Genomic DNA, 113,075 nt, shown 5'->3' with positions numbered 1-113,075 from the left:
CACTGTCCAAGGTCGACGCCAATACCGCCGAGCTTGACGGCCTTTTGTGGCAGCGCAAGATTCATGCGCGTGAAGTCGGCAATATCATCGTCGTTGAGGAAAAATATGCGTTTGGCGCGCTGGAGTGAAAAACGATAAAGCCCCTTGACCAATCGGCGAAGGCCCCTCTTGGCAAAGCCATCGTCCGGGCGCGCCATAAACACATAGCCAAGTCCTTCGATCATGGCGAAGCAGTGGGGTACGCCGGCAAGCCAAGCTGCGATCGTGCCATAGATGACCGGCTTGGCGGCGTAGGCAAGAATAAGATTAGGTTTTATTTTCACCAAGCTTCGCCACAATGAAACGAGGGTCGTTAGATCGGCGAGTGGATTTGTACCGGTGCGCGAAAGGGTTATCTCGACCGGCTGCGCTCCAAGCTGCCGCAAAGCCTGTTTCGCAGAATTGTCAATTTCTGGTGCTAGCGCATAGACCGTGTGGCCGCGTGCGACCATATCCGTGATCAGCGGGCCGCGGAAGTTGATCAGCGAAAAGGCCTGATTGCCAATAATTGCGATTGAGGTCATGCGTACATTTCCGAGGACAGCGGCGGATACTCGTTAGAACAGGTGAAACAACAGGTTGTCATAGGGAAGCCAATATTCGGCAAAGCGAGAGCGCATGAGCCAGACCGTCAGCATAGCACCATATAAACCAACCACCGCGATTCGGAACATCTGTTGTGCGACGAAGGATTTGAGTTCTGCCTCGACGAGGTTGGCGACGTGCAATTGAAGAGGGATAAAATAGAGTCCCAGTCTGTCGGCAAAGGTTGAAGTGAGGAATGCGAGTGGTAATAGAATGAAACTTCCAAGCGCAGATAAAGTCCAGATGCCATTGCGAGAGTTGAGAAGAGTCTGCTGGCGCACCAGCCAGATAAAGATTGCGCCCGCAAGAAATCCCAAGCCAAGCCGAGGTAGCGCGCCTGCGGATTGCATTATGTTGGTATCTGGGGTCGATACATAAGCTTCCGATACATAGGCCCCAAACAAGAAATTCAGGCGCCCGGCAGATAGTATTATAACGTAAGTCCCTGCAATGGCTGCCATTAAGGCTGCTTGCAATGCGTTCCTCCAGTTTAGGGGGAGGCTGCTCAGTAATATGGTTGGAAGAAAGAAACCGGCTGCCGTAAGGTGAAATAGGGCGGCGAGCATCACGAACCCAATGGCACTCCAAAAATGCTCTCGTTCCAACGATAGGATTGCAAGCATACAGATGCCTATGGCTGCTGACTGTCGTGTATACCCCATATAGACAACGATAATAAGATAAGGCGTCGCCACCACAAGGCTCAGCCATGGGTTGGCCCGACTACGACAGAATATAGAAAGTGGTATTATCGCCAGCAAAGCGCAAACAAAGTTTGGAAAGTATATTCCGCCAAATTTATTAGATCCGACCCAGTTTATAAGAGAGTATCCCGGCTCCAATATATGTAGTGCGGTACCAAGTGAGGCGCCTGATGCAAGATTAAGTATTTCATGATAGCTTCCCCAATCCCCCCCAATTTCTTCTCGTAATCCAACAAATAGTACCAATGAAATAACCAATAAAATAAAGAAATTCTTCTCTCTATGTTTCAGGAATTTCTCTCCGAGCAGGGCGGAAAGAGCGATGATCGCATATAATATGTAATATGTAATCATTTTCCCTTTTTTCTTCGTCTAGGTAGGTGGTTTTAACGGTGTCTTGGTAGTTTATTGTTGATTATATGTCATCATTTATCCGCCCACGATTTGTAGTAATTTTCCGCCATAGTCTGCAGGGAAAAATTATCTTCGATGCGCTGCCGCACCTGCTGTTTCCTAAGTATCCAGTTTGGAGTATCTCTGATCTCGCACAGAGCCTCCGTGATAGCGTTGGCTAAAGCTTGAGCCTCCCTGGGCGGAACTACCCAGCCGGTTGCTCCGACGATGTCTTTGGCGTCTCCGACATCAGTAACGATGCCGGGAACGCCGCAAGCCATCGCCTCGGCAACAACATTTGGAAATGCTTCATTGTAAGATGGTAACACGTGTAAATCGAGTGCGTTCATCACCGCTGGGACATCAGTCCGACGGCCAAGTAGGTGGACGTTGTCGAGTAGGGCGGCCGCGTATAGTAATTCCTGAAGTTCGGAATTGTTCTTATCGCAGTCAGAGCCGGCCAAGACGAGGTGTAGATGCGGATGCTGCTCTCGCACAACGCGTATTGCCGCTATTAGATTGGCGTGATCCTTCTGCGGGTCCCAACGTCCAACTGTTCCTACTACATATGCGTCATGCGCAATGCTGAGCTCCCGACGCACGTGCTCACGCGCCAGCAAGTCGGGGCAGAAAAATGAAACATCGTACCCGTTAGGTATGACTGTAAACTTTACAGCCGTATACCCTCTGCATATGTGAGCGTCACGGGCTTTCTTCCCACAGGCAATGATCTTGGTCGGAATATATCGTGAAAGTCGCGCGCAGGCCCAATCAACCAGCCTAGTGCTATTGCCAGTCGTTCCTGGAATGAGCGTAGTATGATGAATGCCCCAGTAAACCTCGGTTCCGCCAATAAGCTTGGCGACAACACCACCAATCAGATTGGCGTGAAACATCCATGTCTGTACTATCTGCGGGCGCTCCTGACGCAGGATTATCCAAAGTTGTCGGAGGCCTCCGAATGTTAGCCTGCCTTTGGGCATGTTTAGGCTTTTGACTGGTATTCCCTTCGCCTCAAGCATTGAGCCATACTTGCCGGAATCGGTTAATGAAACAACGAGATGGTGGTCGCCGGGATGCTCATAGGTGGCAAGACGGTAGAGTGTCGCCTCGGCGCCACCGTCTTTTAATCCGGTGATAATGTGAACAATTTTCATTGGATTCGCCGATGATTCTTGTGTGTTTTTAGTTTTTCTTCGCAATATATATTCAATGTAGTATTCTCTCAGATTTATTAATGCGCGCCTTAAGTAATTCATATAGTTTATTTGGAAGGATAATTATTGCTACAGCGTGAAGTTTCATTTTCATCGGGGCATCGATTGCTGAAATAATATAATATAAGCTCTTAATTGGGGATTTTTTGCCAATTGTGATGGCGGTTGTTATAAGGGAGGCTGCAATGGCACGATTGAATTGCTTGTGTTCTTTGTATTTATTTAGTATGAGTTTACGCGCATCGTGCATGGCGTAAACTCGAGCGTGAGTGTTGTTATCATGAAGACGGTATTTTGATACAATAAAGGGTGTGGATTTTAGCTTGAATTTCTCATTTTTGGTAATTTTCAGCCACATATCCCAATCTTCGATTATTACATCCTCGCTAAAGCCGCCAACGCTTCGAAGTATTTCTGTCTTTAATAACGAGGCTGGAGCCTGCAGACGGGCTGTGCCTAGGAAGATATCGGTAAATATCCATTCCCCTCGCTGTCCTCGCACACCAAGCGACTTTCCCTGATCGTTTATCATCTCGACAGCGCCAAACGCTCCCGCAAGATCATTTCTATGCCGTAATTCGCGTACCAGAAAGGCAATCTTCTCCGGCAATGCTGCATCATCCGATGCAAGCGGTGAAAAATATTCCCCTTGTGCCCACTCCAAGGCTTCATTGAGCGTTGCGCTTAGTCCTTTATTCAGTCGGCTGCGAAACTCGAATCGGGCAAAGCGTCGCTGGCATGCTTCAATATAGGAACGTATAATTTCAGCAGAATTATCGGCTGAACCATCATCAATGATGATCAACTCAATGTTCAGATAAGTCTGATCGAGAATACTCTGAATAGACTCTCCCACAAACTGAGCATGATTGTAGGAGGGAATACAGATGGTGACGAGCGGTTCAGTGATTTGTGTCATGATCTAGCCTGGAGTCTGGTATGCGGCCAATTACCCGGGCCGGAATGCCGCCTGCGATGACATTGGCCGGGATATCAGTACTGACGACCGCTCCACTGGAGATGACAGAGTTTTCACCGATTGTCACTCCTTTTAATACCGTCACATGTGATCCAATAAATACGTTGGAGCCAATAGTTACGGGAGCGGTGCGGATACTGCCATCTAGACGACGTTGTGGATGAAGGTCGTGGAAATCGGAGTCGTAGACGGTAAAATTGGTCCCGATTAAAGTTTGAGCCTTGATTCGGATCGTCTCGCGCTGCGCAATAATAACGGCTTCATTGTTGATCCAGACGCCATCTTCAATCAGCACCACAGCTGTAATCTCTCGGGCTTCGATGTAGATGCTGCCGCTAAGGAAATGTGCAGAAGGCCACACCCCCAGATTGCATTTTCCGAGGAAAATTTTTCCTTTTCCTAAAAGTATTGTTGGTTGTATACTTTTGGAGAGATTCCGAGCTGGACGGTTATTTGAAAGTAAGAAATAGAAGAACCGACGCGGGATCTGTGATGATTTTATCAATATAAAATGCAAGCGATTCTGAATTTTCCGAAGTAATTTCATTTTATATTTCTACTTATATAGGAAATCATAAAGGCGAAATGCAGCGTGTGATTGACTGCATAAGCTATTTGTGCGCCTTCTACCCCAAGTTTTTGAGTCCCTATCACCACCAGTACGTACCATAGGGCGCCGAAGGTAATCTCGGTTAAGATGAAAACGCGAGCCAGTCCGCGCGCTAGGAGAACGTAACCTAAGAGCCACCCGCAAATCTTTACCACATCGCCTGTCATCTGCCAGCGGAAGAGTGCAGTCATGGGAGCGAAATCGGAAGTGAATAGCATGGCAACGATGAAATCGCGCAGTAGGTAGATGGCAAAAGCACTGATAGCGGTGAGCGGGATGAGCAGGCGGCAGCCGTGCATGATTTCCCGCTTTATCTCGTTTGCGTCGCGGATTTCTGCAAGGCGCGGCATATAGTAGACTGAGAGCGGAACGGTGACGACCATGAGATACAGGCTGCTAATCCGCATCAAGGCTTCCCAATAACCGGCGTAGATGGCACCGAACTGGCCGGCCAGATGTTGACGGATAAGGATCTGCGTTAGCGGAATCACGGCGGCTGAGGTCAGGGCCATGGCTGTGAACTTGAGTAATTCGCGCAGTGCCTCGTTATCGATGCGGCCAAATAGCATGGAGGGGCGCAACCAGGGCTGGCGCAGGCATAGCGCTGCAGAAACGAAGAAAATGATTGCCTGATTGAGGGAGAGTGCGATCAGCGCGCCGCGCAAGCCTAGCCAGATCGTCAGCGTGCCAATAAGAATCAGCCCGATGAGGCTGCCTGTAATATTAATAAGGACAAATAGCCCTATCTGCTTCTTGCCGTTGAGAATGGCAAGCAACAGCCCGTTGAGTGCAATAAACAGCAAGCTGAAGCCTAGCCAGAGGAAGGCGTCCCATAAAGCGCTGTCCCCCAGCACCATTGCCGACAATGGCGCGCTTATGGCAATCAGCAACATCCCCGTTAGCACACTTCCGACAATGCAGATCGTGCCTGCCGTGCGCCACGTGCCGATCTGCCTAGTCTCATCGTCAAAATACTGGGCTGTTCGCTTCGTTACCCCGGCATTGACCGCGCCGCTGGCGAAAGTCGTGAGTATCGCTACAAGGCTCTGAAACTGGCCGATTATAGCGTAGCCAGCCGGTCCAACATAAATGGCCAGTATCTTGTTGAGGGCGATCGCGTTCAAAATGCGAATGCCGACGGCAATCGCATTGAGAAGGCTGGTTTTGATAAGAGTCACGAAATGGGCCTGTGGAAGGCCCGTATCGCGTCGATCACGAGATCGACGTCGCTGTCGGTCATGGTGGGGCCGATAGGCAGGCTGAGGACCTCGGCATGCATGGCCTCGCTTATTGGGAAATCGCCTAGCTTATAGCCCAGATACGAATAGGCCTTCTGTAGGTGCGGCGGAATGGGATAATGAATGAGCGTGCCGATATCGCGCTTCTTCAGAAATTGCTGCAAGGTCCCGCGCCGGGCGCTGCGGATCACGAAAAGGTGCCAAGCGGGTTCGGCGCCTATGGCGACGTAGGGCAAGGTCAGGTCTTCGATATCGGCTAGCGATTCGCAATAGCGGGCGGCAATCGCGGTACGCCTATCGTTGTCTGCATCCAATCGCGGTAGCTTAGCGCTGAGGAAGGCTGCTTGAAGTTCGTCAAGACGGCTGTTGAAGCCAAGCACCTCATTCTCGTATTTATGTCGCGACCCATAGTTGCGCAGCATGTCAAGGGACTGCGCCAACTCAGCGTCATCAGTCGTTATCGCGCCGGCGTCGCCTAGCGCACCCAGATTCTTGCCGGGATAGAAGCTGAATCCCGCTGCGTCGCCGAGTGCGCCGGTTCTCCGACCGCGCCAGCGGGCTCCCTGCGCCTGTGCGGCGTCCTCCAAAATCTTGATTCCGTGGCGCCGTGCGATGTCGCCAATCGTGTCCATGTCGGCTGGCTGGCCGTAGAGGTGCACGGCTACGATCGCTTTGGTTCGCGGAGTGATTGCCGCCTCGATTAGGGCCGGATCGATATTGAAAGTCCTATCCACCGGTTCCACAGGCACGGGCGTGGCGCCCGCGTAGGTCACCGCCAGCCAGGTGGCGATATAGGTGTTGGCGGGCACGATGACCTCGTCGCCTGGGCCGATGCCCCAGGCGCGCAGCACCAGATGTAGGGCTTCCAGTCCGTTCCCGACGCCAAGTGCATACGTACTGCCGCAATAGTTAGCAAAAGCTGCCTCGAAGACAGCCATTTCCCTGCCCATAATCAACCAGCCGCTTTCAAGGACGCGCTCGAGCGCATCATGGAAAGTAGCCTTGTCTTGCAGATTGATGGATTTGAGGTCGAGGAAGGGGATCGTCATTCGGATTCCGCTGAAAGTGTACGTAAAACGCGGGCTGGATTGCCAATTACGACTGCTCCGTCGGGGACATTTCGCGATACCAAGGACCCGGCACCAACCATTGCATTTGCACCAACAGTGACGCCCGGAAGTATGGTGGCATTGGCGCCGATGCTGGCTCCTGACTTAACAATCGTACGGGAATAGGCCGATGGCTTTTGGCGCGAACGAGGAAATGGGTCATTGGCGAAAGTCACATTCGGTCCAATGAACACATCATTTTCCAAAGTTACCCCATCCCAAACTTGAACGCCGGACTTTATGGTCACCCTATCACCAATAATAGTACCACCCTCGATTAAGACGTGGGCACAGATGTTGCAATCAGATCCGATAACCGCTTTGTCCAAAATAACAACAAATTGCCAAATGCGGCTCCGTGCGCCAATAGTTACTTCACGTACATCCGCCAATTGGTGGATAAATGGGGCATCCTCGTTTCCGTTTTTCGTCGCTTCGATAAACTCACCATAGTCGCGTATGTAGTCCGCTTCATCGTAGATAGCGCTGGCCAAGACCAGCAACACGCAATCGGGCGTAAAATCATGCATTTCACGCCATAACATGGGGCCAACATAGAGACCTCGAGTCGGGTCGTCTAACCGGACGTTCTCGCGTTTCCGGCCGTCGTCCAGAACGAAGCTGCAGGCACCGGCAACACAGATGGCAACCTGTTCGAGCGCCTTGTGGGCGTGAAAGCCGCGCGGTTCGTCTGGTTGTGGATCGCATAGATAGTAGACGCGGCGGATAGTAAAAGGGACCTGTGCTCCGGCTTCTGCGACGCAGAGTTGTCCGCGTGCATCGGTGAGGGATTTGAGGTCGATCCAGCGAACCAAGCTCATGGGGAAGCCTCTGATAGGGACAGGAGATATTGCCCGTAGCTGGTCTTGTCTAGGCGGTGTCCCGCCTCGCGAATCTGGGCGCGAGTAATCCAGCCATTATGGAGTGCGATTTCCTCAAGGCAAGCGATCTTCAGGCCTTGTCGGCTCTCCACCGTTTCCACGAAATGGGCCGCCTCTAGCAAGCTTTCGTGCGTACCGGTGTCGAGCCACGCAAAACCGCGCCCCAAGACCTTGGTGCGCAGCGCGCCGCGCGCGAGATAAGCCTCGATCACACTCGAAATCTCTAATTCTCCGCGCGCTGAAGGGCGCACAGTCCGTGCAATGTCGCATACCTCAGCGTCGCAAAAATAAAGACCTGTAACTGCGAAATTGGATTTTGGCTGCTGGGGCTTTTCCTCCATGCCGGTCACCCTGCCATCCTGATCGAACGTGACGACGCCGAACCGTTCCGGATCTTTGACACGATAGGCGAAAATTGTCGCGCCGGATGTCAGGGCAGCAGCGGAGCGAAGCATGGGAGAAAAGCCCTGGCCGTAGAATATATTATCTCCCAGAACCAGTGCCGCGCCTTGCCCGCTCAGGAATTCCTCTCCAATGAGGAAGGCTTGCGCCAAACCGTCCGGTCGCTCTTGAACGGCATAAGTCAAGGTAATGCCGAACTGCGATCCGTCTCCCAGCAGGCGGCGGAAATTGTCTTGGTCCTGCGGGGTGGTAACAAGCATGATCTCGCGAATGCCTGCCAACATAAGCACCGACAGCGGATAATAAATCATCGGCTTGTCATAGATCGGCAAAAGCTGCTTGGAAACGCCTTGCGTAATCGGATAGAGGCGGGTTCCTGAGCCGCCAGCCAACACGATACCCTTCATCGATCCGCTCCTCCCGCTAATCCCAGCCGCTCGAGACGATAATCGCCAGCGACCAGCGGTCGCCACCACTGCGGATTGGACAGATACCAGGCTACAGTTTTGGCTAGGCCGGATTGCAAGGTCTCCTGCGGAACCCAGCCGAGTTCGCGCTCGATTTTGCCTGCATCAACGCCGTAACGCCGATCATGGCCTGGGCGGTCGGCGACAAACGTAATAAGGTCGGCGTAGTCGCGTATGCCTTCGAGCCTTTCAGGAGCCTGGCGGTTCAGTTCGCTGCAAATGGCGCGAACGAGGTCGATGTTACGCCATTCGTTGTGTCCTCCAACCATGTAGGTCTGTCCGACGGTGCCATGGGCCAGCACGGTGAATAAGGCGCGGGCGTGATCCTCGACAAACAGCCAGTCCCGAACGTTTCTACCGTCGCCATAGACCGGTAGCGGTTTGCCGGCGAGAGCGTTCAGAATCATATGGGGAACAAGCTTTTCCGGAAAGTGGCGGGGCCCGTAATTGTTCGAGCAATTGGTCACCAGAACGGGGAGTCCATAAGTGCGATGCCAGGCTCGCACCAGATGGTCAGACCCTGCCTTGCTGGCAGAATAGGGTGAGCTTGGCTCATAGCGCGATGCTTCGGAGAATGCTGGCGCGTCTGGCTCGAGGTCGCCGAATACCTCGTCGGTGGAGATGTGCAGGAATCTGAAGCTGCCCTGTCTATCCGGCGGAAGCCTAGACCAATATCGCCGTGCGCACTCCAACAGAACAGAGGTGCCGAGGACATTGGTTTGAATGAATGCGGCGGGCTCATCGATAGAGCGGTCTACATGTGATTCTGCCGCCAGATGCATGACCGCATCAGGCTTGTGTTGCTCGAATATCGCGGCAAGCGCATGTCCGTCGCAAATATCGATATTTGCGAAACTGTAGTCAGCTCGTTTTTCCACGTCTGCAAGCGAGAGTTTGTTTGCCGCATAAGTGAGCTTGTCCACGTTGACAACTGACACACCCGGTCGGGCAAGCAGATCGTGAACAACGGCGGAGCCGATAAAGCCATATCCACCGGTTACAAGAATTTTCATTTCGTTCAAACTGCCTGATACTGCTGGAAATCCGGTACACTGTCTGTATGCCGGCTGTGCGCCGCCAAGTTAAGATGTCCGTTATAAACAAGCGCAGGGCGCCCTGAATGTGCAAGTCTCGGACCGAGGCATCTCGACACATATCACATCCCCTCCTCATTGCAATCGTTCGCAGGATGATCGCGTCCGTTCCACTTTGAAATCGAAACGCGCCTTGCCGGTTGCAAAGTCGAGCCGAAAGTAGTACGCGCTGCCGGAAAGTCGAGGCTTACGCGCGCGATATCTCGGGAAAATGGTTGGAAATGAGTCTTCGTATCTACGCGATCAATCTCGACCGTTCAATTGATCGCTGGAACGTACTGTCCCGTCAGGCGGAAGCCCTTGGTCTTCCCCTTTCTCGCGTGCCCGGTCACAATGGTGCGGCGATATTGCCTGAGGACCGCATTGATTGCGATATGCGGGCCTTCGAGCGTAACAACGGTCGTACGATCTTGCCCGGCGAATACGGTTGTTATCGCAGCCATCTCGAAGCCCTCGCCGCCTTTTATCAAACCGGCGAGCCGGTGGGTGTCATCGTAGAAGATGATATCGAGCTTTCTGCGGACCTTCTCGTTCGCGCTGGATCTGCCGTCGAAGCTCTACCGGAGGCGGATGTTATAAAGCTTTTCAATCATCGTATTGTCGGTTTCAAGCGTGCCGTGGTGTCGAGAACGGGCGATGAAATTGGCCGTACGATGCATGGCCCCCAAGGCTCGGCTGCGTGCTATGTGGTCACACATCTAGGCGCCGAAAGGCTGATCGAAGGCTTGAAAATCATGGAGTACCCGTGGGATGTTGCACTCGAACGAGGCTGGGCTTCTGGTGTGCGCATTTACACGACGCGTCAGGATGTAGCTTCTCCTACGCGAGACGGGACAACGATTGCCACGCAGTCAGCCTATCGAGCTTCAAAATTTCCATGGTGGAAGCGGTTAAGGACCTACGGCATCCGCATCGTCGAAGCCGCCCGCAGGATTGCCTATGTGCACAACGGCTGATTTTCGAGGGGGCGCGTGTGAACGCGCGCGTGCTCCCCTGTTTTCCATGCTCTGGGCAATCATGGCGTCGGCCATGCTCATCGAGAGTGACGTCTATCGCTATGTGACCATCGCTCTCGTGATTTTTGCGCTCGTTTCGCATCGGGCGGATGTAAGGTGGCTTTCACGCGATTGGCTTGCGCTTTTGTGCTATGCGTGGGCGGTATACGCAGCGGGTCGTTTTGCGTTCGGCGTATTCGTTTTGGGCGAAAGAGGGGCTTCGGAGTGGCTTTATATTTTTCCGATTTTCTTCCCGCTCATGGGCGTTGCCCTCTATAACACCCGGCGCCATGTCTTTTCTGCTGCAACGTTGCTTGTTGTTTGCGGGTTTTTTGGTTTGATACTGACCCTGGATTTCCCTACGCTTCTTTCAGGGCAACGGGCCGCCCCGTTTTATCATCATAACCCTATCCACGCCGGAATCGGCAGTTGCATGCTGTTCCTGAGTGCTGTCTTCTGGCTACTTCATGCCGCCGAGACGGGAAGGCTTCGCGGCAGAATGCGCTGGTTCTTCTTGTCGATCGGCATTGCGACAGCCGTTCTCAGTCTCATCGGTGCGTTGGGTTCGCACTCGAAGGGCGCGTGGCTTGCGCTTGCCGCGACGGTCGCCTTCATGGGGATCCTCAGCCTTTTGCGCTATGCTGGTAAGTGGAGGCTTCACCTTTTGGGAGTCTTGCTGCTTGCCGCCGCTGCTGCCGCGATGTTCGCAGCGCCTTTCGTGGAGAAAGTAGCTGGGCCGACCATGGAGGCGGCCACAAAGCTAACCAGTGATACTATCGCCACAGAAGGGCCGCTCACCGCGATGCAGAAGGCGATCGTCGATCCGGCCACCCCGTCCTCAATGCGCGAGCGCCTGGAGTTATGGTCGAATGCCATAGAGTTGATCCAGGCTGCGCCGTGGGTCGGGTGGGGTAATGAATGGCTTCACAAGTGGTATGGAACGACCTATGCCGATGTCGGCTACACGCTGATCCACAACGGTTACCTTGAAATCATGGTCCGTCATGGGCTGCTCGGTATGCTCTTCCTCTTCGTTTTTGCCGTGGCTGCGGCCCGCAGGACGAACGATGTCCACCGTCGGGGGATCATTTCCTCAAGTCTTGCCGCTTACATCTACAGCCTAAGCTTCTTTTTCTTTTGCACCATAGCCACGAACTCCAATAACCGTCTCGCGCTTGGGGAATCCTTCTTCATTCTGGTGGCTGCGGCTGTGTTTTCCTTCACGCTGGCCAGACGGAAAGCTGAGCAAGAGCCGATCTGACGTTCGTTATGGCCACATTAGCTCCTGCTGCGCGAGAGCGATTTGGCTCATGGCTCGGTTAATCCGGTTCGTATCCTGCATCCTGAAACGGTCGTTGGCGCATCGCTTACCGCTTCTGTATCAGGACGCTACCGATCGCGGCTGTGGGATGCCATATGCCGGCTTTCAGTCTGGCGTGCCTCGAAGCAGGCCTCATTGTAGGCCGAAGAGATCGCTTACGCCTGAAATGGCTGAGAAATCAGAAGCGCTCAAGCCAAATTGGTGCCCCATGCCGGAATCGAACCAGCACTCCTTTCGGAACTCGATTTTGAGAGATCGGATATGCCCTATCCTTTGTATATCCGGCAGTATCCGATTTCACGATAACCGATTGTCAGCACTAGCTTTTTTCGGTTTTCAGAGCACACATACCTAGCCGGAGATACGCCACGGTTGGCTTTCTAGGTGCACCTATGTTGCACCTGAAATCCGACCTCAACGGAGGTTAGGATGCCCAAAATCAAACTCACAAAGACTGCTGTCGACACCGCAACTCCGCAGGAGCGCGATTACGAACTCAGGGATACGACGATACCCGGCTTTCTTGTCAAGGTCACCCCCGCCGGCCGCAAGATTTTCATGGTGGCCTACGTCGCCCACAATGGGCAGCGCCGAAAGCCCGCGATCGGTCGCTACGGCGAGATCACTGTCGAGCAGGCGCGCAACATCGCCCAAGACTGGCTCGCGGAGGTGCGCCGAGGTGTTGATCCAAGTGCGGAGCGTGCGGCGGCCCGACAGGCGCTCACAGTGAAGGAGCTGTTCGATCGCTTCATCACCGACTACTCGGAAAGCCGCAACAAGCCCACGACGGTCAACTCCAACCGGGGCTATGGCAAGCGCTACATCATCCCGATTCTAGGCCAACTCAAGGTGCCCGACGTCACACGTGCGGACATCGCTCATCTCATGAAGAAGATGGGCAAGAGTCCGACGAACGCCAATCGGGTCCTGGCGGCTGTCCGTAAGATGTTCAACATGGCGGAGGTCTGGGGGCTGCGTCCTGATGGCTCCAATCCTTGCCGGCACGTCCCGAAATACCCGGAACGCGGCAAGACCCGCCTGATCACCGACGCCGAACTGCGCAAGCTCTTCGAATATCTCGACCGCGCCGACGCCGAGGGGTTGGAGCATCCTTTCATCCTTCTGGCCATCCGGCTTCAGTTCGAGTTCGCCGCGCGCATGTCGGAAATCCTTCAACTCGAATGGGCGTGGATCGATTTCGACAACCACCGTGTGGTCTGGCCCGACAGCAAGACGGGCGGAATGTCGAAGCCGATGAGCGCGGAAGCGCTTCGGCTACTCAAGACAGCGCCACGGCTGGAGAAGTCCCCATTCGTATGCCCGTCGGTCTTCGACCCTAACCTGCCGATGTCGAAGCACACATACTATCAGGGCTGGCGGCGCATTCTTCAGCGCGCCGGGCTACCGCACATCGGCACCCACGGTATCCGTCACCGCTCCGCCACCGACATCGCCAACTCGGGTATCCCGGTGAAGGTCGGTATGGCACTCACGGCGCACAAGACCGTCACCATGTTCATGAAGTACGTTCACACCGAGGATGATCCGGTAAGGGCGGCGGCCGAAACGGTTGCGCAGAGGCGTATGTCCATCGTTGGAGGTATCCAGCCTCCTGCGCGCGAGCCGGTGAACACACCGGAGCCGCCATCTGTCGCTCCGGTTGTCGAACTCGCAGAACCTGCTGTCGGCCCCGATGGGAAGCCCCTCGGCTTCGCAGATGGCGCCTATACCTCGCGCACCCGTCTCGGCAATTATAGACCCTATCGTCATCGCAGCGGCGAAAACCGCTCGGTTCCGCCTGGCTCGAAGCGCACCGAAGCGACGGAGGCCGGTCATGTCCGATAGAGCAAAGCCGGATCGCCGCTGGCCAACGCCGGACATTCTCAAGCGCGCCAGGTTCGTCGACGAGGCGGGACCAGTTCGTTTCGTCGACACTGACGCGGCGGCGCGCTACCTCGCCCTCGAAGCACATACGTTGGAGTGCTACCGCTCGCGCGGAGGAGGCCCCGCCTATCATAAGTTCGGCAAATGGGTCCGCTATGCAGTCGATGATCTGGACGCTTGGGCTAAAAGCTGCCGTCGCACCACGACGGTATCGCCAGAACCGCCCCGCATCCTTCCCATTGACCGGATATAGGTTCTAACCTATATGGAATGGGAGGTCGAATTCCACCCCGCCTTCGAGGCTGAGGTTCTGACTTTTGAGCGTGATGTCCGCGTCGCGTTGATCGCCGCCACCAAGCTGCTGTCCGATTACGGACCGCAGCTTGGTCGGCCTCACGCCGACACGCTCAAAGGATCGAAACACGCCAATATGAAGGAGCTGCGCTTCGAGGGCAGCGATGGCGAATGGCGTGCGGCCTTCGCTTTCGATCCCGAGCGCAAAGCCATCGTTCTTGTAGCGGGTGACAAATCGGGCGTCAGTCAGAAGCGTTTCTACAAAACGCTGATCGCAAAGGCGGATCTACGGTTTTCCGAGCATTTGGAAAGCCTGAAATCCGCAAAGAAGGGCAAATGAGATGGGTCGGAGCCTGAATGACATCATTGCCGCGCTCCCTGCCGAAGAGCAGGCAGCGATCGACGAGCGCTATCAGGATTTGAAGCAGGAAGTCGAGGGCCTTCGCGAGTTGCGGCAGATTACGGGTAAGGCCCAGGCTGAGATTGCATCCGCGCTCAACATCAAGCAGCCCTCGGTTTCTCAGATCGAGCGGCAGACCGATATGTATCTCTCCACTCTCCGCAGCTATGTGGAAGCTGTGGGAGGAGAACTCGAATTGACGGTCAAGCTGCCGCAGCGGCCCGCATTGCGGATTCACCAGCTCGGCGATGCCAGCGCTCCTCCACAGATAACGACCCGCCGTCCTGGCACGCGCGCGCAGATGGGCGGTCGGCGTGGGCGCTAGTTATCCGACGAGAATCATCCTGGCTTTTCGAAGCGGCGGCGTCTGCGCCTTTCCGAAATGTGGCAAGCATCTCACCTACGACGCCCAGGTGGGAGACGACACCTATGTCGGCGAGGCGGCGCATATTCGGGGTGAAAAGCCGACCGCCGCGCGCTACGACGCCTCCATGACCGATGCGGAGCGCGATAACGTCCGCAACCTTATCTACCTCTGCACCGACCACCATACGATCATCGACAAGGTCGAGGCTGATTGGCCCACCGCGACGTTGCAGCAATTGAAGGAAAGCCACGAAGAGCAGGTTCGCCAGGCGATGGAGGCGGCTTTCGCGGACGTTGCCTTTCCCGAATTGCAGAACGCTGTGTCGTGGGTCGCCAGCCAAGCTCCTGCAGGCAATGGATCGTTCGATCTCACCGCGCCCGACGAGAAGATCAAGAAGAACGCGCTGTCGAACGGATCTCGGCATATCATTGCTGCCGGTCTGACCTCGCGAGCTACCGTTGGCGACTATGTCGAGGCCGAAGCACAGCTCGATCCGGACTTTCCCGAACGCCTCAAAGCCGGCTTCCTTGAGGAATATTACGCGCGTCGGAAGGAGGGCCATAAGGGCGACGAGCTGTTCGAGCTGATGTGCGCCTTCGCCCAACGCGGGTTGCATCGGCAGGCGGACAAGACTGCGGGTATCGCGGTGCTGATCTATCTTTTCGAAATCTGCGACGTGTTTGAGAAATGATTCTTCCGACCAAACATATCCCGCAGAACGAGGCGCTGATCGGCGTCGGCGCGACGCTGCTTGCCCACCTCAGCACGCCCATGACCGTCTCGGGTCTTTGGGAGCGTCTGCGCACGGAGCCGAACGTCGGAACTTTCGAGCGGTTCGTGCTGGCCTCGAACCTCCTCTATCTCATCGGCGCCATCGACATTCGAGACGGCCTCATCGTCAGGACCGCCTCATGATCCGAGCTGTCCGCGCCAATCAGAAAGGCTTCCACACCGCTCTGCTTCAGCCAGGAGTCAATCTCATACTGGCCGACCGATCCACCTCGGCCGGTGACAAGGACACGACGAACGCGCTTGGCAAATCGACGCTCATCGAGATCATCGACTTCTGTCTCGCAAGCAATACCTCACCCGGAAAGGGACTTCGCATCGAAGCTTTGCAGGGTTGGGCATTCACACTGGAGCTTTCTCTGTCCGGCCGCGACGTCGCGGTAACGCGAGCCACCGACACGCCCGGTTTCTTCGCGATCGAAGGCGCGACCGACGACTGGCCTGTCCGTCCGACGCCAAACAAGGAAGGCGTGCCCGGTCTCGACGCGAAGAAATGGCGAGCGGTCCTCGCCTGGTCTCTCTTCGGCATCAGCGAACTGTCTGCCGAGTCGGGTTACAAGCCCTCGGCGCGGTCGCTGCTTTCCTATTTTGTCCGTAACCAGACAGCCGCCTACAACATCCCCTTCAAGCATTTCGATAATCAGAAGATTTGGGACATCCAGGTCCACAACGCGTTCCTTCTCGGATTGAACTGGGAGAAGGCCGCGACCTGGCAGCAGCTCAAGGACCAAAAGAACGCGCTCGACGCGCTCAAACAGGCGATCAAGACTGGAGCGGTCGACGGCGAACTGGCGTCCCTCGGTGAACTCGAAGCCGAACGCCTTCGCCTGTCGACACAGCTCGAACGCGAGCGCGATGCTCTCTCAAGCTTCCGCGTGCTCCCGCAGTACCGCGAGATCGAGGGCCAAGCGAACTTCCTGACCGGCGAAATCCACGGCTTGGTCAACGCCAATATCGTGGATAAGCGCCGGCTCGACCGCTACCGTGACTCGCTGGTCAGCGAAGACGCACCCACCGAAGACCGGCTGGAAGCTCTCTATGGTGAGGCGGGCGTCGCCCTACCAGGCGCCGTCAAGAAGACGCTGGAGGATGCGCGGGCGTTCAATGCGCAGATCATCGCCAACCGCCGCGAGTTTATCGCCAGCGAGATTGCCGCGCTGGAAACCGCTGTGAGCGAGCGCGAAATGAACATCGCGACCCTCACGGATCGCCGCGCCGGCTACCTTAGCGCGCTTGCCGGACAGGGCGCGCTGGAGGAACTGACGCAGCTACAGGAGCTGCATGCCGCCACCCGGCTGAAGGTCGATGAACTGACCAACAGGATCACCCAGCTTCGCCAGATGACCACAAAGGCGGACACGATCAAGGTCGAGACCGTGGAGCTGAAGCGCGCGACAACACTCGATTATGAAGAACGGCGTGCGCTCTGGTCACAGGCGCTCAGCCTGTTCTCTGAATTCTCCGAGAGTCTCTACAAATCGCCCGGTCGCCTAGTCATCGACATCGATGATACGGGCTACAAGTTCGACGTAGAGATTGCCGGTAGCCCGAGCGAGGGTATCAGCAAGATGAAAATCTTCTGCTACGATCTCATGCTGATCTCATTCGCGCGGCAGCGCGGTCTCGGGATCGACTTCCTGATTCACGACAGCACGATCTTCGACGGCGTTGATCCCCGTCAGCGAGCCCACGCGCTCGAACTAGCGGCAGCGATGGCCGCAAAATACGAATTTCAATATATCTGCACCCTCAACACCGACATGGTCCCGGTCAGCGACTTTTCGCCGGGCTTCGACTATGAGGCGCTCGTTCGGCTGCGTCTGACGGATACCGACCCGAGCGGTAGTCTGCTCGGATTCCGGTACTGATTGGGGGGCGTACATGGTCGGGTCCGGCTCTTCATTTTCGGAACGCTTCGGTTACGGCGCGCCTGACGCCGAAATCACCATTCGGGAGGACGCGCCCGAGGTGTTGCGCATCGGCGTGACTCAGTTGGCATACGCGGCGGGCCTGAGTGCAAAAGGCATTCGAGAGATCGTTTGCGCCGTGCTTCTGAAACGGCCCGATCCCAATAACTGGTCGCCGGAGAATGTCGCTCGCGAAGTCGACGACCTTGTTTCCGAGGCGCCATGGTACAAGATTTACGATCTCGCGGAACGACTCCATGAGCAGATCGGACGCCAAGACTATTCGGGTATCCTCCAAACAGATTTCGTCCGCCGCTTGGATCAGCTTTTCCGCGAGCACGGAATCGGCTGGCAATTCGAAGACGGCCGCATCGTCGTGCGAGGCTCCGAGGCATTCGCCCTAGCGACGCGAGATGCGGTTGAGACGATGCGCATCGCGGGCACTCCGACAGCCGCGAACGAAGTGCATGAGGCGCTTCGCGACATATCCCGTCGTCCCGAGGCAGACGTCACCGGCGCCATCCAACACGCAATGGCGGCCTTGGAATGCGTGGCCCGCGAGATCGACGGCAGTAACGATACGCTTGGGAGCATCATCAATCGCCTCCCGCTGCCCGCGCCGCTTGACGGTGCGCTCCACCGCCTTTGGGGATTCGCGTCTCAACAAGGTCGCCACATCCAAGAGGGACGAGCGCCGCTATTCGCTGAGGCCGAGCTGGTTGTCACCGTGGCATCGGCCGTGAGCGTCTATCTTCTCAGACACCGAGCGCGATCCTGACCTGAAACCCTGAAACTCTCGGCTTGGCGGTTTGGGGGAAAGCCTTCCCCCTGGTCGGCACTTCGTTGCCTACGCACCCCGCTTCTGCGGAGAGACCCCGCAACGCCCCCGAGAGTGAGAGTGCGGACCCCTCGCCGCAAGCACGTCATGGTGCGCTGAGCGCCGGTCGATCCGGCCCCGTGAACGCCGCGTGACTCTTCTTCCTTGACTCTTTCATCTGAAAATAAGAACAAATAGGGAACATGAAAACCTATCCGCCCCTGGAGGTCAAGAACGAGCTTGCGGCCCGAGCCCGCCATAGAGTCTTTGCGCGCGCAGATCGAGAAGATCGAAGGTCGATCCCGGCGCGCGACATCGGTGCTTCCGTTCGGAATCGCCGCGGTCGACTCACGACTCCCCGGCGGTGGTCTGGCGCGCGGGGCGCTGCATGAAGTTGCCGGTGGCGGCAACGGCGCGCTCGACGGTGCGGCCGCGGCGCTCTTTGCGGCCGGGATAGCCGCCCGGACCTCGGGCAAGATTCTCTGGTGCGTCACACGGCCAGACCTGTTCGCCCCCGCGCTGTCTCAGGTTGGGCTCTCCTCCGATCGCGTCGTCTATCTCGAAGGTGGCGACGACAAGATGGTTCTCGCCTGCATGGAGGAAGGTCTTCGCCATGGCGGGCTCGGCGCTGTCGTCGGCGAGGTCGCCCGACTGTCGATGACCGCCTCGCGCCGCCTTCAGCTCGCGGCCGAGGGGACGGGAACCATCGGCATCGCGCTGCGCCGCTGGCGGCGGCACGCCGACGCCTATGACTTCGGAGGGCAGACCGCATCGCGGACGCGCTGGCGCGTGTCCGTCATTCCGTCCGAGACCCTGCCGGTTCCGGGCGTCGGCCGCCATCGCTGGCTTGTTGAGTTGATCCACGCCAAGGGCGGCGGGGATAGTGCTGATTTCGAGTTGGAGGCTTGCGATGACGCGGGTTGTCTCGCTCTTCCTGCCGGCCTGGTCCACGGATCGGCTGCGGCGGAAGGCTGGCGACGCGGCGCCTCCGGCTGAGGCGCCGCTTGTCCTGATTGGCCGGGATGGGAACAGACGGGTCGTGACGGCGGTGGACGCCGCCGCCCGCGCCGCCGGGCTGCGCCCCGGCATGCCCGCGACCAAGGCCCAGATTCTCGTTTCCGGCCTGATCACCATGGACGCCGATCCGGTCGCCGACGCCGAGGGCCTGGAGCGGCTGGCGCTCTGGGTGCTGCAGCGCGTCTCGCCGATCGTCGCATCCGACGCTCCGGACGGCATCGTCATCGACTCGACCGGCGCGGATCATCTGCATGGCGGGGAAGAAGCCATGGCCGAAGCCCTGATCGGGCGTCTCGCCATGTCGGGCGTGACGGCGCGCGCCGCCGTCGCCGACACATGGGGCGCGGCCCATGCGCTCGCCCGCTTCGCCGCCGATCCGGTCTTCGTCGCGCCGTCCGGACATGGCGCGGCCGTTCTCGATCCGCTCCCGCTCGCGGCCCTTCGGTTGCCACCCGTCATGGTCGCCGATCTGCGCGTCCTCGGCTTCGAGCGCGTGCGCGACGTGCTCGCCCAGCCGCGCGCACCGCTCACCCTTCGGTTCGGGCCGGAGTTCGCGCGCCGCCTCAACCAGGCGCTCGGCGATCTCGCCGAGCCGATCGATCCGATCCGGCCTGCCGACCTGATCGAGGTGCGCAAGGTCCATGGCGAGCCGATCGGCGCGGCCGAGACGATCGCGCGCTATATCGGCAAGCTCGTTGCGCAGCTCTGCGATCTCCTTGAGGAAAAGGGTCTCGGTGCCCGCCGTCTCGATCTCCTCTGTCATCGTGTCGACAACCGGATCGAGGCGGTGCGGGTCGGGACCGCGCAGCCGGTTCGCGACGTCAAGCGGCTGACACGTCTTCTCTGTGACCAGATCGAGAAGATCGATCCGGGCTTCGGCATCGAGATCATGTCTCTGACAGCCACCATCGCCGAGCCGCTTCAGCGCCGGCAGATGGCGAGCAGCCTGATCGAGACGGCCGCGCCCGACATTTCCGATCTGGTCGACACGCTGATGAACCGCGTCGGCGAGCGGGCGATCTACCGTATGGCGCCGGTCGCCAGCGACGTGCCGGAACGCTCCGTCTGTCGCATCCCCGCCATGGCGCCCGAGACAGGCGCGACCTGGCCCGGCCATTGGCCGCGGCCGGCGCGGCTGCTGGCCCATCCCGAGCAGATCGACGCCATCGCGCTCCTGCCGGACAATCCGCCGGTGTCGATCACCTGGCGCGGCGTGCGCCGCCGCGTGAAGAAGGCCGATGGTCCCGAGCGCGTACATGCTGAATGGTGGAAGCGCGATACCGAGCTTGCGGCGATCCGGGATTATTTCAGGATCGAGGTCGACAGCGGAGAACGGTACTGGATCTTCCGCGCCGGCAACGGTGAAGACCCCGAGACCGGCTCGCATCGCTGGTTCCTGCATGGGGTGTTCGGATGAGCGCGCCCCGATATGCCGAGCTGCAAGTCACCTCGCATTTCTCGTTCCTGCGCGGTGCGTCCAGCCCGGCCGAGCTGTTCGCCCGCGCCGCCGAACTCGGCATCGAGGCGTTGGGCATCGTTGATCGCAATTCGCTCGCCGGCATCGTGCGCGCCCATGAGGCGGCGAAAGAGACAGGGATTCGCCTGATCGTCGGTTGCCGGCTCGATCTTGCGGATGATGTGTCCGTTCTCGTCTATCCGACCGATCGCCCGGCCTATTCGCGGCTATGCCGCCTGCTGTCGCTCGGCAAGGGCCGCGCCGGCAAGGGCAAATGCCATCTCACATGGGACGATCTCGTTGCCTATGGCGACGGCCTGATCGCGGTGCTGATCCCCGACATGGCCGATGAGACCTGCGCCTTTCATCTGCGCCGGCTGCGCGAGGCGTTCGGCGATCGCGCATATATGGCCATGTCGCTGCGGCGGCGGCCCAACGACCAGCTCCGACTTCACGACCTGTCGAATCTCGCGACGCAGATGCGCGTGCCGACGATCATCACCAACGACGTACTGTTTCACGATCCCGGCCGCCGCATCTTGCAGGATGTCGTGACCTGTATCCGGCACAACGTCACCATCGACGACTTGGGCGAGCGGCGCGAACGCCATGCAGACCGCTTTCTCAAGCCGCCGGAAGAAATGCACCGGCTGTTCACCCGCTACCCCGAGGCGCTGGCCAGCACCCTGGAGATCGCGCGGCGCTGCACCTTCTCCATGGACGAGCTGCGCTACCAGTATCCGGAAGAGCGCGACGACCCGACGCTGACACCGCAGCAGACGCTGGAAAAGCTGACCTGGGAGGGTGCGGAGCGGCGCTATCCGGAGGGTGTGCCGGGAAAAGTCGTCGCCGCGCTGAAGCACGAGCTGTCGCTGATCGCCAAGCTGGACTATGCCCCGTACTTCCTCACGGTCAATTCCATCGTCCGATTTGCTCGCGCCCGCGACATCCTCTGCCAAGGACGCGGCTCGGCGGCCAATTCGGCGGTGTGCTACGTGCTCGGCATCACCTCTATCGACCCCGGCCGCAACGATCTTCTCTTCGAGCGGTTCGTCTCGGAAGAACGGCGCGAGCCGCCCGATATCGACGTGGATTTTGAGCACGCAAGGCGCGAGATCGTCATGCAATGGGTGTTCGACACCTATGGCCGCGACCGCGCCGCGCTCTGCTCCACCGTCATCCGTTATCGCACCAAAGGCGCGTTAAGAGACGTCGGCAAAGCCCTCGGCCTGTCCGAGGATCTCGTCTCCACGCTCTCCGGCCAGGTCTGGGGCTGGGGCGAGGAAGGCGTCAGCGACAGCCAGGTCCAGCAGCTCAACCTCGATACCGGCAATCGTCGCCTGCGGCTGACCCTTCAACTCGCGCAGCAACTGCGCGGTGCGCCGCGCCATCTCTCGCAGCATCCGGGCGGCTTCGTCCTGACACACGACAGGCTCGACGATCTCGTGCCGATCGAGCCCGCGGCGATGGCCGGAAGGCAGGTGGTGGAATGGGACAAAGACGATATCGACGCCTTGCGCTTCATGAAGGTGGACATCCTCGCCTTGGGGATGCTGACGGCGATGAAGAAGGGCCTCGACCTTCTGGCCGAGCACAAGGGCGTCAATCTCGACCTCGCGACCATCCCACCGGAAGACCCGCGCACCTACGCCATGATCCGCAAGGCGGACACGCTCGGCACGTTCCAGATCGAAAGCCGCGCGCAGATGAGCATGCTGCCGCGCCTGAAACCCCGCACCTATTACGATCTGGTGGTGCAGGTCGCTATCGTTCGGCCGGGGCCGATCCAGGGCGACATGGTGCATCCCTATCTGCGCCGCCGCGATGGCAAGGAGGATGTCGTCTATCCGAAGCCGGAACTGGAAAAGGTGCTCGGAAAGACGCTTGGGGTCCCGCTGTTTCAGGAACAGGCCATGCAGGTCGCGATAACCTGCGCGGGCTTTACGCCGGGCGAGGCCGACATGCTGCGCAAGTCGATGGCGACCTTCAAGCACACCGGCGGGGTATCGGCATTCAAGGCCAAGCTGATCGACGGGATGGTCGAACATGGGTACGACCGCGAATTCGCCGAGGCGACGTTCAAGCAGTTGGAGGGGTTCGGAAGCTACGGTTTTCCGGAATCACACGCAGCGTCCTTCGCGCTGATCGCCTATGCCTCCGCATGGCTGAAATGCTGGCACCCGGATGTCTTTGCTGCCGCTCTGCTCAACTCCCAGCCGATGGGGTTCTATGCGCCCGCCCAGCTCGTTCGCGATGCCCGCGACCATGGCGTCGAAATCCGTCCGGTCTGCGTCAATACATCCCGGTGGGATTGCACGCTCGAACCCACCGCCGACGAGGATCGCTTCGCCGTTCGGCTGGGGATGCGTATGGTCAAGGGGCTTGCCAATGCCCATGCCGCATCGATCGTCGGCGCGCGGGCCGACCAGCCCTATGCGTCGGTGGATGACCTCTGGCGCCGGGCCGGTGTGCCGCAGGCCGCGCTGGTCCAGCTCGCCGAGGCCGATGCCTTCCGGCCGCCCTTCGGGCTCGCCCGCCGCGAAGCACTCTGGGCCATCCGCGGCCTGCGCGACGAGCCATTGCCCTTGTTCGCGGCGGCGAGCGCGCGCGAGGCGGCAGTCGTGCCCGAGATCGAGGAGCCGGCCATCTCCCTCGTGCCGATGACCGCCGGCAGCGAGGTGGTCGAGGATTACGGCCATACCGGCCTGTCGCTGCGCGCCCATCCGGTTTCGTTCCTGCGCGAGGATCTCCGCCGCCGTCGCATCGTCTCCTGCGCCGAGGCGATGGACTCCCGCGACGGCCGCTGGCTGGAAGCCGCCGGCATCGTCCTCGTTCGCCAGCGTCCCGGCAGCGCCAAGGGGGTGTTGTTCGTGACTCTGGAAGACGAGGCGGGCATCGCCAACCTCGTGGTCTGGCCCAAGGTGTTCGAGGCCAATCGCCGGACATTGCTGTCAGCCGGTATGCTCGGCGTACGTGGTCGCATCCAGCGTGAGGGCGCGGTGGTACATCTCGTTGCGCAGCGCATCACCGATCTCTCCAGCGACCTCGCCAGCGTCGGTCGCCGCGATGCGGCTTTTCCTCTGCCTCACGGACGCGGGGATGAGCTGCATCACGGCTCTCCGACGCCCGATCCGCGCGGTCTGCCGCCGCGCCCGTTCCGGGGGCGGACGCTCACGGACGGATATGGTCATATCGGGGAAATCCGCGTGAAGACCCGCGATTTCAAATGAGGCGGAGTCGGGCAACCGCCGCTTCCGGCTTCATTTCGAGCACAGAGCAGCGAATCCTTCGATCCAGAACTCTGTCGCGGTAGCGTGGCCCTTCGATGACGGGTCGGCAAAGAATCTAATATCCCGCTAGAGACGGTCGATGTCTACAATTCGCGCGGCAGTCTGTAGTGTGTTGTAGCTATTCGTCGTGCGTCGAAGGTGCCCAAGATTCAATGCCTTCATCGCGTTTGAGCAAACAGTATTCGAAATAGAGGACAAATCGTTGCCGCTGCCAGGAAATCAATACCTTGAAGCGCGCTATCCCTGGGTTCCAGAACACGGGTACGTGCTTTTGATTTCAGCCGAACGATTGAAGGAGCTTGAGATTGATCTCTATGCAGAGAGCACCTGCAGCCAAGCTGTTCCGAAAATTCCGACGGCACTCCGAAGACGCTGGATGCTCTGCTTTATCAGCACAAAAAAGGGGTATCTTACGCACGTTGCCCGGAGCGTTGTCTATTATCCGGCGGAGTCCGGAAAGGACAAGCTGGATCTCTGGAACGTTATGCCATTCACGAAACCCGTGCGCGTGGCAGCGATCAAAGCGAAACTTGCCGGCACGCAGGCATGGCGCGCGAAGCAGGCGCTCCTTGGCGGCCACATATCGCCGTCGGCCTTCTCCTTGATCATGACGGCGTTGCGCCAAGTCGATGCCGAAGCGTCCAAGATCACGGAAGGTTTGGTGGATCGTCGCCCGCCACCTCCGGACCCCACGCCGACACGCGCCAAGACAAATTGGGCCTATCAACGAGATGCGGTTGTCACATCGCTTGAAATTGCACGAATCCCCAGGCAGCAACTCACAATCCCGACCCAACTCGGCGAGGATGGCGCGAAGGGATTGACGTCAATCTTCGACAGCGAAGATGATGTGACAACGATAGAGGATTTGGCGATCCTTCAGGATCTGGACCAAGCTGATGAAGACTGGCAGTTCGTCAGGCGCCAGCGCTATCCCGCGAAGCTGTTCACCAACGGTGACACCAATCTCACCATTATCTTGGCGAATAAGCTGCCACTTGAGAGGCAACTTGGAACCGACTTGATTTATGTGAACGAGACGCTGAAGTCGGTCGTTTTCGTGCAATACAAAATGTTCTCCGGCGTTGACGGCGAAGGCGGCTACAGGCCGGACGCTCAGCTGGACGAGGAGATCGCACGAATGGATTCAGCGTCGGCGACGCTCGGGGCGGTCGCGGTTGACGAAAGCTGTGACGGATATCGCTTCGGTGCGGATCCATTCTTTCTCAAATTCTGTAGCAAGCTCCTATCCCATGATGCCAAGGGCCATGTGCCGGGCATCTACGTTCCCTTGAGCTACTGGAAGCGGCTGGTAAAGACACCGGCCGCCAAGGGAAAGAAGGGAGGCACAATCGTCTACGCGGAGACTTTTGGTCGACGACACTTCACCCCGACTCATTTCATCGACATGGTCGGCCGTGGGTGGGTTGGAACTTCGGCTCTTCAGACCGATGTCCTGGCCCCATACCTGAGGGCGGCATTGCAGGGAAAGAAGGGCGTCGTCCTCGCAGTCGAGACTTCAAAAGCCGGCGACTCAGATGATGACGGTGAGGATGGGTACGAAACATCACGTCGAGCCGTAGCCCCTCCTAAGCCTCGCTTCCCCGGCAAGAAGCCAAAGGTTATCCAGCTTTGAGTCGAACGAGGTGCGGCCGCGGTTGTCTGCCATCCGCCATCGGCGGCGAGCCCGCTCTTGCCGCAGCCTATCCGAAAGCAGACGGTGCGCTCTCCACCAAAGCCGGTTTCCAACCGAATTTTCGCGCCCGTCGTTAGGCCATCCCGCGAAATACAGCCCAGCCAATCTCGCACGGTTTGGCTGTACCGACCGCCCTGGGAGACAGCCGCTTCCTCCAAGTCAGAAGTCGACAGACCAGACTTCTATCCCATGGCGCTCGAACTGTGGTCGGCGTTCGTTGCCGGGGAACAAGGGGGACATGAAGAACACGTATCTGTGCCGCTCCATGCGACCGGCGAGTTTACCAAGATCGGCTGCCAGCTTGCCGTTGTTGCGTGGATTGACAGCCGCAAACGTCTCGGCGCCGACATAGCCGGCTTCCTGGCTCATGATGTCTAGTTCAAGCGATGCATGTGCGCCAGGGGCGAGCCGAAACCCGCTCACGTCTGGATGAAGGCTCAGCAATTGCCGCGCAGCCGCGATGGCGACGGCGAAAGTCCAAGTCTGGTTGATCTGCTCGATCAGATTTAACGGTCGATCCTCGAGGGGATGGAATCCGATTGGATCGAACTTCATCCGGCGCAACAGGTCCAGCGGGTCTCCCGATTGCGACGCAATCCACTGTTGAGCCCGTGCAGCGGAGGCCCGCACCATCTCCATCAAATTATCCGCCTCGACGGCGGTGCGGATGACAATATCCTTCGTCACTCTCGCATAACCTTTTCCCAGGTGTGAGCGCAGTAGCTGCACAAACCGGGATAGTCTGGATTGTACTCATGGACCGTGATGTCGGCACTGCATCGACTGCACTCGCCACCGATCGTTTCCTTACATGCAAAGCAAATGCTCATTTCTCCATTCTCGACATAGGCGTCGGCGCTGCATTCGGGGCATGTCGCGATCGGTGACGAGTCACCGTTCTTGGCGGCGTAGTAGGCGTCGATCTCGTAGCTCGCCGACACGATCATTTCAGCTAGCTGCTGCTGATCGTACTCATGGCCACACTGGAAGCATTTGCCGTCGGCCGCTTCACTCTCGATATTGTCGCGGTCGGTCTGACCGATAAGTGACGAGCCACAATTATCGCAAGACATACGATCCAGTTGTCCGATCTCACCGGGCCAATTCAGGCGCAGAAGGCTGTCCATGCAGCTCTTCTGGACCTTGTTGAAGGCATTCGTCTCTTCAAGGATTGTATCCCAGACGTCCGCCAAGACGTCTTGCGGATCTTCTTTCAGCGTCTCCAGGAAGTCGATAACCATCGGAAATGAAGCGGCGATCGCCTCCTTCAGCGCTCCAACGGGTTCGGCCAGGTGATAATGCTCAAGATTGTTTCGGAATCGTTGCAGCTTTTCGATGTTCACGTCAGGCCAGGACAAGCCGAATTTCTTGAATCGGCTCTTGAGCTGGGCGAGATCTACCGTCGCATAGCCGACAACCTCATGGTCAACGCCGCCGTCACCATCGGGGACGGGTTCGAATTTCGCGCCGATGATCTCCATCGGATCGGCGTCAGGGGCGGCACGGACGAGGCATTCCTTGCCCAGTAGCAGCACGCCGGCGTAGTAGTTGCGCGCCGCACTCAGCATGCGCGCGTCGGAGCCCTCTCTGAAATCTTCGATACCGAGCACAATCGAAGTTACCGCATTCTCAAATATATCCGCCATGCCCCTGCCAACAGCTCCGTAACTTCCTCAAATCTACCCTAGACTCTTCAAGGAAAGGCGTCACCTCGGCCGGGAAGCGGTCGAGCGCACTAACGCATGTTGGAGAAGCCGATGGCCGCTTTCGTCGTCGGATGCCGCTGTCATAGTGGCGGATGGAAGCGGCGATCGGGCTAGTCGACGCCCTTCCGCACCGTCTCGACCGAGAGGGAGCCTTGCTCCAGCGGCCGTAACAACTCGGCCTCGGATTTCGTCAGCCATAGCCAGGCCGCCCAATCTTCCGGCCGCAGCACCACGATTTGCCGGTTGTGGATCGGCTTCACGTCGGGACCGGGTTCGGTAGTCAGCATGGCGAAGGAGGCCGGGTGATTGCCCTGTGGCTCGCGCCAGATGCCGGCAATCGCCATGAAAGGCGCCCCGTTCAGCGTGAAGCGATGCTTGGTCTTCGGGTATTTCGTGCCGGTGAACTCGAAGAAGGCCGAAGCCGGGACGAGGCAGCGCTGCGTGTTCGAGAAGTTGCGCCCCTCCGAGCGGAAATTGAACACCGGCCCACCCTTGGGCCGGTTCGACGGCAACCCGAAATTCATAGGCTCCAGCTCGACCTCGCGGTCGTTCGCCGTCGCCCGCATCACCGGACCCATCTGGTTGATGCGGATGTCGTCATGTTCGGGAAGGTCGCGCTCGCTCTGGCTCGCCGGGATACCAAGCTCCAGCGCCTGCATCATCCTGCAATACTCGACCCATTTCACATGCTGTTCATAGGCGTTGCACATGGATGGCAAGATAGGGCGCCACCGCATGGATTTCGAGGCTGGTGGTCATTCGCGGTTTCCGGCGGTCCGTATCCACGCTTTTGCATTTATACGCTTCCACGGTTTTACGGTCTTGCGGGGGAAAGCCTTCCTCCTGGTCGGCACTTCGTTGCCGACGCACCCCCTTCTGCGGGGAGACCCCGCAACGCCCCCCGAGAGTGAGAGTGCGGACGGGGTTTGCCGTGACGGGTTGAGGGCTGGGAGAGAGGCTCCCGGCGCCCGTCGCGGAGAACCGCGATGTCCAGACATGACCGCACCCCTCGCGCCGGCTCGGACCGGACGAACCTCTATGACGAGATCACCGGCAAGATCATCGCCGAGCTCGAGGCCGGCCGCTTCCCCTGGGTCCAGCCCTGGGGCACGGCTTCGGCGAAAGCGCCGCTCGGCCTGCCGAGGAACGCCGCCACGGGCCGCAGCTACAGCGGCATCAATATCCTGATCCTCTGGGGCGCCGTCGTGCAGCACGGTTTTCCCGGTCAGGGCTGGCTCACCTACAGGCAGGCCGCCGCGCTCGGCGGCAATGTCCGCAAGGGCGAGCAGGGCACCACCGTCGTCTATGCCGACCGCTTCGTCCCGGAGGACGAGAAGCGCCGGGCGCGCGAGACCGGCGAGGAAGCCCAGGCCATCCCCTTCCTCAAGCGCTTCACCGTCTTCAATGCAGCCCAATGCGAGCGGCTGCCCGACGACATCACCGTCGCGGTTCCGCCGCCGCCCCCCGGCCTGATCGAGCCGAGGGTCGAGGCGCTGATCAGGGCGACGGGCGTCGACTTCCGCATCGGCGGCGACAGGGCATTCTATGTGCCGGCCGACGACTATGTGGTCGTGCCGCCGCCGCAAGCCTATTTCGAGCCGATCAACTGGCACCGGACGGCCCTTCACGAGCTGGGTCACGCCAGCGGCCATCGCAGCCGGCTGAACCGAGACTTCTCCTCCTCCTTCGGCACGAAGAAATATGGGTTCGAGGAGCTGATCGCCGAGATGAGCGCCGCATTCTGCTGCGCGTCGCTCGGCATCGTCCCGACCGTGCGCCATGCCGATTATGTCGGCTCCTGGCTCGATGTGCTGCGCGAGGATTCCCGCGCCGTAGTCCGCGCCGCCAGCCAAGCCAGCAAGGCGGCCGACTGGATATTGTCCTTCGCTCCCGATGACGGGCTGCGCCCGGTGGAGGCCGAGCCTGACAGGCGGGCGGCGTGATGGACCGCGCGCGGCTGCACGCCGCTCTCCTGCGCATGGAAGCCGGCCTTGCCCGAAGCCGGAGCAATCTCGCGCTGGCCGAGCGCGCGGTGTCCCTCCGGGCCGAAGCCGAGGCGATCCGCCGGCGGCCGAAAGCCCGGCACTACCATCGTGCGATGAGCCGCTGGACCGGCGCGGACGAGGCGGAATACCGCCGCATCCTCGACGATCTGCTCAAGGCGGCCGGTCCCGATCTCGACCGGCTTCGCCGCCGGATCGTCCGGCAGGAGGCAGCGATCGAGACGCTGCGGCGGAAATACGGGGTGAACGCGCCGCGGCCGTCGCTGCCCGCCTGGTGACGCGGTGAGGGTGGCGGCGTTCGAGAGTGAGAGAGGGGCTGGGGATTTCGTGACGGGTTGATAGCGGAGAGAGAGGCTCTCGGCGCCCGTCTCGGAGTACCCACCATGGCCCGAGCTGCCAAGAAGAAGCCCGCCCTCGCGATGATCGAGTTCTCGCGGTCGCGCGACATTCCCTTCAACCGCATCCATCTGTCGAACGACAATGTTCGCGAAGTCGACGCCGATGCGGGCCTCGATGAGCTTGAGTTCGATGTCGAGCGCCGCGAGGACCTGATCCTCGGCATCAATGTCCGCGCCGTTCTCGACGCCGACGGCAACGAGACCGGCGATTTCGAGACCCCCGCCGGCGGCCGCCGCTACCGCGTCATCGCCCGCCTGGTGGCGAAGGGCCGCTTCCCCGAGGACGGCCTGGTCCCCTGCCTCGTCAAGAAGGCCAATGCCAAGACCTCGGCCGTCGACGACTCGCTGGCCGAGAACACCTTCCGCGTCGCTCTGCACCCGCTCGACCAGTTCCGCGCCTTCAAGCGGATGGTGGATGGCGGCATGACCCACGAGGAGGTCGCCAGCGCCTACTTCACGACGACGCGCTATGTCGAGCAGCGCCTGGTGCTCGCCAAGGTCTCGCCCAAGCTTCACGAGGTCTATGCCGCGAACGGCATGACGCTCCGGACGCTGGAGGCGTTCACCGCCCATCCCGATCACGAACGCCAGGAGCAGGTGTGGGATGCCGTCCGGCAGTCCCACAACAAGGAGCCGTGGCAGATCCGGGAAATGCTCACCGAGACCGAGGTTCCCGCATCCGACAAGCGTGCGCGCTTCGTCGGCCTCGACGCCTATATGGCGGCGGGCGGGTCTCTCCTGCCGCGCTACCTCTTCGACGATGACGAGGAGGGCTGGCTGGAGGACGTGCCGCTTCTCGACCGGCTGGTCGCGGAAAAGCTGAAGGCTGTCGCCGACGCGGTGGCCGCCGAAGGCTGGAAGTGGGTCAAAGCCGACCTCGGACTTCCCTACGGCTATGACCACGGCCTGCGCGGAGTCGTCGGCACGCCGGCGGAACTGTCCAAGAAGGAGCGGCGCGAGCGCGAGAAGCTGCGCAGCGAGCAGGAGCGGCTTGAGGCCAAGTATGCCGACTACGACGAGTTGCCCGACGAAATCGACCGGCGCCTGGGCGAGATCGAAAAGCAGCTCGAAGCCTTCGAGCGCCGCCCGACCGTCTATGATCCGGCCGAGATCGCCATCGCCGGCGCTTTCGTCACCGTCGACGAGGACGGCGAGCTTGTCGTCAATCGCGGCTGGGTGCGCCCCGAGGACGAGCCGGTCGAGACCGTCGACATCGAAGGCGGCGAGCCGGACACCGACAACGATGGCGATGACGATGTCTCGCCCGAGGGACCGCGCACCGTCGTCTCTGTCAACGGCAGGCCGTTCGAGCCCGAGGAGGACGTGGATGTCATCAGGCCGCTCCCCGAGAAGCTGGTGATCGAGCTGTCGGCGCATCGCACCATCGCGCTGCGCAACGCGGTCGGCAGCAATCCGCATGTCGCCGTGACGGCGCTGCTGCACAAGCTCGCTCGTGACGCCTTCCGGCAGTCCACCCACGGCGCGACCGTCCAGGTCTCGGTTCACGAGGTCTTTTGCAGCAATCAAGGTGCCGACCTGAAGACCACGCCCTACGCTAAGGCCGTGGACAAGCGCCACGCCGCATGGAAGGCCAAGGTGCCGACCGACGACGATGCGCTCTGGGACTGGCTCGTTGCGCTCGACGACGAGAACCGCATGGCGCTGCTGGCCCATTGCATGTCTCTCGGGATCAACGCGCTCTACGAGCGGCCCAATCCCATGAGCGCCACCGGCATCTCCGAAAAGCAGCTCCAGGCGCGCATGGCGGAAGCCGACCGCCTCGCCCGCGTGACCGGCCTCGATATGGCGGAGGCCGGGTTCCGGCCGACCGTCGCGAACTACTTCGGGCGCGTGACCAAGCAGCGCATCCTCGAAGCCATCACCGAGGCCGTCGGCGAGAGTACCGCCAATCTCCTCGACAACCAGAAGAAGGACAAGATGTGGATGGCGTCCGAGGCGGAGGAGCGGCTGGCGAAAACCGGCTGGCTGCCGGAACCGCTGCGTCTCGCCACCGAGGAGCCGGCGATCGAGGTTGCGGCCGAAGAGGACGAGTCCGACGTGGCGCTTCCTGACTTCCTCGCCGGCGACGACGAGGCCACCGAAGCCGGCACCGGCGACGATCCGGCGGTGCTCGTCGCCGCCGAATAGTCCCGCATCTTTCCCCTTCCACCTCCAGGCCCGGCGATCGCCGGGCCGTTTTCGTTTCAGGAGCACATCATGCCGATGTTCACCGTCGAGACCGCTTACCGGCTCCCGGCCTACCGGACGCGGACATACGAGGCCGACACGCCCGAGCTGGCTTGCCGGCTCGCCATCGAGGACGACGATCGGGATGGCGATGCGGTCGCCTACGAGTCGGCCGGCGAGACCTACGTCACCAGCATCTGGCCCGGACCGGATGCGCCCCTCGCACGGTCATCCATTGCCGTTCCCTCGCAGTTCGCGGAGACGAACGCCCGGAAGATCGCGCAGTTCGAGATCCTTCTCGGCCTGCTGAAGATGCTGGTCGCGGACGTTTGCGCGAACGCCGCGACGCAGAGGGACTGGATCGCGCGCGCCTCCTGGGAGGTCGCACGCGGCGAGGCGATCATCGCCGGCGCGCGCGATCCCGACCCTGCCGCCGATCTTCCCGGACGTCGCCATGTCCTGGCATGGCTTGAGGAAGATCGGGTTCGCGATCGTATCGCGACGATCCTCGCAACCGATCCGGACTTCGGCGGCCTGTCGCCCGACGCCGTGACCGACTCCGAGATCAGCTCGGCATGCCTGGCTGTCGTCAGATCGACCGCTCCCGACGACCGGACCGGCACAGCCGAGATCCGCGCGGCACTCACCGCCCTGGGACCGGCATTGTGGCGCAACACCAAGGGAGGCCGGCCATGATGCACTCGATCTATGCCGATCTCGGCATCACGGTGATCGACACCGACCGGGCGGTCCTGCGGGCGGCGGCGCGAATGCTTCCCGCCTGGGTCCGCCGGGACCGCTGCAAACGCCTTCTGCGCCGCAAGTTCTACCGCGAGATGCTGCGCTGCCACGCCGCGGCCCAAAGCGGCGCGTGGCAGACCTGGCACTGAGCCTTCCCACCATCCCGTCAACCAGCCCGGCCGTCGCGCCGGGTGCTTTCCCTATGGAGCTTCCCATGCCCAGATTTGTTGTCCGCAAGGGCCACGATGCCTTTGTCTACTACGAAACCGTCGTCGAGGCCGGCACACCCGCAGAGGCGCGAAGCGTCGCCGAAAGCGTCCACTACGATGGCGAATGGATCGCCACCGGCGAGGTGCAGGAGTTCGACGATTATGAAATCGACGAATCCACCGGCGTCCGTCTTCTCGAAAAGGGTGAGACGGTCGAGGCGTTCCTGATCGTCGCCATGACCGCCCACGAGCGCGATGCGGTGCTCGCCGGTCTTCGCACCCTTCAGCTCGCGCTTGTCAACGGGCCGCTCGATCCGGTGTTCCTGGACATCTACAACAACGACGGCGCGCACGCCGGGCTCGATCTCCCCGAGATCGACGCGCTGTGCGAGCGCATCAACGTGTAGGTGGCCGCGATGTACGCCACCTATCTCCGTCTCGCTGTTCCCGTGTGGGAACGCGGCCGCACGGTCGTCGGGGCGGCGCGGCGCAAGCTGTCCCGCTCCGCCCTGCGCGATCCCGACAGGCGGGACGCGCGCAAGCGCTTCTATCGCGAGATGCTGCGCAACCACGCCGAGGCGCAACGCCTCGTCGCGCGCTTCCGCCTCTGACGCCTGCGTCTCCCCGATCACAATCCCCATCCATCGCCCGGCCATCGCGCCGGGCGTTCTCGTTTCAGGAGCCTGACATGGCCATTCCCGATCACGCCCGCACCAACTTCAACACGCTTCTGCGCGCGGCAGACGACGGCAATCTCGCACTCATGGAGTGCCTGGATGCCGTCACCGGCGAGCGCCGTTACGTCCTTTGCGCCGTCGGCCGCGCGGAGGACGGCGATTTCGTCATGACGCCCTTCGGCCATCTGGCCGATGGCAATCCCTACGATGCCTACCTGCCGCCCGATCCCGACGATCCGGACGGCTTCATCGCCAGGCCGGGCGAGGGAGCCGCGTCATGATCACCGTCGACGAGATACTGGCGGCGGACCTTCGTTGCCCGCCCTCGCAGCGCTCGCTGCCCTGGCCCGAAACGCGCGATGGCGTCACCGTCGTCGTCGAGCCGAAGCCGCATTGGGCCGCCGACATGACGGCCTTCCGGCTTCAGGATCGGTCATATTGCTACTACGCCGACTGGATCGAGAACGGACCGGCCGCGCGCTTCTTCGATCACCCCGAGGCCTGCGGCCGCGAGGTGATGACGAAGGCGCGCGACATGCTGGTGCGGGAGATCGCCGGCGGCCTCTGGCGCCTGTGAGCGAGGGAGAGAAGGGACGGGGCCTGGACGGTTCCGTGCGGTTGAAGAGAGAGCGCCGCCCGGATCTGTCTCCTTCCTCTCTCCGGAGAACCAGGCCATGACCCTTCAAGCCACTGCCCGCCAGACCGCAACGATCGTAGCGGACGATTGCCGCGAAACCTTCCTGCCGACCCTGTTCGGCCTGCGGCTCCTCATCATCGCGGAAAACACCGTCTATCATGTGATGGAGCGGCTCAGCCCCTATGACTATCGCGGGGGCTTCTGGAATTTCTACGAGCATGGGGGCCGCCCGCTGTTCCTCGCCCCCGCGTCGCGGTCACCCATGCGGATCGAAAGCGGACTCACCGAGTTTCGCGGCGAGGTGTCGGCCGAGGCCGCCGGCATCATCGCGACCCTCTTCGTGCTCTCGAACCTCGCGCTACGCCACGATTCCGACCATCTGGCGGAAGCCTATCATCGCCTCGCCGCCTATTCGAAGGGACATGCCGAGGCTTCGGCGATCTTTGCGGCGATCGATTGACTTGACCGGGCGCCTCGCCTCACGGCGGGGCGCTCTCGTCATGTTCGCGATGGCCCGTTCGGCGCGGCGGGCGCGGCCGTCCTACCATTCGCCCTTCTGTCCTTCGGCGGCATAGTCGAAGCGCAAGGTCCACGGCCTGACGGGCGAATAGTCATCCGTCCGCGTCACGCACAGTCGCGACATCCCCGGCACGACGGTCGGCACAGCGTCGAAAACGACGGGGATCGTGTAGACCGCCTGCGCCTGCCGGTTCTGGTAGCGGGCCTCCGCGCTGACGATGATCGCGGGCGCGATGTCCCAGAACTCCGACAGGGCGGCGAGGACAAGCGCGATCGCGATGATGCAGGCACGGAAGGCGGTCGAGGTCGACCAATGCCCCTCTCCGAAATCCGGCAAATCGGACGTGATCGTCGATGCCGTGAACGCCAGGATGATGAGCCAGTAGAATCTCGGCGCACGCGGAAGCAGCCATGTCCTCACGAGCTTAATCCTTCCAATATCGCGGTTGTTTCGGGATTTGCGCAAGCAAACCTGCGCAAAATCCGGCCCGCTCAATGTAGATCAAAGCCGTCGTCTCAACGAGGTGACGGCCGGAAACCTCCGGCGGCGAACGGCTGCTTTCGGCGATTTCGCGGAAGCCGTGAGAGGAAGAGAGGGGCCGGGACGGATTTGAGCCGGTGCGGTCGAGAGAGAGCGCTGCGCGGCTCGTTCCCGTCCGCTCTCCCGAGGTTCCCCATCATGAACATGATATCCACAACCGCGGCCGCCGAGGTCGCCGCGTCGCTTCCGCCCGTCGCCACGTCCGCCACGGCCTCGGCGATCGTCGTTGCCGCGCAGATCCTCCTTTCTGACCTCGAACGCGGCCAGCGCGTCGACGCCACCATGCTGCGCGGCGCGATGGAAACCGCCTTCGGCGGCTCCGACACTGCCGGCGCCTGGGACTGGAAGACCGCTTATGAAGCCTGCGAGGTCGCGACCGTCCTCATGCTGCGCAAATACGGAAAGCCGCTTTTCCGCAAGGCCGGCTCCGCCGCCGCGGTCCTGCCGCAGCTTTCCAAGATCGCCGGCCTGATGCCGACGCATACGCGCCGTTCCGAGGAGGCGCAGACCTTCCAGCAGTTCTCCACCCCGATCCCGCTCGGCCTGGCAGCCTCGTTCGCCGCAGCCATCACGCCGGCCGACCGCGTGTTGGAGCCCTCGGCCGGAACCGGTCTTCTCGCCATCCTGGCCGAGATCGCCGGCGGCTCGCTCCTGCTCAACGAGCTGGCCGACACCCGCGCCGATCTTCTCTCCCACCTCTTTCCGGCCCTTGCCGTCACGCGCTTCGACGCGGCCCAGATCGACGATCACCTCGACCGGGCTCTCCTTCCGACCGTCGTTCTCATGAACCCGCCTTTTTCGGTGATGGCGAATGTCGAGGGCCGCATGGCCGACGCCGCCTTCCGCCATGTCGCCTCGGCGCTGGCGCGCCTTGCGCCCGGCGGCCGGCTGGTGGCGATCACCGGGGCGAATTTCGCGCCGGACGCACCGGCCTGGTCCTCGGCCTATGCCCGTCTGCAGGAACGCGGCCGCGTCGTCTTCTCCGCCGCGATCGACGGGTCGGTCTATGCCAAGCACGGCACGACCATCCCGACGCGGCTCACCGTCATCGACAAGCTGCCGGCGGACGATCCGACCGCGTTCCCGACCGCGCCCGGCGTCGCGCCGGACGTCGCCACGCTTCTCGGATGGCTGGCCGAGCATCTCCCGGCCCGCCCGCCGGTCGACCCTTCCATCGCCGTGCCCATGGCCGCGACCGCCGCGCCCCGGACCGTGCGCGCCTATATCAACCGGGCGGCGAAGGCCGCGCCGGCTGTGGCGCATCGCGAGCCGGAGGGCGTTCCGCTCGCCTATGAGACGGTCGACTGGAAGCCTGCCCAGGCCGGTCGCCTGTCGGATGCGATCTATGAGGAATACGGTCTCCAGACCATCCGGATTTCCGGGGCTTTCGCGCATCCCACCCAGCTCGTCCAGTCGACGTCGATGGCGAGCGTCGCCCCGCCGAAGCCGAGCTATCGCCCGATGCTGCCGGCGGACGTGCTCGGCCTGCTGTCGGACGCGCAGCTCGAAACGGTGATCTATGCCGGCGAGGCGCATTCCGACTTCCTCGCCGGCGCATGGACGGTCGACGACACCTTCGACAAGCTGAGCGCCGCGGCCGAGGACGCCAGCGGCGCCGTCCGCCTCCGCCAGGGCTTCATGATCGGCGACGGCACCGGCGTCGGCAAGGGACGCGAGTCGGCCGCGATCATCCTCGACAACTGGCTGCAAGGAAGGCGCAAGGCGGTCTGGATATCGAAGTCCGACAAGCTGATCGAGGACGCGCAGCGCGATTGGGGCGCGCTCGGCATGGAGCGCCTGCTGGTCACGCCGCTGTCGCGGTTCCCGCAGGGCAAGCCGATCACGCTGAACGAGGGCATCCTATTTCTAACCTATGCCACGCTGCGCTCCGACGACCGCGGAGAGAGGGTTTCGCGCGTCCGGCAAATCGTCGAATGGTTTGGCTCCGACGCCGATGGAGTGATCATTTTCGACGAGGCGCACCAGATGCAGAACGCCGCTGGCGGCAAGGGAGAACGCGGTGACGTCGCCGCCTCGCAGCAGGGTCGCGCCGGGCTGCGCCTCCAGCATGCGTTACCGAACGCCCGCATCGTCTATGTCTCCGCCACCGGCGCGACCACCGTCCACAATCTCGCCTATGCGCAGCGGCTCGGCCTGTGGGGCGGCGAGGATTTCCCCTTCGCCACGCGCGCGGAGTTCGTCGAGGCGATCGAGGCCGGCGGCGTCGCGGCGATGGAGGTGCTTGCCCGCGATCTGCGCGCCCTCGGCCTCTACACCGCCCGCTCGCTCTCCTTCGCCGGCGTCGAATACGAGCTGGTCGAGCATGAGCTGACGCCCCAGCAGGTCCGCATCTACGACGCCTATGCCGCCGCCTTCGCCATCATCCATAACAATCTGGATGCGGCGATGCAGGCCGCCAACATCACCGGCGGCGGCGAAGGCGGCTCCGGCACGCTGAACAGGCAGGCGAAATCCGCTGCCCGCTCGGCCTTCGAAAGCGCCAAACAGCGCTTCTTTGGCCATTTGTTATGCAGCATGAAAGCGCCGACCCTGCTGCGCTCGATCGCCGCCGATCTGGAGGCGGGCCATTCGGCCGTCATCCAGATCGTCTCGACCGGCGAGGCGCTGATGGAACGGCGGCTGGCGGATCTGCCGACCGAGGAGTGGAACGACGTCCGCGTCGACATCACGCCGCGGGAATACGTCCTCGACTATCTCGCCCATTCCTTCCCGGTCCAGCTCTACGAGCCGTTCACGGATTCGGAGGGCAATCTGTCGTCGCGCCCGGTCTATCGCGACGGTCAGCCGGTCGAAAGCCGCGAGGCCGTCGCCCGACGCGACGCGCTGATCGCCAAGCTCGCCAGCCTGCCGCCGGTTCCGGGCGCGCTGGACCAGCTCGTCCAGCATTTCGGGACGGACATGGTTGCCGAGGTGACGGGCCGCTCGCGGCGCATCGTGCGCAAGCCCGGCGGCAGCGTCACCGTCGACCGTCTCGTCGTCGAGACGCGCGCAGGCGCCGCCAATCTCGCCGAGACACAGGCGTTCATGGACGATCAGAAGCGCGTGCTCGTCTTCTCCGACGCCGGCGGCACCGGCCGCAGCTACCATGCGGAGAAGTCGGCGAAGAACACGCGGCTGCGCGTCCACTATCTGCTCGAGGCGGGCTGGAAGGCGGACACCGCCATTCAGGGCCTCGGCCGGACGCACCGCACCAATCAGGCACAACCGCCGCTCTTCCGGCCGATCTCGACGAATGTGAAGGCGGAGAAGCGCTTCCTGAGCACGATCGCACGCCGCCTCGACACGCTGGGCGCGATCACGCGCGGCCAGCGCCAGACCGGCGGCCAAGGCCTGTTCCGGCCCGAGGACAATCTGGAGAGCCCCTACGCCCGCGACGCGCTGCGTCAGCTTTATTTCCTGCTGGTGCGCGGCAAGGTCGAGGGATGCTCGCTCGACCGCTTCGAGCAGGCCACCGGGCTGAAGCTGATGGACTCGAACGGCCTCAAGGACGAGCTGCCGCCGATCACGACCTTCCTGAACAGGCTGCTGGCGCTGACGATCGAGCTTCAAGGCGTGCTGTTCACCGCCTTTGAAGGGCTGCTGACGGCCCGCATCGAAGGTGCCATCGCGTCCGGCACCTATGACGCCGGGCTGGAGACCCTGCGCGCCGAAAGCTTCGTCGTCGTCGATCGCCAGACGATCTACACCCACCCCCGCACCGGCGCGGAAACCAGCCTGCTCACGATCAACGAACGCAGGCGCAACCGGCCGGTGACGCTCGACGCAGCTCTTGCCGAACTTGCCGATCCGCGCGCGAAGCTGCTCGTCAACGAGCGCTCCGGCCGGGCCGCCGTGCAGATACCAGCGAGCAGCGTCATGCTCGACGACGGCGAGATCGACCGCCGTGTCCGCCTGATCCGCCCGACCGAGGCGCACAACATCCCGATCCGCCTCATGGGCGGGACGCACTGGGCCGAAGCCGACCGGGATGCCTTCGCATCGGCCTGGGAAGCCGAGATCGCCGAGGTGCCGGAGTTCACCGATGCGAGGCTTCACATGGTTACGGGCTTGCTGTTGCCGATCTGGAAGCGCCTGCCCAACGACTCGACGCGCGTCTATCGGCTCCAGACGGACGATGGCGAGCGCATCATCGGCCGGCAGGTCTCTCCGGCCTGGGCCGCAACCGCGACCACGACCGGCGCCGCGTCGATCGCGCCCGACGACGCCTTCGCCGCCTTGATGGACGGCCGCACCATCCTCGACCTCGCCGAGGGCCTTCAGCTTCGCCGGGTGCGCGTCATGGGCGCGAACCGCATCGAACTGTCGGGCTTCGACGACACGATGCGCGAGCGCCTGACGGCTTACGGGCTGTTCCACGAGATCATCTCGTGGAAGCTGCGCATGTTCGTGCCGAGCGACGCCAGCGGCCCGGACGTGCTTGCCAGGGTGCTCGATCGCTGGCCGGTCGAGCGCATCGGCGAGCGGGAGGCGGCGTGATGCCCCGTCCCGACGCCTCCGAGCTGGCGATCCGCCTCGGCCATCACGCCGAAGCGGTTTGCCGCGAATACCTGTCGTCCGGCCGGCGCGCCGGACGGTACTGGCAGGTCGGCGATGCGCGCAACAGCCCCGGACGCTCGATGTTCGTGCGCCTGACCGGGCCGGAAACCGGCAAGGGCGCGGCAGGCAAATGGACCGACGCATCGACCGGGGAGCATGGCGATCTCCTCGACGTCATCCGCGAGGCGCTCGGCCTCGTCGACTTCAAGGACGTAGCCGAGGAAGCGCGCCGGTTCCTCTCGCTCCCGCATCCCGAGCCTGCGACGACGGGGCCACCGACCGTCAGGACCTCCAGCCCCGCGCCGTCGGGGTCGCCGGAAGCCTCGCGCCGGCTTTTCGCGATGTCGCAGCCGATCGGCGGCACGCTTGCGGAAATCTACCTCAACGGGCGGGCGATCACGTCCCTCTCCGGCGTCGCCGCGCTGCGCTACCATGGGCGGTGCTACTATAAACCGGATGCGCATTCGCCCACCGAGATCTGGCCGGCGATCGTCGCGTCCGTCACCGACCTCGACGGCAGGCAGACCGGCGCGCACCGCACCTGGCTTTCACCAGACGGTTCGGGCAAGGCGCCCGTCGATTCACCGCGGCGGGCGATGGGCGATCTTCTCGGGCACGGTGTCCGCTTCGGCGCCGCCGGTGAGGTGCTGGCGGCCGGCGAAGGCATCGAGACCGTGCTATCGCCCCGTCAGGTCCTGCCCCACATGCCGATGATGGCGGCGCTTTCGGCCGCACACCTCGCCGCCATCCTGTTCCCGCCGACGCTGCGCAGGCTCTATGTCCTCCGGGATCGCGACCCGGCAGGGGACGGTGCGCGAGACAGCCTTGTCGCCAGAGCGACGAGCCTCGGGATCGAGGCGATTTCCCTGTCGCCGAGGCTTGAGGACTTCAACGAGGATCTGCGCTGGCACGGCGTCGACGCTCTCCGGGCGACCCTGATGGAGCAGGTTCATCCCGATGACGTCCGCCGTTTTGCGGAGGGCTGAGGCGATCGGCAGGAGACGCGGCGCGGATCAGGCGTCTCCACCTGCCGTCTCGGTTCATCATCGCAAGCGACCTTTGCTGTCGGAGAGCCCACGCCCACGGCCTTCTGAGAGGGCGATCGGCCCACAAACGGCCCGGCCGGGCAATGGCGCGGCGCCCGGCTATTTTCCGCCGGCGGGGCGAGCCCCGCCTTTGCAGCGCGAAACAAAATAGCCGGGCTTGGCCATCGAGGCCCTCGCGAGAGGCGAGGGCTGCCAGTCCAGTCCGCCTGTGGGCGTCGACGCCTGCGAAGGCCGCGATTGGCGCGGTCTCCAGACAAGGACGCTCACGATGACGAACGAAGACGAAAACGCAGGTTACGAGCCGATCCACACCGCATCCCCCACCGATCATGTCCTCAACGAACTCCAGCTCTACGGCTGGCGGCCATATCAGGACGAACCCGATCCGAGGCCGCTTCCGGAGGGCAATGCCGTCGCCGCAGCCGTCGCAGATATCTTCGATGCCCTCGTCGCGACCCTCGGCGACACCCGCCTCGAACCCGATCTCGAAGAGCTGCTCTGGGGAGCCGTCAATCTCTTCCACCGCGCCACCGGCCGGGTGGAGCGCGAGCTGGACGACAACGAGCGGGCGCAGCGCCGGCTTCAGACGGAACAGGACGGCAGCGAGGTGAAGTCGGTCGAACTCGAACGCCTCACGGCAGAGGGCCAGACCATGATCGAACGGCGCAACAGCATGGAACTCTTCCGCGATGTCGCCGCCGAAGCCTTCGAGCACCACACCGGCAGCGCCTGGAGGCCCCGCACCGGCTCGAAGGTCAGCCATCGCAATCTGACCGCCGCGATGATCGACTCCAGAGATTACCTTGCCGCGAAGCGCCGGGCTGAGAAGGAGGTGCTGCTGCCCGCCGGTCCGAAAGTTGCCGTCTCGGGCGGAACCGACTTCAACGATCACACCCTGATCTGGGCGAAACTCGATCAGGTTCGTGCGAAGCACGCCGACATGGTGCTCATCCACGGCGGCGCGAAGACGGGCGCGGAACGCATCGCCGCCCGCTGGGCAGCCAGCCGCAAGGTGCCGCAGATCGCCTTCGAGCCCGACTTCCAGAAGTATCCGGCAAAGCAGGCTCCCTACAAGCGCAACGACACGATGCTGGAAGTCCTGCCGGTCGGCGTCCTCGTCTTCGGCGGCGGCGGCATTCAGGGAAACCTCGCGGACAAGGCCCGCAAGCTCGGCATCCCGACCATGCAGTTCGAGGGCGGCGCGTAAAGCGCCGCCTTCCGGCACCCCTTCACCGGCCGAATACTTGACTACGGGAGATGATGATGGCTTTGATTGAACATCCTTGCAGAACCGGCACAGCAGCATAGTAGCAGGCGGAGCGTATTCACCGGAAGCCTGTCGTGATCCTCAACCGTTCATACGGAGGCTTCCATGTCGCTGATCCTGCTCGCTATCTCCCTGACCATCATGCTCTGCATCATCGCCTATAATCTCGCGATCTATGCGCTGCCCTTCATGGTCGGCCTCACGGCCGCACAATATGCCTGGGCCGCCGGCGCGGGCCTGTTCATGACCGGCTTCGCCGCCATCGCCGCCGCCCTGGGGGCGATCGCGCTGGTGATCGGCGTTCTCGGCTTCGCGAAGAACCCGGCCCTGCGCCTGATCGCGCTCGCGATCTTCGCCGTTCCCGCCGCCATTGCCGGCTATGCCCTTGTCCACGGCGTCACGAAGAATGCGATCGACTCTGCGATCGTGCTCAATCTGCTCGGCGGCACGGGCGGCCTGTTCATCGGCATCGCCGCCATGGTCAATCTCAATGCCCTCGGCGTCTCGGTCTTCTCGCGCTGATCCGGCATCGCGATCCGCCGCTCCCAGGACAAACTGAGGCGGCTTGCGCCGCCCGCCCTTCGGCCTCCCGCTCAGAACGCGATGCAGCGTCGGCGCCGGTCGGTCCATGCGCCCGCTTCGGGTCTGCTTCGCCCGGTCAGGAGCGGCCGATCATCGGCATGAGCCCGCAGGCCGCGAGCGTCTTTCGCCCGCTGGCCAACTCCCCTCGTGTCGTGAAGGCTGGCCGCGACCACCTTCATTTCCGCCTCGCCACGATGCTCCTGGACCGCACTGCCGGCCGTCGAACAGGGGGATGCAGCGCCATTCCGTGCCTTCAGCACCCGTCAGCCCTCTTCATTGCCTTCCCGGAGGCCCATGCCCTCCGAGCAGCGAGACGCGGGAGGCCGGAAGCGGATGATGGAGGTGTCGTCCCGGCGGCGCGGAATCATCGGGCCTGACGTTTCGCTGTTGGCGGCGAGAATGGCGATGGTCTGCCGTGCGTCTGATCCCGTGTGCGTTCAGAGGCACCAATCCCTCCGACTGACTGATCCCCTAAGACCGTTCGGTTTCCGGCCGCAACCCACGCGGCTCCGGACCGTGTTGCCGCGCAAGCGCGGCTGCCCGCCCCACTCCGGGCCTTATGGGCGAGCTGCCCGCGAGCGTGCAGTTGCAGGCGTCTCCCGCCGGCCTTGGCCGGGTCTCGTCGGAGGGATGGTCCCTCCGAGGAAGCAACGGAGACTTACAATGCAGAACATCGCCATTCTCGCCGGCAACATCGGTCAGGACCCCGAAACCCGCAGCACGCAGGACGGCAAGAAGATCACCCACTTCACGCTGGCCACCTCGCGGCCCCGTTACTCGGAAGGCCGTGTCCTCCGTGACGAAAACGGCTACCGGGTCCAGGACACCGAATGGCACCGCATCACTTGCTTCAACGGCGTCGGCAAGACGGTCCAGGAGCATTGCAGCAAGGGCATGAAGGTTCTGGTTCGCGGCCGCATCCACTACACGAAGTGGAAGGACCAGCAGGGCAACGACCGCTACGGCAGCGAGATCATCGCCGAGACGGTCCAATTCCTGAGCCGGAAGCAGACCGAAAGCGAGCGGGGCGGACAGACCGACTACGACGACGACATCCCATTCTAGGAAAGAGTGGTCGACGTTTTGTAAACTAAGACACCCAACTATCTGAATTCGTTATCAGAAAGTAAAGTTTACAGTTTTTCGTTAGCTGCCGAATTCCTGTCAGGTGAGTAGTGAGAAAATTTGTAAACTTTGAATGTCGCCTCTTTGCTGGATTTGCCGTTTGACTGGCGGGCAAATCATTGATAGTTGATACCATTGATCGGCATGCTGTCTGCATCCCGGTCAATGGTGTTTTGTTTTGCTCGGTAAATCTGGGTCTTAAGCGCCATTGATCGGCATGCGGACAGCATGCCGATCAATGAAAAATGCAAATACACTTATTGTTCGGTGGTCCCGCTTCTCCGACGGAGAGCGGATGCCCTTCCTAGTAAGGGCATCTACAGGCTTACCTATTGAAGCGCCGAGTTTCTGGATCACTGCCCACCGGCGGCCGTTAGGTATCCAACCCAACACACTTTTCAACGAGCTCCGCTCCCTTATGGTCTTCTACCTATGGGCGGACCTGCAGGGCATCGATATAGTTGAGCGCCTGCATGACGGGACGTTCTTCGAACTCTCCGAAATAATAGACCTCGTGAACACATGCGGCTGGAAGCTGGGTGATCTGCTGTCAGCGGTCGCTAGACGGTCGTCTGGCTTGACTACGCTTACCAGACACATGCCGAAAAGTGGCGTCGGGTCCGGCGAGAAGCGAAATCGGCTTAGCGTCGTTCGTTCTTTTCTTGAGTTCACCAGCGCCGACTATCTCTCGCGCCTCCAGTCGTGGCCAAATCGATGGGCGTTATATCGCGATATGCGGGTCGAATGCCTGGGCCATCTCGCGACCTATATCGAAGGCCTACGCGCGCCGAAACGAGAAGACGTCGGCGAGAGGGAAGGACTTGATGCCGGGGTGCTGGTGCTGCTTTGCGCGGTCATTGACCCGGACCACCCAGACAATCCCTTTGAACCCAAAGTCCGCTTTCGAAATTTTGTGATGATCCGGTTGCTGATCGAGCTCGGCATCCGGCGCGGGGAGCTTCTCGGCATCATGCTCCACGACTGCGACGTGTCCGGTCCGAGAGGCTACATCACCATCCATCGTCGACCCGACAATGTCCTCGACAGGCGCATAGCACCAGGGGCAAGCACGAAAACCGCCGCGCGAAAGCTCGAGCTAAGCCCGCGAACGACGCAGTTGGTCTACGAGTGGATCGTCCACTACCGATCCAAATTGCCGGGAGCTGCAAGGGGCAAGGGTCAGTTTCTGATTGTCAGCATACCGAAGGGCCAACCCATGTCGCCATCCAATGTCAACAAGATATTCGAGGCGCTGCGGAGGCGCGTCCCGGAACTGCCGAAAGAATTTTCACCCCATCTCCTCCGGCATTCGTGGAACGACACTTTCTCCGAGCTCATCGATAAGAAGGGCATCTCCGAGAACGACGAGGTGAAGTTCCGACAGAAGATCATGGGCTGGCGAGACGAGGCATCAGCGAGGTTTTACCTGCGGAGAACCGTTGGCCGCAGGGCCAACGAGGTTCTCATGGAGATGCACGATGATCTTGATATTCGCGTTAAAAAGGCGGGGCAAGAGCGATGATATCGCCACTGGAAATGGACCCATCGAAGCTGATACCGCCACTGCCTTCGGCGGTCACGACACATGACGGAGTCGTGTTCGACCCTCGACAAGACGATTGGCGCGTCGGTAGTCTTGCCACAAAGGCGCGAATAAGGTTCGATGTTTTCGACCGTCTATCAAGCAGAATGGTGCACTGTTTGAAATGGGGGCTGATTATCGCCCTTCAAAATACATCGTGCTCACACGCAGTGAACTTATACGCCCGCTTCAAGGCCTTCTATAGATCAGTCATCGAGGCGACGGATACAATCCACGATGAAATAGAGTTGTCTCATATCCTGACGTATAGAGGTCGGCTCAGCGCGTCGACGGAGTGGTACCTGGGCGTCATACGCATTTTGCTGAACGAGATGGGCAATCTCGGTTTTGGCATCGCGTCCGAACAGGCGGTCGAATACCTCTCGACCTCTACCATCCGTGGCAACATTAAAGGAACCTCGGTCCGAACGCGCGATTCCGAAAAGGGTTCATTCACAGACACCGAACTTCTCACGATACAGTCAGCGCTTAACGATGCATATGCGAAGGGCGACATTGACCTCACTGCGTTTGCGATCACCTGGCTCTTCCTCGCCTACGGACTGCGTTCAGTTCAGATCGCTGCCCTGAAAGAGAAGGACCTACTGGTCTCTGAAAACGATGAGGGGCCTCTATATGCGCTTCGCGTGCCACGGGCAAAACAGCAGGGTGAAAAGGCGAGAGATTCTTTCAAAATCCGGTATTGCGGCAAGCAAGTCGGTACGTTGCTGGAGCATCTGAAAAAGAACAACGAAGCGCGTCGCCGAGAGCTTGGTCTCTCCGAGGACGACTGTCCGATGTTCATCGCAAACGAAGAAGGGAAGCTACCTGGCCTTCGCTTTCATATGAACTCCAGCGGCATATCCAATGTCCTGAACTATACAATCCGTAAGGTAACGGGTCTCAGGACGAACGCGCGTAGATTCCGCATCACCTTGGCCCAACGCGCCGTCGATGACGGCAAGGATAAGCACACCGTCGCGGAACTGCTCGACCACTCCGACACGCAGAACGTCGAAGTTTACTTCGAAGCTAGCCCGGCGATGGTCCTGCGCCTCGATCGTCATCTGGCGATGGAAATGGCACCGCTCGCTCACGCGTTCGCCGGCGTGGTTGTGACCACCGAAACGGAAGCGTTGCGCGGTGACGATCGCTCCAGCCGCATCTTCGACAGGTCGCTCAACAACGTCTCGGATGCGCTCGGGACGTGCGGTCAGATGAGCTTCTGCGGGCTGGCTGCACCAATTGCCTGCTACACCTGTCGCCACTTCCAGCCATGGCTCGACGGCCCGCATGAGGAGTTCATGACGGTGCTCATCACCGACCGTCATCGTATGGAAGCGGAAGGTTATTCCGCCAAGATTTACACCATCAGGGATCGGACCATTCTGGCAGTCGCCGAGGTCATCAAACTCTGTGCCGCGGAAAAAGAAATCAGAGCCGAGGTGGCAGCATGACCGGAAACGTCGTCAAATTCGTAGCCGAAGGGGTCGAATATCCCGCGGACCGGCTCCAGAGCTTCATCGCGCTGGCGAGAACAATCGACGTGCTTATCCCTCAAGACGCATGGCCGGAGGACGTGTGGCAGGTCGGCGCTTCGTTTGTGACGAAGGGCCAGAATCGGGACAATCGCGCTCTGGCGTTCTACAATCGTGATACTATCCTGACTAACAGGCATGAGATCATCGGCGGTGCGCCACTGGCGGACGGCATCAAAGAGTTCGCGAAAGCCTATATCCGATACCAGCATTCGTCCTCCCCGGTCGCTTTCGAAAATACCGCGAAGCGGCTGGATGCATTGCAGTTCATCGAGGCGGCGTTCAGGTCTCTAGGCACCGCACCCGTCATCGAGAATCTAAACGTCACCGTCCTGAACACCGCCGTCGCAATCGCGAAGGACGGTGTCGGAGCCGGCCGCCACTATCAGTTCGCAATCTATATCCAGCAGGTTTATCGGTTCTGTATGGAGCGTAAGTTCCTGAATGCTCCGTTCCAGTGGAAACACGGGGTGACGAAGCCAAAGGACAAGACGGAGGCGCTGGGGCGCGAGGCCAAGGAATGGCGTGAGAAAAAGCTGCCCAGTCCAGAGGCCTATAGGGCGCTGGCACATATTTTCCGGCATTCGGAGACATTTGTCGATCGGCTATACTCGGCGATCAGCGCGATCTTCGTCTCAATACCGATTAGAGCTCACGAGGTTCTGCAGCTTCGCGTGGACTGCGAGGTGTTCGACACAATCAAGGACCCTGACAGCGGCAAACTGGTGGATGCGTACGGCATCCGCGTTTTCCCGGGTAAGGACAACCCTCCTCAGGTCAAGTGGGTCCCGACACAGATGGCGTCGGTCGTGCAGGAAGCCATTGCGCGCATCCGCGAGATGTGTGCGGATGCGCGTTCAGTGGCTGCGTGGTACGAGGCCAATCCCGGAGAACTGTGGCTTCCGGTTGAGCTACAGAGGTTCCGCGCATCCGACTGGCTCAAGCGTGAGGATGTGTCGAGGTTGGTGGCAATAGAAAGTAAGGTCGCTATTGCCCGTTGGGTCCGGCAGCAGGACGTGGAATGGAGACCGGGTTCCACCAATTCGACTAAAATGAGAGAAGTGCGGATATCGTCACTGGCAGCACGCCTGCTTCAAAAGCTGCCAAAGGAATTCCCCAATTTCAATGGGGCCGATGATCAGAAGTATTCCCATACGCTGATCCTGCTCCTCTTGAACCAAGTGCACACGAGCAAGCCGAGGTATCCCGGGCTGGTAGAGCAGGTGACCATCCAGTCTTATGATCACTGGCTCTCCGGCCACGGGAAGAGGCCGAGCGTGTTTGACCGCTGGGACTTCAAGGAACGAGACGGTTCTCCCATTCGGATCAGCAGCCATGGCTTCCGCCATTGGTTGAACACGGTTGCCCAGTTGAAGGGGATGAGCGACCTGGATATCGCGAAGTGGAGCGGCCGCAAGGTCGAGCAGAACAAAGCCTACAACCATGTGTCTTCCGACGAGTTCCTTGACCAGGTCAGGGCGGCGCTGGATGACGGTAAGGGAACGGGGCCGATGTTTGAAGCCGCCAAGGTCACCGGCATCAAACCGCCTGTTGATCACCGCGAGTTCCTCGACGCTCAGATCGGTTCGGCCTTGGTCACCGAACTCGGCATATGCGTGCATGACTATTCGCTCTTACCGTGTCAGACGCACGGCGATTGCCTCGATTGCTCCGAAAATGTCTTCATCAAGGGAGACCTCAAGCACAAGGAGCGCGTGGGCAAGCGCCTCTCGCTGACCGAGAAGCAACTTGCAGATGCTCTTCTGGCGATGGGCGACGACTTCTATGGGGCCGACAGGTGGGTTCAGGCCCATCAGAGAAGCGTTGAAAAACTGCGCGGGATTCTTGTGATCCACGACGATCCCTCCATTCAAGACGGAACGGTCGTGAACCTAGCCGGCGGATCAAAGGACAGCGAAGTCGCAATGGCACTTCGTGACCGGCAGGATGCAAAGGCATCACGTCCGGAGTCCAGTGTGTATCCCGCCGAGGAGGCGGCGGAAGACGATGGCACCCTGGCCGCGATGTGGGAGGATTGATCGATGGCGAAGGCCCAACTTACGGACGACGAGATCGACCGGATAGTCGCACTCCTCATCTCCTGGCAGGGAAAGTTGAGTTGGGAACTGCTGACGCAGCAGGTAGGGTGCATGCTCAAACGGCCCTTCACACGTCAGGGATTGGATAAACAGGAAAACATCCGAACTGCCTTCCAACAGGCGAAGGATAGGCTTCGTTCTTCGCCGGTGACAGTGCCGCCTTCTGAGATGTCAGCCGAACTGGCTTTGGCCCTTGGCCGGGTAGAAAGACTGGAGGCGGAGATTGCCGTCCTGAAGGCGGAAAGGAACCGCTTCCTCGAGAAATTCGCCACTTGGCAGTACAACGCGCGAAGTAAAGGCCTGTCCGAGGCCGGCTTGAACATGCCATTGCCGAGAGTGGAGCGCGACCGGAGTACGGCGGAATGAGCTTGAACCGTTTCCAACAGATTAGCGAAGAGAATTATGCGAAGCTTGAAACATATGTCGAGCGCCTGCAAGCCGCCGGATTGAAGCTACCGAGCCGTGGCGGCAGGGTGAACAAGACCGCCGTCGCGACGGCCTGTGGCTTTAACAGGGAAACGTTCGACCAGAATGCCCGCTTCGAAAAACGGCTGATGGAAGCTGTCGAGGATTTGGGGCTCGAGCCTCCGAAATCCGCGGAGACACCTGCCACCACCCGCGATTCCGGTGACAAGGCGCGAATAACGGCGCTCGAACAGCAGGTGGCATCGTTGCGAAGCGAGAATCTCGAACTTCGCCATAAGGTCGCCCGGTATGAGCACTCGACGCAGACGGGCAGGAGGGTCATTCCTTGAACGTGATGCCGCGCGGCAAATACATCGTGGAATTCCTGGCCTCGCGGCCGGAGTTCGCCGGTGTCGGAAAAGCGACGGCCGCGAGGCTCTGGAAGCACTTCGGTGCCGATCTCTACGCCGTCCTCGGTGGCGGCGACATCGATCGGCTGGCGGAGGTTCTGGATCGAAACCAGGCCGCCATCGTCGCCCAAGCGTGGGCAAACCAGATCGCCCTGGCCGACTGCGTGGTCTTCTTCGACGAGAACGGCATCGATCCGAAGGTTGCCCGCAAGGCCGTGGACTTCTGGGGTTCTGACGCATTGACGAAGATCAGGGACAATCCCTATCGTTTGCTGACGGTTTGCTCCTGGGGGCAGGTCGATCGGGTTGCCTCCGTACTCGGTATTCCCGCGGCCGATCCACGAAGGCAGGTGGCGGCCGTCGAGTCGGTTTTGTACGACAGGTTGGATCGAAAACATACCTGGTGTTCGCACCGGGAACTGGTTGTCCAGACGGCAAAACGTCTGAGCGTCAGCATCGACAGCGCCGAGCGCGCCCTCGCAGCGGCTGTGGGAGATCGCGCAGCGCTCCCGATCGCTGGCGGCTACCAGCCTGCCGGCGGGGCCTATATGGAGCGTTTTATCGAGAGCCGCATCGAAGAGCATATCGCAGCCGTAGACGAGAGCGATCTGTTCCTTGACGGGATCACGGCGCAGGATGTGGCGCGCTTCCTCGACGGGTTTGATCCGTTGGGTTCCTTGACCGGTGAGCAGAGGGAGGCCGTTATGATGGCGATCGGCCATCGCTTCTCGCTGTTGATCGGTGGTGCGGGCGTAGGCAAGACCACCGCGCTGAAGGCGGTGAACGCCGCGGCGCGCAATTTTGGCATGAAAGTCTACCAGCTTGCCATTGCCGGACGGGCCGCCAAGCGGATTTCCGAGGCGACCGGCCAGCATGCGCAGACGGTCGCCTCTTGGCTGAAGGGTACGGCGGACGGGAGGCTCGAACTCGGCCGCCACACGCTGGTCATCATCGACGAAGCGTCGATGCTTGACCTTCCGACCCTCTACCGAATCCTGTTCCATCTTCCGAAAGAAGCCCGTTGCCTGCTGGTTGGAGATACCGCCCAGTTGCCGCCCATCGGGTTCGGCCTGACACTTCACAGGCTTGTCGAAGAGACGCGGATACCCCAAACGGAACTGACGCGCATTCTCAGGGCAGCTGAAAGCACAGGGATTCCACAGGTGTCTGTCGCCATACGTGGCGGGACATTACCCCATCTCCCTGCCTATTCATCGCGCCGCGGGGGGTGCAGCTTCATCCGCGCGAACGGGAGAAAGGTCATCCACGCGATCGAGGACGTTCTGCACGATCTTCGAGGCGAGGAGGTTCAGGTCTTAGGTTCGGTCTATGCTGGCCCTGCCGGAATTGACGCCATCAACGCCTATTTCCACGCGGAACGGGTGGCGACCGGCGCTCCGTCGATGAATGGGTTCGCCGACGGCGATCCCTGCATCTGGACTGTAAACGACTATGATCGGAACCTCTGGAATGGTTCGATGGGTCGAGTGGTCCGCCTCGACGGGAATACCCTGGTCGTCGAGTTCGAAGGCGAAAAGCACCGGATCGGTCCAAACGAGGTCGAGAGACTGGCGCTTGCATACTGCATCAGCGTGCACAAAGCGCAGGGTAGCCAGTTCAAAAACGTCATCATGTCGGTACAACCGTCCGCGAATATGGATCGCGCCATGATCTATACGGCTGTGACCCGCGCGACCGACCGCGTCATTTTAATCGGGATCGAGCCTGATCTCGTCAGTTCCGTTGTCCCTTACCCCCGTTCCCTTGATAGGAACGTTGCGCTGGCCCTGACCGATGGTAGCCAGAGGCCAGGATAATTCAATGCCCGCGAACATAGGCCGGAGTTGACACACGCCCGGCGCGCATAGGCTCTTTCGGAGGGCATGCCCCGCAAGGGGGATGGCCGCAGCGACGACGGAGCGTGAGAAGAGCGCGCCGGGGGTGCGTCACCGAAGCGCGGGGCCACGCGACTAATCGGAAGCACCGGTCGCCGGAGGCGATCGGAACGAGACCCGTGGCTCGTTCCGAAGGCGCTGAGATTCGCCGTGGGGAAGCTGAGGGAAACTCCGGGCGGGCGGCAGGCGCGGACCAATATCATCCGAGCTTGATATTGGATTCGGAGAATAACTGTGACTTGGAAAAGCCGCTGCGCCCAAGGTGTCGCCGAGACGGCCGTTGCTACATATAGAGCCGGGGACCGGCAACTACCTTTGAAAACAATGTCGGCCGTCAGGCCGGGCTTGTAGAGAGGCGTTGCTGAAGTTCGCGGGGATCGAAGCGAGGGAGTACCAGTCAGCCGGTATCTGAAGACTTCGGCAAAATCTGTTTTGTCGTCATCACTCCGACCCCGAAGTATCGATCGTTTTCTTCGTCCCTCCATCCCACGAAAACGATGCCGTGCGTGCGGTAGAACTCCACGATTTTCCGTCTCACCTCTGGGGAGCACTCACCACTTGCTTCGATTTTCGTGAGGGTTTGACGATTCAAGCCGAGTTCGGCGGCCGCCTCTTTTGCGGTTATGTCGAGAAAGGCGCGCGCTGCGCCTAAAGCGAATTCAGCGCCATTGGACCTGTACTGCATGTGCTCATCCGGCGGCCTGACGGGGGATCGGGGGTCGCGCCAGCGCACGCCAGACCCGGAGACAATTCCCGACCCGATGTCTACCGTCCCGACGAACTCCAGGCCCTGAGATTCATAGTATTTCCGTAGCCGCAGATTTGATCGGTCGGCCTGTCGCGAATCCGCCTCGGCATCCCTCATCGACCGCTCGTTAACCCCCGCGCCAGCGCATATTTCCGTGCGGGATAGCGGCAACAGGGCGCGTGCCGCCCGTAACGCAGCTGCAGTGATTTGCGTCTTCATAAGAAGCCATCAGCCGGCTGTCGGCCCGAAAGTCAAGAAAATCAAAATAGGGTCTTTAGTTTCCGAAAAGGACGCCATATGACATCATTTGTGGAAAAAAAGATTCCGTAAAAGATTTGAGGGTGAACATGGTTGCTTCAACAATCGCGCAATTCGGAATGTCGCCAGTCGAACTGGCGAAGCACCTACGCCAACTCGCTCGAGACATCGAGATCGGCTCTCCGCCGACTGGAGAAAAAATCGTCGAAATCCGTGAATGGACACCGGCACGTCGCGCTGTCCTGTGCCTTGCGGGGCGGCCCGTCGGCCATCCTCTGCTGCCGGACAGCAAGCCCATTTTTACGTCCGAACTCTTTCTTCTGGACCCCGAGCGCCGGTTGGCGCGGACATGGTCTCGTTGGTATCGGCTCCTTGACGAAGTGGGTCCCGAATACTGGACCGGAGGTCGCGCGGAGCGGCCATGAGAGTGTCGCTCGCAGTGTATAAGCCGGATTTGATCATTGACCCCGAATTCGAGGTATATGTCGATAAAATGCGCGCGATGAAGTCACGACATCCCTGGCGCCAAAACGTAGCCGGCCCGCGGAGCCGACCGATCACCGTTCCCGACTTTATGGCATATTGCTGTGTAGGAGCCGCGTTGCGGCCTTATACCAATCCTTGCCGCGGGCTTTTTGCGATCCTTCTTGTAGAAGGGGATGATGTTGAATCTTACATGGCCGGAGCGAGGCTATATCTGCGGCATGTGGGCGGTGAGTATGCTGACTCCTGGCTTAAAACTACATCTGACCGTCGCTTCGAGCACACCGTAGATGAGTTGCTTGAGCGTCCGATAGATAAGAGCTACGCATTCATCGTCGTCAGCGACAAGCATCAGATCAGCGACAAGGCACGCCTGTTTTCGGATGCCGTCGTTCGGGTTAGCAAGCCTTCAAACAGGCAGATCATTGCGGCGTTCGCACGGTTTGGCCATTCCCTTACGGAGAGCGACCTCCGGATGATAGCGGCAGAGTCGTGGGAGCGATTGCGTCTCGCGTTTCTTCCAGGTCGGAGCGTTGCTGCCGGTTTACAGCGTCTGCGCGCAGAGCGGTCGTCGTCCGAACCGGATTCCTCAAATGCGGCAGTGAACGGTCCGACGTTGCATGACCTTCACGGTTTCGGTGATGCCGGGCACTGGGGTATCGAGTTGTCTCGGGATGTCGCCGACTATCTTGACGGGAAGCTGGCCTGGTCGGACGTGGACGTCGGTGTGTTGGTCTCGGGCTCCCCGGGGGTGGGAAAAACAACTTTTGCGGAAGCGTTGTCCAGAACATGTCGATTGCCGTTGGTATCAGCATCCGCGGCCCAGTGGCAGGCCGCCGGGCATTTAGGCGACTTCTTGAAGGCGATGAGGCAAACTTTCCATGAAGCCAAGTCGAAGGCACCATGCATTTTGTTTGTGGATGAAATCGATTCGTTTGGCGACCGCTCCGTACACGGACACCACGACGACTATAAGCGCCAGATTATAAATGGTTTTCTAGAATGCATTGATGGCATAGAGCGCCGCGAAGGGCTGATAGTCATCGGCGCTACTAACTTTCCCGACATCCTCGATCCTGCGATACGTCGTGCCGGACGGCTCGACCGGCATATCCATATTCCGATGCCGGATGCCGCGACGCGTCTTAAAATCGCAGAGCAGTATGCGGGATTGATTTTTCCGGCGGAGTACCTGGAAAGGTTCGCTCGGACAACGCACGGGATGACAGGTGCGGACATCAGCTTGCTGATCCGCAATGCTAGGCGCGTCGCGCGTCGGCGATCAGAAGCATTGGTCGTGGAGCACATTATGGGTTGCTTACCAGCACTCCAATCGTTGTCGGCCAATACTCTACACAGAACAGCCATTCATGAAGCTGGGCATGCAATTGCCGGCCTGGCGCTCGGCCTCGGCCCCCTCGAGGCGATTGTCATCCGTGAGGATATCACCGTTGGGGCGGTGGAATCGGTTGGAAAGACGCTATTCGCAGGAGACCCCGCGGAACGGCGCTCGCGCAGTCACTACCTCAACCATATCGCAGTCTTGATGGCAGGTATGGCTGCGGAAGAACTCGAATTCGGAGAATCCTGTGAGGGGGCAACCGGGGGCGTGGACTCTGATCTCGGGCGCGCGACTGAAATTGCAACCCTCGTCGAGGTCTCGTTCGGATTAGGCAGCACGTTGATCATCGAGACCGTATCAGAGAAGCGATTGTCCGATCTGCGAGTACGAAACCCGGAAGTCCGCGCGGCAATCAATGAAATATTGAAGGAGCAGTATGAGAGAGCTCGAAACATCCTGGTTGAAAATCTGGACGCGCTGAGGGAAGTGGCAACGGAGGTGCTGAAAGTGCGGCACCTTCAAGGTGGCGCTGTCACGACGATCATTGAAAGACACCGGGTACACTCGGCCAGGAAACGCCAGGACGAGGCAGATCGAGGGAAAGTCAGTGCGGCCCTGGCGATACTCGACCGCGTTCCCGACAACGATCCCGATCAGGGAGACGAAGTACCCAATGATGATACCTTATCGGAATGTCGTTCGTGACTGACGCGCGGCGGGGTGAGAAACCGCTTTCGAGTACGTCCACATCGCGCCACGCGTCAAAATGCAGACCTTAGCCGCTACGAATACAGTTCAATCCTTGCATGCAGATGGCGACGAGATAGTTCGTTGCAGGCGTAGCGGTGGGCGGCGTTCGTCTGGTTTGATCCTGATCCGCCGCCCGATCGGCCTTGCGCCAATTTCATCCAATACCGCTCCCAGCGATAGCTTGCTTTCTCCATCACGCTGCGGCTTCGGTTTAGACCGTTTTGCCATCGCTTCATCTCCATCCATCCATTCGTAACCTGGTCGCATTCGCGACCGTAAACAAGTCTTTCGCTCTGCACCTCGAAAAAATATTCAACGCGGCCGGTCACTTAGCGGAGATACCTTAGAGTCTGATTCGATTGGCGTTTCCGACAGGAGACACGACAACTCCCGAATTTTTGGGGATTCCAGCTGGCTTGACTCCCTATACGAATAGGAACAGAAAGGGAACACCAACATGTCCGGGACAGGAAGCCATAATCAACGCGAGCCACGGAGGATCGTGATCGTCGACACATGCAATTCCCGGCTCCTGGATGACGTTAGGGAGCGTATCGCTCATATCGAGGGGGCGCGTCGCGTCGCGCTACGAAGTTGCCGTTCGGCGTTCGCGAGATTGACGAACGGCTGCCGGGCGGAGGGCTGACTTACGACGGCATCCATGAGGTGTCAGGTGGTGGTACGGTCGATGGTGCGGCAGCCTGCCTGTTTGCGGCGGGGATTGCAGCGAGGATGAGGAGGATGAAGACCGCACATCTTCCCCAGCGTCTTTCGAAGGTTGGATGAATGAGCGATCCGTATTTGGCAGCCTTACGTGCGGCGAGGGTCGGCCTCTTATTCTCTCACCCGGAGGAAGGAATGGCTCTTGCGCGCTTGATACCGCGCGAAGTGGCGAACTCAGTGAATGGACTTGAATGCATCGGCGGCGACCTGCTGTATGAGCGCGAGTATGTCAAGTCGCTGACGCACGCTGAGTTAAAGACTGCTTTGCTCGGTATCGCCATAGAAGCCCGGTATTGAGAGCAGTTGCCACAAGATTCCGCTGAGGGCTGATGTGATTTCGCCGAAAAGGTTTGTCTCTGCACTGCCTAGTTGAGTCATTCCGCTGGTTTTGATTTGTCCATTTTGGGTTTCCTGAAATCGACAGAGGTTTGTTTCCGCGGAGGTAACCACTCATTTTGATGTTCTAACGTTTGCAATGCCGATTAGGTTGTCCATCGTCACATCAACCCGGACTGTCGCCGCACAAGTGCGGACTCGTCGCCGTATAAGTCCGGATTCCGAACCCGCGTGGACAATTCTAAAGCCATATCGCCCCACCTTGTTTGATTCGAGCTTAGTGAACTTGGCGGGTGGCGATCTGTTCGGTATGAACGAGGTCTTGAATTCAGGTTTCGGCGCTAGTGACCTTGGGTTTCACCATCGGGGACGTCGGGCGTGGCTGGGCTCCACCTGCTGTTAACCTGCTGTTGATAATAACTGGCCAGCTGTCAAACTTTGAGAGACTGGAGTTGAGTCGTGCCGCGTGGGAGAAAACCGAGAGACAACAACCCTGTTACCAAGGCGGCAAAGCCTGGCCCATCTATCGCCGCTACACTTTTTGCGGCCGCCGACAAGCTGCGCGGTAACATGGATGCGGCTGAATATAAGCATGTTGCACTTGGTCTGATTTTTCTGAAGTACATCTCGGATCGATTCGATGCCCGCATTGCCGAAGTCAAGGCGAACCCAGAGGAAGCCTTCCTCCTCGACGACCCGGATGCTGCTCGTGATCTCATCATTGGGGCCGACATCTTCTTCGTGCCCGAAAGCGCGCGCTGGACGTTTCTCAAGGAGAACGCCACCAGCACCAAACCGACTATTGGCGAGCTGATCGACCAGGCTATGGTCGCTATCGAGAAAGAAAACCCCACGCTCAAGGGCGTGTTGACCAAGAATTACGCTAGGCAGGAGCTGGATCAGACTAAGTTGGGCGAGGTCCTGAAGCTCTTCTCTGACATCAAGTTCGAGGACGAACACCACGGGCAGGATGTGCTGGGCAGAGTCTATGAATATTTCCTCGGCGAATTTGCTAAGCTCGAGGGCAAGCGCGGCGGGCAGTACTACACGGCTGGCAGCGTAGTAAAGCTGCTCGTCGCCATGCTGGAACCTTTCAAGGGTCGCGTCTATGACCCCTGCTGTGGGTCGGGAGGTATGTTCGTGCAGTCCGAGCGCTTCGTGGAGGAGCATGCGGGCAAGCACGTTGACCCTAAAAAGGCACGCGACCAGATCGCTGTCTATGGACAGGAGTCCAACGCAACCACATGGCGGCTCGCCAAGATGAACCTTGCCATCCGGGGCATCGAGGCGAACCTCGGGTCCAAGTGGGCGGACACCTTCCACGAAGACATGCACAAGGGTCTCATGGCGAAATACGTGCTCGCCAACCCGCCCTTCAATGACAGTGACTGGGGCGGCGATAAGCTCAAGGGCGACGCCCGTTGGCGTTATGGCGTGCCCCCTGCAGGCAATGCCAACTTCGCCTGGTTACAGCACATCATCTACCACCTTGCGCCCGATGGATACGCAGGCGTGGTGCTGGCCAACGGCTCGCTCTCCAGCCAACAGTCTGGCGAGGGTGATATCCGTCGGGCTCTAATCGAGGGCATCACTGTTAGCGAATCCGGAAAGCAATTACACTATCCGGGCCTCGTTGATTGTATTGTGGCGCTACCAGCGCAGCTCTTTTCCACCACACAGATACCAGTCTGCCTGTGGTTTCTCACCCGCGACAAATCGAATGGCCTTTCGCGAGACAAGAAGCGTATCCATCCGAGGAGGGCCGCGGGATTTTGGGCGCCGCGCGTGGTAACGTCGGTTCATGGAGATCGATGAGGACAAGATCGACGATGCCGTCTTGGCGCTGTTATGGCTGACGCTGCATAACGAGCGTTGTGCCTGGAAGGGCTTCGACTGGGCAACGACGGATCGGCTTCACAAGAAGGGCTTGATCGGCGACCCTGTCAACAAGTCGAAGTCATTGATCCTGACCGATGAAGGCTTGGAGCGTTCGGAAGCGTTGTTCCGGGAGCTGTTTACGCGGCCGCCGCAATAGCCGTCCCTTTGTGTGTCTTCCATTGCCAAGGCAGCAGTTCGTGCAGGCGGGAGACGGGAAGATCGGCGATGCGAGCGAACACATCGGCGAGCCACGCTTTTGGGTCGACGTCGTTGAGACGGCAAGTCGTGATCACGGAGAGCATGATGGCGGCTCGATCGGCCCCACGCTGGGAACCGGCGAAGGTCCAGTTGCGGCGCCCGAGCGCAATTCCTCTCAGCGCGCGCTCGGCGGCATTGTTCGTGAGACAAATCCGGCCATCTTCCAGGAAACGGGCAAACCCATCCCAGCGCTTCAGCATGTAATCGATCGGCTCGATCACCTCGGACGATTTGCTGAGCGTGGCGCGCTCCCGTTTCAGCCACTCGTGCATGTCATCGAACAGCGGCTTGCTCTTTTCCTGCCGCGCGGCCAGTCGTTCTTCGGCGCTCAATCCATTGATCTGGCGCTCGATCTCGAACAGCGCGTCGTAGCGTTGGACGGCCTCCAATGCGATCGGCGAGATCGGCTTTCCTTTGCGTTTGCGGTTACGGGCACTTTTCTGGATGTCGGCCAGTTCAAAGAATTTGCGCCGCGCGTGCGCATGACAAAAGGCGAAGGTGATCGGTACCGCTTTCTTTTCGGCGACACTGAGCGGCTCGAAGCCATTGTAACAATCACTCTGCAGAATACCGCCATACTCGGCCAGGTGCTTCTGCGGGTGCTCGCCGCGGCGGTCGCTCGACGCATAGTATATGGCCGCCGGCGCTGCCGCGCCGCCGTAGGGTCGATCATCGCACACGTACGTCCATATTCGCCCGGTCGTGCATTTGTCTTTGGCCTGGATGGGAATGGTGGTGTCGTCGCCAAAAAGGCGCTCGGCCGCGAAGACATGCGCCTCGATCAGATCAAAGATCGGCAGGAGCGCGGCTGTGCCATACCCGACCTGGTCGGCCAGCGTCGAGGTCGAAAGCTCGATGCCCTCACATTTGAACCGGGTGCTCTGGCGGTTGAGGGGGCTATGCATACCAAACTTGTCAAAGAGGATCGTCGCCAGCAGATGAGGACCGATGAAGCCGCGTGGCGTGGCATGGAACGGCGCCGGCGGCTGGCTGATCGCCTCGCAGTCTCGGCAGGTAAATTTCTCCCGCACCGTCTCGATCACTTTGAACCGGCGCGGAACCTCCTCGAGCGTCTCAGTGACGTCCTCGCCCAGTTTCGACAGGCGCGACCCGCCGCAGCATGCACAGGTGACTGGGGGATCGATCACCACGCGCTCACGCTCGATATCCTCCGGCCACGGCTTTCGGACCGGCCGTTTGCGCGTGAACGACCGCACGCTCGAGGTCTTGGCGGCAGCCGCCTGCGCTGCGGCTTCATCTTCCGTCGCCGCCATCACCAGTTCTTCGAGCTGCAATTCCATCTGGTCGATCAGGCGCGCCGTGCGCTCGGATCGCCGGCCGCGCAGTTCCCGCTTCAGCTTTTCGATCGCCAGTTCCAGACTGGCAATCAAGGCCTCACTGTCCGACAGCATGGCCTGCGCATTGGCGGCTTGCGCCACTGCCATGTCCCGCTCGGCGACGACGGTATCGCGCTCGGCGACAACGACGTCGCGTTCAGCCTGTAACATCTCGCGCTCGGAAAGCAGCGCCAGATAGGCGTTCGCAAGGTCCGCAGGAAGATCCACAGGCTTCGAAGTCATGAAGCCATTCGATCAGATTCACTCAATATTTTCAATGCAATAATGCTATCCGACCCGTGTCGGACGCCAGGTTTCCTGCGGATTGCGCCAGTCGATCCCGGACAACAAATAAGATAATTGCGCCGGTGAGATCGCTACCGCGCCGCCCTCCATATTCGGCCAGATAAACCGGCCCTTCTCCAGGCGCCGCGTAAAAAGGCAGGCGCCCAGACCATCATGCCAGATGATCTTCAATATATCCGATCTGCGCCCCCTGAAGACGAAGAGATGCCCTGACAACGGATCATGCTTCAGCACCTCCTGCACCCGAAGCGCCAGGGAGGGAAAGCCACAGCGCATGTCCGTATACCCCGTCGAAAGCCAGACCTTGACCCCTGTTCCCATCGGAAACGGATTCACCGCAGCGCCTCCAGTCCGCGCAGGATCCGGAGCAGCGCTTCAACGTCGACATCGCGGTCCACAATCACACGGCGACCATTCGCGCTGACAACCTCCATCCGGCTGGCGTTCGGCAATGACCCTGCTGCTGGCTCTACCTCTGGCACAAGTAGCGCCGGGACAAAGCCACCGACAGGAGACCCAACATCCAGTTGCCACACTCGTGCGAGCCGGCGCCATTCATATAACTGAGAACGCGATATTCCATGTCGCCGCGCCGTCGTCGCACACAAGCCAGGTTCCGAATAGCTCTCGGCGACAATCTGGAGCTTCATCTCTTTGCTAAATCGACGACGCCGACCCGTGTCGACAATCTCAACTCGATCCATAGCCGCACTGTCCTTTTTGACGTCAATAAGGACAGTCAGTGCCAGATCCGGCAATTCCTACAAGGCGGCCCACCTCGGATGCGTACCAAGAAGCTACGCGATCGGACAAATGAAATCCTGTTTATCGACGCACGCAATCTCGGCATCATGGTCTCTCGCACGCTAAAGGAACTAACGGACGACGACATCTCAAAGGTCGCCGACACTTACCATGCGTGGAGAGAGATCGGCGGGCTTTATCAGGATGTGCAAGGTTTCGCCAAATCCGCGACCCTCAAGGAGGTCGAGGCGCAGGGCTTTGTACTGACGCCTGGGCGCTATGTCGGCACTGAGGCAGCAGAAGAGGATGCCGAGGGCTTCGACGCCAAAATGACGCGGCTAACCAAGGTGCTGCGCGAGCAAATGGCCGAAGGCGTGGCGCTGGACGAACGTATCCGCAAGGCGCTAATGGGAGTCGGCCATGGCTGGTGAGTGGACCGTCGCGAAGTGGGGCGAGATAGCTACGCTGGCTTATGGCAGAGCCCTAAATGGTTATTCAAAAACTAAGGGCATTGCGCGGGTCTATGGCACCAACGGCCCAATCGGCTGGCATGACGAAGCACGCTGGGATGGTCCCGGCGTCATTGTGGGGCGAAAAGGTGCCTATCGTGGTGTTCACTACAGTACTGCCCCCTACTGGGTGATCGACACGGCATATTCACTGCGCCCGAAGGTCGATCTAAATCTTCGATGGGCCTACTATCAGCTCAAGTATTTGGACGTGAACAACATCGACGATGGGTCTCCAATTCCGTCGACCACTCGGGACGCATTCTATGTCCAAAATCTTCTCTTGCCGCCTCGGGAGGAGCAAGATCGAATCACAGAACTACTTTCTTCGCTCGATGACAAGGTCGACGCGAACCTGCGCACCGCGGCAACATTAGAGGACATAGCGCGGGCGGTGTTCAAGAGCTGGTTCGTCGATTTCGACCCGGTCCGCGCCAAATCCAAGGGCCACCCCACGGGCCTGCCCGACACCACTGCAGCCCTCTTCCCTGACCATTTCGAAGAAAATGGTCTACCGGCGGGTTGGGGTAAGGTTCCACTCCTCGAACATGCGCGCCTTATTTCCGGAGGAACGCCGAAGACTGATGAACCAGCATATTGGGATGGCCCTGTTCTTTGGGCCAGCGCGAAGGACGTGAGCCAGTGTGCTGATCGATTCCTCATAAGCACTGAACGCACCGTCACGCATCGCGGACTTCAGGAAAGCGCCGCGCGTTTAGTCCCCGCGCTTTCAACCGTGGTTGTCGCGCGCGGAGCGACCACAGGCAGACACTGCGTCTTTGGTCGAGAAATGGCCATGAACCAGACCTGTTATGCACTGCATTCTGAGGCTAAGAGGCCGTTTTGGCTCGCCTGCACGTTCTCAGCAATGGTGAACGACCTAGTACGTGGCGCGCATGGCTCAGTGTTCGACACGATCACTACCACCACCCTTAAGACGGCAAAGGTCATATACGGCGGCGACGAGATTGTTTCGGCGTTCGAGCGTACTGCGCAACCGATTTATGAACGCATCCTCAACCTTGTCGAAGAGTCAGCTACGCTGCGCGCGGTCCGCGACACTCTGCTACCTAAGCTGATCTCCGGTGAACTCCGCATCAAAGACGCCGGAGCTACAGAGGTGGCGGCATGACGGAAACGCGATTTGATTTGAACTGGCGTCTCTTTGCTGACCCGCCAGACGAACCTGAAACGCAGTACGGCGCGATGTTGGTCAACTACAGCGGCAATACCGCACGTGACACCTACGACATGGTCACGTCCTACCGCGCTGCGGCGTTCCGTCTGCTGGATGCGGCAATGAAACATGGCGAAGCATGGGAGAGCGTCGACCCGATCTTGTTCTGCTTCCGGCACGCGTTGGAGCTAAACCTCAAGAGTCTTCACACTGGTGCACGCCTGCGCACACACGGCCTCAAGCCTATGGCAGACGCGCTGCACGAACGGCTGTCCTCACGCTACCCGACCGTTCAGGTCAACTGGCTTCGCGATCGTATCCACGAGTTCGACACAGTCGACCCGCGCTCGACGGCCTTCCGCTACGATGACGCCGCGTCTCCTGCTACGCCACCGGAGCTATGGGTCGATTTCGCCAAGCTCAGGCACATCATGAACACGATGTTTGACGCGCTGGACACGGTCCGCCGCCATGACTTCGAGCTGGAACGGGAAAGAGCCTGACGCATGCCTTACACGCTGCAGATGCTCCGCGCACTCATGGAAACCCACCCCGACCGGGCGGAGCCGCTGCGTATACATGTCGAAGCGCTGGAACGCAGCATCGAGATTCAACCTGCGTTCTGTCTCCAGAGTGTCCGCACGCTGTTCGAGGCCGCACACGCTACCATTGGGCCGCGTCTTGGCGTCGCGTTTGGAAAAGACGATAATTTTCAACAGCGAACGCGCGCGCTTCTCAACGCGATGGACTTTTCCGTAGCGGATCACCCCGATACCGCGAAAATCAATGAGACGATCACGAAATTGCTCGGCAGCATCAACGGCGCGGCACTGGCCCTCGCCGAACTGAGCAACATTCCCAACATGCGCCACGGCGGCTCGCTGGATTGGGGCACCTTGCAGCGTCAGCATGCCTTAATGCTGGGGGGCCTGTGCGACAGCCTGGTTGCTTTCCTCTTCGATGTCGCCTGGAGCCGGACCGCGCCTGAAGACGTGGCAGGGCACCAGCCGGACTACGGCGACCATGACGCGTTCAATGCCTATCTCGACTCAGAGTTCGATCCGGTAGAGATCGCCGGTGCAACCTTCGATCCCAGCTACGTGCTGTTTCACCTTGATGAAACCGCTTACGATGCGGCGCGGATCGACTGGCAGGCCGAGAGCGCGGCCGAAGCCACTGACGACAAGGAGGTTGCTGCATGACACGGGTGTGGTGCGGGCGCGCAGACCGGGGAGCCTACACCGACGCCTTCGGGCGACGTGGGTTTGTTGCTGTAAGCGGGAGCGACCCGATTCACCTTTCTCCTGTGACGTCCCACCATATGATGGCGCGGTGAGGTAGCTGTGAGCAACACTTACTCTACTCCTCCCGATAGTCCGCGCCTGGAACTAGCTGAAGAGGCCGTCGAATTCGCGGCGCTCTCATGGTTCGAGTTGCTTGGATGGAGGAGCGTGCCTGGTGACTACCTCGCGCCGGACGGCCCCATGGGCGCGCGGGCAGATTATCGCGAGGCGATCCTTGAGCCTGAACTGCGCAGCGCCATCGCCTCCCTGAACCCAGAGGCGACGGCCGACATGGTCGATTCGGCCGTGTTAAAAATCAAGGCATCGCAGAGCCAGGACCTCATCGAGAACAACAGGCTTTTCCACCCGTTCCTCGTCAGCGGCGTGCCTGTCGAAGTGAACGAGAAAGGTACCACACGCACCGTAGGCATCAGGATCGTCGATCAAGAGAATCCACTGGCTAACCGATTGCTCGTCGCCAACCAATTTATTGTGAAAGGCGAAAGGGGTACTGTTCGCGCGGATGTCATAGCTTTCGTCAATGGCCTGCCCGTGGCAATACTAGAGTTGAAGAGTCCTTCCGACGCGTCCGCAACGCTGGAAAAGGCGCATAACCAGCTAACCACCTACAAGACGAGAGCACCCGAGTTGATGCGCGCCAATCAGGTGCTGGTCATCAGCGATGGCAGCAACGCGCGCATTGGCTCACTGACGGCGCAATTGGATCGGTTCGCCCCGTGGCGAACTATTGATGGCACGGACTTTGATGACGCTGGACGCTCAGAGCTGGAAGTGTTGATCCGTGGCGTGTTCGCGCCTGAGCGGTTCATCGAACTAATCTCCGATTTCGTCGCCTTCGAGGTCAAGGATGGTACCGTCAAGTCTAAGAAACTCGCGGCCTACCATCAGTTCCATGCCGTCAAGAAGGCGCTGGCCTCGACCCTCACCGCGGCTCAGTCCGGCAGCAGAAAGGGCGGTGTTATCTGGCATACGCAAGGTTCTGGCAAGTCACTGACCATGCTATTCTTTGTGCGTCAACTTCAACTCGCCAGGGATTTGAAGAACCCAACTATCGTTCTGGTGACGGATCGCAATGATCTCGACGACCAGCTTTTCGGTACTTTCGCCGATCACGGGGCGGCTCTACGGGGCACCCCTCGGCAGGCTGGTACGTCGGAAGAGATGCGCCGCCTTCTTGCGGTCGATATTGGCGGTCTGGTTTTCACGACCATCCAGCGCTTCAGAGGTGAGGATGGCTCGCATCCCCTTCTCACCGACCGCGGCAACGTGATCGTCATCGCCGACGAGGCGCACCGCACACAGTATGGCTTCAAGAAGCGCTATGTCGAAAGCGATGGTGGCATGCGAGAAGTAGTTGGTTTCGCCGACTATCTCCGGCAGGCACTTCCGCATGCGACGTTCGTCGGATTTACAGGTACACCGATCGAAGAACGGGACCGCGACACATACGGCACTTTCGGCGATGTTATTGACACTTACGATATGACGCAGGCAGTTTTAGACAAAGCCACCGTACCCATCCACTACACGGCTCGTCTTGCCCGTCTGCATCTTGCCCTTGATGACGAAGAGCGGGCCCAACTCGACGCGCTTGCCGAGGAACTTGCGGAAGGTGACGACTCTGCCGTGGAACGCATCAAGGGCAGGCTTGCGCGGTTTGAGGAAGTCGTGGGTGCTCCTGATCGGGTTGCGCAGATTGCCGCCGATATTGTGGAGCACTTCAGTACGCGACGCGATGCGATGGCAGGCGGTAAAGGAATGATCGTGACGGTCAGCCGTCGAGTCGCTGTGATGCTTTACGACGAGATCGCCAAACTACGACCGGAATGGGTGTCCGCTGATGACAAATCCGGCCTCTTGAAAGTAGTCATCACCGGTAACCGTTCTGACGATCCTCAACCGTTGCAACCTCACTTGCGTACCAAATCTCGTTTGGAGGCATTGGCGTCTCGCTTCAAGGACCCTTCGTCCGGTTTTGATCTAGTTATCGTGCGCGACATGTGGCTGACTGGTTTCGATGCGCCCTCCCTGCACACACTCTACATCGACAAGCCTATGCGTGGTCATGGCCTCATGCAGGCGATCGCGCGGGTGAACAGGGTCTGGGGTGACAAGCCCGGTGGGTTGGTCGTTGATTACTTGGGAATCGGTACTGAACTAAAGGCGGCCCTGGAGAAGTACACGCAGGGCGACCGAGACCAAGTGCGTATGGACTCTGACGAGGCCGCACGTCAGACTATCACGCTGCTGGAAAGCGCGCTGGTACTGCTAGACGGTGTCACATGGAAAGACTTCTTTACATCGCCTCCTACGACCCGCCTTACGATCTTGAAGCAGTGTTTGGAACACCTTCTGGCAACCGACAGACGTGATACTTTCATCGACATGGGCTTCAAGCTGGAAGTCGCCTATGCGATCAGCGCGGGTGACGATCGGGTAAAGGGCCGCGCGCATGAGATAGCCATGGTCGTTGCTCTCCGTGCCAATTTGGCGAAGTACACATCAGGCACAGGCCGTAGCCGCACCACAGTTGAACGGGACATCCGCCAACTGCTGTCAAAAGCCGTGATGGCAGATGGTATCCTCGATGTATTCAGGTCCGCTGGCCTTGATCAGCCAGACCTCTCCATCTTTTCCGATGAGTTCCTTGCCGAAGTGCGCGGCACCAGCCAGAGGAATTTGGCTGTCGAGACTTTACGCCGCTTGCTGGCCGATGAAATCAGTGCCCATACCCGCACCAACATCGTTCAGGCCCAGAAGCTGAGTGAGCGATTGGACGAGACGCTGCGCAAATATCATAACCGCGCCGTCGATAGTGTGCAGGTCATTGAGGAATTGATTGCACTTGCCAAAGAAATACGAGCCAGTGGCGCGCGGGCTGCGGAGCTGGGACTGACACAAGAGGAGGTCGCGTTCTATGAGGCACTCGCCGAAAATGGGTCTGCCCGCGAACTAATGGCTCATGAGACCCTGCGCACATTGGCACGCCTGTTGGTGCAGACCATCCGCGACTCCGCAACCGTGGACTGGACGCGTAAAGAGGGTGTGAGGGCCAAGATGCGCATCGAGGTACGGAAAATGCTTGCTCGATATGGCTATCCCCCCGACTTGCAAAAGGCTGCTGTGGACTTGGTTGTCCGTCAGGCCGAAGCTATTGCCGCCGATTGGGGGTAGAGGTACCGCCACCATATACTTGTTTCCGAGGAGGCTGAACTGTAGCCAGTGAAGTAGTTGTGCCTAGCAGGGCGGTATCCGCTTCCCGACTATTCGGATTTCCGTGTGGGAACGCATATCCACTGAACACGGTGACATGGGGATGAGTTGCGAATAGCCAAAAACCAGCGCAGAGAGACTGGATCACCGCGCTGGTTTTTATCTGTAGCCTGCAATACTGAGTGGGCGCGGGGACTATACCTAAGCGGCTCTGGAAAGCTCAGCAGCCTTCTTTAGCCGTTCACGGAGGGCGGTGTCCTTCTGAACAATCACTTCGTTGGCTTCTCTGAAAACCTCGGCCTCGACGAGCGCCTCCTTGCCGAGCTGCTCGCGATCAACAAACCACCGTGCTACAGCGGGCCAGCTCCAGAGCGGGCTTTCATCCGTAATCTTTGCTACCGGTGCGGGAAAATCCTTGCCGCGCGTGCCTTTTGCATAGTGGCTGATCGCACTTCTGGTGGTACCGGCACGGTCCGCAATTTCAGACAGATTGACAAGCGGATCGGGTTCCACCCGGTCAACCGAAGCCCCGGTTGACCGCACATCCTCAATCGCGGAGGAAATTGCTTCTTCAATGGATTCCGCCTCTCGGGCGAAGTCGACAATGATATGTCCTTTCTGAAAGGCAATCAGCGCATCATCACAGCCCGCCGCATAGAAACGATCTTCGAAGTCATCCGCATTCGGGTCAAGACCAGAAGCGATAACGCTAAACTCGTATGTCTTCATCGCTTGTCTCCTTTAACTTGTGTGGACATCGGTCCACTGCCCGAATGATCTGCTTGGCATGGTTTTCAGGATTTCTGGGGGTCCCATTCACACCAAACTGGCATCCGTCACGATCCGCATGCGCACAGTACAATCGACCCCAATGACCTTGCTTTCGCCATACCCAGCCTTTCGACTCTGCATAACCAACTGCGTCCTCGATCTCTTTGTTCGGATGACGAGGCCTGCTCATTCAATGCCTCTATAGATGGCACCTGTGTAAACATATGTCAACACAAATTGTTCCTTGCAACTTTAGTAATCAATCCGCGCCTTTCTTCTACCGCTCGAGGCAACCAAAGGCCAGATACAGAAGTTCGGAATGCGGTGCAGGGCGGGCGTGTTCGTAGCAGAAGCGTTCACACGGAAATCCGAATAGCCGCTTCCCCTCGAATGACGACCATCGGCGGACTTTGATAGCGAAGCAGACACCTTTGTTCGCTCGAGAAGACACCGCCTGTAGAGCCGCTTATTTTCCGGCGTTTTGCGCAAGAAAGCTGGGAATTGCCCTACCAGCGCGTGGTTGCATTCTCGGCATGTCGACCGACTTGCGGTATCGTCGACGCGACTCACGGAATTCCACGAGAGGGGTTTGCCAAGGGCTCATGAGCCAGCTTTCGCTTAATTTCGCGCCACTCTCCATAACCGGCGACACATCAGTCCGTGTTGGCCGGCAACCGTTTGATGCGGAGCGTCTTGCCGATCTGAGGGCCGAATTCGTCGACAGCCATGTTTTTCACCGAAGCGGCGTTGACGATACGATCATCGACATACCCATTGTCGATGGGTCCGTTCCCCTCGGTACCGTCAGTGAAGAAATTGACCTTCTGAAGGAACGCCGGCTTTGGCCGACGCTCTTTTCCGCCGCATTGCTGCGTGCGTTCGGCGGCGTTCGCGACATCCTGTCCGACCGTCCGGTCAGTGTAGTTGGGCCTGTTGGCCGTGGGTATCTCCTTCATCCGGAGCTTCCCGAATGGATTCAACGTCGTACGCTCCTTCGTTTCGATACCAGAACTATCCACGCTGACGGAAGAAGCACGCTCGGAGTCGTTTGCGAAACCAAGTTGAAGAGCTTTCTCGCTGCGCCGTGTTCTGTCCTCCTCGAACACGAGATTCCGCTCTTGGGACGGTATGTCACCATACGGCAACCCGCTGCGGATTCCCGCGTCCTAGATCGTGTGCGACTCGTCGGAAAAGTTGTCGCGGTGGACGGCGACATTCTGTCTCTCACCGACAACGCCGAAGGATACGAAACGGTGAAAACGGGAGAAGCCTTTCTGGAACCTCGCCGGGAAATAATGGAAGATGTCGTGAATTGCCTCCTCGGGCGGCGGGCGCGGTCCGTTCTGGATGAAGCCGAGCGTCATGCCGCATCATTTCATTCTGGCCCCGGGCGACGAGACCAGACTGCGGACGCGTTGAAGTATCTCCGGGAGAAGGCAAACATCGAGGCCGTGCCTGGGGCAAAGTTTGTGGTAGGAGAATTGCTATCTAGCCGCAGCCGGTCGTTTCCGAAGACCGAGAATATCTTCTCCCCCACCTTGCTTTTCGACCCGAGCGGAACTCGAAAAGACACATGGAAAGAGCGCGGACTTAAGGAAAGCGGGCCTTTCGACCAGCGGACTTTCAGTCCCAAGCAACTGCGGATCGCTGTGGTTTGCCAAGCCAGGCACGAAGGCCAGGTCGACGGATTCCTGGCCAAATTTCTCGAGGGAATGCCGAACGCCCTCACGGGGGCGAAAAAAGAGGCACGGTATGGAGACGGCTTCCTACGACGCTTCCACCTAGACAAGCCATCCGTGAATTTCTTCACGACGGCAGGTTCGTCTGCAGAGGACTATTTGGTCGCGAGCAGGGCCGCGCTGTCAAAATCGGCCGATGAGGGGTTCAAATGGGATTTGGCTATTGTCCAGGTGGAGGAAGAGTTCAAGGCTTCTGACGGAGGCGACAATCCGTATTACGCCACCAAGTCAGTTTTCCTGAAGCGGGATGTCCCGGTCCAGAGCGTTCGACTGGAAACGATGGCCCAACCTGATGGAGAACTTGTGTTCTCGCTCAATCATCTGAGCCTCGCCACTTACGCGAAACTCGGAGGCACCCCTTGGCTGCTTGCAGCTCAGCAGACGGTAGCCCACGAACTGGTTATCGGTCTTGGTTCTCATACCGAGTCGTCCAGCCGAATTGGCGCCGGAAAGCGGTATGTCGGGATAACGACGGTTTTTTCGAGCGACGGCAGCTATTTGCTGAGCGATAGAACGGCCGTGGTCCCCTATGAAGACTATGCCGCGGCGCTCTACGACACTCTCAAGCGCGCGATAACGACCATCCGGACCCAAGACAATTGGCGCAGTTCCGACAAGGTCCGACTCGTGTTCCACATGTTCAAGCCACTGAAGGATGTCGAAGCGGAAGCCGTTGAGAGGGTCGTCCACGACCTAAAACTTCAGGACGTGACCTTCGCGTTCGTGCATGTCGCGCCCGATCATCCTTTTATCGTGTTCGACCATGCACAGAGCGGATATGGGTTTCGCGATCCCAAAAAGGGGGTGCTCGGACCCACGCGTGGTTTGCATATCAAGCTGGGGGACCGGGAATCCCTCGTCGTCTTTTCGGGTGCTTCGGAACTCAAGAAGCCGGAAGACGGAATGCCGCGACCTTGCTTGTTGAAACTTCACCGCCTTTCGACCTTCACCGACATGACATACATCGCCCGCCAGGCTTTCGCGTTCGCGGGTCATTCGTGGCGAATGATGTCACCGGAGCCGTTCCCTATTACGATCCGCTATTCTGACCTTATCTCGGAACGTTTGACCGGGCTGGCCGCCGTCCCGGGTTGGGATGCCGAGGCTGTTAAATTCGGCCAGATCGGGCGAACATTGTGGTTCCTATAGCGACGATAGCGCTGGCTGACGTTCACGACGCGCTGCGCGCCAAGGCGCAGGTATCGGACGATCTACCATGCCACGTCGGGGCCTTCTGCGCTTGGGTCACCGGGAACGAAGCCAACTTGCGAGCGCAGGTGCGGCGCGCGCTGGATTTCGACGGGCAAGCCAGGCATCCCGAGCACATCGCGGCACTCGGTTTCGGCGCGGCAGGGAAGGTGCTCGATGAAACCCAGCTGTCGCTTATGAACGAAGAAATCAGACATCTATCAGGTCGCAATTTCTTCTCGCCCGGCCGGCCGCTACGCATCGAGGCAGATGGTATCGGCCTTCTAGGAATCGCCTTGGGAGCCGCGGACGGCCAGACCGGAGGGCCGTGGCTCGCCAATCTCCTTCAACAGGCATCATCCTCAACCGATCCATGGCAGCAGGGCTTGATCCGCGCCGCCCGGATTGTTTGCGGCGAGGCGAATATCACCGTCTCGCCTCCCGAGCTTTCGGTCGCGTTGGCCGAGGTTCTCGGTCGGCAAATGAACAGCGAAGATGTAGAGCCGGCTTGGCAAGCTGCCGTTCAGATGCTGCCTCATGGCGACGGAGTGGCGCGTGATGCCGTTCGTCTGGCTGTTTTCGAGTTTGCACTTGCAAGATTGGCTCACGTGTCCGTGGGGGCTGCGGGGATCGACGACCTCAAGGCGCTTCTTCGCAATTCGGGTCGGGCACTCAAGCTATGGAGATACGAGGACAAGCCTCGGACTGCGAATTCCGCTCCCGCGCGCTGGAACGTAGAAAACGAGTACCACGTCCAGTCGTTTCTCTGGGCGATTCTGGCTCCGGTGTTTGCCGACCTCGAGGACGAGGAAAACCTTCCGTCCGTCGGTCACAAACATCCACGAGCCGATCTAGGGATTCCTTCCTTGCGGACAATCGTCGAGGTCAAGTTCCTCCGCTCCGCAGGCCAGGCCGCGCTTGCTAAAGTCACAGAGGAAGTAGCGGCGGATACCAGTCTCTACCTGAGCACTGATAGCGGCTACGACAACATCATGGTCGTGGTCTGGGACGACAGTGCGCAGACAGAGCAGCACCACGAACTAAAATCCGGACTGGAGTCGATCGGGGGGACTACCTGTGCCGTGATCATACCTCGACCTCTGAAAATGAAGCGATGAAGATTGACGGTAGGAATCTTGATTGGACCGCTCCGCTAACCGGACACGACTGGCGTGACGATGAGCTTATGCTGGCAGTCGCATGGCTTAAGAGCCTGGTACCGCATCGTGAAATAGAGCGGCGGCTCGAAGCTGCGAAAACGCGCCTCGCAGTAGCCAGGCAACGCCAAAGAGATGGAGAACGCTCCGTTCTGTTCGACGAGAGCGACACGATCGCATGGTATATTCTTCAGGCGGAATCGTTCGCAACGGACCGGATGTATGTCGCCCCCGAGGGCATAATGCGTGCCGTGCCGTATCTTACCCGCATCGGGAAGGAGCTTCCGCTCATGCTTTCCGTAAAAGGTGCGGAAGAGCGTGCAGCGCGGATGATGACCTCGGATAAAAGTCAGCCTGACGGAGCGCTTTTCGAATTGCTCGTCAGTCTGGCGTGGAAGCGCAACGGCTGGAAAAATGTGGAGTTCCTGCCCGAGAAAAGGGGGATCGCGAGAACGCCGGACCTTTTGGCATCGAAGCCTCGTACAAGGTGGGCTATTGAATGCAAGCGAATGGTTCCATCGACGTATGCGAAGAGTGAACGTGCGGCAGGGATGAAACTCGCGGAGCCGGTTCATACCCTCATGCTCGAACGCTACTCATCCCACGTCGTCGAGGTGATCTACAACGTCGAGCTTTCGGATATTCCGGACGACTATCTCGTACGCATGGTCGATAGGGCCTTGAAACGCAAGATTTCGCAGGCATGGAGCGACGAAATCTCGAAAGGAATTGTCCGGCCGGTGGAATGGAGCCTCGTACGTGGCGTGATGGCCCATGATTTTGTCTATTACGGCGGCAGCCGGATGATCGAGCTTCTCACAGGACGATATGAGGAAGATGCGGACTACAGCATGGCTGCGAAATGGCGGCCAAGAGCCGACAAGCCGGAATACGCGGACGCGATCTACCAGGCTAGCGTCGTCGTTTGGGGCGGCGTTGCGGCAGAAGCTTCTCGTCGCAAAGCAGGACATTTCCGACGCGTCTTAGCAAATGCGGAGGGCCAGCTGCCTCCCGATATTCCTGGCGTTATTCACGTTGGGATCGAAAGTAAATCCGGTAGGTTCGTCGACTTTTTCCGGGATATGCAAAATCGCTCGCAGGCGCGATCATTCCAGCCCACGACCTCGCATCTGCGTTGGGTGTACGCAAATCATTTCATACCCGAGGACACCACGCGCCGCGACGAGTCTTGGGCGATGACTGAGACGATGGCGCCATATCGGGTGGGGAAGCACGGCACAAAGTCTCCACTTCCCGGGCATATGCTCGTGTCACCCGAAGACGAAACCGTTCCCGGGCCGCACTGGAAGGGGCCATGGAATTGAGCGGATACGGCGTGTCCTTGGAAGGTCCGGTCGAAACACTGCCTACAATTAATTCGTGACGCCTCCCTATCAGACCATTGCCACGTTATTAATTTGACGCGAGAATTGTAAACATAGGAGGCGAATGCGGGTCACCAATGAGAGCGAAGTTTACAAATTTGAGGAGTGAGTGCCAAAGAAGTACGCTGGAAACCCTGCTTTACCGGGTCTCTCTCTCTCAGTTTGCAATTTGGACTCTCTATTACCGTTCTGAGCGGGAGCCCCACGGCCCGGCGGCGCAAGCCGCCGGGTTTCTCCATGTTCGCGACCGATCGCGCCGCCGGAAGATTTACCGGCCCGGCCCCCCGCGCTGCCGCGCGGCGATCCGAGGTCTTCGCCGGGGCATCGGGCAGGTCCAAAAACCGGCATCCACTTTTTGGCCCGATGCTCCCCTGATGAAAGGGGGGCGGAGCCGCCCCTCTCAAACTCACCCCGAAGGGTCAGGGCAAAGCCCCGCACCCTCCAGCTCCCCCACCCATGAAGGGGGTGCGACACCCCCTCCAAACCACCCCGGCCCATACGGACGCGGCCCCTTGTCGGGGCCGCGGGCTATCTCTCTCTGACTGCGCATTGTACGCCAGCCCATCCGGCGTCAAGGACTGCGCGGCCCCTCCAATTTTCGACTCCGTTCCTTGCTAGGCCCGGATCAGAAAATCGGTTCCTCCGCTTGCCGCACGGCGGCCGCGTTCCGCGTTCCCTGACCCCTCTGTGCTGAGGCGTGGACACCTTTCGTCAGAAACGAAAGGAGACTTAGAATGTCCAAGCTCGATTTCCTCGACTTCCACGCGAAGTTCATCGCCTTCGAAAATCAGGTTCGTGCGAACCGCGCCGAGTGCGACACACGCTTTGCCGAGGTCGTCCATGACCGGCTCGCCGATGCGCTCGAGCAGCTTGCCGGGTTCTGCCGGGAAGGCCATCGGGCGGAAGCGTTGCTTCGGACCGAGACCGATCCGGCCGCGCGCGAGGCTCTGGAGATGACCATCGACTTCTGCGTCGGCGATCTCGAAACCAGCGGAGGTGGCTTCTATCCCTGGCATCTCCTGGATTGCATCGATCCGGAGATGGACTGGGGCGGCTACAGAGATCCGGTCGCGGAAATGTGGTGCCCTCGTCCGATCCCGAAGAGCTTCACCGTCAGCGACGAGCACCTCCTCGGTCTCGGCGAGATCATCCGGCGGATCGCGGCCGATACCGGCATCCGCTTCACCACCTATCTCTACTACGACTGCATCGGGCCGGACGGGGCGGCGGGCCTCGAACCCGCGATCTACGAGACCCCTATCAGAAACGAAAGATACCGATAGTGCCGGAGAGGCGGCGGGCGGCGGCAGCCGCCTGCCGCCTTTGCGATGTCCTGGCTGCAAAGCCGAGCGGATCGACCGCTCGACCTTGCTGATGAAAGGGGGGCAAGCCACCCCTCTCAAGCTCTCCCCGGAAGGGGCAGGGCAGAGCCCCGCCCCCTCCAGCTCCCCCACCCATGAAGGGGGTGCGACACCCCCTCCAAACCACCCCGGCCCATACGGACACGGCCCCTTGTCGGGGCCGCGGGCTATCTCTCTCTGACTACGCATTGTACGCCAGCCCATCCGGCGTCAAGGACTGCGCGGTCCCTCCAATTTTCCTCCGCCGGCCAGAGGCCGACTCCACAAAATCGGTTCCTCCGCTTGCCGCACGGCGGCCGCGTTCCGCGGTCCCTGACCCCTCTGTGCTTGAGGCGTGGACACCTTTCGTCAGAAACGAAAGGAGACTTGATATGTCTGATTTCCACTATGTCGAACTCTATGCGAAGTTCGCAGGCTTCCGCATCATGGTGCTTGCCAACCGGCTTGCCTGCGACGACGATTTCAGCCGCGGCGCTCACGACAGGCTGGTGGCCAAGCTCGACCAGCTCATCGACCTGGCGCGCGGGACGCTCGCCGCTCAGCATGCGCTGGCGCTGAACCCCGATGGCCCCGATGCAGACGATCTCGGCGAGCAGATCTGGGGCGCCGGGCAGGATCTCACCTACAATTGGCGTGAACCGGACGGCATCGATCTTCTTCATTGCGAGGTTCACGTCGATTGGGCCACGAAGGAATACTACGACAGCCGTACCGGGACGTGGCGCTTCCTCGACGGTTTCCCTCCGCCGCGCGTCGAAATCGGCGACAACCGCCTGAACGGCCTTTGCGCCATCCTGCGCCAGATCGCCGCCGAGACCGGCATCCGGTTCAACACCTACACCACCGATCCCGCCTTCGAGGACGAAGAGCAGGACGGATGACGTCATCAGGCGACAGGCGGCTTCGGCCACCTGTCGCCTTTCCGTTGAGCCGGGAGCAAAGGCCGCCGGTTCGACCGGCCGCCTTTGCTTGCGAAAAGAGGGCCTTGCCCCCTCTCGCGCTCTCCCCATGAAGGAAGGGCAAGCCCCTCCTTCAAACATCCTCCCATGGGGAAAGGGGACGGTTCCCTCCTCCCTTTCCCCAAACCCCTTTCCCTCTCCCGGACGCCGTTTTCCGCTGCGCCCTGAGCGGACCGCCTCAGCGAAGGGGAACGCAACTTTGGCATTGATCATTCGCCGAGACGGCGCGAATCCGTCCGGCAGAACCGCGGGTGCGCAGCTTCGTTGCCGACGCCGGACCGAGTGGGGTGCCCGATCACCCGTCGCGTGCTCGGCCTGGCGCTCGCATCTGGAAGGCGTTCGAGGCTCGCGGTCGGACGCCACCCCGCTCTTGAGTGCTCCACTCTGGTTTCGCCATGCCCTTCCACGATCAACCCGTGAAGGGTCCGCTACGCTATGCGTGCGGCCTTTGCCGGCACAGCCTGCAAGGTGATCGCGGCCATTCCGAAACATTTCGGGAGCCTGTCGAGCGGGGATGGTCCCGCTCCCGCACAGGAGCCGAGAAATGTCCCTTCCAGACGCAAGCGCCTACGCCTTCAGCCTCGCCTCTACCTTGATGGTCTCCATCGTCATCTTCCGGGCCGGGGACGGCACGATGGCTGTGATGCCCTTCGCCGAATATGACGGCGACGAGGATGCGATCGTCGGGGAGATCGACCCGTTCGCCTGATCCGGCCAGGGGGCGCTCGCCCCCCTTTCCGGCTCCTCGCCGGGAGGACGCCACAGACCTGGCGAGCGTGCCGCGCGGCGACCGAATCAGTTCTGCCTAACCCCCAGAGAATCCGTTAATCTCATTCGATTATCGCTGGCCCTTTTTGCCAAGAGCGACTAAATTAGTCGTAGTTCTGGCGTGCGCATTCGTGGCTGTAGGAGGTGATCATGCATGATCACCGCCCGACAGTCGCGGGCCGCGCGCGCGTTGCTTGGATGGACGCAGGAGACGCTCGCTGACAAGGCCCAGGTTTCCCTGACCGCGCTCAAGCGCCTTGAGTCCGAGAGCGGCCTCAAGGTCTACGAAAGCACGCGGGATCAGGTGCGCCGGGCTCTCGAAAACAACGGCATCATGTTTCTGAGCACCGATCAGGGTGAGGGCTTGATGCTTGTTCGGCCGAAACAACAGCACCGCAAAGAATACTGATGCCGCTATTCCCTTCTGAAGCAAACCTTCCTTTGTCATTCTGCCGTGCCGGGCTGGCACATTGGCGGCGCGCTGGAACGCAAACCCAGGGAACCAGCCATGATCGGACCCTGCCGTGACCGACAACGCCTTTCTCGACGCACCGCCGAATTGCCCGGAACTGACCCCCTACGACCGCAAGAACATGAAGCGCTATTTCCGCCTGCACGACTCGGCTGTGGACGGCGCGTGCTGGCGGGAGGCGGTCTCGATCCTGTTCGGCCTCGACGCGGACCGCGAGCCTGAACGCGCGCGGCGCGTCTACGACACCCACCTGGCGCGGGCGCGCTGGCTGACCGAGCAGGGCTATCGCCATCTCGTGCGCGAAGGATACCGGAAATAGGCGATCACCGTGATGCCTGCGCGGCAACATCCGTTGCCAGCGATCGGGCTTCCGCGAGCAAGCGGCAATTGTAATCATCGCTCCTCTGCACGCCCTAATTCTACGACTGCGAGGAGGAGGCGATGATACCCGACATATCGCAGTGGCGATCTTCCTCCACCTACGACTTCCTCGACGACATCGACTCCCCTGACATCGCCTGGGAGTGGCTTCGCCGCAATGCGAAGTATCAGGGCGACTACAGGGCCGTGGCCGACGCGGCGGACGACGATACGCCCGCCACCGTTGACCTGATCAACAACTGGGGGCTTTGCTTTCCCCGTCCGGCCCGGCCTCTCGGCCGTTGAAACGCCGGTATTCTGGCTGCCCGGCCACGACACCGGCGCTCTCGTCCTCGCCGCCACGCCGCCCATCCTTTCCGGCGGACTTGATCTCTCGGCCGCTCTCGGATCGGCCGAGGCCCGAGCGAGCGGCGACGGCGAGTATTTCCGGTTCGACCTCGGTGGCGGCCGCTACCTCAATCTCGTACGCCTTTCCGGCGCTGACGCCGGCGGGCCGCTCTCGATCGTCATTCCGATCGATACGGACGGACTCGACCGCGCCGATGCCGTCCAACGCCTGTTCAGCCGGCTGTTGCGGCGGCGCGTGCCGGACGACCGGCGTCTGACCCGCCAGCAACGCCGGCGGGCGCGGCACATGCTCCAGGCTGTCGATGGCCGCATGAACGGCGCGACCTACCGAGAGATCGCGGGCGTCATCTACGGACAAGCGCGGATCGCCGACGAACCCTGGAAGACGTCGGCCCTGCGCGATGCCGTCATGGATCTCGTCAAAGACGCCTTCTCCATGATCGAGGGCGGCTATCTCAGCCTCCTGCGCCGGCGCCGGCGCAAATAATCCGGCGTCGGGCCAGGGGGTGCGATTTTAGCATCGCCATCTTCGCACTCCCCCCTGCCGTTGCTTCTTCGCCACCGTGGCCTTCGACCGCCGCTGACCATCAGCGGTCTCGCGAACCCCACGGAGGCCCGATCATGACGCCCGACATTTCCGACCTGCCGCCACGCTATCTTCGCACGCCCGAGGCCGCGCTATACCTCGGCCTGTCTGGCCGGACCCTCGAAAAGCATCGCACCTACGGCACCGGCCCGGCCTATCGCAAGCTCGGCGGCCGCGTCGTCTACGCGATCGAGGACCTCAAAGCCTGGGCCGAGCGGGGCGCTGTCACCTCGACCGCCGATCCACGCGGCTCGGTCTTGCCTGCCAAGCGCCATGCATCCCTGGTGTCGCCCGCCTACAATGGCGTGCGGCGGCATCGCTGAGGTGGACCCGGCATGCAGCGCCGCCGCCTCATAGCCCCCAGCGAACGCAACACGCTCGATCCCTTCGTCGTCGCGACAGGCGATGCGAAGCCGCGCGACCAGCGCGATCTCATGGAACGGCCGTTCTTCTCGCTGGCCAAGGCCAAGCGCGTCGTGCCGATCCTCTACGAGGCCGGCGACGTGCGCGTCGAGGTCCTTGCCGTGCAGGAGCACGGCATGGCGACCATCTGGGACGCCGACGTCCTGATCTGGGCCGCGAGCCAGATCGTCGAAGCCGAGAATCTCGGCCTTCGAACCTCGCGCTTCCTGCGCTTCACCCCCTATCAGCTTCTCACCGCGATCGGCCGCGAGACCGGCGCGCGCGACTACAAGCTCCTCAAGGGCGCACTCTCGCGGCTCCAGTCCACGGTCATCCGCACCAACATCCGTCAGGGCGAGAACTGGCGGCGGCACCAGTTCTCATGGATAAACGAGTGGGAGGAACTTTCCCGCGCCGACGGCCGCGTCGAGGGCATGGAGTTCGTCCTGCCGGACTGGTTCTACCGGGGCGTCGTCGACCGCTCGCTGGTCCTCACCATCGATCCGGCCTACTTCCGATTGAGCGGCGGTATCGAGCGCTGGCTCTACCGCGTCGCCCGCAAGCACGCCGGACGGCAGCCCGGCGGCTGGCTGTTCGACGTTCCGCACCTCCATGAGAAGTCCGGCAGCCTGGCGCGCGTCTCCGACTTCGCGCTCCACCTCCGGCGCATCGCCCTGCGCCAGCCGCTGCCAGGCTACCGCCTGCGCATCGAGCGGGAGGGGCGCCGCGAACTGCTCAGGATCGTGCCCGCCAGCCAGTCGACGGCCCCTGTGGACAAGGCTGTGGATGCGATCGGGACTTCGCACGCAGCGCTATCGGGATTTCGCACGCAAACGGTATCGGGACTTCGCACGCACGCACCGCAGTTAAGCCTCTGGCCCGAAACGACGATTCCGGGCCTTAACTTAGAGTCTAATAGAGAATCTAACCTTTCTGAGCGCGCGCGCGATGTGGAAAACCTCATCCGCAGCGCCGCCAAAAGTCTCGATGCCGGCGTCGCCAAGACAAAGCCCGGACATGGGCCGCAGGCTAGTCCGGTTACGTCTTTCCGTAAATCCTCCCTTACGGCCGACGATACTTCAAACGCGCCGACGCTGCCCCGATCCCGCAAGCCTGGAGGGCACTCATGATCGTCGCCGTGCTCAACCAGAAGGGCGGCGTCGGCAAGACGACGCTCGCCCTCCATCTCGCCGGCGAATGGGCGCGGCGCGGCAAGCGCGTCACCCTGATCGACGCCGACCCGCAGGGCTCCGCCCTCGACTGGTCGCAGCAGCGCGGGCGAGAGGGCCTGCCACGCGCCTTCGGCGTCGTGGGCCTCGCCCGCGACACGCTGCATCGCGAAGCTCCGGAACTCGCCCGCGACGCCGACCACATCGTCATCGACGGACCGCCCCGTGTCGCCGGGCTCATGCGCTCCGCGCTGCTCGCCGCCGACCTCGTGCTGATGCCGGTGCAACCGTCGCCGCTCGACGGCTGGGCCTCGGCGGAGATGCTGGCGCTCCTGACGGAGGCGCGCATCTACCGGCCTCAGCTCGCCGCCCGCTTCGTCCTCAACCGCTGCGCCGCCCGCACGGTGATCGCCCGCGAGACGGCCGAGACGCTGGCCGAGCACGATCCGCCGGTGCTCGCCACGACGATCGGCCAGCGCGTCATCTTCGCCGACGCCGCGCAGACCGGACGGCTCGCCTGCGAGATCGCCGCCGACAGCCCCGCAGCGCGCGAGATCTCGGCGCTGGCGGCCGAGATCGCGCGGCTCGGCGTCGGGAGGACCGCGCCATGACGGTGCTTTCCGAAACCCTCCTGGCCGGCGATTGCCGCGACCTGATGCCGGCGCGCGGCCCGTTCGACATGATCCTCGCCGATCCGCCCTACGGCGACACATCGCTCGCCTGGGACCGTCGCGTCGAAGGCTGGCTTCCGCTCGCGCGGTCCGCCCTCAAGCCCACCGGCTCTTTGTGGGTGTTCGGGTCGCTGCGCAGCTTCATGGTCACGGCGATCCGGTTCGCGGATGCAGGCTTTCGCATCGCGCAGGAGATCGTCTGGGAGAAGCAGAACGGCTCCAGCTTCCATGCCGACCGCTTCAAGCGGGTGCATGAGCTGGCCGTTCAGTTCTATCCCGCCGAGACGCCTTGGCGCGACGTCTACAACGATGTCCAGACGACCCCGGACGCGCTGGCGCGCACGGTGCGGCGAAAGAAGCGGCCGCCCCATACCGGCCAGATCGACGCCGGCCACTATGTCAGCCAGGACGGCGGGCCGCGCCTTATGCGCTCGGTCATCTACGTGCGCAACGCGCATGGCCGCGCCATCCATCCGACCGAGAAGCCGTCCGCGCTTCTCGAAATTCTGATCCGCACGAGCTGCCCTCCTGGCGGCCTGGTCGGCGACTGGTTCGCCGGTTCGGGCGCGGCGGGCGAAGCCTGCCGGCTTTCCGGCCGCCGCTATCTCGGCTGCGAGATCGACGCCGCCATGGCCGAGCGTGCCCGCGCGCGCATCGCCTCCGTGCTGCCATTCGACGCGGGAGCCGCGCCATGACGGTCCGCACGGAAAAGCGCGGCTTCGCCTCCCGGCCCGGCGACGCCGAAGGCTGGATCAAGGCTGGCGAGACGCCGCCCGCGCGCAGTGGCGATGCCGCCGCCTTCACCGCGCGCCTCACCATCGACATCACGCCCGAGCTGCGCGGCCGCATCAAGATCGCCGCCTTCCGGCGCGGCGTCACGGCGTCCGACATGCTCCGCGAGCTGCTCGAACGCGAATTTCCCGACCGCCAAGGAGACATGCCATGACCGGCAATGCGGCCTACCGCTTGCGCGGCCGTCCGCTGCCGAACGGACCGGCGCCCTTCACCACGCTCGTCGAACTCACCTGGATCGAGAAGCGGATCGAGTGCTGGATCAGGTTCGGCCAGGAGAGCTACGAGCAGAAGCTCGACCGCCGCCGCAGGCTCGTCGGCTTCGCGCCCGAGACGATCTTCTGCCTCGTGCGCTGGGCCGCCAACGAGCACGGCACGATCATCTCGCGCGTCGACATCGTGCGCGCCGTCGACCGAGGCGAGCCGTTCCAGACGCTGCCATTCGTGCGGCCCGGCGGCGACATCCTGCTCAAGATCGACGGCTGGCCGAAGGTTGAGCGCGTGCTCCAGATCGTCGACGCGATCGAGGCGCAGGGCATCGATCCCGCCGAGGTTTCGCCCGACCACTGGCGGCACGTCCACAACCGGCTCGCCGCGGGTCACGAACCGCGCGCCTACACCGTCACCCGGCACAAGGCGTTTCTCCTGCGCCGGAGGGCGGAGCCATGACCCGCCTCGGCTACGCCGTCGTGACGTGCCTCGCGGCCACGGGCGCGGTCGCGGCGGCGATCGTCCCGGCGCCGACACGGCTGATCTGGAACGCGACCGCCAGCGCGCCAGTCGGATTCTACACGGTCGAGCCCGCCGTTGCCCTGGAAGTACCGGATCTGGTCGCCGTGCTGCCGCCCGAGCCGCTCGCGAGCTTCATGGTCGCGCGCGGCTATGTCGGTCGCGGCGTGCCGCTCCTCAAGCGCGTGCTCGGCCTGCCGGGGCAAAGGGTCTGCCGCACCGGGCGCACCATCACGGTCGACGCGGTGGAGATGGGCGAGGCGCTGGAGCGCGACCGTATGGGCCGCGACCTGCCCGCCTGGCAGGGCTGCCGGGTGATCGGCGACGGCGAACTCTTCCTCATGAACGACGTCCGCGACAGCCTCGATGGCCGCTACTTCGGCGCGCTTCCCGCCTCGGCGGTCATCGGCCGCGCGATGCCTCTCTACACCGATGACGACGGCGATGGCCGCTTCGTCTGGCGCGCGCCGACGCGGTGACGACGCGCTCCTTTCATCCTCACCGCAACGCACAGGAGACGAAAACCATGGCGCATCTCGGCCACTTCACCCGCACAGAAACCGGCTTCGAAGGGCGCTTCCGCGCGCTCGGCATCGACGAGCCGCTCACTTTCGTTCCAGCCGAACCATTGGAGACCGAGAACGCGCCGCAATACCGCATCCTGCTCGGCGATCAGGACGGTCTCGACATTGGCGCGGGCTGGTCGCATGTCGGCGAACGCGCTGGCGAGTTCGTCTCCGTCGACCTCTACAGCCCGCTCTTTGGCGGCATTCTGCGCGCCAATCTCTTCCGCGACCCCGACGACGAGACGGTCTGGGGCCTGCACGTCACTCCCTCGAAGAAGAAGCGGGCGGAGGACTGAATGGTGCCGGTCCAACCTTCCGCCAGCGTCGGACCACCTTCCGCCGCCCGACGCCCAGCACTCCTCCTTCTTCTTTCCGGCCTGATCTTCGCCGCGCCCTCGGCGTTCCCGGCTTACGCGCAGACCGTGCAGCCGGCGCGCAACGCGGCCGCCGATCCGCATGCCGCCCACGTTGCCGAGGCGTCGCGACGCTTCGCCATTCCGCAGGCGTGGATCGTCGCGGTAAAGCGCGCCGAAAGCGCCGGCGACATGCGCGCCGTGTCCCCGGCCGGTGCGATGGGCCTGATGCAGATCATGCCCGCGACCTGGGCCGAGCTGCGCGGTCGCTATGGTCTCGGCCGCGACCCGTTCGCTCCGCGCGACAACATCCTCGCGGGCACGGCCTACTTGCGCGAGATGCTCGACCGCTACGGCAATGCTGCGGCGATGCTCGCGGCCTACAATGCCGGGCCGGCGCGGCTCGACGAGTATCTCGCGACGGGCCGTGCGCTGCCCGCCGAAACACGCGCCTATGTCGCCGCAATCCTGCCGGCGATCGGCGTGAAAGCCGACGTCCGCGCCGACGCCATGCTGCGGGGCAAGCCCCGCGGATGGCGGGATTCGCCGCTCTTCGCCGGCGCGCCCAGCGATGCGTCCGCCTCCCTTCCGGCGCGCGGTCAGCCTGTCGTCGCACCGCAGTCCGGCGACCTCTTCATCGCCCGTTCCGGCGCTGGAGGTCCAAGATGACGGCGTTCGCGGACTCGGTCGGCGTAGCGTGCAACCGGCGAGGATCGGCGGTGTGGTGGGGGAGGTGCAGAACCACAACCGGACGATGGCGAGATAAAAAGGCGCGAGGTGCGCTTGATTTCGGTTGTGGTTTTTCAAGGGGTTACGCGCCGTCTGCGCGATGTGCGCGGTTCTGGCGAACCTCGCGATTTTCCGGCTTTCGCCGTCTTTTCCATGACTTGCCGCGATGTGCGGGGCTCATGTCATGAGCGCCGACGACGATTTCCGCATCCGCCCTGGCCGCATCCGCTCTTCGAAGGCGCAGCGCGCCAGACCGTTCATCGCTCAGGCGCTCGCTGCCGCGCAGAAGGCCGGCGGGCGCGTCTCGCGCTCCGGCCGGATCACGCCCGGCAACCGCTCGCAGTTCGGGCGCGGCCGGCGCGCCAGCGTGCAGGCGAACCGCGTGCTCACGCGCCGCTCGCGCAACGTGGTGATCAAGACCCGCGTGGTCCGGCACTCGGCGCGCGCCGCTCCGCTCGCCGCCCATCTCAAATATCTCCAGCGTGACGGCGTGACCCGCGACGGCGAGAAGGCCCGCCTGTTCGGCGCCGAGCTGGACGAGGTGGACGCCCGCGACTTCGCCGAGCGCTGCGAGGACGACCGGCACCACTTCCGCTTCATCGTCTCACCCGAAGACGCCGGGCGCATGACCGATCTGAGGGACTTCGCCCGCGATCTCATGAGCCAGATGGAAAAGGACCTCGGCACGAAGCTCGATTGGGTCGGCGTCGATCACTGGAACACCGACAACCCGCACGTCCACATCATCCTGCGCGGCCGCACGGACGACGGGCAGGACCTCGTGATCGCCCGCGACTACATCAAGGAGGGGATGCGAGCACGCGCGCAGGATCTCGTGACGCAGGACCTCGGCCTGCGCAGCGATCTCGAAATCCGCGGCCATCTGGAGCGGCAGGTCGAGGCCGAGCGCTGGACCGATCTCGACCGGCAGCTCGCGCGCGACGGCTATCGCACCGGCGTCATCGACGTCGCGCCGCATCCCGACCGCCAGCCCGACGAATATCTCCCGCTCAAGGTCGGCCGGCTGCGCAAGCTCGAATCCCTCGGCCTCGCCGAAGAGATCGGCCCCGGCCAGTGGACGATCTCGGACAAGGCCGAGCCGACGCTGCGCGAACTCGGAGAGCGCGGCGACATCATCAAGCGCATGCACCGTGCGCTCGCCGAACGCGGCATCGAGCGTGGCACGGCGAGCTATGTGCTCGCGGCCGAGAGCCTTGACGACCCGATCGTCGGCCGGCTGGTCGAGCGCGGCCTGGATGACGAGCTGAAAGGCACGGCCTATGCCGTGGTCGATGGCGTCGACGGCCGCACCCATCACATCAAGTTCCCCGATCTCGACTCGACCGGCGACAGCGCGCCGGGGTCTATCGTCGAGCTGCGGAAGTTCGACGACGCCCAGGGGCGCCGCCGCGTCGCGCTCGCCGTCCGCTCCGACCTCGACATCGGCCGGCAGGTCTCGGCGACCGGCGCGACCTGGCTCGACCGGCAGAACATTGCCCGCGAGCCGGCGTCGCTCTCGGAGGGCGGCTTCGGCGCGGAGGTGCGCGACGCGCTCGACCGCCGCGCCGAGCGCCTGATCGAGCAGGGCTTTGCCGAGCGGCACGGCCGCAGCGTGATATTCAACCGCAATCTCCTGCGAACCTTGCGCCAGCGCGAGGTCGACGCGCTCGGCGGCCAGATCGCCGCGCAGACGGGTCGCGCGTTCAACCATTCCGCCAGCGGCGAATACGTCGCCGGGACCTATCGCCAGCGCTTCACGCTCGCCTCCGGCCGCTTCGCCATGATCGACGACGGCCTCGGTTTCCAGCTCGTGCCCTGGTCGCCCTCGCTCGAAAAGCAGCTCGCCAAGCACGTCTCCGGCGTCGCGCGCGGGGACGGCGGCGTCGACTGGTCGTTCGGCCGCAAGCGCGGGCTCGGCCTTTGACCATCACACCCTTCCAAGAAAGGACCCCGCAATGTCCGCCACGAAAATCCTCTGGGGCCAGATCCTCACCGTCTTCCTGATCGTCCTTGCGACGACATGGACGGCGACGCAATGGACCGCGTGGCGGCTCGGGTTTCAGGCGCAGCTCGGCGCGCCCTGGTTCGAACTCGCCGGATGGCCGGTCTACTATCCGCCGTCCTTCTTCCTGTGGTGGTACTTCTACGACGCCTATGCGCCGTCCGTTTTCATGGAAGGCGGCCTCGTCGCGGCATCAGGCGGCTTCATCGCCATCGCCGTTGCCATCGGCATGTCGGTCTGGCGGGCGCGCGAGAACAAGGAGGTCGAAACCTTCGGCTCGGCGCGATGGGCGCGGCCGGAGGAGATCACCGCCGCGCGTCTTCTCGACCCGGATGGCGTGGTGCTCGGCCGGATGGATCGCTCCTATCTGCGCCATGACGGGCCGGAGCATGTCATGTGTTTCGCCCCGACCCGATCCGGCAAGGGCGTCGGCCTCGTCGTGCCGACCCTGCTGACCTGGCCGGGAAGCTGCGTCGTCCACGACATCAAGGGCGAGAACTGGAGCCTGACCGCCGGCTTCCGTTCGCGGCACGGCCGCGTCCTCCTGTTCGATCCGACCAATGCGCGCTCCTCGGCCTACAATCCTCTGCTCGAGGTGCGAAAGGGCCAGTGGGAGGTCCGCGACGTCCAGAACATCGCCGACATTCTCGTCGACCCGGAGGGCTCGCTGGAGAAGCGGAACCACTGGGAGAAGACCAGCCACGCGCTTCTGGTCGGCGCGATCCTCCATGTCCTCTATGCCGAGAAGGACAAGACGCTCGCCGGTGTCGCCGCCTTTCTCTCCGATCCGAAGCGGACGATCGAAGCCACGCTCGACGCGATGATGCGAACGGCGCATCTGGGCGAGGCCGGGCCGCACCCTGTCGTCGCCAGCGCGGCGCGCGAGCTGCTCAACAAATCCGATAACGAACGCTCGGGTGTGCTCTCCACCGCGATGTCGTTCCTCGGCCTCTACCGCGATCCGGTCGTGGCCGAGGTGACGCGCCGCTGCGACTGGCGGATCGGCGATATCGTCGGCGCTGCGCGCCCGACGACGCTCTATCTCGTGGTCCCGCCTTCCGACATCAACCGGACCAAGCCGCTGATCCGGTTGATCCTCAACCAGATCGGCCGCCGGCTCACCGAGGAGCTGGAGACGAGGGGCGATCGCCATCGTCTGCTCCTCATGCTCGACGAGTTTCCCGCACTCGGCCGGCTGGATTTTTTTGAGAGTGCGTTAGCCTTCATGGCGGGATACGGGCTGAAGAGCTTCCTGATCGCGCAGTCGCTGAACCAGATCGAGAAAGCCTACGGGCCGAACAATTCGATCCTCGACAACTGCCATGTCCGCGTCGCCTTCGCCACGAATGACGAGCGGACGGCCAAGCGTGTCTCCGACGCGCTCGGCACGGCGACCGAGATGCGGGCGATGAAGAATTATGCCGGGCACAGGTTGAGCCCTTGGCTCGGCCACCTGATGGTGTCGCGCTCGGAGACGGCGCGACCGCTCCTCACGCCCGGCGAGATCATGCAGCTTCCGCCCGCCGACGAAATCGTCATGGTGGCGGGCACGCCGCCGATCCGGGCGAAGAAGGCCCGCTACTTCGAGGACCCGCGTTTTCAGGAAAGGGTCCTGCCGCCCCCGGCGCTGGTCTCCGAGAATGTCGAGCCGGACGACTGGAGCAGCCTGCCCCTGCCGCAGCGGCCGGAGGTCGATCTGACCCCGGTCTCCGGCGTTGGCGAGGATGACGACGATCCGACCGAATCCGAGCGGCGGCACCAGCCTGAACTCAGCCGCGTCAAAACCGTCGAGAAAAAGGAGCCGATCGACAACGAGTTCGGCGGCGATCCCGGCGACGACAGCGAGGACGATACCGTTCGCAACAGCCGGATGAACCGGCTTATGCGGCAGGTCGCGCGGCAGGCTTCGCTCGATCCCAATGACGGCATCGACCTGTGAGGCCCGCGATGATCCGAACACCGAAAAAGCAGCGCCTGTCCGTCTATCTCGATCCCGATGTCATGCAGGCGCTCGTTGCCTATTCGGCCCGGCGCGACCAGTCGCGCTCGCTGATCGCGGAAGCCGCGATCGCGTCCTTCCTGTCACCCGACGATGCCGAGCGCCGGGAGGCGGTCGTCGCCAAGCGCCTCGATCAGCTCGACCGCCGCATGACGCGCCTGGAGCGCGATCTCGGCATCGCCGTCGAGACGCTGGCCGTCTTCGTCCGCTTCTGGCTCACGACGACGCCCGCGTTGCCCGAGCCTGCCGCGCAGGCCGCGAAGGCGAAGGCCGGCGAACGCTACGATGCCTTCGTCGCCGTCCTCGGCCAGCGGCTCGTCAAAGGCCCGAAGCTCCGGCAGGAGGTTTCGGAGGACATGGACGCGGCGGGCAAGGACGAGGGCGGCACGCCGTAGGCCGAGGCGAATTATACAGTCCGCAATCTGACCACCGCGCCGCGAAAACAGATAAGTCCAAGCAACTGATTCGGTTTTCGCGCGCGCCCACCGGGATCACCGTCACGAGCGGACTCCGCCGTTTTCCTGTCTTTGCACGCCACCGCACTACTACGACCGATACTTGTTGAATCGGCCCGACTTCGGGCTCTTTTACTCATCCCCGATCCAGGGCTGCGCATGGGGCGTGCCCGCTACGGGACGGGGACGACGTGGCGCGATCCTTCCAACAGACCGAGGCGACGACGCGGGGAGCGCGGATGCTCCGTACCGCGCTCGGACCCGCAATCGCCGGGTTTCTGGAGGACCCCGCGGTTGTCGAGGTAATGCTCAATCCCGATGGGCGGCTCTGGATCGACCGGCTCTCCGAAGGGCTGGCCGATACGGGGGAGCGGCTGTCGGCGGCCGATGGCGAGCGCATCGTGCGGCTCGTCGCGCATCATGTCGGCGCGGAGGTCCATGCCGGAGCGCCGCGCGTCTCGGCCGAGCTGCCCGAGAGCGGCGAGCGGTTCGAGGGCCTTCTTCCTCCCGTGGTCTCCGCGCCCGCCTTCGCGATCAGAAAGCCGGCCGTCGCGGTATTCACCCTCGCCGATTACGTCGCCTCCGGCATCATGTCCGCCGACCAGGCGCAGACGCTACGCATGGCGGTCCAGTCACGCGCCAACATCCTTGTCGCCGGCGGCACGTCGACCGGCAAGACGACGCTGACCAACGCCTTGCTGGCCGAAGTGGCGAAGGGCGCGGATCGCGTGGTCATCATCGAAGACACCCGCGAGCTGCAATGCGCCGCGCCGAACCTCGTCGCCATGCGGACCAAAGAGGGCGTCGTCACCCTCTCCGATCTCGTGCGCTCGTCGCTGCGCCTGCGCCCTGACCGCATTCCCATCGGCGAGGTGCGCGGCGCCGAGGCCCTCGATCTTCTCAAGGCATGGGGCACCGGACATCCCGGCGGCATCGGCACCATCCATGCCGGCACGGCGATCGGCGCGTTGCGCCGCCTCGAACAGCTCATTCAGGAAGCCGTCGTCACCGTCCCGCGCGCCCTGATCGCCGAGACCATCGATCTCGTCGCCGTGCTCGCCGGCCGAGGCTCCGGCCGCCGTCTCGCCCAGCTCGCCCGCGTCGAAGGGCTCACCGCCGACGGCGACTACCACGTCATTCCCGCAACTCAGCCCCCCACAGGAGAACCTTGATGAAGTCGCCCGCTTCCGCCCCGATCACGACCGTTCCGCCGGTTCCGGCCAAGCCGCCCAGGTCCTCCGTGCTGCGGGGAGCATACGACCGGCTCGCCAGTTCGACCGCGCTCGTCACCATCATGATGATGTCGGCCGCGCCGTCCGCCCACGCCTCCGGCTCCTCGATGCCGTGGGAAGCGCCGCTTCAGAAGATCCTCGAATCCGTCGAAGGGCCGGTCGCGAAAATCGTGGCCGTGATCATTATCATCGTGACGGGTCTGACGCTCGCCTTCGGCGATACGGCCGGCGGCTTCCGCCGTCTCATCCAGATCGTCTTCGGCCTGTCGATCGCGTTCGCGGCCAGTTCCTTCTTCCTCTCCTTCTTCTCGTTCGGCGGCGGGGCGCTCATCTGATGGCGGCCGGCTTCGAACAGCTCGACGCCGTGCCGGGGTTCTCGGTTCCCGTCCATCGCGCGCTGACCGAGCACATCCTGCTCGGCGGCGCGCCGCGCTCGATCGCCATCATGAACGGGACGCTCGCCGGCGCCGTCGGCCTTGGCCTGCGGCTCTGGCTGGTCGGGCTCGCGATCTGGATGATCGGCCATCTCACCGCCGTCTGGGCGGCCAAGCGCGATCCGCTCTTCGTGGAGGTCGGGCGCCGACATCTGCGCATCCCCGGCCACCTGTCGGTGTGAGGGCGCGGCCATGATGAACCTTGCCGAATACCGCCGCACCTCCGCCCGCCTCGCTGATTACCTGCCCTGGGCCGCGCTCGTCGGCGCCGGCGTCGTCCTCAACAAGGATGGCTCGTTCCAGCGCACGGCGCGCTTTCGCGGGCCGGATCTGGATTCCGCCGTGGCGGCCGAACTGGTCGCCGTCGCCGCCCGCCTCAACAACGCCTTCCGCCGCCTCGGCTCCGGCTGGGCGATCTTCGTCGAGGCGCAGCGGTCCGAGGCCGCGACCTATCCCGACAGCCGCTTTCCCGATCCCGCCTCATCGTTGGTCGATTCCGAGCGCAAGGCCGATTTCGAGGAAGAGGGCGCGCATTTCGTGTCCAGCTATTTCCTCACCATGCTTTACCTGCCGCCCGCCGAGGAAGCCGCCCGCACGGAAGCGTGGCTCTATGAAGGCCGGGAGCGCTCCGGCGTCGATCCTCATGAGGCGCTGCGCGCCTTCACCGACCGCACCGATCGCATCCTGGCACTGCTCGACGGCTTCATGCCGGAATGCGCATGGCTCGATGACGGCGAGACGCTCACCTACCTGCATTCGACAATTTCGACCAACCGGCACCGCGTCCGCGTGCCGGAGGCGCCGATGTACCTCGATGCGCTGCTCGCCGACCAGCCGCTCACCGGCGGGCTGGAGCCGCGCCTGGGCGAGCAACATCTTCGCATCCTCACCATTGTCGGATTTCCGACCGCGACGACGCCCGGCATTCTCGACGAGCTGAACCGGCTCGCCTTCGAATATCGCTGGTCGACGCGCGCGATCCTCCTCGACAAGACCGATGCCATCCGCCTCCTGACCAAGATCAGGCGGCAGTGGTTCGCCAAGCGCAAATCGATCGCCGCGATCCTCAAGGAGGTGATGACCAACGAGCAATCCGTGCTCGTCGACACCGACGCCGCGAACAAGGCGCAGGATGCGGATCTCGCGCTTCAGGAACTCGGCCAGGACTTCGCCGGAGAAGCATACATCACCGCCACCGTGACCGTCTGGGACGGCGACGCCCGCGTGGCCGACGAGAAGCTGCGGCTGGTCGAGAAGGTGATCCAGGGCCGCGATTTCACCTGCATGCCCGAGACCATCAACGCCGTGGATGCCTGGCTCGGCAGCCTGCCCGGCCACGTCTACGGAAATGTCCGGCAGCCGCCGGTCAACACCCTCAACCTTGCCCACATGATGCCGCTCAGCGCCGTGTGGGCGGGGCCGGAACGGGACGAGCATCTCGGCGCGCCCCCGCTGCTGTATGGCAGGACCGAAGGCTCGACCCCGTTCCGGCTTTCAATTCACGTCGGCGATGTCGGCCATACGCTCGTCGTCGGCCCGACCGGCGCAGGCAAGTCCGTGCTGCTCGCGCTCATGGCCTTGCAGTTCCGTCGTTACAAGCGCTCGCAGGTCTTCGCCTTCGATTTCGGGGGCAGCATCCGCGCCTCGGCGCTCGCCATGGGCGGCGACTGGCACGATCTCGGCGGCGACCTGACCGATGGCTCGGAAACCTCGGTTTCCCTCCAGCCGCTCGCCCGCATCCATGAGGTGCCGGAACGCGCCTGGGCGGCCGACTGGATCGTCGCCATCCTGATGCGCGAGGGCGTGCAGATCACACCGGAGGTCAAGGAGCACCTCTGGACCGCGCTGACCTCGCTCGCCTCCGCGCCGGTCGGGGAGCGCACCATCACCGGCCTTGCCGTGCTGCTCCAGTCGAACGACCTGAAACAGGCGCTGCGCCCCTACTGCGTCGGCGGTCCATATGGCCGCCTGCTCGACGCCGAGAGCGAGCATCTCGGCTCGGCGTCCGTACAGGCGTTCGAGATCGAGGGGCTAGTCGGAACCGGCTCCGCCGCGGCGGTGCTGGCTTATCTCTTCCATCGCATCGGCGACCGGCTCGACGGCCGGCCGACGCTCCTGATCATCGACGAAGGCTGGCTGGCGCTCGACGACGACGGCTTTTCCGGCCAGCTCCGCGAATGGCTGAAGACGCTGCGCAAGAAGAACGCCAGCGTGATCTTCGCCACGCAATCGCTGTCCGACATCGATGGCAGCAGCATTGCGCCCGCCATCATCGAAAGCTGCCTGACCCGGTTGCTCCTGCCGAATGAACGCGCGGTCGAGCCCCAGATCACGGCGATCTATCGGCGCTTCGGCCTCAACGACCGCCAGATCGAGCTGATCGCCCGCGCCACGCCGAAGCGCGACTACTACTGCCAGTCGCGGCGCGGCAACCGGATGTTCGAGCTGGGCCTGTCGGAAGTCGGGCTCGCGCTTTGCGCGGCCTCCTCGAAATCCGACCAGACCCTCATCGACCAGATCGTCGCCGAACACGGCCGCGACGGCTTCCTGCCCGCGTGGCTCGCGGCGCGCGACGTCGCATGGGCCGCGGACCTCATCCCCGATCTCGTCAACTTCGACCCCCAGCCCGAACAGGAGAACTGAAACATGACGCCCACCTCGCCTCGCATCTCCGCCGCCCTGCTTGCCGCCACCGTGCTGTCCGTACCGCTCGCCGTCGCTCCGGTCCTGACCACCCCGGCACACGCCTGGAAGATCGTCTACGATCCGACCAATTACGCCCAGAACGTCCTTCAGGCCGCCCGCGCGCTGGAGCAGATCACCAACCAGATCACGTCGCTCCAGAACGAGGCGCAGATGCTCATCAACCAGGCGAAGAACCTGGCGAGCCTGCCGTTCTCCTCGCTCCAGCAGCTCCAGCAGTCCGTGCAGCGCACGCAGCAGCTCCTGAGCCAGGCGCAGAACATCGCATTCGACGTCGGCCAGATCGATCAGGCGTTCAAGACGCAATACGGCAACGCCTCGCTGACCGCCTCGGACGCCAAGCTGATCGAGGACGCGAAGACCCGCTGGCAGAACACCGTCGGCGGTCTGCAGGACGCCATGCGCGTCCAGGCCACCGTTGTCGGCAACATCGACACCAACCGTACCCAGATGTCGGCGCTGGTCGGGCAGAGCCAGGGCGCGACCGGCGCACTTCAGGCAACCCAGGCCGGCAACCAGCTCCTCGCCCTTCAGGCGCAGCAGCTCGCCGACCTGACCGCCGTGATCGCCGCGAACGGCCGGGCGCAGGCGCTCACCGACGCCGAGCGTTCAGCGGCCGCCGAGCAGGGACGCGAGCAGCGCCGCCGCTTCCTCACGCCCGGCTCCGGCTACCAGCCGGGAAACGCCAAGATGTTCAACGGCAACTGAGACGCAGGAAGGGGGACGACCATGGACGGCAAGATGCTGGCCCGGCTGGGCGCCGTCGTCTTCGTGGCTGTCGCGATCACAGCGACGGCCATCGAGCTGACCCGCAAGGACGAGGTAAATGTCCCGGAGCCGGCGCGGGCCGTCGAGCGCTCGATCGATGCGCTTCGCGTCGAACAGCGACGGTGCCAGCAGCTTGGCGAGGCCGCCGGCAAGGATGCCGGATGCCTGCGCGTCTGGGCCGAGACCCGCGATCGCTTTCTCGGCCGCACGCCGCAGCCGGTCGCGCCCGCGGCGAATGACGCACGGTGAGCGCAGATGGGCAGCACCAGCGTCATCGACAATTTCCTCTCGGTCTTCACGTCCTACATCGACAGCGGCTTTGGCCTGCTCGGCGGCGAGGTCGCCTTCATAGCTTCAACCCTCATCGTGATCGACGTGACGCTTGCGGCCCTGTTCTGGAGCTGGGGCGCTGACGACGACATCATGGCGCGGCTGGTGAAAAAGACGCTCTTCGTCGGGGTCTTTGCCTACCTGATTTCCAACTGGAACAGCCTCGCGAAGATCGTCTTCGACAGCTTCGCCGGACTCGGCCTGAAGGGCTCCGGAACCAGCTTCAGCACCGCCGATCTCCTGCGCCCCGGCAAGGTGGCGCAAACCGGACTCGACGCCGGACGGCCGCTGCTCGATTCCATCTCCGACCTCATGGGCTGGATCGCCTTCTTCGAGAATTTCATCCAGATCGCCTGCATGTTCTTCGCCTGGGTGCTGGTCATCCTCGCCTTCTTCATCCTGGCGATCCAGCTCTTCGTCACGCTGATCGAGTTCAAGCTGTCGACACTGGCCGGCTTCGTCCTGATCCCCTTCGGCCTGTTCGGAAAGACCGCGTTCATGGCCGAGCGGGTGCTCGGCAACGTGATCTCCTCCGGCATCAAGGTCCTGGTTCTCGCCGTCATCATCGGCATCGGCTCGACGTTGTTCTCGCAGTTCACCGCCGGCTTCGGCGGCGCGACGCCGACCATCGACCAGGCCATGGCGATCGTGCTCGCCGCGCTCTCCCTGCTCGGCCTCGGCATATTCGGCCCCGGCATCGCCAACGGCCTCGTCTCCGGCGGACCTCAACTCGGCGCGGGCGCCGCCGTAGGCACAGGGCTGGCGGTCGGAGGCGCAGCGCTCGCCGCAGGCGGCGGAGCCGTGCTGGCCGCCAAGGGCGGAGCGCTCGCTTTGTCTGGAGGTGCGGCCGCCGCGCGTGGCGGCGCTGCCGCCGCCGGCGCGGCTTCCTCGGCCTACACGCTCGGCTCGATGGGACAGTCCGGCATGTCGGGCATCGCCTCCGGTCTCGGCGGCGTGGCGCGCGCCGCCGGTTCGGGCGCTGCCTCGCCGCTGCGTCGCGGTCTCGCCCGCGCCGCTGAGAGCCTCAAGTCGAGCCACACCGGCGGCGTCAAGGGCGCTTTCGAAACGACGGGCGGCTCTTCGACCATGGGAACCGTCGGAGGTGGCGGGCAGGCCGCCAATGACGCCTCCGCCGGCGCTGCCGCGGCCGGATCTGTGAATACCCCGCCGGCCTGGGCGCAGCGCATGAAGCGCGGCCAGGCAATGAGCCATGGCGTTTCCGCGGCCGCCCACGCGGTCCGCTCCGGCGACAGCCACGGCTCCGGCTCTTCCGTCAATCTCTCCGAAAGCGACCGCTCATGAACCTCTTCCGACGACCCGCCACCCACTACGGCAAGACGCCGCAACCCGAGACCCCCTATCAGAAGGCTGCCCAGATATGGGACGAGCGTATCGGCTCCGCCCGCGTCCAGGCGCGCAACTGGCGCTTTATGGCTTTCGGATGCCTGGCGCTGTCGGCCGGCTTCGCCGCCGCTCTTGTCGTCCAGTCGGCGCGGGGCACCGTCGTTCCCTGGATCGTTCAGGTCGACAAGCTGGGACAGGCCCAGACCGTCGCCGCGGCAACCGCCGACTACCGTCCGACCGATCCGCAGATCGCATGGCATCTCGCCCGTTTCATCGAACAGGTCCGCTCCGTCCCGGCCGATCCGATCATCGTGCGGCAGAACTGGCTGCGCGCCTATGAATGGACGACGGACCGGGGCGCGGCCGCGCTCAACGACTATGCCCGCGTCAACGACCCCTTCACCAAGGTCGGCAAGCAGCAGGTTGCCGTCGAGGTTTCCTCGGTCATCCGCGCCTCGCCGGAGAGCTTCCGGATCGCGTGGATAGAGCGGCGCTATGAGAACGGCCAGCTTTCGACCACCGAGCGATGGACGGCAATTCTCACCATCGTCGTCCAGCCGCCCCGCGACGCCGAACGGCTCAAGGCCAATCCGCTCGGCATCTACGTCAATGCAATCAACTGGTCGCGGGAGTTGGGACAATGACGCCGCACTTCCGCAATGCCGCAAACCCGGCTTTCCGTAAATCCGTGATCACGGCTTTGCTGGTATCGACTGCGGTGCTCGGCGGATGTGCTTCTGCGAAGAAGCCGCCTGCAATCACCTACGATTCCGACGTGCCGCCGCTGCCGGCCGTACCGGCTGTGACGGACACCACGCCAAAGCCGCTCCACATCCCGCCCGCCTGGACGGTGAGCCGGGGCGGCGGCGCAGCCAGTACGCCGACCGCCCGTGTCGAGAACGCCAATCTCGCCGCCCGCGTCGAGCCGCGACGCGAGGGCTATTACAACGCTATCCAGGTCTATCCGTGGAGCGACGGCGCCCTCTATCAGATCTATGCCTCGCCCGGACAGATCACCAACATCGCGCTTGAGCCGGGTGAAAGCCTGACCGGCGCAGGCCCGATCGCCGCCGGCGACACAGCACGCTGGATCATCGGCGACACCGAGAGCGGCTCCGGCGAGACGCGGCGCGTGCATGTGCTGGTGAAACCGTCGCGCGCGGAAATCTCGACCAATCTCGTCATCACCACCGACCGGCGCACCTACATGATCGAGCTGCGCTCGCGCGAGAAACCCTACATGCCGTCCGTCGCCTGGTCCTATCCGCGCGCCCGCGGAGGCTCGGCGCAGGCGATACCGACAACGCCGGTTATCCCGGCCGTGGCGGCGCGGAACTATCGCTATGGCTTCGCATCCGGCGACAATCCGCCGTGGAAGCCGGTCTCCGTCTATGACGACGGGCGGCGCGTCTACATCGAGTTTCCGCGCGGCATCGTCCAGGGCGAATTGCCGCCGATCTTCGTGATCGGCCCCGAAGGCGAGGCCCAGATCGCCAATACGCGCACCTATCGCAACGTGCTGATCGTCGATCGCCTGTTCGGCGCGGCCGAGCTGCGGCTTGGCGGGGGCAAGCGTCAGCAGACCGTCAGGATCGAACGCATCGACGGCTCCTCGCGCGCAACGAATGTCCGCCAGGACAAGGGAGGGCAGTCGTCATGACAGACACCGGAAACAACAATGCTGCCCCGATGCGCCTTCGCGCCGAAGCCCCGCGCGTCACGCGCCTATCGCGCAAGGCGCTGGCCGGAGCCGGCCTCATCGTTTCGCTCGGTATCGGCGGCGCGCTGATCTATGCGCTCCAGACCCGCGATCGCGGCGCGGATGGCGAGGAACTCTATTCGACCGAGAACCGGGCGACGGCCGATGGGCTCGCCGGCCTTCCACGCGACTATACCGGGCCGGTCCTCGGCCCGGCACTGCCCGGCGATCTCGGCCGGCCGATCCTCAGCGCGCAGAACGAGGGCAAGCCCGTCGTTCCGCCCACCGTCCCCGATCCAACCGTGGATCAGGAAGAGCAGCGGCGGCGCGCCGAGGAGGAAGCCGCACGCACGAGCCGCGTCTTTTTCCAGACCGAGACACGCACGAACCCAACCGCAGGCGCGGATTCGGCCGCCGGCGCAGGTCTGCCCAATCTCGCCGGGCTCGGCCTCGGCGGAAATACCGCGCAGGACCGGCAGAACGCCTTCCTCAACGCCGCCGTCGATCGCCGGACCACCACGACCGACCGCGTCATGGCTCCGGTATCGCCCTTCGTGCTTCAGGCGGGCGCGGTCATCCCGGCAGCACTGATCACCGGCATCCGCTCCGACCTTCCCGGCCAGATCACCGCGCAGGTCACGGAAAGCATCTATGACAGCCCGACCGGCCGCGTTCTCCTCGTGCCGCAGGGCACGCGCATCATCGGTCAGTACGACAACAGCGTGCAGTTCGGCCAAAGGAGGGTCTTGTTGGTCTGGAACCGGCTGATCTTCCCCAATGGTCGCTCGATCGTGCTGGAGCGCCAGCCCGGCGCGGACAGCCAAGGCTATGCCGGGCTAGAGGATGGTGTCGACTACCACTGGTGGGATCTCGCCAAGGCGGCCGGGCTCTCCACCCTGCTTGCCGTCGGCGCCGAACTCGCGACCAGCGACGAGGACCGCCTGATCCGCGCGATCCGCGACGGCTCGCAGGATACGATCAATCAGGCGGGCCAGCAGATCATCCAGCGGCAATTGCAGGTCGCCCCCACGCTGACCATCCGGCCGGGCTTCCCGGTCCGGATGATCGTGACCCGCGATCTGGTCCTCGAACCCTACAGGGGATGATCCATGACCAAGCTGAAACTCGGTCCGCTCGCCAACGACAAGCCGGTCAAGGTCACGCTTGAGCTGCCGGCTGCGCTCGCCGATGACCTTGCCACCTACGCGCAGATATTGGGGCGGGACACCGGCCAGCCGGTCGCCGATCCGATGAAGCTCATCGTGCCCATGCTGGAGCGCTTCATCGCCACCGACCGCGGGTTCGCCAAGGCCCGCCGCTCGGTCACGCCTGATCGTCGCTGATCGGGCGAGTCCCGAACCGTTTCGCCGACAGGTTGCGGGCGAGGCTCAGCATCCGGCGCAGCGCCGGATTGTCGTTGCGTTGCGACCAGACCGCGCAGAACGGCAGTTCTTCCGTCACCAGAAGCCGATACGCCACGCCCCGGAATCTGGTCCCCGTCGTGGCCTCGCTGGTGAGCGAGATACCTTTTCCCAGAGCCACCAACTGCATCAGCGTGTCCCGGTTATAGACCGGGCACTGCTCGACGCTCGGATGGTGGCCCAGCTCGGCGAGATGCTTGACGAGATAGTCGTGGATCTCGGGACCAGGCTCCGCCTCGCTGACGATGAAATGCCGGTCGCGCAGGTCGGCCCATTCGATCTCCTCCCTTGCCACAAGCTCATGCTTTTCCGGCAGGACGACGAACACGCGCTCGGCCCACAGCCGCGTCACCTCACATCCCGCGACGTGCGGCTCGCCCGTCAGGAAGGCGATGTCGATCTCGTGGTGCCGGACAGCGGCCTTGTGGTCGGCAGGCGTGCCTTCGATGAATCTCGTGCGAACACCGGGATGCTCCCCTGCGTATCGCTCCAGCAGATCGGCGATGAAGCCCGAGGCGAGGGACGAGAATATGCCGATGCGTAGCACGCCCTTTTCGGCGCGGCCCGCAGCTCTCACTTCCTTCACGGCCAGATCGATTTCCGCGATCGCCCTCCGAGCGTGCGTCAGGAACTTCCGTCCCGCCTCGGTGATGACCACCCCCCGCTGATATCGAATGAACAGCGCCGCACCGGCCTGATCCTCCAGATCGCGGATGCGGCGGCTGACCGCCGATTCTCGAACGCCGACCGCTATCGCCGCCTGTCGGAAGCTGCCATGCTCGGCCGCTGCAATCACATAGTGGAGTTGCCGCATCTGGATTTCAGGCTCGCGGTCACGTCTGAGCAATCACCTCTACCTCCGCATGCGTCACCCATTCGAGGGGGCATCGTGCAGATTCCAACGGTGACAAGGTCAAGCCCACTTGTCGGGAAATTTACGTGATTTTGCGGTGCCTTCGAATAGCTTTCAAATTTCTTACGCGGGCCGGTTGACAATGAAACACTCGAACATGTATTCAAGTGTTTAGACTGAACGCAACCACTGGACCGACCTATGGCAGACCACTCTCACTCCCACAGCGACCACCACGGCCGCGATCATGATCACTCACACGTACCGACCGTAACGAAGGAAAACGAGCGCAAGATCCTCATTTCCTTCTTCATCATCTTCATCTTCATGGTCGTCGAGGCAGTCGGCGGTGTGATCTCCGGTTCGCTCGCGCTGCTTGCCGATGCGGGACATATGCTGACCGACGCCATCGCGCTCGGTCTCGCCTACGTTGCCTTCCGCCTCGGCCGCCGCGTCGCCGACAGCCAGCGCACCTTCGGCTATGCCCGCTTCGAGGTGATTGCGGGCCTCATCAACGCCCTTACCCTGTTCGGCATCGTCGCCTGGATCGTCTACGAGGCCATCGAGCGCTTCCAAGAGCCGCAGCCGGTCATGGCCGGTTCGATGTTCGTCGTCGCCATCATCGGCATGCTCGTGAACCTCTTCGTCCTCTGGTATCTGACGCGCGGCGACTCCGATCACGTCAATGTCAAGGGCGCCGTGCTGCATGTCATGGGCGATCTGCTCGGCTCGGTCGGCGCGATCATTGCCGCCATCGTCATCTGGTACACTGGCTGGACCCCGATCGATCCCATCCTGTCGGTGTTCGTGTCGCTGCTGATCCTGCGCAGCGCCTGGAGCCTGCTCAGGAACACGCTGCATATCCTGCTCGAAGGTGCGCCCGACAACGCCGGCGCGGAGAAGATCTCCGAGCATCTTCGAAAGACCGTTCCCGGCATCCAGAGCGTCCACCACGTCCATGTCTGGTCGCTGACTTCCGGCCGTGTGCTGGCAACCCTTCAGGTGCAGCCGATGGAAGGCGTCGATGTGCGCACCGTCATGCAGCAAGTCGACCACGAGCTGAAGACGCAGTTCAAGATCGAGCACCCGACGATCGGGATCGACTGGGACGGCGTGGCCAGTTGCACCCTGGAGGAGCCGAGCAAGGCGGCTGTGTCCCACGCAGGGCATTCGCACTGACCGTCCACTCTTCATGGGTTCACTCGGAAAGCTGGAAAGGAAAACCGTTGAACAAGGCAGATCCCCTTTCGACCCAGGAGTTGAACTTCCTATCCGAAACATTCCGCCTGCTGGGTGACCCCAGCAGGCTAAGGATTCTCCTCCATTGCGAGGAAGGCCCGAAGTCGGTCACCGATATCTCCGAAACGCTTGAGCTGTCGCAGTCGCTCGTCAGCCACCACCTGCGACTGCTTCGCGGCGCGCGGCTGGTAACGCGGGTCCGACATTCGAAGCAGATGTTCTACGAAATCTCCGATCAGCATGTGGGCGACGTCCTGCTCGATATGCTCTCCCATGTCCGTGAGGAACGAGAAGGCGTCGCCGAACGCGACGCCAGCGTTCAACACTCCTGATCGTCGTGAGCACGGAAAACGATGACAGAGTTGCGACGCGGCAAACAAAGCATCGGAGCCGCGCTGAACGAAGGATTCTCGACGATGAGAGGGGCCGCAAATTGCATCGACTTCTTCGGTGGCCGTCTTGAAACTCTGGCCGATGAGGAAGGCGGAGCGCTGCACCGGGTGAAGATGACAACTACGTTTACGCTATAGCACTCTAAACGAGCGTTAGTCGCATCCGCCTCGGCGTTTCATCCAGCGTTCGTTCCCTCACGCATTGCTATGGGTTCGAGACGATCCGGAAGCCGAGGTCCGTATGATGTTCAGGATGGCTACTGTGCGTCACCAAGCTCAACCGGGCTGATGGTGATCTTTCTCTCAAAGCGTCCAGGCAGGCCATTTGGCCATATAGTTTTCTCAATCCTTATTCGATGGCCTGCCTCAACAATGACGCTGTCATCTCCGGTGGGCAATTGAATCGACCGCCAGCGTTTGCATCAGGGTCGTCAACGGAAGCCCGTATCCGCGGCGTCATCCAGATCGGCCCGGCCGAGGCGACAGCCCGGCCGTCCGACCGCACCATCACCGCCATCGCCGAGGACGGCATCTATCGACCCTGGAACAGGCGAAATTCGAGGGCCGCGTTCCCGGTGGCGACTATGAGGGCTATGTCGATGCCCATGTTCGTCGGCTGGAGGCATTGCGCCGCGCCGGGATCGTCGAGCGCATCGACGCCGACCAATGGCGCATCCCCAATGATCTGGTTAGCCGCGCCGCCGACTACGATGCCGGCCGAGACCGGCAGGCCAGTGTTCGCGTCCTGTCACCCATCAATCTGGAAAGGCAGATACATTCGGACGGCGCGACGTGGCTGGACCGGCGATTGATCCACAGCGAAACCGCCGATATTGCGCCGGCCGGTTTCGGCCAGCAGGTGCGCGAGGCCATGGACCAGCGCCGCGAGCATCATATCGAGCAAGGCGACGCTACCCGAGCACGGAATGGCCGCATCTTCTACCGGAGCAGCCTTCTCGCCACCCTGCGCGAGCGCGAGGTTGCCCGTGTTGGCGGGGAGATGGCCGAGAGCAAGGGCCTGCCTTTCCGTGCCGCCACGGACGGCGAGAACATCAGCGGCAAATTCACCGGCACCGTGCAGCTATCGAGCGGCAAGTTCGCCGTGGTCGAGCAGTCCCACGAGTTTACCTTGGTCCCATGGCGGCCGGTCATAGACCGACAGCTCGGTCGCGAGGTTATGGGCGTCGTTCAGGGCGGATCGGTGTCGTGGCAGCTAGGGCGGCAACGAGGGATTATGTTGTGATGATGGTTCGCCCTTGCGAATCAGATAAGTGTGCGCTTATCTATTGTTATGATCCCGAACGACATATTCAAAGCTCTGGCCGATCCGACACGCCGCGCGATTTTCGAGAAGCTGGCGTCCGGCAGCATGAACGCCGTCACACTGCGGCAGGGTATGGAAATTAGTCAGCCGGCGATGTCGCAACATCTCTCTGTCCTGCGCAACGCCAAGCTGGTGCGGGAAGAACGTCAGGGCCGCTTTGTGAACTATGAGGTCGATCCAGAGGGGCTGGCACTCATCGCGGAATGGCTGGCGAAGTATCGGGCCTATTGGCCTGCGAGAATTGACGCTTTGAAGAGCTTACTAAGGGACATGGACCAATGAGCGACACGGAGGCAAAGAAGCCCAAGGATAATCTCGTCGTGGAATATGAAATCGACGCTCCCCCTGAAATGGTTTGGCGGGCGATTAGTATTCCAGAGCTTCGAGAAAAATGGCTGCCTGAAAAAGACTTGGCCGATGCTGTCCCGATCTCGGCAGAACCGGGAGAGGAAGTCCGCTATCGGATGCGCGAAGAAGAATCGCCTTTCCTCGAAAGCATTGTGACGTTCCAAGTCGGTCCCAATGTCTATGGCGGCACGAGGTTGAGGATCATCCATCATCTTGTGGACGCCCGATCCGTTCGGCGAACACCCCCTGCCGCGAACAACAATTGGCCCGTGCTTATGCTCGCAGCATAGCACCTCAAACAACACATCAAAATCTAGAAGACAGGAGTTCGCCTATGCGCGAAGCGATGCAACTCGTCCCTATGGTCATCGAGCAATCCAGCCGTGGCGAACGCTCTTTCGACATCTATTCCGTACGCCTCCGAAGAGGGCCGTCTTGCGCTGATTGAGAGGCCGTAGCTGACTGTCAGTATGGATATCCTTACTGACAGTCATCCCGTGAGCCGCCTGGAGATCGTCGAGACGGGTCGGCGTCGACGCTGGTCTGATGCGGAAAAGCTGCGGATCGTCGAGGAGAGCTTCTCCGGTCCGCGATTGGCATCGGCGACGGCGCGGCGTCATGGGCTTTCGAACCAGCAGCTGTTCGCGTGGCGTAAGGCGTATCGGGCAGGCTGCCTTGGCGAGGCCGGAGGATTGGTGCCGGCGGTGATTATCGCTGAGCGACCAACAACGCGTTCGGGTTCGGGCGGTGGCCGGATCGAGCTCGTGACCGCGAACGGGCGGCGCCTGATCGTGGATCGCGATGTCGACGTCGAGGCTCTGTTGCGGATCGTGCAAGCCCTGGAGCGGCTGGCGTGATCCCGGTTCCGACGGGCGTGAGGGTTTGGCTGGCGACGGGCTACACGGATATGCGCCGGGGCTTCCCGGGCCTGTCGCTTCAGGTGCAGGAGGTGCTTCGCCGGGATCCGCTGAGCGGGCATCTCTTCTGCTTCCGGGGGCGTCGGGGCGATCTTTTGAAGGTGATTTGGCATGATGGCCAGGGCGCCTGCCTGTTCACGAAGAAGCTGGAACGCGGGAGGTTCCTCTGGCCGTCGCCGGCGGACGGGGCGGTAACGATCTCGACGGCGCAGATGGGTTATCTTTTGTCCGGTATCGACTGGCGAAATCCGCAGGAAACCTGGCGCCCGACGCGGGTCGGCTAGCATTTAGCTTTTGAAATCGCAGGCGAAATCTGATTCACTTGCTTCGTGATGGTGACGCCGGACGATCTTCCTTCGGACCTCGCGAGTGCCCTGGCGGCGCTGCGGTCCGAGCGCGAGGCGCGGCTGCAAGCCGAGGCGGCAGCCGCCAGCGCGCGGGCGAAACTCTCGGACACCGAGGCGCTGATCGCGCATCTGCAACTGATGATCGAGAAGCTGAAGCGCGAGAAATACGGCCAGCGCTCCGAACGCACGGCGCGGCTGATCGAGCAGATGGAACTTCAGCTCGAAGATCTCGTGGCCGCAGCCAGTGAAGATGAGCTCGCTGCGGCCGCCGCGGCGACGAAGAGCGGGAACGTGCGCGCCTTCACGCGTCAGCGGCCGGTCCGTAAACCCTGGCCGGAGGATATCGAGCGCGGGCGTGTCGTCATCGATCCTCCCACTGCCTGTGCTTGCTGCGGCAGCTCGCGGCTGTCGAAGCTGGGCGAGGACGTGACCGAGACGCTGGAGGAGATCCCGCGGCGCTTCAAGGTGATCGAGACGGTGCGCGAAAAGTTCAGCTGCCGCGATTGCGGGAAGGTCAGCCAGGCGCCGGCGCCGTTCCATGCGACGCCGCGCGGCTTCATCGGGCCCCAACTGCTGGCGACGATCCTCTTCGACAAGTTCGGCATGCACGCTCCCCTCAACCGCCAGAGCGCGCGCTTCAAGGCCGAGGGGGTCGACCTGCCGCTGTCGACGCTGGCCGACCAGGTCGGCCATGGAACCTTCGCCCTGAAGCCAGTCTTCGACCTGATCGAGGCGCATGTGCTCGCGGCCGAGCGCCTTCATGGCGATGACACGACGGTCCCGATCCTGGCGAAGGGTAAATGCGCGACCGGGCGGATCTGGAGCTATGTGCGTGATGATGGGCCCTTCGCCGGACCCGCACCGCCGGCGGTGGTCTATTACGCCTCGGGCGACCGGCGCGGCGAGCACCCGCAGAAGCATCTGGCGGGGTTCGCCGGCATCCTCCAATGCGATTGTTATGGCGGCTTCGAGCCGTTGTTCGACCCACAGCGGAAGGACCAACCCATCACGCCGGCGTTTTGCTTCGCCCATGCCCGGCGCGGCTTCTTTGAGCTGGCCGACATCGCGAAGAAGGCCCGCGACGGCGTAAAGGGCAAGCCGGTCTCCCCGATCGCCCTGGAGGCGGTCCGGCGCCTCGACGCGCTGTTCGAGATCGAGCGCGCCATCAACGGCTGCAGTGCCGAGGAGCGGCGGGCCGTACGCCAGGAGAAGAGCAAGCCGCTTCTCGACGGCATGCAGGACTGGCTGCTGCGCGAGCGCGAAACTCTCTCGCGCTCCGCCGAGGTCCTGAAGCCGATGAACTACATGCTCCGGCGCTGGGCCGACTTCGCCCGCTTCGTCGACGACGGCAGGATCTGTCTCTCCAACAATGCCGCGGAGAGAGCGCTACGCGGCATCGCCCTGGGTCGGCGCAACTGGACCTTCGCCGGTTCGCAGCGCGGCGCCGATCGCGCCGCCGTCATGCTCACGCTCATCACCACGGCCCGCCTCAACGACGTCGACCCAAAGGCCTGGCTGGCCGACGTCCTGGCCCGCATCGCCGATCTGCCGGCATCACGTCTGCACGAACTGCTGCCCTGGGAGTGGAAGCACCTGCGCCAGGCCGACACGATCGTCGATCAGCAAGCCGCCTGAACTCCTGAACTTCAACCAACCTCATCATAGAGCCCGCTACGCTCGCGCGAAGGCTTCGATCACGCGGCCTTCCTCGTATGCGTACTCTATTCCCGCCTTCTGCGCGAGAGGATCATTTTCCTGAACGGTGAGGTCAACGACACCGTTTCCGCGCTCGTCTGCGCGCAGCTACTGTTTCTGGAAGCCGAGAATCCCAAGAAGCCAATTCAGCTATACATCAATTCTCCCGGTGGCGTCGTTACCAGCGGGCTCGCCATGTATGACACCATGCGATACATCCGCGCTCCGGTGCATACTCTTTGTATGGGGACGGCCCGCTCGATGGGGTCATTCCTGCTGATGGCCGGCGAACCCGGCGAACGCGCGGCATTGCCGAACGCCAGCATCCTGATTCACCAACCATCAGGCGGATTCCAAGGGCAGGCGTCGGATATGCTGATCCATGCCGAGGAGATCCTGAAAACCAAGCAGCGCATGACCCGGCTCTACGCGGAGCATTGCAAACGCAGTTATGAAGAGTTCGAACAAGCCATGGACCGCGACCGCTTCATGACGGTGGAAGAAGCGTTGGAATGGGGTTTGATCGATCGCGTCTTGACGGAGCGCGAAACCGGCGCGGCCTCGGAAGTTGCTGGATGAGTTAGCGCCAATTGGATGAGGACTGTCACTTCGCTCTAAGCTCTCAAATTTTCAGCAACGAAGTCGGCCCGCTGCTCGATTCCCACCAGCGGCAGCTCGACTATCTGATAGCCAAGCCTGCCATAAGTCTCAGCCATGACCATACCGGTCGCCTCGGCCTCTTGCCTGTCCTGTTTGCGCTCAGTGTCTTGCGTGAAGATGGCATCCCAATACGGGGCGAGAAAAACCCGCTTGTTGTAAGGGTAGGTTTTGGCCGCCGTCTCGAAATGAGCAGGCACAGGCAGGCCGCAGAGTGTGAGATAACCAACAACATCCGGCATACCACGGTCCATCAAGACAAGCGCGTCACTTGCAAGTGCCTCCTGATAAGAACGCAGTTCCCAGCCCAACATGAGTTCGGCGAAGAGTGCGCGATCCGCCCAAGGCAAAGCTTTACCGCCGATCCTGATCTGGTCTCGAATGATCGCCCTGCCGGCCTCGGGCATGGTGCGGAAGCCGCGCTGGGCCATGGCATCGATCAGACTGCTTTTGCCGGAACCGGGGCCACCGGTTACGACGATCATGTGTTCAGTATTTGCCATCAGATTCCATCCGCATTTAACGTGATTATCTTGAATTCGAGGAATGAAGCGTAGCCGGGATCGTCATCCGTTCCGACTGGCGCTGCGGAGTGTTTCGATGCCGATTTAGCGAACAGCAGCTGGCTCTACGTCACAAAGATTGGATAGAGCGAGACAACCAGCAGCGCTGCCATGGTGAGATTGAAGGCGCGCAGCTTCGCAGGCTCCGTAAGAAGCCGGCGGAGGCCAACACCGAACGCCGCCCAGATGCCGACGCAGGGTGCGTTGATCGCTGCCATCAGCAGTGCAGCTGCGGCGACGGACGACAACGAGGGAGAGCCCGGAAGATAGGTGGCGACGGCACCGAGCGCCATGACCCATGCCTTGGGGTTGACCCATTGGAACGCAGCAGCGCCAATGAAGCCCAAGGGTCTGGCAGCCGATCTTTCTGCATTCTCCGGTGCTGCGGCCCCGGCGATCTTCCATGCCAGATACAGAAGATAGGCGCCGCCAACCCATCGCAGGATGGTGTTGAGCATGGGATACGCCTCGAAAATCACTCCAAGGCCCATCCCCATGATGACGATCATCGCGGCGAAACCAATGCTGATGCCCGCAATATGTGGCAATGTCCGCCGAATGCCGAAATTAACACCGGATGCCAGCACCATCATGTTGTTCGGTCCGGGCGTGACCGATGTTACGGCTGTATAGAGACACAGCGCCAGAAATGCTTGCAACCCGGACAAGTCGGGCGAGGTTAGCTGTGAAACATCTGTCATGACTTGACGCGATCCGCGACATCAAAGGGAAGTTTTTGGCGCGACTGGCACCAATGCTTCGACCGGCCGCCATCCCCCATTTTCATAATCCGCTTCATTGTTGAGGCTTCAGAAATCGGCCAACCATTGTCGTGACCAGTTTGCGGCTCTCCTCGAAGTCAAGGTCCGCTGTCATCAACGGCAGCATCGGCGCGGCATCAAGGACCGCCACCAGAACCGCGCTGGTGTGCTTAGGGTCAAGGCCGGAATCGACTTCGCCACGCGCCTGACCTGCGGTCAGCGCTTCTGCCAGCAATGTTCGAACACCATCAGTGTTCTGTTTGAGGATGGCCCTGATTCTTTCGTTACGCCCCGCTTCTGCCAGCAACTCGAACAGAATGCGGCAATGACCGAGATCGTCCCACCCCTTCATGCTCCACAATTCCGATAGCAGAACAGTCGCCGTCTGTTCGTCCTCGGGGTGGCCGCTGAAATGGCTGTGGAGACTGGCAAGGTAATCATCCGCCATCTGCTCAATGATAGCGTCCTTGCTGGGGAAGTAGTGATAGAGGTGGCCGGGGCTCATCGCCGCTTCTTTGCAGATCATCGAAATCGACGCGCCCTGCAGACCATGGCGCAGGAAGCACCTATGCGCCGCTGCGAGAATCTCCTGCCTTCTGCCTTCATGCTGCTCGGGAACGCGCTTGCGGACCATGGGGCCTCCATAAACATAGAATGATCGCTCTAATATAGCTTGACCACACGTCGATCATAACTAGAGTGAGCATTCAATCTATGTCGGAACGGCTGGTTGGTCCAGTCCTATGCTGCCTCAGCCGGTCCGATTTCCAAGATGCGAGGCCACATGAACAGACCCCTTCCGATCATAGCGACCAGCCTGGCTTGGCTGCTGGCAGCTTTCTTTCTCTTCGGCGCTTACGGCAACATCTTCATCTCAGAGGAAAATGCGGCGGCCTATGTGGCTTGGGGTTACCCCGACTGGTTCCACTACATCACCGCCATTCTCGAACTGGCGGCTGGGCTGATGCTGATCCGCGCTGGCTCGCGGCCCTATGGAGCCGGCCTTGGCGCGCTCGTGATGGCCGCTGCTTCCCTCACGACACTGCTGAACGCTGATTACGGCCATGCGGTCGCTCCCAGCATTGTCCTGCTCGTCTCGCTAGTCGTGTTGGGGCTGTCCTTGGCCGTCCGGCGCGCAGCCAACTGAACTTCCCCCTTTCGGAGAATCCCCGATGAATAGCTCACCAACCCCGGCCGGTTCGGCCGATCCCGCAAATGCGCCTGCGGCGCATCTGGACGGATGGTCCGATCTTCTGTCCGGCCGCCACCTCGCCATTGTTCTGGTCATGGCAAGCGGCGTGCTGCTCTATGCCATGAACCTCTATTTCACCGCCGCACTGATGCCCTCCATCGTCGCGGATATTGGCGGGCAGCAATATTATGCGTGGGTGACGACTGCGTTCGTTATCTCGGCAATCGTAGCCTCGCTGTTCGTCAGCCGCATTCTCGACTGGAAGGGGCCGGCGCTTGCCTATGTTACGGCGTTCGTCGTCTTCGCTCTCGGCGCAGCGGCCAATGCCGCCAGCCCAACGATGGAACCGCTGATCGTCGGTCGCGTCGTGCAAGGACTTGGCGGCGGTTTGCTGGCAGGACTCGGCTATGCGGTAATTCGTGCAGCACTTCCCGAACGCCATTGGGCGCGGGCAACCGGCGTCGTGTCGGCCATGTGGGGCTTGGGGACGCTGTTCGGGCCGGCGCTTGGCGGCGTGTTCGCAGAACTGGGCCTCTGGCGCTGGTCCTACGGTGCGCTGGCGGTCGTTTCGCTGCTGTTCGGAATCATCGCTCAACGCGCGTTCGGCCGCATGGCTGGATCGGGGCATCGTTCACCTGTTCCCGTCGCCTCCCTCATTCCGCTTGTGCTTGCGACCATCGCTATCAGCCTCAGCGCCATCGTGCCGATAGGCTGGCCAACGCTGGCAATGGTCGGAATTGGCATCGTGCTGCTCTGGCTCTTCGTCGTCGTGGAGCGGCGAGCAAAAGAGACCATCCTTCCGCACATCACCTATCGGCGTGGCAACTCCCTGAAATGGGTCTATCTCACGGTCGCTGCCCTGAGCGCGGGCGTGATGGTGGAGAACTTCATCCCCCTGTTTGGTCAGCAACTGGCGGGCCTTTCGCCGCTGATCGCCGGTTTCCTTGGCGCAGTTCTTTCGCTGGCATGGGTCATCGCCCAGCTCTTCATTGTTTCGGTCAAGAGTGAGAGCGGCCGCCGCCGCGCCATCCGCGTCGGCCCACTGCTGTTGACGGCTGGGCTGATCGCTTATGGACTTCTACAAGTGTTCGGTGCCGATATCGGGATGGTGCTGATTTGGGCGGCTGTCCTCGCGCTTGCCGGCGTCGGCATCGGACTGGCGTGGCCGCTGCTCGGTGTTGCAGCGATGAGCAGCACACATGATCCCGCCGAAGGAGGCAAGGCTGCTGCTGCGATCACCATCACACAGCTTATTGCTTTCTCGATCACTTCCGCACTCGCTGGCACGCTGATGGCGGCAGGCGGGGAATCTGCGGTGGATTCCGCACGCTATGTTACGCTCGGCATCGCGCTTCTTACCCTGTTGGGCATCTTCGCCGCTGGCGTGGCAACGAGAAAGTAGCCAGCCACCATGCGACGGCGGCGTCTGAAAGATGGTCCAAGGCTACGAGATCGGCACGGTGGCGTCGTCGCTGGGATTTGAAAGGCAGGCTTCTCTCACCGCCATGTTCAAGCGCTGGCTCGGGACGACGCCGACGGCTTATCGACGATCATGGGGTTGAGGCGACGCCGGCGGCAGGCTCGTTACAATATCCTCTCCAGGGGGATAGGATATCTGGATGAGCGAACAATCCGATGCCCACAGATCCCACGCCGCGATCACAATGCGCCTCAAGCGTGCGGACGGCCATTTGCGCGGGATCGTCGAGATGATCGAAGCTGGTCGGCCATGCCTCGATATCGCGCAGCAGCTTCACGCGGTCGAAAAGGCCATCGCACAAGCCAAGCGGACGCTGATTCAGAACCACCTCGACCACTGTCTCGACGACGTGGTCGGGCCGCTTGTTAAGGACGATCGTCGTTCGATCGACGAATTCAAGGAAATAACCAAGTACTTGTGAGGTTCCTATGTTGCAGGTTCTTGGAAACCGCACCTATCGCCACCTCTTCCCGGCACAGGTTATCGCGCTTATCGGAACAGGGCTTGCCACGATCGCGCTGGGGCTATTGGCCTATGATCTCGCCGGTCCCGATGCGGATGCGGTGCTGGGAACGGCGCTCGCCATCAAGATGGTCGCCTATGTGGGGGTGGCCCCTATCGCAGCGACCTTCGCGGAGCGCCTGGGCGCCGCGTTTGGCCTCCCGATCACCTTCGTTGCGCTGGGGCTGCTGGCCGCCGCCGCCGTATCGGCCGCTGCGGTCCTCTGGCCCGCGGCCGATCCCGACGAACTCGACCATATGCATGACACGCTCGAGGCGAGCCATCCGCATCTGTCCGATGCGGCTGCCGCCGATGGCGGATATCGGCACCGCCATGCCTTCGTCATCGACCGCCATCATACAAGATGGCCGGCTTCGCCGCGCGATCGCGGGGCCGGTGCTTGAGCACACTGGCGGCCTGCTTGGGCCTGTTCCTCACCGCCTTCTTTGCTGCCACCCTGCTGCCGATGCAGTCGGAAGCCGCGCTGATCGGGCTGCTGCTGGCCGATTCTTTCGCGGCCTGGGCATTGGTCGCCGCAGCGAGCCTTGGCAACGTGGCCGGCTCGGTCGTCAACTGGATCATCGGCGCGGCGTCGAGTGTTTCCGTAACCGGCGCTGGTTCCCGGTGTCGGAAGCCGGTCTCCAGCGGGCGTGGCGTTGGTATCGCCGCTATGGGAAATGGTCGTTGCTGCTAAGCTGGATGCCGGTCATCGGCGATCCGCTAACCCTCGCGGCCGGGATCATGAAGGAGCCGCTACCCGTCTTTCTCCTCCTAGTTGGCGTCGCCAAGCTCGGGCGATATCTGGTTCTGGCGGCGGCGACGGCGTGCGTGATGTAGAGTCTTTATCGCCGCCGCTACACTAGAGACGATTTCGAATGCTCGTCATCTTGTCGATCTCCTCACGCTGAGCTGCCATGATTTCGTCGCACAGCGTTTTCAGTTCCGAGTCGGCAAGCTTCGCCTCGCGGCACATCAGGATCGCGCCGGAATGGTGCGGGATCATCGAATCGATGAACTGGCGATCATCGATCAGGGTCTGGCTCCGCGTCGCCCAGAAGGAACCGGCGGTCAGCAGCGCGAAGACGACGTAAAGGGCGATATTCGCGCTCCGGTTCGGGAACATGCCCGGCATTGTCGCCAGCATGAAGATGCCCATCGGCGCCCACATGGTTATCGCCATGTAAAGCATGTTCAGATTATTCCGGAAGTCGCCCCAGCCGTCGATCATCGAAAACATCACGACATACATCACAATGAGGCAGAGGATCATGTTGATCCAGAACATCAGATAGGGACGGCCATGGGAGCCCCTCGAATGCCCGCCATGAGACGTGTGGTCGCTCGCCATTTGATCGTCCTTTCGCGGTTGTCAGTGTCCAATGCCCATCGGCTTGAAGATCATCCAGACCGCCATGCCGATCATCATGAGGTTCTCGGTGAGCGACACGAAGCCGAGCGGCACGTTGCTGTCGCCTCCGACGCAGGCGCATTTCAGCTCGCGCTTGTCGATATAGACCGCCTTGAACACTGAGACCGCGCCGATGCCGCCGATGAACAGCGCGACGGGGATCGACACCCACATCAGGGCGCCAGCCATCATCAGGACGCCGGCGAGCGCCTCCGCGAAGGGATAGATGTAGGCATATCGGACCCACCGCTGCGCCAGAAGGTCGTAGTTCAGGAACATGGTCGCGAAGCCTTCCACGTCCTTCAGCTTCTGAAGGGCAAGAAGACACATCGCGATGGCGATGAACCATTCGGCCGCCTGGACCGTCGCGAGGTTGCCGAACGCCGCCCAGCTCGCGGCCAACGCCATCAGCGCTGCCATCGCGAACAGCGCGATCACCGGCTTGTAGGTGACGGTGTCCTTGTCCTTGACCTTGCCGCCGAAGAACCGGACGAGATCATCGTAGCCGCCGATCCGCTTGCCGCCTATGAAGGTCTGTGGCGTTGACTGAACATTGTGCTTTGCTTTGAAAGCATCCGTCTCGGCGCGAGTCGTCAGATGGTGATCATCGACCTCGTAGCCTTCGCGCTTGAGCAGATCGAGCGCCTTCAGCCCGTAGGGACACGTATGGTTTTCCATCACCATTCGATGAAGTTCGGCGCGTTTGGCAGCATGGGTCGCCATTGTCTGATCCCTTCGATCTATAGTTTCGCCTTTGCGAACACCTCGACCAGCTCGTTGAACTTTGCTCTTTGCAGGTCGCCATCGCCCGAGGCGATCGCCTCCTCGACGCAGCAGGCGGCATGCGATCGCAGCACCTGGTTCTCCACCTTCGAGAGGGCGGCCTTGACCGCGTGGATCTGGTTGAGAATGTCGATGCAGTATCGCTCGTCCTCCACCATCTGACCGACGCCGCGAACCTGGCCGGCGATCCGGTTGAGTGACGCAATGATCTGCTTCGAGTTTTTATTGCACATCCAGCTACCCCTACCCGGTATGGGTATA

General features: G+C 61.7%; 116 protein-coding genes and 4 pseudogenes (1 of these 120 only partly in view). 94 read left to right on the top strand and 26 right to left on the bottom strand.

The window, feature by feature from the left end; translation table 11 throughout:
• The 10 genes from MOE34_RS18085 to rfbB form a co-directional block, all read right to left on the bottom strand.
• Positions 1-563, bottom strand: the 5' portion of a protein-coding gene (locus MOE34_RS18085) for a glycosyltransferase family 4 protein (RefSeq protein WP_242218918.1). Its footprint begins 559 nt before the window's first position; 563 of the gene's 1,122 nt are visible here — the first part of the coding sequence; the start codon lies at positions 561-563; its stop codon lies off the left edge, out of view.
• 33 nt (positions 564-596) lie between these two features.
• Positions 597-1,682 carry an EpsG family protein gene (locus tag MOE34_RS18080; protein ID WP_242218916.1) on the bottom strand — a complete coding sequence of 362 codons (1,086 nt, stop codon included), beginning with the start codon at positions 1,680-1,682 and terminating at the stop codon, positions 597-599.
• A 71-nt stretch (positions 1,683-1,753) separates the two neighbouring features.
• Positions 1,754-2,878 (bottom strand): glycosyltransferase family 4 protein, encoded by a 1,125-nt coding sequence (locus MOE34_RS18075; RefSeq protein ID WP_242218914.1) that lies wholly within the window; start codon positions 2,876-2,878, stop codon positions 1,754-1,756.
• A gap of 52 nt (positions 2,879-2,930) precedes the next feature.
• A complete protein-coding gene (locus MOE34_RS18070; RefSeq protein WP_242218912.1) occupies positions 2,931-3,857 on the bottom strand; it encodes a glycosyltransferase in 927 nt (308 codons plus the stop codon).
• Positions 3,841-4,464 carry an acyltransferase gene (locus tag MOE34_RS18065; RefSeq protein ID WP_242218910.1) on the bottom strand — a complete coding sequence of 208 codons (624 nt, stop codon included), beginning with the start codon at positions 4,462-4,464 and terminating at the stop codon, positions 3,841-3,843. Before MOE34_RS18065 ends, MOE34_RS18070 begins: the two co-directional genes overlap by 17 nt.
• Positions 4,461-5,705 carry an O-antigen translocase gene (locus MOE34_RS18060; RefSeq protein WP_242218909.1) on the bottom strand — a complete coding sequence of 415 codons (1,245 nt, stop codon included), beginning with the start codon at positions 5,703-5,705 and terminating at the stop codon, positions 4,461-4,463. Before MOE34_RS18060 ends, MOE34_RS18065 begins: the two co-directional genes overlap by 4 nt.
• Complete coding sequence (locus MOE34_RS18055; protein WP_242218907.1) at positions 5,702-6,814, bottom strand: DegT/DnrJ/EryC1/StrS family aminotransferase; 1,113 nt, start codon at positions 6,812-6,814, stop codon at positions 5,702-5,704. The genes MOE34_RS18060 and MOE34_RS18055 overlap by 4 nt, the downstream gene beginning before the upstream one ends.
• Entirely contained in the window at positions 6,811-7,695 is an 885-nt protein-coding gene (locus tag MOE34_RS18045; RefSeq protein ID WP_277955655.1) for a WxcM-like domain-containing protein, read from the bottom strand. The genes MOE34_RS18055 and MOE34_RS18045 overlap by 4 nt, the downstream gene beginning before the upstream one ends.
• The gene (gene rfbA, locus MOE34_RS18040; RefSeq protein WP_242218905.1) at positions 7,692-8,564 is read right to left on the bottom strand and encodes a glucose-1-phosphate thymidylyltransferase RfbA; all 873 of its coding nucleotides are present in this window, start codon (positions 8,562-8,564) and stop codon (positions 7,692-7,694) included. The genes MOE34_RS18045 and rfbA overlap by 4 nt, the downstream gene beginning before the upstream one ends.
• Positions 8,561-9,637 carry a dTDP-glucose 4,6-dehydratase gene (gene rfbB, locus MOE34_RS18035; protein ID WP_242218903.1) on the bottom strand — a complete coding sequence of 359 codons (1,077 nt, stop codon included), beginning with the start codon at positions 9,635-9,637 and terminating at the stop codon, positions 8,561-8,563. The genes rfbA and rfbB overlap by 4 nt, the downstream gene beginning before the upstream one ends.
• A gap of 302 nt (positions 9,638-9,939) precedes the next feature.
• Here rfbB and MOE34_RS18030 point away from each other — a divergent pair, with 302 nt between their 5' ends.
• From MOE34_RS18030 to MOE34_RS17965, 14 genes are all read left to right on the top strand, one after another.
• Positions 9,940-10,674, top strand: coding sequence for a glycosyltransferase family 25 protein (locus MOE34_RS18030; RefSeq protein ID WP_242218901.1), 735 nt, complete (start codon positions 9,940-9,942; stop codon positions 10,672-10,674).
• Between the two features lie 73 nt (positions 10,675-10,747).
• Complete coding sequence (locus MOE34_RS18025) at positions 10,748-11,974, top strand: O-antigen ligase family protein (protein WP_242218898.1); 1,227 nt, start codon at positions 10,748-10,750, stop codon at positions 11,972-11,974.
• 489 nt (positions 11,975-12,463) lie between these two features.
• Entirely contained in the window at positions 12,464-13,879 is a 1,416-nt protein-coding gene (locus MOE34_RS18020; protein WP_242218896.1) for a tyrosine-type recombinase/integrase, read from the top strand.
• Positions 13,869-14,171: a helix-turn-helix domain-containing protein gene (locus tag MOE34_RS18015; protein WP_242218894.1), complete on the top strand. Its 303-nt coding sequence runs from the start codon at positions 13,869-13,871 to the stop codon at positions 14,169-14,171. Before MOE34_RS18020 ends, MOE34_RS18015 begins: the two co-directional genes overlap by 11 nt.
• Before the next feature lie 12 nt (positions 14,172-14,183).
• Positions 14,184-14,552 (top strand): type II toxin-antitoxin system RelE/ParE family toxin, encoded by a 369-nt coding sequence (locus tag MOE34_RS18010; RefSeq protein ID WP_242218892.1) that lies wholly within the window; start codon positions 14,184-14,186, stop codon positions 14,550-14,552.
• Between the two features lies 1 nt (position 14,553).
• A complete protein-coding gene (locus tag MOE34_RS18005; RefSeq protein WP_242218890.1) occupies positions 14,554-14,937 on the top strand; it encodes an XRE family transcriptional regulator in 384 nt (127 codons plus the stop codon).
• Entirely contained in the window at positions 14,927-15,670 is a 744-nt protein-coding gene (locus tag MOE34_RS18000) for an HNH endonuclease (protein WP_242218888.1), read from the top strand. The genes MOE34_RS18005 and MOE34_RS18000 overlap by 11 nt, the downstream gene beginning before the upstream one ends.
• A complete protein-coding gene (locus MOE34_RS17995) occupies positions 15,667-15,894 on the top strand; it encodes an ABC-three component system middle component 6 (protein WP_242218886.1) in 228 nt (75 codons plus the stop codon). Before MOE34_RS18000 ends, MOE34_RS17995 begins: the two co-directional genes overlap by 4 nt.
• Complete coding sequence (locus tag MOE34_RS17990; RefSeq protein WP_242218884.1) at positions 15,891-17,636, top strand: DUF2326 domain-containing protein; 1,746 nt, start codon at positions 15,891-15,893, stop codon at positions 17,634-17,636. The genes MOE34_RS17995 and MOE34_RS17990 overlap by 4 nt, the downstream gene beginning before the upstream one ends.
• Before the next feature lie 13 nt (positions 17,637-17,649).
• Positions 17,650-18,453, top strand: coding sequence for an AbiJ-NTD4 domain-containing protein (locus MOE34_RS17985; RefSeq protein WP_242218882.1), 804 nt, complete (start codon positions 17,650-17,652; stop codon positions 18,451-18,453).
• 279 nt (positions 18,454-18,732) lie between these two features.
• Entirely contained in the window at positions 18,733-19,488 is a 756-nt protein-coding gene (locus tag MOE34_RS17980) for an ImuA family protein (protein ID WP_242218880.1), read from the top strand.
• Positions 19,403-20,926: a Y-family DNA polymerase gene (locus MOE34_RS17975; protein WP_242218878.1), complete on the top strand. Its 1,524-nt coding sequence runs from the start codon at positions 19,403-19,405 to the stop codon at positions 20,924-20,926. The genes MOE34_RS17980 and MOE34_RS17975 overlap by 86 nt, the downstream gene beginning before the upstream one ends.
• Positions 20,923-24,195, top strand: a complete 3,273-nt coding sequence (locus MOE34_RS17970; protein WP_242218876.1) for an error-prone DNA polymerase — start codon at positions 20,923-20,925, stop codon at positions 24,193-24,195. Before MOE34_RS17975 ends, MOE34_RS17970 begins: the two co-directional genes overlap by 4 nt.
• Positions 24,196-24,457: 262 nt before the next feature.
• Positions 24,458-25,891, top strand: a complete 1,434-nt coding sequence (locus tag MOE34_RS17965) for a hypothetical protein (RefSeq protein ID WP_242218874.1) — start codon at positions 24,458-24,460, stop codon at positions 25,889-25,891.
• A 219-nt stretch (positions 25,892-26,110) separates the two neighbouring features.
• Here MOE34_RS17965 and MOE34_RS17960 read toward each other — a convergent pair whose 3' ends face one another.
• The 3 genes from MOE34_RS17960 to MOE34_RS17950 form a co-directional block, all read right to left on the bottom strand.
• Positions 26,111-26,638 carry a hypothetical protein gene (locus tag MOE34_RS17960; RefSeq protein ID WP_242218872.1) on the bottom strand — a complete coding sequence of 176 codons (528 nt, stop codon included), beginning with the start codon at positions 26,636-26,638 and terminating at the stop codon, positions 26,111-26,113.
• Positions 26,635-27,597, bottom strand: coding sequence for a hypothetical protein (locus MOE34_RS17955; RefSeq protein ID WP_242218870.1), 963 nt, complete (start codon positions 27,595-27,597; stop codon positions 26,635-26,637). The genes MOE34_RS17960 and MOE34_RS17955 overlap by 4 nt, the downstream gene beginning before the upstream one ends.
• A gap of 170 nt (positions 27,598-27,767) precedes the next feature.
• Positions 27,768-28,367: an SOS response-associated peptidase gene (locus MOE34_RS17950; RefSeq protein WP_242224132.1), complete on the bottom strand. Its 600-nt coding sequence runs from the start codon at positions 28,365-28,367 to the stop codon at positions 27,768-27,770.
• 276 nt (positions 28,368-28,643) lie between these two features.
• On the opposite strand from MOE34_RS17950, the gene MOE34_RS17945 reads away from it, so the two are divergent.
• The 10 genes from MOE34_RS17945 (at position 28,644) to MOE34_RS17900 (ending at position 34,969) form a co-directional block, all read left to right on the top strand.
• Positions 28,644-29,600, top strand: a complete 957-nt coding sequence (locus MOE34_RS17945; protein WP_242218868.1) for an ArdC family protein — start codon at positions 28,644-28,646, stop codon at positions 29,598-29,600.
• On the top strand, positions 29,600-29,938 hold the full coding sequence (locus tag MOE34_RS17940; RefSeq protein WP_242224129.1) for a hypothetical protein: 339 nt from the start codon (positions 29,600-29,602) through the stop codon (positions 29,936-29,938). The genes MOE34_RS17945 and MOE34_RS17940 overlap by 1 nt, the downstream gene beginning before the upstream one ends.
• A 105-nt stretch (positions 29,939-30,043) precedes the next feature.
• Complete coding sequence (locus MOE34_RS17935) at positions 30,044-32,206, top strand: ParB/RepB/Spo0J family partition protein (RefSeq protein WP_242218866.1); 2,163 nt, start codon at positions 30,044-30,046, stop codon at positions 32,204-32,206.
• Positions 32,207-32,275: 69 nt separating this feature from the next.
• Entirely contained in the window at positions 32,276-32,941 is a 666-nt protein-coding gene (locus tag MOE34_RS17930) for a hypothetical protein (RefSeq protein ID WP_242218864.1), read from the top strand.
• Positions 32,938-33,135 (top strand): hypothetical protein, encoded by a 198-nt coding sequence (locus MOE34_RS17925; protein WP_003497264.1) that lies wholly within the window; start codon positions 32,938-32,940, stop codon positions 33,133-33,135. Before MOE34_RS17930 ends, MOE34_RS17925 begins: the two co-directional genes overlap by 4 nt.
• A 65-nt stretch (positions 33,136-33,200) precedes the next feature.
• The gene (locus tag MOE34_RS17920; RefSeq protein ID WP_242218862.1) at positions 33,201-33,602 is read left to right on the top strand and encodes a hypothetical protein; all 402 of its coding nucleotides are present in this window, start codon (positions 33,201-33,203) and stop codon (positions 33,600-33,602) included.
• A gap of 9 nt (positions 33,603-33,611) precedes the next feature.
• A complete protein-coding gene (locus MOE34_RS17915) occupies positions 33,612-33,806 on the top strand; it encodes a hypothetical protein (RefSeq protein ID WP_242218860.1) in 195 nt (64 codons plus the stop codon).
• Between the two features lie 77 nt (positions 33,807-33,883).
• The gene (locus tag MOE34_RS17910) at positions 33,884-34,153 is read left to right on the top strand and encodes a DUF6117 family protein (protein ID WP_242218858.1); all 270 of its coding nucleotides are present in this window, start codon (positions 33,884-33,886) and stop codon (positions 34,151-34,153) included.
• Positions 34,150-34,449 carry a hypothetical protein gene (locus MOE34_RS17905; protein ID WP_242218856.1) on the top strand — a complete coding sequence of 100 codons (300 nt, stop codon included), beginning with the start codon at positions 34,150-34,152 and terminating at the stop codon, positions 34,447-34,449. Before MOE34_RS17910 ends, MOE34_RS17905 begins: the two co-directional genes overlap by 4 nt.
• A gap of 97 nt (positions 34,450-34,546) precedes the next feature.
• On the top strand, positions 34,547-34,969 hold the full coding sequence (locus MOE34_RS17900; RefSeq protein WP_242218853.1) for an antirestriction protein: 423 nt from the start codon (positions 34,547-34,549) through the stop codon (positions 34,967-34,969).
• Between the two features lie 81 nt (positions 34,970-35,050).
• Here the strand turns inward: MOE34_RS17900 and MOE34_RS17895 are convergent, their stop codons facing one another.
• Positions 35,051-35,449 carry a hypothetical protein gene (locus tag MOE34_RS17895; RefSeq protein WP_242218851.1) on the bottom strand — a complete coding sequence of 133 codons (399 nt, stop codon included), beginning with the start codon at positions 35,447-35,449 and terminating at the stop codon, positions 35,051-35,053.
• A gap of 258 nt (positions 35,450-35,707) precedes the next feature.
• Here MOE34_RS17895 and MOE34_RS17890 point away from each other — a divergent pair, with 258 nt between their 5' ends.
• The 11 genes from MOE34_RS17890 to MOE34_RS17840 all read left to right on the top strand — a co-directional run bounded on the left by MOE34_RS17890 (position 35,708) and on the right by MOE34_RS17840 (position 51,997).
• Complete coding sequence (locus tag MOE34_RS17890; protein ID WP_242218849.1) at positions 35,708-40,066, top strand: strawberry notch family protein; 4,359 nt, start codon at positions 35,708-35,710, stop codon at positions 40,064-40,066.
• Positions 40,066-41,112 carry a DUF7146 domain-containing protein gene (locus tag MOE34_RS17885; RefSeq protein WP_242218847.1) on the top strand — a complete coding sequence of 349 codons (1,047 nt, stop codon included), beginning with the start codon at positions 40,066-40,068 and terminating at the stop codon, positions 41,110-41,112. Before MOE34_RS17890 ends, MOE34_RS17885 begins: the two co-directional genes overlap by 1 nt.
• A gap of 328 nt (positions 41,113-41,440) precedes the next feature.
• The gene (locus tag MOE34_RS17880) at positions 41,441-42,379 is read left to right on the top strand and encodes a DUF2493 domain-containing protein (protein ID WP_242218845.1); all 939 of its coding nucleotides are present in this window, start codon (positions 41,441-41,443) and stop codon (positions 42,377-42,379) included.
• 165 nt (positions 42,380-42,544) lie between these two features.
• Entirely contained in the window at positions 42,545-42,961 is a 417-nt protein-coding gene (locus MOE34_RS17875) for a hypothetical protein (protein WP_242218843.1), read from the top strand.
• A 723-nt stretch (positions 42,962-43,684) separates the two neighbouring features.
• The gene (locus MOE34_RS17870; protein ID WP_242218840.1) at positions 43,685-44,086 is read left to right on the top strand and encodes a single-stranded DNA-binding protein; all 402 of its coding nucleotides are present in this window, start codon (positions 43,685-43,687) and stop codon (positions 44,084-44,086) included.
• Positions 44,087-44,564: 478 nt separating this feature from the next.
• Positions 44,565-45,668: a tyrosine-type recombinase/integrase gene (locus tag MOE34_RS17865; protein WP_242218839.1), complete on the top strand. Its 1,104-nt coding sequence runs from the start codon at positions 44,565-44,567 to the stop codon at positions 45,666-45,668.
• Positions 45,665-47,185: a site-specific integrase gene (locus tag MOE34_RS17860; RefSeq protein ID WP_242218837.1), complete on the top strand. Its 1,521-nt coding sequence runs from the start codon at positions 45,665-45,667 to the stop codon at positions 47,183-47,185. The genes MOE34_RS17865 and MOE34_RS17860 overlap by 4 nt, the downstream gene beginning before the upstream one ends.
• Positions 47,182-49,305, top strand: coding sequence for a hypothetical protein (locus MOE34_RS17855; protein ID WP_242218835.1), 2,124 nt, complete (start codon positions 47,182-47,184; stop codon positions 49,303-49,305). Before MOE34_RS17860 ends, MOE34_RS17855 begins: the two co-directional genes overlap by 4 nt.
• A 3-nt stretch (positions 49,306-49,308) precedes the next feature.
• Complete coding sequence (locus tag MOE34_RS17850) at positions 49,309-49,731, top strand: hypothetical protein (RefSeq protein WP_242218833.1); 423 nt, start codon at positions 49,309-49,311, stop codon at positions 49,729-49,731.
• Positions 49,728-50,120 (top strand): hypothetical protein, encoded by a 393-nt coding sequence (locus MOE34_RS17845; RefSeq protein ID WP_242218831.1) that lies wholly within the window; start codon positions 49,728-49,730, stop codon positions 50,118-50,120. Before MOE34_RS17850 ends, MOE34_RS17845 begins: the two co-directional genes overlap by 4 nt.
• 5 nt (positions 50,121-50,125) lie before the next feature.
• Positions 50,126-51,997, top strand: coding sequence for an AAA family ATPase (locus MOE34_RS17840; protein WP_242223857.1), 1,872 nt, complete (start codon positions 50,126-50,128; stop codon positions 51,995-51,997).
• A 475-nt stretch (positions 51,998-52,472) separates the two neighbouring features.
• On the opposite strand, the gene MOE34_RS17835 is transcribed toward MOE34_RS17840, so the two are convergent.
• A complete protein-coding gene (locus MOE34_RS17835) occupies positions 52,473-52,940 on the bottom strand; it encodes a helix-turn-helix domain-containing protein (RefSeq protein WP_242218829.1) in 468 nt (155 codons plus the stop codon).
• Between the two features lie 562 nt (positions 52,941-53,502).
• Between MOE34_RS17835 and MOE34_RS17830 the strand changes: the two genes are divergently transcribed.
• The 5 genes and pseudogenes from MOE34_RS17830 (at position 53,503) to MOE34_RS17810 (ending at position 58,750) form a co-directional block, all read left to right on the top strand.
• A complete protein-coding gene (locus MOE34_RS17830; protein ID WP_242218827.1) occupies positions 53,503-55,611 on the top strand; it encodes an AAA family ATPase in 2,109 nt (702 codons plus the stop codon).
• A gap of 550 nt (positions 55,612-56,161) precedes the next feature.
• Positions 56,162-56,394 (top strand): annotated as a pseudogene (locus MOE34_RS17825) (damage-inducible mutagenesis protein); the annotation flags it as partial.
• A 48-nt stretch (positions 56,395-56,442) separates the two neighbouring features.
• The gene (locus MOE34_RS17820) at positions 56,443-56,676 is read left to right on the top strand and encodes a hypothetical protein (RefSeq protein WP_242218825.1); all 234 of its coding nucleotides are present in this window, start codon (positions 56,443-56,445) and stop codon (positions 56,674-56,676) included.
• Between the two features lie 498 nt (positions 56,677-57,174).
• Positions 57,175-58,530: a type I restriction-modification system subunit M gene (locus MOE34_RS17815; RefSeq protein WP_242218824.1), complete on the top strand. Its 1,356-nt coding sequence runs from the start codon at positions 57,175-57,177 to the stop codon at positions 58,528-58,530.
• Entirely contained in the window at positions 58,517-58,750 is a 234-nt protein-coding gene (locus MOE34_RS17810; protein WP_108523402.1) for a DUF6429 family protein, read from the top strand. The genes MOE34_RS17815 and MOE34_RS17810 overlap by 14 nt, the downstream gene beginning before the upstream one ends.
• Here the strand turns inward: MOE34_RS17810 and tnpC (MOE34_RS17805) are convergent.
• The 3 genes from tnpC (MOE34_RS17805) to tnpA (MOE34_RS17795) are packed head-to-tail and all read right to left on the bottom strand — an operon-like array spanning position 58,731 to position 61,183.
• Complete coding sequence (gene tnpC, locus MOE34_RS17805) at positions 58,731-60,431, bottom strand: IS66 family transposase (RefSeq protein WP_242218822.1); 1,701 nt, start codon at positions 60,429-60,431, stop codon at positions 58,731-58,733. The two genes, MOE34_RS17810 and tnpC (MOE34_RS17805), sit on opposite strands and share 20 nt — an antisense overlap.
• Positions 60,432-60,476: 45 nt before the next feature.
• Complete coding sequence (gene tnpB, locus MOE34_RS17800) at positions 60,477-60,830, bottom strand: IS66 family insertion sequence element accessory protein TnpB (RefSeq protein ID WP_037436657.1); 354 nt, start codon at positions 60,828-60,830, stop codon at positions 60,477-60,479.
• Positions 60,827-61,183, bottom strand: coding sequence for an IS66-like element accessory protein TnpA (gene tnpA, locus MOE34_RS17795; protein WP_242223859.1), 357 nt, complete (start codon positions 61,181-61,183; stop codon positions 60,827-60,829). Before tnpA (MOE34_RS17795) ends, tnpB (MOE34_RS17800) begins: the two co-directional genes overlap by 4 nt.
• On the opposite strand from tnpA (MOE34_RS17795), the gene MOE34_RS17790 reads away from it, so the two are divergent.
• The 5 genes from MOE34_RS17790 to MOE34_RS17770 all read left to right on the top strand — a co-directional run bounded on the left by MOE34_RS17790 (position 61,076) and on the right by MOE34_RS17770 (position 67,402).
• Positions 61,076-61,669 (top strand): N-6 DNA methylase, encoded by a 594-nt coding sequence (locus tag MOE34_RS17790; protein WP_242218820.1) that lies wholly within the window; start codon positions 61,076-61,078, stop codon positions 61,667-61,669. The genes tnpA (MOE34_RS17795) and MOE34_RS17790 overlap by 108 nt on opposite strands.
• A complete protein-coding gene (locus MOE34_RS17785; RefSeq protein ID WP_242218817.1) occupies positions 61,659-62,879 on the top strand; it encodes a restriction endonuclease subunit S in 1,221 nt (406 codons plus the stop codon). Before MOE34_RS17790 ends, MOE34_RS17785 begins: the two co-directional genes overlap by 11 nt.
• A complete protein-coding gene (locus tag MOE34_RS17780; RefSeq protein WP_242218815.1) occupies positions 62,876-63,427 on the top strand; it encodes a hypothetical protein in 552 nt (183 codons plus the stop codon). Before MOE34_RS17785 ends, MOE34_RS17780 begins: the two co-directional genes overlap by 4 nt.
• Positions 63,428-63,430: 3 nt before the next feature.
• Positions 63,431-64,126, top strand: coding sequence for an abortive infection family protein (locus MOE34_RS17775; RefSeq protein ID WP_242218813.1), 696 nt, complete (start codon positions 63,431-63,433; stop codon positions 64,124-64,126).
• A 141-nt stretch (positions 64,127-64,267) separates the two neighbouring features.
• Positions 64,268-67,402 (top strand): type I restriction endonuclease subunit R, encoded by a 3,135-nt coding sequence (locus MOE34_RS17770; protein WP_242218811.1) that lies wholly within the window; start codon positions 64,268-64,270, stop codon positions 67,400-67,402.
• Positions 67,403-67,642: 240 nt separating this feature from the next.
• Here MOE34_RS17770 and MOE34_RS17765 read toward each other — a convergent pair whose 3' ends face one another.
• Positions 67,643-68,170, bottom strand: coding sequence for a hypothetical protein (locus tag MOE34_RS17765; protein WP_242218810.1), 528 nt, complete (start codon positions 68,168-68,170; stop codon positions 67,643-67,645).
• A gap of 644 nt (positions 68,171-68,814) precedes the next feature.
• On the opposite strand from MOE34_RS17765, the gene MOE34_RS17760 reads away from it, so the two are divergent.
• From MOE34_RS17760 to MOE34_RS17600, 33 genes are all read left to right on the top strand, one after another.
• Entirely contained in the window at positions 68,815-71,100 is a 2,286-nt protein-coding gene (locus tag MOE34_RS17760) for an argonaute/piwi family protein (protein ID WP_242218808.1), read from the top strand.
• Positions 71,088-72,257 (top strand): hypothetical protein, encoded by a 1,170-nt coding sequence (locus MOE34_RS17755; protein ID WP_242218806.1) that lies wholly within the window; start codon positions 71,088-71,090, stop codon positions 72,255-72,257. The genes MOE34_RS17760 and MOE34_RS17755 overlap by 13 nt, the downstream gene beginning before the upstream one ends.
• A 68-nt stretch (positions 72,258-72,325) precedes the next feature.
• Positions 72,326-73,621 (top strand): hypothetical protein, encoded by a 1,296-nt coding sequence (locus MOE34_RS17750; protein ID WP_242218804.1) that lies wholly within the window; start codon positions 72,326-72,328, stop codon positions 73,619-73,621.
• Between the two features lie 794 nt (positions 73,622-74,415).
• Complete coding sequence (locus MOE34_RS17745; RefSeq protein ID WP_242218802.1) at positions 74,416-74,964, top strand: hypothetical protein; 549 nt, start codon at positions 74,416-74,418, stop codon at positions 74,962-74,964.
• A gap of 449 nt (positions 74,965-75,413) precedes the next feature.
• Complete coding sequence (locus MOE34_RS17740; protein ID WP_242218800.1) at positions 75,414-75,923, top strand: hypothetical protein; 510 nt, start codon at positions 75,414-75,416, stop codon at positions 75,921-75,923.
• A 622-nt stretch (positions 75,924-76,545) separates the two neighbouring features.
• Positions 76,546-76,710, top strand: a complete 165-nt coding sequence (locus MOE34_RS17735; protein ID WP_242218798.1) for a hypothetical protein — start codon at positions 76,546-76,548, stop codon at positions 76,708-76,710.
• Between the two features lie 213 nt (positions 76,711-76,923).
• Positions 76,924-77,178 carry a helix-turn-helix domain-containing protein gene (locus MOE34_RS17730; protein ID WP_003500086.1) on the top strand — a complete coding sequence of 85 codons (255 nt, stop codon included), beginning with the start codon at positions 76,924-76,926 and terminating at the stop codon, positions 77,176-77,178.
• A 115-nt stretch (positions 77,179-77,293) separates the two neighbouring features.
• The gene (locus MOE34_RS17725) at positions 77,294-77,560 is read left to right on the top strand and encodes a DNA -binding domain-containing protein (protein WP_242218796.1); all 267 of its coding nucleotides are present in this window, start codon (positions 77,294-77,296) and stop codon (positions 77,558-77,560) included.
• Positions 77,561-77,682: 122 nt separating this feature from the next.
• Positions 77,683-77,907, top strand: coding sequence for a transcriptional regulator domain-containing protein (locus tag MOE34_RS17720; protein ID WP_242218794.1), 225 nt, complete (start codon positions 77,683-77,685; stop codon positions 77,905-77,907).
• Between the two features lie 16 nt (positions 77,908-77,923).
• Positions 77,924-78,457: a DUF2285 domain-containing protein gene (locus MOE34_RS25525; RefSeq protein WP_347342766.1), complete on the top strand. Its 534-nt coding sequence runs from the start codon at positions 77,924-77,926 to the stop codon at positions 78,455-78,457.
• Positions 78,458-78,591: 134 nt separating this feature from the next.
• Positions 78,592-78,879, top strand: a complete 288-nt coding sequence (locus tag MOE34_RS17710) for a helix-turn-helix transcriptional regulator (protein ID WP_242218792.1) — start codon at positions 78,592-78,594, stop codon at positions 78,877-78,879.
• A 12-nt stretch (positions 78,880-78,891) separates the two neighbouring features.
• A complete protein-coding gene (locus tag MOE34_RS17705; protein ID WP_242218791.1) occupies positions 78,892-80,088 on the top strand; it encodes a replication initiator protein A in 1,197 nt (398 codons plus the stop codon).
• Positions 80,085-80,738, top strand: coding sequence for a ParA family partition ATPase (parA, locus tag MOE34_RS17700; RefSeq protein WP_242218790.1), 654 nt, complete (start codon positions 80,085-80,087; stop codon positions 80,736-80,738). The genes MOE34_RS17705 and parA overlap by 4 nt, the downstream gene beginning before the upstream one ends.
• Entirely contained in the window at positions 80,735-81,493 is a 759-nt protein-coding gene (locus tag MOE34_RS17695) for a DNA-methyltransferase (protein ID WP_242218789.1), read from the top strand. Before parA ends, MOE34_RS17695 begins: the two co-directional genes overlap by 4 nt.
• Entirely contained in the window at positions 81,490-81,744 is a 255-nt protein-coding gene (locus MOE34_RS17690; protein WP_003500093.1) for a ribbon-helix-helix protein, read from the top strand. The genes MOE34_RS17695 and MOE34_RS17690 overlap by 4 nt, the downstream gene beginning before the upstream one ends.
• Positions 81,741-82,259 (top strand): DUF2840 domain-containing protein, encoded by a 519-nt coding sequence (locus tag MOE34_RS17685; protein WP_003500094.1) that lies wholly within the window; start codon positions 81,741-81,743, stop codon positions 82,257-82,259. Before MOE34_RS17690 ends, MOE34_RS17685 begins: the two co-directional genes overlap by 4 nt.
• Positions 82,256-82,798 carry a S26 family signal peptidase gene (locus MOE34_RS17680; protein WP_003500095.1) on the top strand — a complete coding sequence of 181 codons (543 nt, stop codon included), beginning with the start codon at positions 82,256-82,258 and terminating at the stop codon, positions 82,796-82,798. Before MOE34_RS17685 ends, MOE34_RS17680 begins: the two co-directional genes overlap by 4 nt.
• Positions 82,799-82,845: 47 nt before the next feature.
• Complete coding sequence (locus MOE34_RS17675; protein ID WP_242218788.1) at positions 82,846-83,181, top strand: DUF736 domain-containing protein; 336 nt, start codon at positions 82,846-82,848, stop codon at positions 83,179-83,181.
• Positions 83,182-83,907, top strand: a complete 726-nt coding sequence (locus tag MOE34_RS17670) for a lytic transglycosylase domain-containing protein (RefSeq protein WP_242218787.1) — start codon at positions 83,182-83,184, stop codon at positions 83,905-83,907.
• 244 nt (positions 83,908-84,151) lie between these two features.
• A complete protein-coding gene (locus tag MOE34_RS17665; RefSeq protein ID WP_242218786.1) occupies positions 84,152-85,891 on the top strand; it encodes a relaxase/mobilization nuclease domain-containing protein in 1,740 nt (579 codons plus the stop codon).
• A 31-nt stretch (positions 85,892-85,922) separates the two neighbouring features.
• A complete protein-coding gene (locus MOE34_RS17660; protein ID WP_242218784.1) occupies positions 85,923-87,908 on the top strand; it encodes a conjugal transfer protein TraG in 1,986 nt (661 codons plus the stop codon).
• An 8-nt stretch (positions 87,909-87,916) separates the two neighbouring features.
• Positions 87,917-88,363, top strand: coding sequence for a hypothetical protein (locus MOE34_RS17655; RefSeq protein ID WP_003500104.1), 447 nt, complete (start codon positions 87,917-87,919; stop codon positions 88,361-88,363).
• Between the two features lie 299 nt (positions 88,364-88,662).
• On the top strand, positions 88,663-89,595 hold the full coding sequence (trbB, locus tag MOE34_RS17650) for a P-type conjugative transfer ATPase TrbB (protein ID WP_003500105.1): 933 nt from the start codon (positions 88,663-88,665) through the stop codon (positions 89,593-89,595).
• Between the two features lie 122 nt (positions 89,596-89,717).
• On the top strand, positions 89,718-89,990 hold the full coding sequence (locus MOE34_RS17645; protein ID WP_234825348.1) for a TrbC/VirB2 family protein: 273 nt from the start codon (positions 89,718-89,720) through the stop codon (positions 89,988-89,990).
• Entirely contained in the window at positions 89,990-90,271 is a 282-nt protein-coding gene (locus MOE34_RS17640; RefSeq protein WP_003500121.1) for a VirB3 family type IV secretion system protein, read from the top strand. The genes MOE34_RS17645 and MOE34_RS17640 overlap by 1 nt, the downstream gene beginning before the upstream one ends.
• Before the next feature lie 10 nt (positions 90,272-90,281).
• Positions 90,282-92,732, top strand: coding sequence for a conjugal transfer protein TrbE (gene trbE, locus MOE34_RS17635; RefSeq protein ID WP_003500123.1), 2,451 nt, complete (start codon positions 90,282-90,284; stop codon positions 92,730-92,732).
• 3 nt (positions 92,733-92,735) lie between these two features.
• Positions 92,736-93,500: a P-type conjugative transfer protein TrbJ gene (gene trbJ / locus MOE34_RS17630; protein ID WP_003500125.1), complete on the top strand. Its 765-nt coding sequence runs from the start codon at positions 92,736-92,738 to the stop codon at positions 93,498-93,500.
• Between the two features lie 21 nt (positions 93,501-93,521).
• On the top strand, positions 93,522-93,809 hold the full coding sequence (trbK-alt, locus tag MOE34_RS17625) for a putative entry exclusion protein TrbK-alt (protein ID WP_003500127.1): 288 nt from the start codon (positions 93,522-93,524) through the stop codon (positions 93,807-93,809).
• Between the two features lie 6 nt (positions 93,810-93,815).
• On the top strand, positions 93,816-95,192 hold the full coding sequence (gene trbL / locus MOE34_RS17620; protein ID WP_003500129.1) for a P-type conjugative transfer protein TrbL: 1,377 nt from the start codon (positions 93,816-93,818) through the stop codon (positions 95,190-95,192).
• Positions 95,189-95,878: a conjugal transfer protein TrbF gene (gene trbF / locus MOE34_RS17615; protein WP_003500130.1), complete on the top strand. Its 690-nt coding sequence runs from the start codon at positions 95,189-95,191 to the stop codon at positions 95,876-95,878. The genes trbL and trbF overlap by 4 nt, the downstream gene beginning before the upstream one ends.
• Positions 95,875-96,894 (top strand): P-type conjugative transfer protein TrbG, encoded by a 1,020-nt coding sequence (trbG, locus tag MOE34_RS17610; protein ID WP_242218783.1) that lies wholly within the window; start codon positions 95,875-95,877, stop codon positions 96,892-96,894. The genes trbF and trbG overlap by 4 nt, the downstream gene beginning before the upstream one ends.
• Positions 96,891-98,039, top strand: coding sequence for a TrbI/VirB10 family protein (locus MOE34_RS17605; protein ID WP_242218782.1), 1,149 nt, complete (start codon positions 96,891-96,893; stop codon positions 98,037-98,039). Before trbG ends, MOE34_RS17605 begins: the two co-directional genes overlap by 4 nt.
• A gap of 3 nt (positions 98,040-98,042) precedes the next feature.
• Positions 98,043-98,276, top strand: a complete 234-nt coding sequence (locus MOE34_RS17600) for a DUF2274 domain-containing protein (RefSeq protein WP_003500135.1) — start codon at positions 98,043-98,045, stop codon at positions 98,274-98,276.
• Here MOE34_RS17600 and MOE34_RS17595 read toward each other — a convergent pair.
• Positions 98,257-99,201: a LysR family transcriptional regulator gene (locus MOE34_RS17595; protein ID WP_003500137.1), complete on the bottom strand. Its 945-nt coding sequence runs from the start codon at positions 99,199-99,201 to the stop codon at positions 98,257-98,259. The two genes, MOE34_RS17600 and MOE34_RS17595, sit on opposite strands and share 20 nt — an antisense overlap.
• A 207-nt stretch (positions 99,202-99,408) precedes the next feature.
• Here MOE34_RS17595 and MOE34_RS17590 point away from each other — a divergent pair, with 207 nt between their 5' ends.
• The 10 genes and pseudogenes from MOE34_RS17590 to MOE34_RS17545 all read left to right on the top strand — a co-directional run bounded on the left by MOE34_RS17590 (position 99,409) and on the right by MOE34_RS17545 (position 106,048).
• On the top strand, positions 99,409-100,386 hold the full coding sequence (locus MOE34_RS17590) for a cation diffusion facilitator family transporter (protein ID WP_242218781.1): 978 nt from the start codon (positions 99,409-99,411) through the stop codon (positions 100,384-100,386).
• A gap of 47 nt (positions 100,387-100,433) precedes the next feature.
• Entirely contained in the window at positions 100,434-100,778 is a 345-nt protein-coding gene (locus MOE34_RS17585; RefSeq protein ID WP_035243485.1) for an ArsR/SmtB family transcription factor, read from the top strand.
• Between the two features lie 457 nt (positions 100,779-101,235).
• Positions 101,236-102,081: a DUF3363 domain-containing protein gene (locus MOE34_RS17580; RefSeq protein ID WP_080600487.1), complete on the top strand. Its 846-nt coding sequence runs from the start codon at positions 101,236-101,238 to the stop codon at positions 102,079-102,081.
• A gap of 48 nt (positions 102,082-102,129) precedes the next feature.
• On the top strand, positions 102,130-102,444 hold the full coding sequence (locus MOE34_RS17575) for an ArsR/SmtB family transcription factor (RefSeq protein ID WP_003500156.1): 315 nt from the start codon (positions 102,130-102,132) through the stop codon (positions 102,442-102,444).
• Positions 102,441-102,800: an SRPBCC family protein gene (locus MOE34_RS17570; protein WP_024899646.1), complete on the top strand. Its 360-nt coding sequence runs from the start codon at positions 102,441-102,443 to the stop codon at positions 102,798-102,800. The genes MOE34_RS17575 and MOE34_RS17570 overlap by 4 nt, the downstream gene beginning before the upstream one ends.
• Positions 102,797-102,934 (top strand): annotated as a pseudogene (locus MOE34_RS17565) (ATP-dependent Clp protease proteolytic subunit); the annotation flags it as partial. The gene MOE34_RS17570 and the pseudogene MOE34_RS17565, both read left to right, overlap by 4 nt.
• A gap of 46 nt (positions 102,935-102,980) precedes the next feature.
• Entirely contained in the window at positions 102,981-103,367 is a 387-nt protein-coding gene (tnpA, locus tag MOE34_RS17560; RefSeq protein ID WP_242218779.1) for an IS66-like element accessory protein TnpA, read from the top strand.
• A complete protein-coding gene (gene tnpB, locus MOE34_RS17555) occupies positions 103,364-103,711 on the top strand; it encodes an IS66 family insertion sequence element accessory protein TnpB (protein WP_242218777.1) in 348 nt (115 codons plus the stop codon). Before tnpA (MOE34_RS17560) ends, tnpB (MOE34_RS17555) begins: the two co-directional genes overlap by 4 nt.
• Before the next feature lie 48 nt (positions 103,712-103,759).
• Positions 103,760-105,409, top strand: a complete 1,650-nt coding sequence (tnpC, locus tag MOE34_RS17550; protein WP_431522446.1) for an IS66 family transposase — start codon at positions 103,760-103,762, stop codon at positions 105,407-105,409.
• Positions 105,410-105,508: 99 nt separating this feature from the next.
• Positions 105,509-106,048 (top strand): ATP-dependent Clp protease proteolytic subunit, encoded by a 540-nt coding sequence (locus tag MOE34_RS17545; protein WP_242224125.1) that lies wholly within the window; start codon positions 105,509-105,511, stop codon positions 106,046-106,048.
• A 35-nt stretch (positions 106,049-106,083) separates the two neighbouring features.
• Here MOE34_RS17545 and MOE34_RS17540 read toward each other — a convergent pair whose 3' ends face one another.
• The 3 genes from MOE34_RS17540 to MOE34_RS17530 form a co-directional block, all read right to left on the bottom strand.
• A complete protein-coding gene (locus MOE34_RS17540) occupies positions 106,084-106,632 on the bottom strand; it encodes an AAA family ATPase (protein ID WP_280113797.1) in 549 nt (182 codons plus the stop codon).
• 122 nt (positions 106,633-106,754) lie between these two features.
• Positions 106,755-107,390, bottom strand: a complete 636-nt coding sequence (locus tag MOE34_RS17535) for a LysE family translocator (RefSeq protein ID WP_024899649.1) — start codon at positions 107,388-107,390, stop codon at positions 106,755-106,757.
• A gap of 94 nt (positions 107,391-107,484) precedes the next feature.
• Positions 107,485-108,084, bottom strand: coding sequence for a TetR/AcrR family transcriptional regulator (locus MOE34_RS17530; RefSeq protein WP_003500170.1), 600 nt, complete (start codon positions 108,082-108,084; stop codon positions 107,485-107,487).
• Positions 108,085-108,234: 150 nt separating this feature from the next.
• On the opposite strand from MOE34_RS17530, the gene MOE34_RS17525 reads away from it, so the two are divergent.
• The 6 genes and pseudogenes from MOE34_RS17525 (at position 108,235) to MOE34_RS17505 (ending at position 111,460) form a co-directional block, all read left to right on the top strand.
• Positions 108,235-108,597: a DoxX family protein gene (locus tag MOE34_RS17525; RefSeq protein WP_003500172.1), complete on the top strand. Its 363-nt coding sequence runs from the start codon at positions 108,235-108,237 to the stop codon at positions 108,595-108,597.
• A gap of 25 nt (positions 108,598-108,622) precedes the next feature.
• Positions 108,623-110,044: an MFS transporter gene (locus MOE34_RS17520; protein ID WP_003500174.1), complete on the top strand. Its 1,422-nt coding sequence runs from the start codon at positions 108,623-108,625 to the stop codon at positions 110,042-110,044.
• A 31-nt stretch (positions 110,045-110,075) separates the two neighbouring features.
• Complete coding sequence (locus MOE34_RS25610; protein WP_003500177.1) at positions 110,076-110,204, top strand: helix-turn-helix domain-containing protein; 129 nt, start codon at positions 110,076-110,078, stop codon at positions 110,202-110,204.
• A 57-nt stretch (positions 110,205-110,261) separates the two neighbouring features.
• Positions 110,262-110,543, top strand: a complete 282-nt coding sequence (locus MOE34_RS17515) for a metal-sensing transcriptional repressor (RefSeq protein ID WP_024899650.1) — start codon at positions 110,262-110,264, stop codon at positions 110,541-110,543.
• Between the two features lie 7 nt (positions 110,544-110,550).
• Positions 110,551-110,766 (top strand): annotated as a pseudogene (locus tag MOE34_RS17510) (MFS transporter); the annotation flags it as partial.
• A 257-nt stretch (positions 110,767-111,023) separates the two neighbouring features.
• A pseudogene (locus MOE34_RS17505) lies at positions 111,024-111,460 on the top strand (YqaA family protein).
• Between the two features lie 22 nt (positions 111,461-111,482).
• Here MOE34_RS17505 and MOE34_RS17500 read toward each other — a convergent pair.
• The 3 genes from MOE34_RS17500 to MOE34_RS17490 are packed head-to-tail and all read right to left on the bottom strand — an operon-like array spanning position 111,483 to position 113,047.
• Positions 111,483-111,971 carry a DUF305 domain-containing protein gene (locus tag MOE34_RS17500; RefSeq protein ID WP_024899651.1) on the bottom strand — a complete coding sequence of 163 codons (489 nt, stop codon included), beginning with the start codon at positions 111,969-111,971 and terminating at the stop codon, positions 111,483-111,485.
• Between the two features lie 21 nt (positions 111,972-111,992).
• On the bottom strand, positions 111,993-112,754 hold the full coding sequence (locus MOE34_RS17495) for a glutaredoxin family protein (protein ID WP_003500183.1): 762 nt from the start codon (positions 112,752-112,754) through the stop codon (positions 111,993-111,995).
• A 17-nt stretch (positions 112,755-112,771) separates the two neighbouring features.
• Positions 112,772-113,047, bottom strand: a complete 276-nt coding sequence (locus MOE34_RS17490; protein WP_003500186.1) for a metal-sensitive transcriptional regulator — start codon at positions 113,045-113,047, stop codon at positions 112,772-112,774.
• Positions 113,048-113,075: the final 28 nt, after the last annotated feature.

Source organism: Shinella zoogloeoides, assembly GCF_022682305.1.
In the GTDB taxonomy this organism is placed as follows: Bacteria; Pseudomonadota; Alphaproteobacteria; order Rhizobiales; family Rhizobiaceae; genus Shinella; species Shinella zoogloeoides_B.
Note: the sequence above shows the minus strand (reverse complement) of the source record. Positions and strands in the feature narration are given on the sequence as shown.

Excerpts from the sequence above, each read along its gene's own strand:
- MOE34_RS18080 (WP_242218916.1), bottom strand. The coding sequence starts at position 1,682 with ATGATTACATATTACATATTATATGCGATCATCGCTCTTTCCGCCCTG.
- MOE34_RS18075 (WP_242218914.1), bottom strand. The coding sequence starts at position 2,878 with ATGAAAATTGTTCACATTATCACCGGATTAAAAGACGGTGGCGCCGAG.
- MOE34_RS18070 (WP_242218912.1), bottom strand. The coding sequence starts at position 3,857 with ATGACACAAATCACTGAACCGCTCGTCACCATCTGTATTCCCTCCTAC.
- MOE34_RS18065 (WP_242218910.1), bottom strand. The coding sequence starts at position 4,464 with ATGAAATTACTTCGGAAAATTCAGAATCGCTTGCATTTTATATTGATA.
- MOE34_RS18055 (WP_242218907.1), bottom strand. The coding sequence starts at position 6,814 with ATGACGATCCCCTTCCTCGACCTCAAATCCATCAATCTGCAAGACAAG.
- MOE34_RS18045 (WP_277955655.1), bottom strand. The coding sequence starts at position 7,695 with ATGAGCTTGGTTCGCTGGATCGACCTCAAATCCCTCACCGATGCACGC.
- rfbA (WP_242218905.1), bottom strand. The coding sequence starts at position 8,564 with ATGAAGGGTATCGTGTTGGCTGGCGGCTCAGGAACCCGCCTCTATCCG.
- rfbB (WP_242218903.1), bottom strand. The coding sequence starts at position 9,637 with ATGAAAATTCTTGTAACCGGTGGATATGGCTTTATCGGCTCCGCCGTT.
- MOE34_RS18030 (WP_242218901.1), top strand. The coding sequence starts at position 9,940 with ATGAGTCTTCGTATCTACGCGATCAATCTCGACCGTTCAATTGATCGC.
- MOE34_RS18025 (WP_242218898.1), top strand. The coding sequence starts at position 10,748 with ATGCTCATCGAGAGTGACGTCTATCGCTATGTGACCATCGCTCTCGTG.
- MOE34_RS18020 (WP_242218896.1), top strand. The coding sequence starts at position 12,464 with ATGCCCAAAATCAAACTCACAAAGACTGCTGTCGACACCGCAACTCCG.
- MOE34_RS18015 (WP_242218894.1), top strand. The coding sequence starts at position 13,869 with ATGTCCGATAGAGCAAAGCCGGATCGCCGCTGGCCAACGCCGGACATT.
- MOE34_RS18010 (WP_242218892.1), top strand. The coding sequence starts at position 14,184 with ATGGAATGGGAGGTCGAATTCCACCCCGCCTTCGAGGCTGAGGTTCTG.
- MOE34_RS18005 (WP_242218890.1), top strand. The coding sequence starts at position 14,554 with ATGGGTCGGAGCCTGAATGACATCATTGCCGCGCTCCCTGCCGAAGAG.
- MOE34_RS17995 (WP_242218886.1), top strand. The coding sequence starts at position 15,667 with ATGATTCTTCCGACCAAACATATCCCGCAGAACGAGGCGCTGATCGGC.
- MOE34_RS17990 (WP_242218884.1), top strand. The coding sequence starts at position 15,891 with ATGATCCGAGCTGTCCGCGCCAATCAGAAAGGCTTCCACACCGCTCTG.
- MOE34_RS17985 (WP_242218882.1), top strand. The coding sequence starts at position 17,650 with ATGGTCGGGTCCGGCTCTTCATTTTCGGAACGCTTCGGTTACGGCGCG.
- MOE34_RS17975 (WP_242218878.1), top strand. The coding sequence starts at position 19,403 with ATGACGCGGGTTGTCTCGCTCTTCCTGCCGGCCTGGTCCACGGATCGG.
- MOE34_RS17970 (WP_242218876.1), top strand. The coding sequence starts at position 20,923 with ATGAGCGCGCCCCGATATGCCGAGCTGCAAGTCACCTCGCATTTCTCG.
- MOE34_RS17955 (WP_242218870.1), bottom strand. The coding sequence starts at position 27,597 with ATGGCGGATATATTTGAGAATGCGGTAACTTCGATTGTGCTCGGTATC.
- MOE34_RS17950 (WP_242224132.1), bottom strand. The coding sequence starts at position 28,367 with ATGTGCAACGCCTATGAACAGCATGTGAAATGGGTCGAGTATTGCAGG.
- MOE34_RS17945 (WP_242218868.1), top strand. The coding sequence starts at position 28,644 with ATGTCCAGACATGACCGCACCCCTCGCGCCGGCTCGGACCGGACGAAC.
- MOE34_RS17940 (WP_242224129.1), top strand. The coding sequence starts at position 29,600 with ATGGACCGCGCGCGGCTGCACGCCGCTCTCCTGCGCATGGAAGCCGGC.
- MOE34_RS17935 (WP_242218866.1), top strand. The coding sequence starts at position 30,044 with ATGGCCCGAGCTGCCAAGAAGAAGCCCGCCCTCGCGATGATCGAGTTC.
- MOE34_RS17930 (WP_242218864.1), top strand. The coding sequence starts at position 32,276 with ATGCCGATGTTCACCGTCGAGACCGCTTACCGGCTCCCGGCCTACCGG.
- MOE34_RS17925 (WP_003497264.1), top strand. The coding sequence starts at position 32,938 with ATGATGCACTCGATCTATGCCGATCTCGGCATCACGGTGATCGACACC.
- MOE34_RS17920 (WP_242218862.1), top strand. The coding sequence starts at position 33,201 with ATGCCCAGATTTGTTGTCCGCAAGGGCCACGATGCCTTTGTCTACTAC.
- MOE34_RS17915 (WP_242218860.1), top strand. The coding sequence starts at position 33,612 with ATGTACGCCACCTATCTCCGTCTCGCTGTTCCCGTGTGGGAACGCGGC.
- MOE34_RS17910 (WP_242218858.1), top strand. The coding sequence starts at position 33,884 with ATGGCCATTCCCGATCACGCCCGCACCAACTTCAACACGCTTCTGCGC.
- MOE34_RS17905 (WP_242218856.1), top strand. The coding sequence starts at position 34,150 with ATGATCACCGTCGACGAGATACTGGCGGCGGACCTTCGTTGCCCGCCC.
- MOE34_RS17900 (WP_242218853.1), top strand. The coding sequence starts at position 34,547 with ATGACCCTTCAAGCCACTGCCCGCCAGACCGCAACGATCGTAGCGGAC.
- MOE34_RS17890 (WP_242218849.1), top strand. The coding sequence starts at position 35,708 with ATGAACATGATATCCACAACCGCGGCCGCCGAGGTCGCCGCGTCGCTT.
- MOE34_RS17885 (WP_242218847.1), top strand. The coding sequence starts at position 40,066 with ATGCCCCGTCCCGACGCCTCCGAGCTGGCGATCCGCCTCGGCCATCAC.
- MOE34_RS17880 (WP_242218845.1), top strand. The coding sequence starts at position 41,441 with ATGACGAACGAAGACGAAAACGCAGGTTACGAGCCGATCCACACCGCA.
- MOE34_RS17875 (WP_242218843.1), top strand. The coding sequence starts at position 42,545 with ATGTCGCTGATCCTGCTCGCTATCTCCCTGACCATCATGCTCTGCATC.
- MOE34_RS17870 (WP_242218840.1), top strand. The coding sequence starts at position 43,685 with ATGCAGAACATCGCCATTCTCGCCGGCAACATCGGTCAGGACCCCGAA.
- MOE34_RS17865 (WP_242218839.1), top strand. The coding sequence starts at position 44,565 with ATGGTCTTCTACCTATGGGCGGACCTGCAGGGCATCGATATAGTTGAG.
- MOE34_RS17860 (WP_242218837.1), top strand. The coding sequence starts at position 45,665 with ATGATATCGCCACTGGAAATGGACCCATCGAAGCTGATACCGCCACTG.
- MOE34_RS17855 (WP_242218835.1), top strand. The coding sequence starts at position 47,182 with ATGACCGGAAACGTCGTCAAATTCGTAGCCGAAGGGGTCGAATATCCC.
- MOE34_RS17850 (WP_242218833.1), top strand. The coding sequence starts at position 49,309 with ATGGCGAAGGCCCAACTTACGGACGACGAGATCGACCGGATAGTCGCA.
- MOE34_RS17845 (WP_242218831.1), top strand. The coding sequence starts at position 49,728 with ATGAGCTTGAACCGTTTCCAACAGATTAGCGAAGAGAATTATGCGAAG.
- MOE34_RS17840 (WP_242223857.1), top strand. The coding sequence starts at position 50,126 with ATGCCGCGCGGCAAATACATCGTGGAATTCCTGGCCTCGCGGCCGGAG.
- MOE34_RS17835 (WP_242218829.1), bottom strand. The coding sequence starts at position 52,940 with ATGAGGGATGCCGAGGCGGATTCGCGACAGGCCGACCGATCAAATCTG.
- MOE34_RS17830 (WP_242218827.1), top strand. The coding sequence starts at position 53,503 with ATGAGAGTGTCGCTCGCAGTGTATAAGCCGGATTTGATCATTGACCCC.
- MOE34_RS17820 (WP_242218825.1), top strand. The coding sequence starts at position 56,443 with ATGAGCGATCCGTATTTGGCAGCCTTACGTGCGGCGAGGGTCGGCCTC.
- MOE34_RS17810 (WP_108523402.1), top strand. The coding sequence starts at position 58,517 with ATGGAGATCGATGAGGACAAGATCGACGATGCCGTCTTGGCGCTGTTA.
- tnpC (WP_242218822.1), bottom strand. The coding sequence starts at position 60,431 with ATGACTTCGAAGCCTGTGGATCTTCCTGCGGACCTTGCGAACGCCTAT.
- MOE34_RS17790 (WP_242218820.1), top strand. The coding sequence starts at position 61,076 with ATGTCGCCGCGCCGTCGTCGCACACAAGCCAGGTTCCGAATAGCTCTC.
- MOE34_RS17785 (WP_242218817.1), top strand. The coding sequence starts at position 61,659 with ATGGCTGGTGAGTGGACCGTCGCGAAGTGGGGCGAGATAGCTACGCTG.
- MOE34_RS17780 (WP_242218815.1), top strand. The coding sequence starts at position 62,876 with ATGACGGAAACGCGATTTGATTTGAACTGGCGTCTCTTTGCTGACCCG.
- MOE34_RS17775 (WP_242218813.1), top strand. The coding sequence starts at position 63,431 with ATGCCTTACACGCTGCAGATGCTCCGCGCACTCATGGAAACCCACCCC.
- MOE34_RS17765 (WP_242218810.1), bottom strand. The coding sequence starts at position 68,170 with ATGAAGACATACGAGTTTAGCGTTATCGCTTCTGGTCTTGACCCGAAT.
- MOE34_RS17760 (WP_242218808.1), top strand. The coding sequence starts at position 68,815 with ATGAGCCAGCTTTCGCTTAATTTCGCGCCACTCTCCATAACCGGCGAC.
- MOE34_RS17750 (WP_242218804.1), top strand. The coding sequence starts at position 72,326 with ATGCTGGCAGTCGCATGGCTTAAGAGCCTGGTACCGCATCGTGAAATA.
- MOE34_RS17745 (WP_242218802.1), top strand. The coding sequence starts at position 74,416 with ATGTCCAAGCTCGATTTCCTCGACTTCCACGCGAAGTTCATCGCCTTC.
- MOE34_RS17740 (WP_242218800.1), top strand. The coding sequence starts at position 75,414 with ATGTCTGATTTCCACTATGTCGAACTCTATGCGAAGTTCGCAGGCTTC.
- MOE34_RS17735 (WP_242218798.1), top strand. The coding sequence starts at position 76,546 with ATGTCCCTTCCAGACGCAAGCGCCTACGCCTTCAGCCTCGCCTCTACC.
- MOE34_RS17730 (WP_003500086.1), top strand. The coding sequence starts at position 76,924 with ATGATCACCGCCCGACAGTCGCGGGCCGCGCGCGCGTTGCTTGGATGG.
- MOE34_RS17720 (WP_242218794.1), top strand. The coding sequence starts at position 77,683 with ATGATACCCGACATATCGCAGTGGCGATCTTCCTCCACCTACGACTTC.
- MOE34_RS17710 (WP_242218792.1), top strand. The coding sequence starts at position 78,592 with ATGACGCCCGACATTTCCGACCTGCCGCCACGCTATCTTCGCACGCCC.
- MOE34_RS17705 (WP_242218791.1), top strand. The coding sequence starts at position 78,892 with ATGCAGCGCCGCCGCCTCATAGCCCCCAGCGAACGCAACACGCTCGAT.
- parA (WP_242218790.1), top strand. The coding sequence starts at position 80,085 with ATGATCGTCGCCGTGCTCAACCAGAAGGGCGGCGTCGGCAAGACGACG.
- MOE34_RS17695 (WP_242218789.1), top strand. The coding sequence starts at position 80,735 with ATGACGGTGCTTTCCGAAACCCTCCTGGCCGGCGATTGCCGCGACCTG.
- MOE34_RS17690 (WP_003500093.1), top strand. The coding sequence starts at position 81,490 with ATGACGGTCCGCACGGAAAAGCGCGGCTTCGCCTCCCGGCCCGGCGAC.
- MOE34_RS17685 (WP_003500094.1), top strand. The coding sequence starts at position 81,741 with ATGACCGGCAATGCGGCCTACCGCTTGCGCGGCCGTCCGCTGCCGAAC.
- MOE34_RS17680 (WP_003500095.1), top strand. The coding sequence starts at position 82,256 with ATGACCCGCCTCGGCTACGCCGTCGTGACGTGCCTCGCGGCCACGGGC.
- MOE34_RS17675 (WP_242218788.1), top strand. The coding sequence starts at position 82,846 with ATGGCGCATCTCGGCCACTTCACCCGCACAGAAACCGGCTTCGAAGGG.
- MOE34_RS17670 (WP_242218787.1), top strand. The coding sequence starts at position 83,182 with ATGGTGCCGGTCCAACCTTCCGCCAGCGTCGGACCACCTTCCGCCGCC.
- MOE34_RS17665 (WP_242218786.1), top strand. The coding sequence starts at position 84,152 with ATGAGCGCCGACGACGATTTCCGCATCCGCCCTGGCCGCATCCGCTCT.
- MOE34_RS17660 (WP_242218784.1), top strand. The coding sequence starts at position 85,923 with ATGTCCGCCACGAAAATCCTCTGGGGCCAGATCCTCACCGTCTTCCTG.
- MOE34_RS17655 (WP_003500104.1), top strand. The coding sequence starts at position 87,917 with ATGATCCGAACACCGAAAAAGCAGCGCCTGTCCGTCTATCTCGATCCC.
- trbB (WP_003500105.1), top strand. The coding sequence starts at position 88,663 with ATGCTCCGTACCGCGCTCGGACCCGCAATCGCCGGGTTTCTGGAGGAC.
- MOE34_RS17645 (WP_234825348.1), top strand. The coding sequence starts at position 89,718 with ATGATGATGTCGGCCGCGCCGTCCGCCCACGCCTCCGGCTCCTCGATG.
- MOE34_RS17640 (WP_003500121.1), top strand. The coding sequence starts at position 89,990 with ATGGCGGCCGGCTTCGAACAGCTCGACGCCGTGCCGGGGTTCTCGGTT.
- trbE (WP_003500123.1), top strand. The coding sequence starts at position 90,282 with ATGATGAACCTTGCCGAATACCGCCGCACCTCCGCCCGCCTCGCTGAT.
- trbJ (WP_003500125.1), top strand. The coding sequence starts at position 92,736 with ATGACGCCCACCTCGCCTCGCATCTCCGCCGCCCTGCTTGCCGCCACC.
- trbK-alt (WP_003500127.1), top strand. The coding sequence starts at position 93,522 with ATGGACGGCAAGATGCTGGCCCGGCTGGGCGCCGTCGTCTTCGTGGCT.
- trbL (WP_003500129.1), top strand. The coding sequence starts at position 93,816 with ATGGGCAGCACCAGCGTCATCGACAATTTCCTCTCGGTCTTCACGTCC.
- trbF (WP_003500130.1), top strand. The coding sequence starts at position 95,189 with ATGAACCTCTTCCGACGACCCGCCACCCACTACGGCAAGACGCCGCAA.
- trbG (WP_242218783.1), top strand. The coding sequence starts at position 95,875 with ATGACGCCGCACTTCCGCAATGCCGCAAACCCGGCTTTCCGTAAATCC.
- MOE34_RS17605 (WP_242218782.1), top strand. The coding sequence starts at position 96,891 with ATGACAGACACCGGAAACAACAATGCTGCCCCGATGCGCCTTCGCGCC.
- MOE34_RS17600 (WP_003500135.1), top strand. The coding sequence starts at position 98,043 with ATGACCAAGCTGAAACTCGGTCCGCTCGCCAACGACAAGCCGGTCAAG.
- MOE34_RS17590 (WP_242218781.1), top strand. The coding sequence starts at position 99,409 with ATGGCAGACCACTCTCACTCCCACAGCGACCACCACGGCCGCGATCAT.
- MOE34_RS17575 (WP_003500156.1), top strand. The coding sequence starts at position 102,130 with ATGATCCCGAACGACATATTCAAAGCTCTGGCCGATCCGACACGCCGC.
- MOE34_RS17570 (WP_024899646.1), top strand. The coding sequence starts at position 102,441 with ATGAGCGACACGGAGGCAAAGAAGCCCAAGGATAATCTCGTCGTGGAA.
- tnpA (WP_242218779.1), top strand. The coding sequence starts at position 102,981 with ATGGATATCCTTACTGACAGTCATCCCGTGAGCCGCCTGGAGATCGTC.
- tnpC (WP_431522446.1), top strand. The coding sequence starts at position 103,760 with ATGGTGACGCCGGACGATCTTCCTTCGGACCTCGCGAGTGCCCTGGCG.
- MOE34_RS17535 (WP_024899649.1), bottom strand. The coding sequence starts at position 107,390 with ATGACAGATGTTTCACAGCTAACCTCGCCCGACTTGTCCGGGTTGCAA.
- MOE34_RS17530 (WP_003500170.1), bottom strand. The coding sequence starts at position 108,084 with ATGGTCCGCAAGCGCGTTCCCGAGCAGCATGAAGGCAGAAGGCAGGAG.
- MOE34_RS17525 (WP_003500172.1), top strand. The coding sequence starts at position 108,235 with ATGAACAGACCCCTTCCGATCATAGCGACCAGCCTGGCTTGGCTGCTG.
- MOE34_RS17520 (WP_003500174.1), top strand. The coding sequence starts at position 108,623 with ATGAATAGCTCACCAACCCCGGCCGGTTCGGCCGATCCCGCAAATGCG.
- MOE34_RS25610 (WP_003500177.1), top strand. The coding sequence starts at position 110,076 with ATGGTCCAAGGCTACGAGATCGGCACGGTGGCGTCGTCGCTGGGATTT.
- MOE34_RS17515 (WP_024899650.1), top strand. The coding sequence starts at position 110,262 with ATGAGCGAACAATCCGATGCCCACAGATCCCACGCCGCGATCACAATG.
- MOE34_RS17500 (WP_024899651.1), bottom strand. The coding sequence starts at position 111,971 with ATGGCGAGCGACCACACGTCTCATGGCGGGCATTCGAGGGGCTCCCAT.
- MOE34_RS17495 (WP_003500183.1), bottom strand. The coding sequence starts at position 112,754 with ATGGCGACCCATGCTGCCAAACGCGCCGAACTTCATCGAATGGTGATG.
- MOE34_RS17490 (WP_003500186.1), bottom strand. The coding sequence starts at position 113,047 with ATGTGCAATAAAAACTCGAAGCAGATCATTGCGTCACTCAACCGGATC.